93 protein-coding genes and 1 tRNA gene (1 of these 94 only partly in view) are annotated in these 93,341 nt (G+C 64.7%); 48 read left to right on the top strand and 46 right to left on the bottom strand.

The genetic code is table 11. From position 1 onward, the window contains the following. The 3 genes from ACSC1P_RS12590 to ACSC1P_RS12580 all read left to right on the top strand — a co-directional run. Positions 1–766 (top strand): hypothetical protein (locus ACSC1P_RS12590; RefSeq protein WP_435360536.1); only part of this gene is annotated, 766 nt, incomplete at its 5' end. Between the two features lie 256 nt (positions 767–1,022). After that, positions 1,023–3,350 carry an arylsulfatase gene (locus ACSC1P_RS12585; protein WP_435360535.1) on the top strand — a complete coding sequence of 776 codons (2,328 nt, stop codon included), beginning with the start codon at positions 1,023–1,025 and terminating at the stop codon, positions 3,348–3,350. Positions 3,351–3,550: 200 nt separating this feature from the next. Further along, positions 3,551–4,726 carry a Kelch repeat-containing protein gene (locus tag ACSC1P_RS12580; protein WP_435360534.1) on the top strand — a complete coding sequence of 392 codons (1,176 nt, stop codon included), beginning with the start codon at positions 3,551–3,553 and terminating at the stop codon, positions 4,724–4,726. A 66-nt stretch (positions 4,727–4,792) separates the two neighbouring features. Here ACSC1P_RS12580 and ACSC1P_RS12575 read toward each other — a convergent pair whose 3' ends face one another. Both ACSC1P_RS12575 and ACSC1P_RS12570 read right to left on the bottom strand, forming a co-directional pair. Continuing rightward, positions 4,793–5,416 carry an ArsR/SmtB family transcription factor gene (locus ACSC1P_RS12575; RefSeq protein WP_435360533.1) on the bottom strand — a complete coding sequence of 208 codons (624 nt, stop codon included), beginning with the start codon at positions 5,414–5,416 and terminating at the stop codon, positions 4,793–4,795. Positions 5,417–5,582: 166 nt separating this feature from the next. Continuing rightward, complete coding sequence (locus ACSC1P_RS12570) at positions 5,583–6,344, bottom strand: hypothetical protein (protein ID WP_435360532.1); 762 nt, start codon at positions 6,342–6,344, stop codon at positions 5,583–5,585. A gap of 222 nt (positions 6,345–6,566) precedes the next feature. Between ACSC1P_RS12570 and ACSC1P_RS12565 the strand changes: the two genes are divergently transcribed. Beyond that, positions 6,567–7,265, top strand: a complete 699-nt coding sequence (locus ACSC1P_RS12565) for a hypothetical protein (protein ID WP_435360531.1) — start codon at positions 6,567–6,569, stop codon at positions 7,263–7,265. Between the two features lie 62 nt (positions 7,266–7,327). Next, positions 7,328–7,981, top strand: a complete 654-nt coding sequence (locus ACSC1P_RS12560) for a response regulator transcription factor (RefSeq protein ID WP_435360530.1) — start codon at positions 7,328–7,330, stop codon at positions 7,979–7,981. Between the two features lie 73 nt (positions 7,982–8,054). Here the strand turns inward: ACSC1P_RS12560 and ACSC1P_RS12555 are convergent, their stop codons facing one another. Next, complete coding sequence (locus ACSC1P_RS12555; RefSeq protein ID WP_435360529.1) at positions 8,055–9,950, bottom strand: asparagine synthase-related protein; 1,896 nt, start codon at positions 9,948–9,950, stop codon at positions 8,055–8,057. A gap of 621 nt (positions 9,951–10,571) precedes the next feature. Here ACSC1P_RS12555 and ACSC1P_RS12550 point away from each other — a divergent pair. The 10 genes from ACSC1P_RS12550 to gdhB all read left to right on the top strand — a co-directional run bounded on the left by ACSC1P_RS12550 (position 10,572) and on the right by gdhB (position 21,761). Continuing rightward, entirely contained in the window at positions 10,572–11,474 is a 903-nt protein-coding gene (locus ACSC1P_RS12550) for a diacylglycerol/lipid kinase family protein (protein ID WP_435360528.1), read from the top strand. Positions 11,475–11,646: 172 nt separating this feature from the next. Next, positions 11,647–12,636 (top strand): hypothetical protein, encoded by a 990-nt coding sequence (locus ACSC1P_RS12545; RefSeq protein ID WP_435360527.1) that lies wholly within the window; start codon positions 11,647–11,649, stop codon positions 12,634–12,636. Between the two features lie 195 nt (positions 12,637–12,831). Further along, positions 12,832–13,818 (top strand): DUF4129 domain-containing protein, encoded by a 987-nt coding sequence (locus ACSC1P_RS12540; protein ID WP_435360526.1) that lies wholly within the window; start codon positions 12,832–12,834, stop codon positions 13,816–13,818. Positions 13,819–13,878: 60 nt separating this feature from the next. After that, positions 13,879–14,847, top strand: a complete 969-nt coding sequence (locus ACSC1P_RS12535; RefSeq protein ID WP_435360525.1) for a DUF4129 domain-containing protein — start codon at positions 13,879–13,881, stop codon at positions 14,845–14,847. Continuing rightward, complete coding sequence (locus ACSC1P_RS12530) at positions 14,844–15,407, top strand: DUF7269 family protein (RefSeq protein ID WP_435360524.1); 564 nt, start codon at positions 14,844–14,846, stop codon at positions 15,405–15,407. Before ACSC1P_RS12535 ends, ACSC1P_RS12530 begins: the two co-directional genes overlap by 4 nt. Further along, positions 15,404–16,783 (top strand): DUF58 domain-containing protein, encoded by a 1,380-nt coding sequence (locus ACSC1P_RS12525; protein ID WP_435360523.1) that lies wholly within the window; start codon positions 15,404–15,406, stop codon positions 16,781–16,783. The genes ACSC1P_RS12530 and ACSC1P_RS12525 overlap by 4 nt, the downstream gene beginning before the upstream one ends. Continuing rightward, a complete protein-coding gene (locus tag ACSC1P_RS12520; RefSeq protein ID WP_435360522.1) occupies positions 16,783–17,322 on the top strand; it encodes a DUF7519 family protein in 540 nt (179 codons plus the stop codon). Before ACSC1P_RS12525 ends, ACSC1P_RS12520 begins: the two co-directional genes overlap by 1 nt. 64 nt (positions 17,323–17,386) lie before the next feature. Beyond that, positions 17,387–20,209, top strand: a complete 2,823-nt coding sequence (locus ACSC1P_RS12515; RefSeq protein WP_435360521.1) for a bacterio-opsin activator domain-containing protein — start codon at positions 17,387–17,389, stop codon at positions 20,207–20,209. Positions 20,210–20,325: 116 nt separating this feature from the next. Further along, complete coding sequence (locus ACSC1P_RS12510) at positions 20,326–20,475, top strand: rubrerythrin-like domain-containing protein (RefSeq protein WP_435360520.1); 150 nt, start codon at positions 20,326–20,328, stop codon at positions 20,473–20,475. Beyond that, entirely contained in the window at positions 20,472–21,761 is a 1,290-nt protein-coding gene (gene gdhB, locus ACSC1P_RS12505) for a glutamate dehydrogenase GdhB (RefSeq protein WP_435360519.1), read from the top strand. The genes ACSC1P_RS12510 and gdhB overlap by 4 nt, the downstream gene beginning before the upstream one ends. Before the next feature lie 43 nt (positions 21,762–21,804). Here gdhB and ACSC1P_RS12500 read toward each other — a convergent pair whose 3' ends face one another. Further along, the gene (locus tag ACSC1P_RS12500; protein WP_435360518.1) at positions 21,805–22,686 is read right to left on the bottom strand and encodes a mechanosensitive ion channel family protein; all 882 of its coding nucleotides are present in this window, start codon (positions 22,684–22,686) and stop codon (positions 21,805–21,807) included. Positions 22,687–22,844: 158 nt separating this feature from the next. After that, on the bottom strand, positions 22,845–23,795 hold the full coding sequence (locus tag ACSC1P_RS12495) for an AAA family ATPase (RefSeq protein WP_435360517.1): 951 nt from the start codon (positions 23,793–23,795) through the stop codon (positions 22,845–22,847). A 100-nt stretch (positions 23,796–23,895) separates the two neighbouring features. On the opposite strand from ACSC1P_RS12495, the gene ACSC1P_RS12490 reads away from it, so the two are divergent. Continuing rightward, positions 23,896–23,980 (top strand) — tRNA-Ser (locus tag ACSC1P_RS12490). Positions 23,981–24,197: 217 nt separating this feature from the next. Here ACSC1P_RS12490 and ACSC1P_RS12485 read toward each other — a convergent pair. After that, the gene (locus ACSC1P_RS12485) at positions 24,198–24,833 is read right to left on the bottom strand and encodes a LysE family translocator (protein ID WP_435360516.1); all 636 of its coding nucleotides are present in this window, start codon (positions 24,831–24,833) and stop codon (positions 24,198–24,200) included. A 117-nt stretch (positions 24,834–24,950) separates the two neighbouring features. Here ACSC1P_RS12485 and ACSC1P_RS12480 point away from each other — a divergent pair, with 117 nt between their 5' ends. Then, complete coding sequence (locus tag ACSC1P_RS12480) at positions 24,951–25,880, top strand: J domain-containing protein (RefSeq protein ID WP_435360515.1); 930 nt, start codon at positions 24,951–24,953, stop codon at positions 25,878–25,880. Here the strand turns inward: ACSC1P_RS12480 and ACSC1P_RS12475 are convergent. From ACSC1P_RS12475 to ACSC1P_RS12465, 3 genes are all read right to left on the bottom strand, one after another. Next, complete coding sequence (locus ACSC1P_RS12475; protein WP_435360514.1) at positions 25,864–27,144, bottom strand: outer membrane protein assembly factor BamB family protein; 1,281 nt, start codon at positions 27,142–27,144, stop codon at positions 25,864–25,866. The genes ACSC1P_RS12480 and ACSC1P_RS12475 overlap by 17 nt on opposite strands. A 63-nt stretch (positions 27,145–27,207) precedes the next feature. Continuing rightward, positions 27,208–29,001, bottom strand: a complete 1,794-nt coding sequence (gene menD, locus ACSC1P_RS12470) for a 2-succinyl-5-enolpyruvyl-6-hydroxy-3-cyclohexene-1-carboxylic-acid synthase (protein WP_435360513.1) — start codon at positions 28,999–29,001, stop codon at positions 27,208–27,210. Position 29,002: 1 nt separating this feature from the next. Continuing rightward, a complete protein-coding gene (locus ACSC1P_RS12465) occupies positions 29,003–30,349 on the bottom strand; it encodes an isochorismate synthase (RefSeq protein ID WP_435360512.1) in 1,347 nt (448 codons plus the stop codon). 90 nt (positions 30,350–30,439) lie between these two features. Between ACSC1P_RS12465 and ACSC1P_RS12460 the strand changes: the two genes are divergently transcribed. After that, positions 30,440–30,964, top strand: coding sequence for a hypothetical protein (locus ACSC1P_RS12460; RefSeq protein ID WP_435360511.1), 525 nt, complete (start codon positions 30,440–30,442; stop codon positions 30,962–30,964). 24 nt (positions 30,965–30,988) lie between these two features. On the opposite strand, the gene ACSC1P_RS12455 is transcribed toward ACSC1P_RS12460, so the two are convergent. Continuing rightward, positions 30,989–31,585: a sulfite oxidase-like oxidoreductase gene (locus ACSC1P_RS12455; RefSeq protein WP_435360510.1), complete on the bottom strand. Its 597-nt coding sequence runs from the start codon at positions 31,583–31,585 to the stop codon at positions 30,989–30,991. Between the two features lie 144 nt (positions 31,586–31,729). Between ACSC1P_RS12455 and ACSC1P_RS12450 the strand changes: the two genes are divergently transcribed. From ACSC1P_RS12450 to menE, 8 genes are all read left to right on the top strand, one after another. Then, the gene (locus tag ACSC1P_RS12450) at positions 31,730–31,948 is read left to right on the top strand and encodes a DUF7120 family protein (RefSeq protein ID WP_435360509.1); all 219 of its coding nucleotides are present in this window, start codon (positions 31,730–31,732) and stop codon (positions 31,946–31,948) included. Between the two features lie 162 nt (positions 31,949–32,110). Continuing rightward, entirely contained in the window at positions 32,111–32,521 is a 411-nt protein-coding gene (locus ACSC1P_RS12445) for a fluoride efflux transporter FluC (protein ID WP_435360508.1), read from the top strand. Further along, positions 32,521–32,886 carry a fluoride efflux transporter CrcB gene (gene crcB / locus ACSC1P_RS12440; protein ID WP_435360507.1) on the top strand — a complete coding sequence of 122 codons (366 nt, stop codon included), beginning with the start codon at positions 32,521–32,523 and terminating at the stop codon, positions 32,884–32,886. The genes ACSC1P_RS12445 and crcB overlap by 1 nt, the downstream gene beginning before the upstream one ends. A 40-nt stretch (positions 32,887–32,926) precedes the next feature. Next, the gene (locus tag ACSC1P_RS12435; RefSeq protein ID WP_435360506.1) at positions 32,927–33,526 is read left to right on the top strand and encodes a hypothetical protein; all 600 of its coding nucleotides are present in this window, start codon (positions 32,927–32,929) and stop codon (positions 33,524–33,526) included. Between the two features lie 74 nt (positions 33,527–33,600). Beyond that, positions 33,601–33,777 (top strand): hypothetical protein, encoded by a 177-nt coding sequence (locus tag ACSC1P_RS12430; protein WP_435360505.1) that lies wholly within the window; start codon positions 33,601–33,603, stop codon positions 33,775–33,777. 75 nt (positions 33,778–33,852) lie between these two features. Beyond that, positions 33,853–34,821, top strand: a complete 969-nt coding sequence (locus ACSC1P_RS12425; protein ID WP_435360504.1) for a 1,4-dihydroxy-2-naphthoate polyprenyltransferase — start codon at positions 33,853–33,855, stop codon at positions 34,819–34,821. Then, positions 34,821–35,861: an o-succinylbenzoate synthase gene (gene menC / locus ACSC1P_RS12420; RefSeq protein WP_435360503.1), complete on the top strand. Its 1,041-nt coding sequence runs from the start codon at positions 34,821–34,823 to the stop codon at positions 35,859–35,861. The genes ACSC1P_RS12425 and menC overlap by 1 nt, the downstream gene beginning before the upstream one ends. After that, positions 35,858–37,390, top strand: a complete 1,533-nt coding sequence (gene menE, locus ACSC1P_RS12415) for an o-succinylbenzoate--CoA ligase (RefSeq protein ID WP_435360538.1) — start codon at positions 35,858–35,860, stop codon at positions 37,388–37,390. Before menC ends, menE begins: the two co-directional genes overlap by 4 nt. Before the next feature lie 19 nt (positions 37,391–37,409). Here menE and ACSC1P_RS12410 read toward each other — a convergent pair whose 3' ends face one another. Next, on the bottom strand, positions 37,410–37,874 hold the full coding sequence (locus ACSC1P_RS12410; protein WP_435360502.1) for a pantetheine-phosphate adenylyltransferase: 465 nt from the start codon (positions 37,872–37,874) through the stop codon (positions 37,410–37,412). A 71-nt stretch (positions 37,875–37,945) separates the two neighbouring features. Here ACSC1P_RS12410 and ACSC1P_RS12405 point away from each other — a divergent pair, with 71 nt between their 5' ends. Beyond that, a complete protein-coding gene (locus tag ACSC1P_RS12405) occupies positions 37,946–38,692 on the top strand; it encodes an NRDE family protein (RefSeq protein ID WP_435360501.1) in 747 nt (248 codons plus the stop codon). 57 nt (positions 38,693–38,749) lie between these two features. Next, a complete protein-coding gene (locus ACSC1P_RS12400) occupies positions 38,750–39,100 on the top strand; it encodes a helix-turn-helix transcriptional regulator (RefSeq protein WP_435360500.1) in 351 nt (116 codons plus the stop codon). 87 nt (positions 39,101–39,187) lie between these two features. On the opposite strand, the gene ACSC1P_RS12395 is transcribed toward ACSC1P_RS12400, so the two are convergent. Next, positions 39,188–39,592, bottom strand: a complete 405-nt coding sequence (locus ACSC1P_RS12395) for a DUF8048 family protein (RefSeq protein ID WP_435360499.1) — start codon at positions 39,590–39,592, stop codon at positions 39,188–39,190. Between the two features lie 152 nt (positions 39,593–39,744). Here ACSC1P_RS12395 and ACSC1P_RS12390 point away from each other — a divergent pair, with 152 nt between their 5' ends. Continuing rightward, entirely contained in the window at positions 39,745–40,308 is a 564-nt protein-coding gene (locus ACSC1P_RS12390; protein WP_435360498.1) for a hypothetical protein, read from the top strand. A gap of 36 nt (positions 40,309–40,344) precedes the next feature. Here ACSC1P_RS12390 and gatA read toward each other — a convergent pair whose 3' ends face one another. Together gatA and gatC are read right to left on the bottom strand one after the other, a co-directional pair. Next, entirely contained in the window at positions 40,345–41,610 is a 1,266-nt protein-coding gene (gene gatA / locus ACSC1P_RS12385; RefSeq protein ID WP_435360497.1) for an Asp-tRNA(Asn)/Glu-tRNA(Gln) amidotransferase subunit GatA, read from the bottom strand. Further along, positions 41,607–41,885, bottom strand: a complete 279-nt coding sequence (gene gatC / locus ACSC1P_RS12380) for an Asp-tRNA(Asn)/Glu-tRNA(Gln) amidotransferase subunit GatC (RefSeq protein ID WP_435360496.1) — start codon at positions 41,883–41,885, stop codon at positions 41,607–41,609. Before gatC ends, gatA begins: the two co-directional genes overlap by 4 nt. 251 nt (positions 41,886–42,136) lie before the next feature. Between gatC and ACSC1P_RS12375 the strand changes: the two genes are divergently transcribed. After that, complete coding sequence (locus ACSC1P_RS12375; protein ID WP_435360495.1) at positions 42,137–43,108, top strand: transcription initiation factor IIB; 972 nt, start codon at positions 42,137–42,139, stop codon at positions 43,106–43,108. Between the two features lie 60 nt (positions 43,109–43,168). Here ACSC1P_RS12375 and ACSC1P_RS12370 read toward each other — a convergent pair whose 3' ends face one another. Continuing rightward, on the bottom strand, positions 43,169–43,618 hold the full coding sequence (locus ACSC1P_RS12370; RefSeq protein ID WP_435360494.1) for a DUF7979 domain-containing protein: 450 nt from the start codon (positions 43,616–43,618) through the stop codon (positions 43,169–43,171). A gap of 98 nt (positions 43,619–43,716) precedes the next feature. On the opposite strand from ACSC1P_RS12370, the gene ACSC1P_RS12365 reads away from it, so the two are divergent. Further along, positions 43,717–44,193 (top strand): NUDIX hydrolase, encoded by a 477-nt coding sequence (locus ACSC1P_RS12365; protein ID WP_435360493.1) that lies wholly within the window; start codon positions 43,717–43,719, stop codon positions 44,191–44,193. A gap of 697 nt (positions 44,194–44,890) precedes the next feature. Here ACSC1P_RS12365 and ACSC1P_RS12360 read toward each other — a convergent pair. From ACSC1P_RS12360 to ACSC1P_RS12350, 3 genes are all read right to left on the bottom strand, one after another. Beyond that, the gene (locus tag ACSC1P_RS12360) at positions 44,891–45,676 is read right to left on the bottom strand and encodes a helix-turn-helix transcriptional regulator (RefSeq protein ID WP_435360492.1); all 786 of its coding nucleotides are present in this window, start codon (positions 45,674–45,676) and stop codon (positions 44,891–44,893) included. Between the two features lie 99 nt (positions 45,677–45,775). Continuing rightward, the gene (locus tag ACSC1P_RS12355; RefSeq protein ID WP_435360491.1) at positions 45,776–46,894 is read right to left on the bottom strand and encodes an asparagine synthase C-terminal domain-containing protein; all 1,119 of its coding nucleotides are present in this window, start codon (positions 46,892–46,894) and stop codon (positions 45,776–45,778) included. Further along, positions 46,891–47,577 (bottom strand): PHP domain-containing protein, encoded by a 687-nt coding sequence (locus ACSC1P_RS12350; RefSeq protein ID WP_435360490.1) that lies wholly within the window; start codon positions 47,575–47,577, stop codon positions 46,891–46,893. Before ACSC1P_RS12350 ends, ACSC1P_RS12355 begins: the two co-directional genes overlap by 4 nt. 88 nt (positions 47,578–47,665) lie before the next feature. On the opposite strand from ACSC1P_RS12350, the gene ACSC1P_RS12345 reads away from it, so the two are divergent. Next, entirely contained in the window at positions 47,666–48,166 is a 501-nt protein-coding gene (locus ACSC1P_RS12345) for a hypothetical protein (RefSeq protein ID WP_435360489.1), read from the top strand. 60 nt (positions 48,167–48,226) lie between these two features. On the opposite strand, the gene ACSC1P_RS12340 is transcribed toward ACSC1P_RS12345, so the two are convergent. Continuing rightward, a complete protein-coding gene (locus ACSC1P_RS12340; protein ID WP_435360488.1) occupies positions 48,227–48,799 on the bottom strand; it encodes a DoxX family protein in 573 nt (190 codons plus the stop codon). 336 nt (positions 48,800–49,135) lie between these two features. On the opposite strand from ACSC1P_RS12340, the gene purL reads away from it, so the two are divergent. The 3 genes from purL (at position 49,136) to ACSC1P_RS12325 (ending at position 52,776) form a co-directional block, all read left to right on the top strand. After that, entirely contained in the window at positions 49,136–51,310 is a 2,175-nt protein-coding gene (gene purL / locus ACSC1P_RS12335; protein WP_435360487.1) for a phosphoribosylformylglycinamidine synthase subunit PurL, read from the top strand. A 135-nt stretch (positions 51,311–51,445) separates the two neighbouring features. Then, a complete protein-coding gene (locus ACSC1P_RS12330) occupies positions 51,446–51,856 on the top strand; it encodes a hypothetical protein (RefSeq protein WP_435360486.1) in 411 nt (136 codons plus the stop codon). Between the two features lie 350 nt (positions 51,857–52,206). Then, positions 52,207–52,776, top strand: coding sequence for a HalX domain-containing protein (locus ACSC1P_RS12325; RefSeq protein ID WP_435360485.1), 570 nt, complete (start codon positions 52,207–52,209; stop codon positions 52,774–52,776). A gap of 48 nt (positions 52,777–52,824) precedes the next feature. On the opposite strand, the gene ACSC1P_RS12320 is transcribed toward ACSC1P_RS12325, so the two are convergent. Beyond that, complete coding sequence (locus ACSC1P_RS12320) at positions 52,825–54,687, bottom strand: PAS domain-containing sensor histidine kinase (protein WP_435360484.1); 1,863 nt, start codon at positions 54,685–54,687, stop codon at positions 52,825–52,827. 275 nt (positions 54,688–54,962) lie between these two features. After that, complete coding sequence (locus tag ACSC1P_RS12315) at positions 54,963–55,943, bottom strand: ornithine cyclodeaminase family protein (protein ID WP_435360483.1); 981 nt, start codon at positions 55,941–55,943, stop codon at positions 54,963–54,965. Between the two features lie 75 nt (positions 55,944–56,018). On the opposite strand from ACSC1P_RS12315, the gene ACSC1P_RS12310 reads away from it, so the two are divergent. The 5 genes from ACSC1P_RS12310 (at position 56,019) to ACSC1P_RS12290 (ending at position 61,471) form a co-directional block, all read left to right on the top strand. Continuing rightward, positions 56,019–57,173, top strand: a complete 1,155-nt coding sequence (locus tag ACSC1P_RS12310) for an NAD(P)/FAD-dependent oxidoreductase (protein WP_435360482.1) — start codon at positions 56,019–56,021, stop codon at positions 57,171–57,173. 195 nt (positions 57,174–57,368) lie between these two features. After that, positions 57,369–58,766: an ABC transporter substrate-binding protein gene (locus ACSC1P_RS12305; protein WP_435360481.1), complete on the top strand. Its 1,398-nt coding sequence runs from the start codon at positions 57,369–57,371 to the stop codon at positions 58,764–58,766. A 7-nt stretch (positions 58,767–58,773) separates the two neighbouring features. Continuing rightward, positions 58,774–59,655 carry a branched-chain amino acid ABC transporter permease gene (locus ACSC1P_RS12300; protein ID WP_435360480.1) on the top strand — a complete coding sequence of 294 codons (882 nt, stop codon included), beginning with the start codon at positions 58,774–58,776 and terminating at the stop codon, positions 59,653–59,655. After that, positions 59,655–60,701 carry a branched-chain amino acid ABC transporter permease gene (locus ACSC1P_RS12295; RefSeq protein WP_435360479.1) on the top strand — a complete coding sequence of 349 codons (1,047 nt, stop codon included), beginning with the start codon at positions 59,655–59,657 and terminating at the stop codon, positions 60,699–60,701. The genes ACSC1P_RS12300 and ACSC1P_RS12295 overlap by 1 nt, the downstream gene beginning before the upstream one ends. Then, a complete protein-coding gene (locus ACSC1P_RS12290) occupies positions 60,698–61,471 on the top strand; it encodes an ABC transporter ATP-binding protein (protein ID WP_435360478.1) in 774 nt (257 codons plus the stop codon). The genes ACSC1P_RS12295 and ACSC1P_RS12290 overlap by 4 nt, the downstream gene beginning before the upstream one ends. A gap of 45 nt (positions 61,472–61,516) precedes the next feature. On the opposite strand, the gene ACSC1P_RS12285 is transcribed toward ACSC1P_RS12290, so the two are convergent. The 10 genes from ACSC1P_RS12285 to ACSC1P_RS12240 form a co-directional block, all read right to left on the bottom strand. Further along, entirely contained in the window at positions 61,517–62,755 is a 1,239-nt protein-coding gene (locus ACSC1P_RS12285) for a GNAT family N-acetyltransferase (protein WP_435360477.1), read from the bottom strand. A 79-nt stretch (positions 62,756–62,834) separates the two neighbouring features. Further along, positions 62,835–64,589 (bottom strand): cytochrome c oxidase subunit I, encoded by a 1,755-nt coding sequence (locus tag ACSC1P_RS12280; protein WP_435360476.1) that lies wholly within the window; start codon positions 64,587–64,589, stop codon positions 62,835–62,837. A gap of 116 nt (positions 64,590–64,705) precedes the next feature. Next, on the bottom strand, positions 64,706–65,203 hold the full coding sequence (locus ACSC1P_RS12275) for a DUF6789 family protein (protein ID WP_435360475.1): 498 nt from the start codon (positions 65,201–65,203) through the stop codon (positions 64,706–64,708). 2 nt (positions 65,204–65,205) lie between these two features. After that, positions 65,206–65,607: a universal stress protein gene (locus tag ACSC1P_RS12270; RefSeq protein WP_435360474.1), complete on the bottom strand. Its 402-nt coding sequence runs from the start codon at positions 65,605–65,607 to the stop codon at positions 65,206–65,208. A 68-nt stretch (positions 65,608–65,675) separates the two neighbouring features. After that, positions 65,676–66,173: a hypothetical protein gene (locus ACSC1P_RS12265; RefSeq protein ID WP_435360473.1), complete on the bottom strand. Its 498-nt coding sequence runs from the start codon at positions 66,171–66,173 to the stop codon at positions 65,676–65,678. An 84-nt stretch (positions 66,174–66,257) separates the two neighbouring features. Then, entirely contained in the window at positions 66,258–67,406 is a 1,149-nt protein-coding gene (locus tag ACSC1P_RS12260; protein WP_435360472.1) for a pyridoxal phosphate-dependent aminotransferase, read from the bottom strand. Then, positions 67,403–67,891 carry an Lrp/AsnC family transcriptional regulator gene (locus tag ACSC1P_RS12255; RefSeq protein WP_435360471.1) on the bottom strand — a complete coding sequence of 163 codons (489 nt, stop codon included), beginning with the start codon at positions 67,889–67,891 and terminating at the stop codon, positions 67,403–67,405. Before ACSC1P_RS12255 ends, ACSC1P_RS12260 begins: the two co-directional genes overlap by 4 nt. Before the next feature lie 92 nt (positions 67,892–67,983). Then, positions 67,984–68,760 (bottom strand): DUF6159 family protein, encoded by a 777-nt coding sequence (locus ACSC1P_RS12250; RefSeq protein ID WP_435360470.1) that lies wholly within the window; start codon positions 68,758–68,760, stop codon positions 67,984–67,986. 131 nt (positions 68,761–68,891) lie between these two features. Next, on the bottom strand, positions 68,892–69,416 hold the full coding sequence (locus tag ACSC1P_RS12245; protein ID WP_435360469.1) for a hypothetical protein: 525 nt from the start codon (positions 69,414–69,416) through the stop codon (positions 68,892–68,894). 96 nt (positions 69,417–69,512) lie between these two features. After that, positions 69,513–70,157, bottom strand: coding sequence for a hypothetical protein (locus ACSC1P_RS12240; RefSeq protein WP_435360468.1), 645 nt, complete (start codon positions 70,155–70,157; stop codon positions 69,513–69,515). A gap of 124 nt (positions 70,158–70,281) precedes the next feature. Here ACSC1P_RS12240 and ACSC1P_RS12235 point away from each other — a divergent pair, with 124 nt between their 5' ends. The 3 genes from ACSC1P_RS12235 to ACSC1P_RS12225 all read left to right on the top strand — a co-directional run bounded on the left by ACSC1P_RS12235 (position 70,282) and on the right by ACSC1P_RS12225 (position 74,841). Next, positions 70,282–70,845, top strand: a complete 564-nt coding sequence (locus ACSC1P_RS12235; RefSeq protein WP_435360467.1) for a thioredoxin family protein — start codon at positions 70,282–70,284, stop codon at positions 70,843–70,845. Positions 70,846–70,959: 114 nt separating this feature from the next. Beyond that, the gene (locus ACSC1P_RS12230) at positions 70,960–71,256 is read left to right on the top strand and encodes a hypothetical protein (protein WP_435360466.1); all 297 of its coding nucleotides are present in this window, start codon (positions 70,960–70,962) and stop codon (positions 71,254–71,256) included. A gap of 240 nt (positions 71,257–71,496) precedes the next feature. Continuing rightward, a complete protein-coding gene (locus ACSC1P_RS12225) occupies positions 71,497–74,841 on the top strand; it encodes a methyl-accepting chemotaxis protein (protein WP_435360465.1) in 3,345 nt (1,114 codons plus the stop codon). Positions 74,842–75,207: 366 nt separating this feature from the next. Here the strand turns inward: ACSC1P_RS12225 and ACSC1P_RS12220 are convergent, their stop codons facing one another. The 9 genes from ACSC1P_RS12220 to ACSC1P_RS12180 all read right to left on the bottom strand — a co-directional run bounded on the left by ACSC1P_RS12220 (position 75,208) and on the right by ACSC1P_RS12180 (position 85,073). After that, on the bottom strand, positions 75,208–76,041 hold the full coding sequence (locus tag ACSC1P_RS12220; protein WP_435360464.1) for a CheR family methyltransferase: 834 nt from the start codon (positions 76,039–76,041) through the stop codon (positions 75,208–75,210). Continuing rightward, complete coding sequence (locus ACSC1P_RS12215) at positions 76,038–76,559, bottom strand: chemotaxis protein CheD (RefSeq protein WP_435360463.1); 522 nt, start codon at positions 76,557–76,559, stop codon at positions 76,038–76,040. Before ACSC1P_RS12215 ends, ACSC1P_RS12220 begins: the two co-directional genes overlap by 4 nt. Then, on the bottom strand, positions 76,556–77,800 hold the full coding sequence (locus ACSC1P_RS12210; RefSeq protein WP_435360462.1) for a chemotaxis protein CheC: 1,245 nt from the start codon (positions 77,798–77,800) through the stop codon (positions 76,556–76,558). The genes ACSC1P_RS12215 and ACSC1P_RS12210 overlap by 4 nt, the downstream gene beginning before the upstream one ends. Then, positions 77,797–78,402 (bottom strand): chemotaxis protein CheC, encoded by a 606-nt coding sequence (locus ACSC1P_RS12205; protein WP_435360461.1) that lies wholly within the window; start codon positions 78,400–78,402, stop codon positions 77,797–77,799. Before ACSC1P_RS12205 ends, ACSC1P_RS12210 begins: the two co-directional genes overlap by 4 nt. Before the next feature lie 25 nt (positions 78,403–78,427). Beyond that, positions 78,428–81,988 (bottom strand): Hpt domain-containing protein, encoded by a 3,561-nt coding sequence (locus tag ACSC1P_RS12200; protein ID WP_435360460.1) that lies wholly within the window; start codon positions 81,986–81,988, stop codon positions 78,428–78,430. Next, the gene (cheB, locus tag ACSC1P_RS12195; protein WP_435360459.1) at positions 81,981–83,072 is read right to left on the bottom strand and encodes a chemotaxis-specific protein-glutamate methyltransferase CheB; all 1,092 of its coding nucleotides are present in this window, start codon (positions 83,070–83,072) and stop codon (positions 81,981–81,983) included. The genes ACSC1P_RS12200 and cheB overlap by 8 nt, the downstream gene beginning before the upstream one ends. Continuing rightward, the gene (cheY, locus tag ACSC1P_RS12190) at positions 83,069–83,431 is read right to left on the bottom strand and encodes a chemotaxis protein CheY (protein WP_435335752.1); all 363 of its coding nucleotides are present in this window, start codon (positions 83,429–83,431) and stop codon (positions 83,069–83,071) included. Before cheY ends, cheB begins: the two co-directional genes overlap by 4 nt. Before the next feature lie 112 nt (positions 83,432–83,543). Then, a complete protein-coding gene (locus ACSC1P_RS12185) occupies positions 83,544–84,122 on the bottom strand; it encodes a chemotaxis protein CheW (protein WP_435360458.1) in 579 nt (192 codons plus the stop codon). Between the two features lie 45 nt (positions 84,123–84,167). Further along, the gene (locus ACSC1P_RS12180) at positions 84,168–85,073 is read right to left on the bottom strand and encodes a prenyltransferase (RefSeq protein ID WP_435360457.1); all 906 of its coding nucleotides are present in this window, start codon (positions 85,071–85,073) and stop codon (positions 84,168–84,170) included. A gap of 168 nt (positions 85,074–85,241) precedes the next feature. Between ACSC1P_RS12180 and ACSC1P_RS12175 the strand changes: the two genes are divergently transcribed. The 5 genes from ACSC1P_RS12175 (at position 85,242) to queC (ending at position 88,672) form a co-directional block, all read left to right on the top strand. Beyond that, positions 85,242–85,607: an ArsR/SmtB family transcription factor gene (locus ACSC1P_RS12175; RefSeq protein ID WP_435360456.1), complete on the top strand. Its 366-nt coding sequence runs from the start codon at positions 85,242–85,244 to the stop codon at positions 85,605–85,607. A gap of 164 nt (positions 85,608–85,771) precedes the next feature. After that, positions 85,772–86,236, top strand: coding sequence for a 6-pyruvoyl trahydropterin synthase family protein (locus ACSC1P_RS12170; RefSeq protein ID WP_435360455.1), 465 nt, complete (start codon positions 85,772–85,774; stop codon positions 86,234–86,236). Between the two features lies 1 nt (position 86,237). Beyond that, the gene (locus ACSC1P_RS12165) at positions 86,238–87,038 is read left to right on the top strand and encodes a 7-carboxy-7-deazaguanine synthase QueE (protein WP_435360454.1); all 801 of its coding nucleotides are present in this window, start codon (positions 86,238–86,240) and stop codon (positions 87,036–87,038) included. A 5-nt stretch (positions 87,039–87,043) separates the two neighbouring features. Beyond that, positions 87,044–87,886, top strand: coding sequence for an RNA ligase family protein (locus ACSC1P_RS12160; RefSeq protein WP_435360453.1), 843 nt, complete (start codon positions 87,044–87,046; stop codon positions 87,884–87,886). 36 nt (positions 87,887–87,922) lie between these two features. Continuing rightward, positions 87,923–88,672, top strand: a complete 750-nt coding sequence (queC, locus tag ACSC1P_RS12155; protein ID WP_435360452.1) for a 7-cyano-7-deazaguanine synthase QueC — start codon at positions 87,923–87,925, stop codon at positions 88,670–88,672. Between the two features lie 17 nt (positions 88,673–88,689). Here the strand turns inward: queC and ACSC1P_RS12150 are convergent, their stop codons facing one another. The 6 genes from ACSC1P_RS12150 to ACSC1P_RS12125 form a co-directional block, all read right to left on the bottom strand. Beyond that, positions 88,690–89,646 carry a DMT family transporter gene (locus ACSC1P_RS12150; protein ID WP_435360537.1) on the bottom strand — a complete coding sequence of 319 codons (957 nt, stop codon included), beginning with the start codon at positions 89,644–89,646 and terminating at the stop codon, positions 88,690–88,692. Positions 89,647–89,776: 130 nt separating this feature from the next. After that, positions 89,777–90,334 carry an NAD(P)/FAD-dependent oxidoreductase gene (locus ACSC1P_RS12145; protein ID WP_435360451.1) on the bottom strand — a complete coding sequence of 186 codons (558 nt, stop codon included), beginning with the start codon at positions 90,332–90,334 and terminating at the stop codon, positions 89,777–89,779. 76 nt (positions 90,335–90,410) lie between these two features. Continuing rightward, on the bottom strand, positions 90,411–90,893 hold the full coding sequence (locus ACSC1P_RS12140) for an SRPBCC family protein (RefSeq protein WP_435360450.1): 483 nt from the start codon (positions 90,891–90,893) through the stop codon (positions 90,411–90,413). Between the two features lie 77 nt (positions 90,894–90,970). Beyond that, positions 90,971–91,399: an HTH-type transcriptional regulator LrpA1 gene (gene lrpA1 / locus ACSC1P_RS12135; RefSeq protein ID WP_435360449.1), complete on the bottom strand. Its 429-nt coding sequence runs from the start codon at positions 91,397–91,399 to the stop codon at positions 90,971–90,973. A gap of 58 nt (positions 91,400–91,457) precedes the next feature. Next, positions 91,458–92,393 (bottom strand): thiamine pyrophosphate-dependent enzyme, encoded by a 936-nt coding sequence (locus ACSC1P_RS12130; RefSeq protein WP_435360448.1) that lies wholly within the window; start codon positions 92,391–92,393, stop codon positions 91,458–91,460. A 3-nt stretch (positions 92,394–92,396) separates the two neighbouring features. Further along, positions 92,397–93,341: the end of a 2-oxoacid:acceptor oxidoreductase subunit alpha gene (locus ACSC1P_RS12125; protein WP_435360447.1), read on the bottom strand. Its footprint extends 963 nt past the window's final position; 945 of the gene's 1,908 nt are visible here — the last part of the coding sequence; its start codon lies beyond the right edge, outside the window; it ends in the stop codon at positions 92,397–92,399.

Below are 93,341 nucleotides of genomic sequence, written 5' to 3'. Positions count from 1 at the left end.
GGACGAAGAGGAAGACGAGGACGACGAGAAGTCTTCGGAGCAGTCTGACAGCAGTTCTCGGGAGAACGGGCCGTGGCCGGCGAGAGACGGCCAACGACGCGGGGGCAGTTCGACGAACACTGATGGCTCAGCAGGAGACGACGGCGTGAACTGCTCTGGTACCGAGCGACGCGACGGTGTGCCGCGGTCGAGAGCGACCAGTAGGTCCGCGCGTGGAACGAAGGAGGAGGAGAGGGAGGACAGCGAAGAGGAAAGAGAGGACAAGGAGGGCGACGAGAAGGAGGAAGAAGACGAGGGGGAGAAGGAGAGAGAAGACGACGAAAAGCAGGACGAGGAAAAAGAGGAGCACGAGAAGAAGGAGGAAGAAAAGGAAGAAGAAGACGAGGAGAAACCGGAAGAGTACATCTTCACTCTCACAGGCACAGATGACGACTTCTACGTCGTCGACAGAACCGGACTCCGGTCGCGGTTCGAGGAAGACGACGACGAACTACGGTACGAGAACGCGTTCATCGCAGTTCGAACTCGCCGAGAGCCGGCCCGCCTCGAAGTTCGCGGCGACTTCGCTCTCACCCTTCAGCGCCGACGCTCTGGCGTCATTTCGGTCGACTACGACGATGGTGCACGACGCGTCGACGCCGACCGGCAGGCGTTCCGACGGTTCAGCTACAGGGGTCCCGAGGCAGTCGTGAAGTGGGACGAAGCACGCGACGACCTCGACGCGTATTGGGTCTCACCGCCACCGAGAGTGGAACGGTCGAAGTGAGACCACCGCCGTTCGGTGGGTGTCGTGTGGACGGCGACGAACACGGATTCGACCTGCCGGTGCGAGAGTGAGTCGTGCTGACGACGCGTTCCTTCCAGATTTTGCACCAGTATCGTCCTCCAGAGAAACAGCAGACTGAGTCGATACCTCCGACAGTGTTCACTCGACTAGTCTGTTCCACATCATACTCGTTCGCAGGATTTCCCTAAGCCACTCCCGCGCCTACCTGTACCACACCCACAGAGGGGGGAAAACCATGACGACACCGCACGACTTCGGCGGGAGAATCGGACGCACGTACGACGAGTCTGAACCGTGGTGGCCGGAACCGACCCGGGCACCAGATGGCGCTCCGAACGTGATGTACGTCGTCCTGGACGACGTCGGCTTCGGACACCTCGGCTGTTTCGGCGGACTCGTCGAGACACCGAACATCGACCGACTCGCCGAGAACGGCTTACAGTTCACGAAATTCCACACGACGGCGCTCTGTTCGCCGACGCGGTCGTGTCTGCTGACCGGGCGAAACCACCACTCGAACGCCATGGCCGGTATCACCGAGATATCGACCGGGTTCCCGGGGTACAACGGGAGCATCCCGTTCGAGAGCGGGTTCCTCTCGGAGATGCTGGTCGAACAGGGCTACAACACCTTCGCGGTCGGGAAGTGGCACCTGACACCGTCCGAGCAGACCAGCGCGGCAGGGCCGTTCGACCGGTGGCCGCTCGGGCGCGGGTTCGAACGGTACTACGGTTTCCTCGGGGGGGATACGGACCAGTACACGCCGGACCTCGTCTCGAACAACGAGCAGGTCACGCAGCCGAAGTCGGTCGAGGAGGGCTACCACCTGACCGAAGACCTCGCGGACAAGGCCATCGAGTGTATCACCGACACGCACGCCGTCGCGCCGGACAAGCCCTTCTTCCTCTACTTCGCACCCGGTGCGTGTCACGCACCGCATCAGGTGCCGACAGAGTGGGCAGACAAGTACGCCGGCAAGTTCGACATGGGGTGGGACGAGGCTCGGGAAGCGGTTCTGGCCCGGCAAAAGGAGATGGGTGTGATTCCCGAGGACACCGACCTCTCGCCGCAGAACCCCGACGTCAAAGCGTGGGACAGCCTCTCCGACGAGGAGCATCGGCTCTACGCGCGGATGATGGAGGTGTACGCCGGGTTCCTGTCACACACGGACCACCACATCGGCCGCATCCTCGACTTCATCGACGAACTCGGTGAACTCGACAACACGCTCGTCCTGCTCGTCTCCGACAACGGGGCGAGCGCGGAGGGCGGCCACGAAGGGTCGGTCAACGAGAGTCGATTCTTCAACAACGTTCCCGAGGACCTCGAGGAGAACCTCGCGGCCATCGACGACCTCGGCGGCCCGAAGTTCTTCAACCACTACCCGTGGGGCTGGGCCTGGGCCGGCGACACGCCGTTCCAGCGCTGGAAGCGCGAGGTGTACCGTGGTGGCGCGTCCGACCCGCTCATCGTCTCGTGGCCGCTGGGCATCGCGGCCCGTGGCGAGAAGCGCACGCAGTTCGTCCACGCCATCGACCTCGTCCCGACGGTGCTGGAAGCCCTGAACCTCGAATCGCCAGCGGAGATTCGCGGCGTCGCGCAGTCCCCCATCGAGGGGACCAGCTTCGCCTACACCTTCCAGCACCCGGACGCGCCGGAGCGACACCACATCCAGTACTTCGAGATGTTCGCCCAGCGGGCCATCTACCACGACGGCTGGCGTGCGGTGAGTCCGTGGCCGTTCGGCACGCACATCACGGCTGCAGACCTCTCGGCGACGACGCTGGAAGACGCGAACTGGGAACTGTACCACCTCGCCGAGGACTTCTCCGAGGCACACGACGTGGCAGACGAGTATCCCGAGAAGGTCCTCGAACTCGCTCAACTCTGGTGGACCGAGGCAGGCAGGTACAACGTCTTACCGCTGGACGGACGCGGAACGGAACGCTTCGCTGACGAGCGCCCACAGATAGCCAAACCCCGTGATAGCTACGTCTACTACCCGGGCAAACAGGGCGTCCCGTCAGAGGCCGCCGTTCGGGTGTTGAACCGGTCTCACACGATTACCGCCGATGTCGTGATTCCGAAAGGCGGAGCCGAGGGGGCCCTCCTCGCACACGGCAGCAACTGTGGCGGGTACACCCTGTTCGTCAAAGACGAGCACCTACACTTCGTCCACAATTACGTCGGAGCCGAGGAGTACGAGGTCGTCTCGGAGGAACCGATTCCAGAAGGGGAAGTGACCCTCAAGATGGAGTTCGAGGCGACCGGTGAGCCGGACGTATCGAACGGGAAGGGCGTCCCCGCAACGGTCCGTCTGTTCGTCGACGACGAGCAGGTCGGTGAGGGCGATATTCCCGTCACGATCCCGCTCTTGATGGCGCTCGGCGGCGGCCTGAGTTGCGGGCGCGACCACCGCAACGCAGTCAGTTCGCAGTACGAAGCACCCTTCGAGTTCACCGGTGAGATAACGCGGGTAACTGTGGACGTCAGTGGCGACCTCTTCGCCGACGAGCAGGCGCACGACGAGGCAGAACTCGGCAACATCATGGCCCACGAGTAACTCGCAGAGCGACGAAACGCCAGTGGAGGGCGCGAAACCGGGACGCCTCGATGGGGTATCCTGACCGTACTCCCATCCAGCGGCCCGGTAACCTGTATGTTCTCCGATTATCGTCTTTCCCACCTCTATTGCACCAGTAGGTGTCGATTACCTCGGTAACGAGCACATTCTTATCAGCTTACTGGCCGAAGTGGCTGGCGATGCCTCCAGACGAGAACAGCGAGGACGTGGCCAGCGAGGATGCGACTTCTCGCAGGGCCGTCCTCGTCGGTGCGGCCGCTGCAGTCGGTACTGGGGCGGGACTGGCGAGTGTGTTCGAGATGGTCCCCGACGTCGCTACTGACCTCCTCAGATTCGGCGACTCGACGCCCAACGTCCCTGCTTCTGGACCGTGGTCGACCGCACCGCCGATGCCCGACACGCGGACAGAAGTGAAGGCGAAAGTCCTCGACGGGACGCTCTTCGTCGTCGGCGGGTTCTTAGACGGGAAACGGACCGCGACGGACCACGTCGTCGGCTTCGACCTCGACGCCCGCAAGTGGCACGCCGCACCGCCACTGCCGCAAGGATTACATCACACCTCCGTCGCCGTCGTCGACGGGACGCTCTACGTCATCGGTGGCTACACGAACGAGTGGGACGCGGTCGACTCGGTGTTCGCCTTCGACGGGAGCGAGTGGTCGAGCCGGACAGCGATGCCGGACCGGCGCGGGGCGTTAGGTGCCGGCGTCATCGACGGCCGAATCTACGTGACCGGTGGCAACGGGAGTGGCGGCCTCAAAACGGCACTCGACGTGTACGACCCGGTCGCCGACGAGTGGTCGAGCGGTCCCGATCTCCCCACCCCGCGAGAACATCTCGCAGTGGCTGCCACTGGCGGGACGCTCTACGCGGTGGGCGGTCGACAGAGTGGGCTCTCCACCAACGTCGCCACCGCCGAAGCCTTCAGCCCGAAGACGGGCGAGTGGACGACTGTGAGTCCGATGCCCACCGCTCGCGGCGGTCTCGACGCGAGCGTCGTCGACGGGCAGGTGTTCGTCTTCGGTGGTGAGAGCCCCGGAGGCACGAACCCCGAAGTGGAAGCGTACGACCCGGCGACCGATAGCTGGACGACGTATCCACGGTTGCCGACTGCACGCCACGGTCTCGGTACGGACGCCGTCGACGGTCGCATCTACACCGTCGCCGGCGGCAAAAAGCCCGGATACTACTACTCCAGCGTGCTCGAAGTGCTGACCGTCGCTCGCGCCCAGTCGGGGACCGGCGGTGACGGGACCGGGTCGAAAAACGACGGGTCCGGAACGACCAGCCCCGATGGAAACGACACACACGGAGCCAGCATCACCGACGCAGACGGGTGTCCGGTCGTCGACTGAGGCGCTCGGTCGCTCGGTCGCCTCGTTCGTGTACCAGTTGTCGACGAAGAGAGAAACGTCGTCTCGTCAGCGAAGGCTGCTGCGGACGCGGGTGACGGCGACGAACAGCACCAGCGCGAGTAGGCCACCCGCGAAGAACACCAGTTCTGGTGGGACGGTGGTCGCGCCGGTCGCTGCCGCCTGTCCGCTGTCCGACGCGGCGAACCCGACGGCAGATTCGGGGGCTGCACTGCGGACTGCCGCCGTCTGTACGAGCGAGTCGAGGTACTGGCCGAGGGCGACGCTCACGAGACCGAGCAGGAGAACCACGGCGAAGACTCGGGCGAGTAGGTCACGGAGCAACGACCGGTCGTCGCGGCTACTGGCCATCACGAGGACGGCGCGGGCACACGGCGCGTAGACGTTCATCGACGCGCCCTTCTCGGAGTACCACGTGTCGACGACCTCGATGAGACCGGCGTTCTCCATGTTCGTGAGGTGATAGTGGACGTTCTGGAGCGTCGTGCCGGTCACCTCCTTCAGGTCCGATGGCGTGCGTGGCTCGTCGTACAGTGCTTCGAGGATGGTTCGCGCCGTCGCACTCGACAGCGTTGCGAACACCTCGTCGGCGGTCTCGTCGGTGAGACCGACCAGTTTGGACCCGTCGGGTGCGTGTTCGACGGGTCGTTTTATCGGGAATATCCGGCTCATCGTGAGTGTTGTACAGAGGGCCTGTGTGGCTATCGGCGTGTCGCTGGGGTGAGGGAACGCCGAGGGTGGTGGGGGCGTGTGAAATCGGAGAGGGTGGGCGTCAGGGGGATTGGGGCTGAAACGTGGCAGTTAGCAGACCGCCGAAAGTTGGCAGCCCGCCGGTTCCTCAGAACAGACCGGGGAACAGGCGGATGGCGAGCAGCGGCGCGAGCAGGCTCGAGAGGGCGGAGGGCAGACTCCAACTCCAGACGATATCGCTCGCTGCGTGTTCGGGCGTGGCTGCGCCGGGCGATGCTGATGACACGACGTTCGATTCGCCGGCGACCATACTCACGCCGTGGTCGGCGGCGATACCGGGACCGCCGTCGACGAAGTCGATGGTATCGTCACCGTAGGGAAGCAAGACCGGTTCCTCGCTGTCGACCACGACGTCACCGTCGACCGACGGCTCGGTTTCTGGGGGGAGTTCACAGGGTGCCCGGATGCAGTAGATGACGTCGCCACCGGAGGGGCGTGGTTTCTCCTCCGGGTGCTCTCGCGGGGACTCTCGCTCGGGCGGCATCGGTTCGGGGACCGGCCGCTCCTCGACGAGCCCAGACTGGTTCATCAGGGGTACGTCGTCGCGGAAGTCATTGATGGGCTCACCAGGCTCGCGCCAGTTCGGCTCAGGGTCGACCGGGCGCGCGACCGCGGGGTCACCGTCAGGGTCGGGTGGGAAGACCGTGTCTTCTGGGGGCTTGGCGTCGGGTTCGTCGTCCGAGCGGTCATCCGCCTCGTCGGCGGCACCGTTGCACGGACTGTCGACTCCAACCAGACAGATGCCGACGGCGGTCTCTCCGTCGCTCGCGGCGACGGTCGAACCGCCGATGGCCACCGCCAGCGAGACGGCGAGGAGTAGTGTGAGGGCGAATCTAAATCGTCGTGTCATCGACTGTCTCTAGGCGGTGGACGTATAAGCAGTGTATCAAGTGTAAAACGGGCGTTTGAAGCATCCGAGTGGCCGCAGAACGACCGCCCGTTCACTGGTAACTCGACGATACAGTCGTTCGGGACAGGGTTTATCCGCCATTACCCGAGAACGCGGCAAGTTCGGCGGAAGCCACGATACATTGGGCCCAGAATCAACACGCTTCCCCACATGTCTCTTCGTATGCGAACTAGGTCCTTCGTAGCTGCAATCGCCCTGATAGTGTTACTCGCCGGGTGTCTCGGCGGCATCGGTGGTGGTGGTGACCAGACGTCTGAATCGCCGACCGACGCGCCGACTGACGCCACGGAAGAACCCACGGCAACGTCGCCACCGACCGCGACGACCGGTGACGGGACGCCGACGGGAACCGACGAAGCGGTGACGACGTTCCCCGAGACGACGACGGCCGTGCCGACGACGCAGCCGTATCAGGAACCCATCCAGCCGAATCGGCCCTTCCAGACCAACGAGAGCCGCCCCAACCACATCGACAATGTGGAAATCCTGAACAAGGTCGACGAGGACGGTGACGGTGCGGTCTCCGCGTTCAGCGTGAAAGTGTCGGGTAACACCTCGTGGATGCACATCGACCCGCCGGACAAAGGCGACGCGAAGGGTGAGCCGTTCATCCTCGTCCGTGTCAACGGCGAACTCGTCGAACGCTCGGACTACACCGACTTCAGCGAGGAGATGACCTACACCGTCGACGTTCATCCCGGCGGCCTGAAGCAGTTCGACGACGGCGAACTCGACATCGAAGTGCTGCTCATGGACCAGGACAAGACGTACGACGACGTCTACGGCTCCTGGACCGGCACCATCGAGTACGAACAGGAAGAGGACACGGGCGGCAACGAGTCGGTCGTGCTGACCGCGTAACTGCGGTCCGCTGTCAAGTCAGAGACCAATTCTTATGTATCGGGACACCGAATTTCGGGTCAATGTGTTCGGAGACCCGTCCGGCGGACCGTGCACTCGCCACTGACGGTGGCACCGACGTACCGTCATCGGCTGCCGGGTCCGAGGACACCGTGATTCTCGTCGTCGACGACGACGAAGACCTCGCGGTCACTATCTCACTCTGGTTGCAGGAAGAGTACACAGTCGAGATGGCGCACAACGGGGAAGAGGCCCTCGACGCCTACGGCCCCCACATCGACGTCGTCCTCCTCGACAGACGGATGCCGACGATGTCCGGCGACGAAACGTTGACACGACTCCGCGAACGCGGCGCGACGGTGCCAGTGGCGATGATGACTGCGGTCGATCCAGAACTCGACATCGCCGACCTCCCGCTGGATATGTACCTCCGCAAGCCGGTCCGGCGCGATCCCGTCGTCGAAGCAGTCGCGTCACTGGTCGACCGGAACTGCTACGACGAACCGACCAGACAGGCGTTCGCCATCGGGTCGAAGTTCGAGATTCTCGGTGAAAACTACTCGGAGGAGGAGCTAGCGGCGGACTCACGGACCCGTGGCCTCGCCGACGAGTTCGTCCGTCTCCAGGACGAGACAGCTATCGTCGTGGAATCAGACGAGACGTCGACCGAACTGGCGACGACTCGGACCGTGGCCGAAACGATACGCGAGCACTAATTCTCTACTGAATCTGTCTGTTCTTTGGCGTTTAGGGACCGAATGCTTCCCAGTCTGAAAGTCGGCCGTGCGTTCAACACTCCTCACTCGGGTGGTCGAACGTCGGCACCGACGACGTCTGGCGGCGGTCACTGCCGGCGCTCGCGACGACGTCACGGGTGACAGGCATACTGAGGACGGTCAGCAGGGAGAGGATTGGTCCTGTCTCGTCGGCGCCGTCGAAGTGCGAGCGAAGCGTGGCTTTGGTGCGGCCCTCGTCGATGTGTGGGTGCCCGTCGAGCAAGGCGTTCCCGGCCTCTACCGTGTCTTCGGCGAAGTCCGTCGTCCGAAGGAGTGTGCCGCGGTCGGGCCACGGACCGTTCGTCTGGTGTGGTTTCGGCGTGGTCGGTGGTGAGACGTACTTGTCGAGCAACTCGGTGCCGAGTCGGCCGGCGTAGCTGACCAGCCGGTGCTGGTTCGGCGGGACGCGCGTCCCGGCGTGTGGAATCGACCCGAGTTCGGGCGAGAGTCGCGAAAGCGCCCGGTCGATGATGTTCTCGCGTAGTGCCACGTCGGTGGGCAACTGGAGGTGCAGGTCGAGCATCCGGTTGTCGAGGAACGGTGACCGGTACGGCCGAATCTGCATGAGGCTGTTCGAGAAGATGAGTTCCGTATCGTTCGACAGGGGGTAGAACGGACTGCAGACCACGAGTTCGTCGACGCTGGGGTACTCGACACCGTGATGGACCACAGTGTCGTCGTCCCAGCGGATGCGCTGGCGGAGCAGCGAGTCGACGTCCGGCAAGTCTTCTACGTACGCGGGCACGTCGGCCGAGAGCTGGTCACGGAACGAGACCACGTCGGTTATCGGTTCGTGGATAGGCGTGCCGATGGGGCCGAACGGCCCGGCCGTGACCGACCGGGTCGGCATCGTCCGCCCTTTGAACAGCGTGTCGGCGTACAGGCCGGAGATGAGCACGTCGACTTCGGAGAGTTGGTCGGCGAAGTCGGTGACGTACCCCTGCACGAACCAGCCGTCGAAGTTCGACAGCGGGCCGTTGGACTGGAACAGTCGCTGGTAGTAGCCCGAATCACGCCGGAGGAACTCGAAATCGGCTCCGGCAGTGTGGGCCACGCGCCGGGCGACGCGCGTCTCGCGACTCGGCCAGCCGGCGATGTGGAAGCCGGTGAGGTCGTCGTGGCCGTCGAGGGCGGCGAGGATGAGTCGTGAATCGCTTCCGCCGCTGAGCAACACGCCGTACGACAGTTCGTCTTGCACCCACTCTGCGACGATGGCGTTCATCCGGCGCTCGAACTCGTCGACGAAGTACTCCACGCCCGCGCTCACGGGCCGCCGTCGTGGAGTCCAGTAACTCTCGTACTCGACCGAGCCATCGGCCGCAGAGAGCGTGGTGACCGCGCCCGGTTGCGTCTCGGTGACGCCTGCGAGTGGCGTGAGCGTCCCGAACGTGTGCCTGAACGCGAGGAACTCGGCGAATCCGGCAGGGTCGTACGCTGCCTCGACCCCGGGGTGGTGTGGCAGTCGCTGGAGTTGCGTCGCGAACGCGACACCATCGCCGTCGGTCTGTGTGTAGTAGCCCGGTCTGGTGGCGAGTCGGTCGGTGACGAGGTCGACTGTCCCCTCGTCCGGGTCGTACAGAATCGCGAGGAAACCGCCGTTCAGGCCGCTACCGAAGGCACTGTCGCCGTCGTAGCGTGTCGAGAGAAACGTCGTACTGTCCGTCCCGGCCGGCCGCGGAACGTAGCCGTCGAGTGTCTCGTGGCCATACACATCGCCGAGAACCCAGAGAAGCGTCCCGTCGTCGAGTTCGACCGAGCCGGCTCCGCCCTGTGTCGGAAAATCCGTGAGGACGAGGCCGAACACGTCGTCGATGTACGACGCCGTCACTGCGTCCGTGCTGCCGTGATTCGTCGCCATCGCCTCGACCGCGCCCGGGTCGTCCCCGAGAACGCCGTAGACACCGACCATCCTACGGCCTCCGCCCGACTGTCGCTGGACCGACTTCGCGTGTCGTCTGTCCGGCTCCGTGTTTCACCGGTCCAGTTCCACTGACCGGCCGCTCGTGTTCGTGCCAGTGGGTCGTCACCCGTGTCGCGAATCCGACACCTGACATCTGTCCCATGCTCCCTACAGGGTTCGGGTAGGGGTTAGTTATCCTGCCTAATAGCCGCGGATGATGTGTTTGAGATGGCCAGTGTGGTCGCGGGACGGTTCGGAACGCCCGGAGTACTCGACGGACGCTGACGGTCGAAAGAGCCACGCTCGTCGCTACGAAACCGCGGTTATCGCGTGTCTTCGGACTTTGGGCTACTCTAAATACACGTTCGTTGAAACGAACGTCACTCGGCGAGAAGTGTTCGATTACGAGGCTGTTGTAGAGTGTCTGGGGCCTGTAGGCGGTTGGCCCATCGGTGTCGCGAGCCGCGACAGCGCACGCGCCGTCGCTGTCGAGTCGGCGGCAGCAATCGGCACTGAGGCGATGGGTCGACGTTTCATCGCTCGAAGCGGCACATGAGTCGTCACTCGGTCGAACCTGTGAGACGGGAATGACACGAACGACCTAAGTCCGGGACGCGCGTCGGGTGCAGTATGCAGGTCGGTTCACGCCGGGCCATCGTCAATCCCGTGAGTGGCACGGGCGACCACGGCGAATACGTGACTCGATTACTCCGCGCCCGCGGGTTCGAAGTCGTGGAGACGACAGGCCCAGAAGACGCCGTCAGACTGGGCCGCGAAGCTGGCGAAGACGATGTCTCCCAGCTCGCGGTCTGTGGCGGTGACGGAACGATCAACGAAGTCTTGCGAGGGCTCCACGAAGCCAACCACCTCTCGGAGGTGGTCCTGAGTGTGATACCCGTCGGGACTGCGAACATCCTCGCGACGAACATCGGCGTCGAGACGCTCCAGGAGGGCGTCGAGGTCGCCGACACCGGCGAGAAACGGCAGGTCGACGTCGGGATGGCCGGCGACGAACCCTTCATCGTCTCGTGTATCGCCGGACTCCCGGCCGACGCGAGCGTCGCCGCGACGAGTGACCTGAAAAAGCGCTTCGGCACGCTCGCGTTCCTCGTCACGGGCGTCCAGGAAGCACTGGAGTTCGACGGGCTCCGCATCCGCCTCGACGCACAGGGTGACACCGATGCGGAGACGTGGGAGGGTGAAGCGATGTGTCTGCTCGTCGGCAACGCCCGAAAGTTCGTCGAACAGGGCGGACAGGGCGACATGGAAGACGGCCTGTTCGACGTGGCCATCGTCGAACAGATGCCGACGAGTTCGCTCGTGACTGAAGCCGTCAGTCACCGCCTCCTCGGTCGTGAGACGCCCGGAGTCACCCACATTCAGGCGAACGAGATTCGAGTCGCCGGGCAAGAAGGCCCGATTCGGTTCAGTCGTGACGGGGAACTCGGCGAGTACGAAACGCTCGCGTTCTCGATTCTGCCGAAGGGGCTGACGCTTCGCGTCGGCGAGGGGTACGAGCCCTCGCCAAAGTGACTGGACAGCGTCTCTGTTCTCGGGCGAAAGAAACACATATTCGAACAGTGTCGTGGGATTCCGCATCGTGTGGAACGTTCCGTCCCGCAGGGACTGTCCCGGGCACACTATTACGTTCCACCACAAATTACCAAAGAAATTTACCATTGGCTATTATGTATCGATTTGCATCATGTCGGATGGCAATAGAACGCAACGACGCACGGTTCTCAAACGACTCGGCGCGGCTGGCGCGACGCTCCTCGCCGGTGGGGTCGGGTCCGCCGGAGCAGCGCCCGAGTGCTCGCCGTACGAGTGCCCAGGCCAGTACCCACAGTATCCGCTGGAATCCCACGACAGTGACACTGCGACGTCGTTCCCCGGAGACTACGAGACGAGCCACGACACGGTCGTTCGAGTGAGCGAAGCACAGGCTACGGGTGGCAACACCGACACGTGGCAGATGTGGGTGACCACTTCCTCGTTCGTCAGCACGAAGGCGACGGCTGACCACCCACTCTCGGGCTACATCGACTACATCAGAGGGCAGGAGACGGTGTGTGAGTACACCGAATCGTCGGACATCGTTTTCCAGCAGAACGTCCTCGACGGGTGGCTAGGGGCGAAGGGATTCACCGACGGTGACGACACCTACGGCTGGGACGACTTCGCGTTCGACACGGTAGAGTACGGTGCTGGATTCGTCCCCTACGTCGGGACTGGCCAAGCGACGTGGAGTTACCTCGACAAGGTAGCGACCGGAGTCAGCGAGAACTTCGATAGCACCGATTCCATCACCCGACAGTGGTTCTACGACGACGGTGAGGAGAACCCCCTCCCCGACGGTCCGTGGAAGTCCAAGGCGACGACGTACACCAAGTACCGTGCAGACATGAATCAGAGTTCAGAGATGGAGGTGACCGTCAAGAACGAACCGGCGGTGTACGACACGGCAGGAGAGACGAACACCTCGGTCACGGTCACGGTCGAAGCGCCCGAGACTCAGCCGAGTTCACTCAAACCGCTCTCGGACGAGAAACTGGCCGAGATGGGCGTCCGTCGAGTCGACAAAGACACCATCCGGCGGAATCCACGCATCGCTCAGCGGCTGACGCGCCGCAACCGCGAGCACGTCGTCGAGAACGACGGCGACGTGTTCCTCACCCGTCGCACGAAGTTCTGACCGTTCCCGGGGTCGGGGGAGTTTTCCAGGCTGGTCTGTGAACCGATGGCCATGCCCATCGACACTGTCGCGTCGGACGCGAAGGGCTTCGCTGACTGACGAGTGGGAAACCGCTCACAAGCCGCTCGTCGCGTGACTACAGTCACGATGTGGGTTAGCGTAACACTCTCGTGGCCACCTCCCTAACTCGTCGCCGTGAATCGCGAGAAGACGGTCCAACTCGCGCTCGCTGCCCTCTGTGTCGTCGCGCTGGCAGTCGCCGCCGCGACCATCGTCGAACCAGACACCGCCGGGGGCGGCAGCTCGTCTGTCGTGAACCCGAACGACGACGCGGCGACCGGCCGGACTGGTGAGGGTGGCTCTGCGAACGCGGACCCGCTGACCGACCCCGGCGAGTTCGCCTTCTCGTTCGCCATCTGTCTCCCGTTCTTGCTCTCCGGAGAGTTCTTCGCGCTCGTAGTGCTTCTCGCCGGTGGACTGTGGCTGTCCGTCGAACGGAAGCACGACAGCCTCGCCGCGACCGGACTCATCGGCGCAGTCGGCTTGCCGGGGTTCCTCCTCTGGCTGTTTCTGACGAACTGTGGCGTCCAGAACGAGCCCGAGCCGTTCTCCATCATCCCGTCGGAAGTGACGCCACCTACTCGGGGCGATTCCTCGTCGCTCGGGTTCGCCCAGAATCCGGGCAACATCGGGGCACAGCTCCCGCTCTTGCTCCTATTGTTCGGTGGGTTCGTCGTCCTCGCCACTGTCGGCTACCTGCTCTGGCTAGACCCCGAGGACGAGGACGACGAAGACCTCGAAGACGAGACGTACGCGCCGGTCGAAACGGACCAATCGACGGGACAGCGCATGGCCGCGCTCGGAGCGGCAGCGGGACGAGCCGCGACTCGACTGGAGAACGACGAACCGGTCGACAACGCCGTCTATCGAGCGTGGCGAGAGATGACCACCCATCTCGACGTGGCCGCACCCGAATCGAGTACCCCGGCAGAGTTCGAGCGCGCCGCAGTCGACGCCGGGATGGCTCGCGCCGACGTGCGTGAACTAACCGATTTGTTCGAGCAAGTTCGCTACGGCGGCCGGACCGTTACGGACGACGTAGAGGCGCGTGCAGTCGACGCGTTACGGTCTATCGAGAGCGAATACGCGCGGACCGACGAACCGCGGGCAGGCAGTGAGTGATGGACAAAAAATCGCTTGACACTTCGGCAACACTAAGTGTCGTTTGGAGGTAGATTGGCTGTGAATCGAAGGAATCTGGGGGTGCTCGTCGTCGCGGTCTGCTGTGTCCTCGCCATCGCTGTCGCGGCGGGGACCCTCTCCGAGACGACGAACTCTGGCTCCAGCGGTCCCTCCCAGAGTGGACCGGGGGCGACCGTCACCCAGGAGGTGACGACATCGGGTGGCGGTGGGCAGACGACGGTGCCGCCACCGCAACAGCCCGCCGTGAAGTCCGAATGTGAGACGGAGTTCCCGCCGTGGCTGGCGTTCGGTATCCTCGCAGTCGTCACGACGGCGACGTTCGGAACCTATCGTCGATACGACGGCGTGGTGGCAGTGGCAGTGCTGTTCATGTTGCTGCTCGTGTTAGCTCTCGTTCTCCCGTTCATCTTCGCCTGTCCGACGCCGAACCCGCAAGAACAGGAACGGAACGGCTCGCGTGAGGGCTCGCCTGACCCACCCGAGGCGGGCGGTGGGCAGGGCTCCGGCAACGGTGACGGTGACGGCGACCTGCCGACGACCTCCACGCCGCTGCTGTTGCTCCTCGGTGCGGTCGGCATCTTGGTGGTGGTCTCTGCGGGTGCATGGGCCATCTCGAAGGACGACATTGACGCGGACGAAGACGACGAGTTCGGGGTCGACCCGGACGGTGACGACGCGCCGGACCCGACCGACGCGCAGGCAGTCGCCGTCGCTGCGGGCGATGCAGCGGACCGTATCGAGTCCGCAGACGACGTGGACAACGAAATCTACCGGGCGTGGGTCGAGATGACTCGCAACCTCCCGGTGGACCATCCCGAGTCGAGTACGCCACGCGAGTTCGAGCGGGCGGCCATCGACGCCGGATTCGACCACGGCGACGTGGCCGAACTCACCGAACTGTTCGAACTGGTCCGATATGGTGACGAGGCAGCGACGGACGAACGCGAGCGACGGGCGGTCGAAGCACTCAGGCGCATCGAGGCCCACGTGGAGGATGAGAGTCGATGAAGCTCCGCACGGTCCTCTCCATCGTCGGCGTCGCGGTCGCCGCCCTCGCGTTCACGCTAGTCGCGTTCCCCGGCATCGCCGCGGACATGTCTGCCAGCGAGACGATTCTCGTCTTCGTCGGCGCTATCGCGCTGTTGCAGGGCGTCCGTATCGGGTCGTCCCGACTGAAGACGCCGTACGAACAGGTCGAGACGCCCGACCCGGAGCGCTCGCAGGAGTTACCCACGCCGGGCGACGACCTCGACGAACTGCTTCGGGCCGCTGGGAGCAGCCGACGCGCTGCCGAGAGTCGGGCGTCCGTGAGTGAACGATTAGAGAAGGTGACGGTGACGACCATCGCCAGAACACAAGGCTGTTCGCTGGCCGAAGCACGACGTCGCATCGACACCGGCGAGTGGACCGACGACCCCTACGCGGCCGCGTTCTTCACCGGGTCGGTCGAGGGCGCGTCGCTGCTCTCGCGGGTGGACATCCGCGGGACCACGCGCTCGCAGTTCCACCGGTGGGCGACGCACGCCGCCGCCGAGGTCGCACGTATGTCGGAGGAATACGACCGATGAGTGAGACGGTACAGCGAGACAGACCGGAAGCAACGACCGAGCAGGCGGAGACGGCGTCGACCGATACCGAGACGAGCGACGGAAGTACGCACTCTCAGCGCGTCATCACGGAGACGACCGAGTCGACGAACCACTGGCGCGGTATCGCCGCGGTGACGCTCGTGGCCGGCGCGGTAGGCGTCATCAGCCGCCAGCCAGCCCTGTTGCTGTCCGCGGTCGTCGGCGTCGGCTACCTCGCCTACGCCCGAATCACGGAAGCCCCAAACGCTTCGCTCCGTATCACTCGCGACATCGATGACCTGACGCCGGACCTCGGCGACGAGGTGACGGTGACGGTCAGGGTGACGAACACGGGCGAGCGAATCCTGCCCGACATCCGCCTCGTCGACGGCGTCCCGGACGAACTCACCGTCGAGGACGGCTCGGCTCGGCTGGGAACCGCCCTTCGGCCGGGCGAGACCGATTCGTTCAGCTACACGCTGACGGCCAAACGTGGCACCCACGAGTTCAAGACGTGTGAAGCGATTATCCGCGGCTGGTCCGGGTCTGAGGAGACGCATACCCGCTTCCGGACCGACAACGAGATGGTGTGTACCCCGTCGCTCCAGGCGACGATTCCGGTGCCCCTGCGCAAGCAGGCTTCGCAGTACACCGGCCGCGTGAACACCGACATCGGCGGCGACGGCGTCGAGTTCCACTCGACCCGTGAGTACCGCCGCGGCGACCCGCTTTCGCGAGTCGACTGGAAACGCTACGCCCGCACGGGCGACCTCTCGACGCTCCTGTTCAGAGAAGAGCGCATGGCGACCGTCATGTGTCTGCTCGACCTGCGACAGGAGGCGTACGTCCGCCGTGACGAAGACGGCCTGCACGCCGCAGACCTCGGCATCGATGCCGCCGGCCGCGTGTTCAGCGCGCTGCTGGAGACCGGTGACCGCGTCGGCATCACGGCGCTCACGCCCCAGCAGGTGTGGCTTCGGCCGAGCCTCGGAAACGAACACCGGGCGAAGGTCGAAGAACTGTTCGCCCATCATCCGGCGCTCTCCTCCGAGAAGCCACAGGGCTTCTACTCCGTCACGCTCGGGGTCCGGACGCTCCGGAAACGACTGGCGAGTGACGCACAGGTCGTGTTCTTCTCGCCGCTGGCCGACGACGGCGCGATGAAGGCCGCACGGCTCATCCACGCCCACGGGCACAAGGTGACCATCGTCAGTCCGGACGCGACGAACACCGAGACGCTCGGTCAGCGGGTCGCCCGCGCCGAGCGAAAGACCCGCATCCGCGACCTGCGCTCTGGCGGCATCCGCGTCCTCGACTGGAACCCGGACGAGAACCTCGCCAATGCGCTGGCCCGCGGCACCAAGAGGTGGCAATGATGGCGAACGACACCGACACAGACGCTCGGAAACCGGGCGAAATCGACCGTCGACCAGCCCGCCTCTCCGCACTCGTCGCACTCGGTGCTGGCGCGCTGGCCGCCCTCGCAGCCGTCCTCACCGGCAGTGCGGGCGTCATCGGTGCGGCCATCGGCATGGCCGCCCTCGCCCCCGGCGTGGTCCTCGGTTCGCGCCGACTGGTCCACATCGGCGCGGTCGGTCTCTTCGGCGGACTGGTGTTCGCCGGGGCGACCGGAACCGCTCCGGCCGCCGAACTACTCATGCTCGTCGGCACGACGGGTACCGTCCTCGCGTGGGACGTCGGCCAGAATGCCATCGGCATCGGCGAGCAACTCGGCCGCGGTGCGGACACTAGTCGTGCAGAACTCGCGCACGTCGGCGGTTCGACGGTCGTCGGAATCCTGACCGCCGGGTCCGCCTTCGGTGTGTATCAGGTGGCGACCGAGGGCCAACCGCTGACTGCACTGGCGCTGATGATACTCGCCGTGGTGATTCTGACGACGGCGTTGCGGCAGTGACGCGGTCGGCGAACTCGCAGCCGACCCGGTGGTTTCTACCGCACTGACTACATACTTCGCGGCGATGGCTCCGAATTTGGCCCCCGAGGGTGTCCTCGTCGTGGGGGACGCGAACGCCCTCCCACCCCTCGAAAATTCGTCGCAGACGCGCTCCGTCGAGACGACGGCTGCGGCTCAGGCAGAACTCCAGCGGGTACCCCCGGCCTGTCTGGTTCTGGTCGGCGTACCGGACGACGAGACGTTCGTCTCGTTCCTCCGCTCCGTCGACACGCGCGAGATAGGCGTCGTCGCCTGTCCAGCGGACGATGTCGCCGCCGAGACGGTGAGCGACCTCGTCGCGGCCGGTGTCGACGAATACGTCCCGTTGTCTGTCGCGGAAGCAGCGTCGCGAGTTGCCGAAGCGGTCGACCGCTGTGTCGAAGTCGGTCGAACCCGCCAGCGGCGGCGGAGACGGGCGACACTGTTCGAAGCCCTGTTCACAGACGAGCACGCGCCAGCGTGGGTACTCGACGCGACTGGCACGGTGGTTCGAGCGAACGATGCCGCGCTCGCACTCGTCGACGAAAGCCCAGAAGAGCTGTACAATACATCGTTCGGGGCCACGCAGTGGTGGGACGATGCAGAGCGCGAGCGGGTCGAGGCCGCAGTCGCGACTGCATCGGACGGAGTACCGGCGTCGTTCGAGGTGACCGTCCCGTCGGTGGCCGGTGATTCGACGGCCGAGCGGACGCTCGACGTTCACGTCCGACCGACGGGGGAACGAGACCAGTCACTCGTCGTCCAGACGACCGACGTGACCGAACGCGCCCGCATCGTCGACGACCTCCAGGCGTCGGAGGAGTTGCACCGCGTCACGCTCAACAACATGACGGACACGGTCCTGATGACCGACGACGACGGCCGGTTCACCTACGTCTGCCCGAACGTCCACTTCATCTTCGGGTACTCGGCCGCGGAGATACACGAACTCGGCACCATCGACGAACTCCTCGGCGACGACCTGTTCGACCCGGACGAACTCGACGCGAACGGGGTCCTGACGAACATCGAGTGTACCGCCACCGACAGCGGCGGCGAGTTGCACACACTGCTCGTCAACGTTCGGAAAGTGTCGATTCAGGGTGGTACCACCCTCTTCAGCTGTCGTGACATCACGAAGCGCAAGCGGCGCGAAGAAGCGTTGGCCGCGCTCCACAGCACGAGTCGGAACCTGCTGTACGCCGAGACCGCCTCCGAAATCGGGAAACACGTCGTCGACGATGGCGTCTCGGTTCTCGACATGGACGCGACGGCGACGTACCTGTTCGACCGCGACGGCGACGAATTCAGGGCTGTCGCGTCCTCGCCGACGATGCGCCGGTTGTCGGGACCGCTCCCTGCGCTCCAACCGGGTGAGACGAGTCTCGTCGGTGAAACTTTCGTCGACGGCGACCCCCAGTTCTTCCCGGACGTCCACGACGCGGACGCACTGTCGAACCCGGTGACCGGTCTTCGGAGTGCTACGTTCGTCCCACTGGGCGACCATGGCGTGTTCGTCGCTGGCAGTGACGAGCGGACCGAGTTCGACGCCGTCTCACGAGAATTGGCCGACCTGCTCGGCGCGACCGCCGAAGCCGCCCTCGACCGTGTCGCGCGTGAACAGGCGCTTCGCGAACAGGAACGGGAGCGAAAACGTCAGAACACGCGCCTCACTCGGTTAGACCGACTGAACACCGTCATCAGGGACATCGACCGCGTGCTCGTCAGGGCCGAGACGCAACGAGAAATCGCCCACACCGTGTGCGAGCGATTGACCGACACCGACAGGTTTCGCTTCGCGTGGATCGGTCGGCCGACCACCGCGGGCGACGCGCTCGAACCGTACGCCTGGAGTGGCACCGGCCACGGCTACCTCGACGCCACGTCGTTCGACCTCACGGCGGCCGAACCGGCGACCCGCACTGCCGAAGCTCGTTCGGCGACTGTCGTCGAAAGCGTCGTCGACGGGTTACACGACGAACAGTGGCGTAAAGCCGCGCTCTCCCGCGAGTTCCAGTCGGTCATCAGCGTCCCGCTCGCCTACGACGAGGTCTCCTACGGCGTCCTGACGGTGTACGCGGACCGGTCCGCGGCGTTCGGCGAAACGGACCGGACCGTGTTCACCGAACTGGGAGAGACGATCGCGTCGGCGATGAGCGCCGTCGAGCGAAAGAGTGCACTGCTCACACAGGGCGGAACGAGCCTCGAACTAGACGTCGTAGACGAGGACTTCGTGCTGACGCGAATCGCACGTGAGACCGACTGTCGACTCCGATTCCGCGGCGGCGTCCAGCAGATGGACGACGGAATCGCGGTGTTCGTCTCGGTCGACGGGACCGACCCGACGACCGTTGCGACCGTCGCCGCGCAACTGGTCGAGGTCAGAGGAGCGACGGCGATCGGTGAGAGTGGTGACGCGAGACTCCTCCGCCTCGAACTCGCACGGCCGTTCGTCGCACTCACGCTCGCAGACCACGGTGCCGTGTTACAAGAGGTCTCGACGGACGGTGCGTCTGCCTCGCTCACCGTGGACGTGCCCGACGGCGTCGACACCCGTAGCGTCGAACGTCTCGTCGCCAAGGAGTTCGCATCGGTCGAACTCCACTCGAAACAGACGCACGAACCGGTCGAACCGCGTGGGCTGTACGCGACGCTCTTCGACCGACTCACCGACCGACAACTAGAGGTCCTCCAAACGGCGTACTACAGCGGATTCTTCGAGTCACCCCGCGAGAGTAGCGGTGAGGCGGTCGCCAGCGCGCTGGACATCTCGTCGACGGCGTTCTACAATCACGTGCGTCGCGTCGAGCGGAAGCTGTTCTCGACACTGTTCGACGAGGTAGGTGTCTCCCCGAGTACCGGGGACTGAATTGGGGTTGGATAGTACACTGTGTGGTGGATTTTCATGGTTCGATAGTCAACTACTATCCTCATCCTTATACCCCTAATATCAGCAGTCGTCGCGGACAGCGACGTGAACTCAGCATGGCTCTGAACAAGGACGTCGAACTCGACGAAGACGAATCGACATACGAATGCTATCGCTGCGGAACCATCGTGGTGAGTGCACAGAATCCCGGCGACTGCGACGACTGCGGGAGCCGGTTCCGCCATCGCGGTGTCCCACTCGAATGACGACCAGTCGACAGGCAATCGACGCTGAGCCTGCCGTCGCAGGCGAATCGCAGACGGCACTGCAGACGGCGCGACGACAGCTCGCCAGGGCGGCCGAACTCGTCGACATCGACCCATCGGTCGTCGCGCGGCTGACACATCCCCGGAAGGTCGTGGAAGTGACGATACCTATCGAACGTGACGACGGCAGCGTTGCCGTCTATCGCGGCTACCGGGCACAGCACGACAGCGTCCGTGGGCCACACAAGGGCGGACTCCGGTACCACCCAGAAGTCACCAGCGACGAATGTGTCGGTCTCGCGATGTGGATGACGTGGAAATGTGCGGTGATGGACCTCCCCTTCGGTGGCGCGAAAGGCGGCGTCGTCGTCGACCCGAAAGACCTGAGCGAGGCCGAGCGCGAGCGACTCACCCGCCGATTCGCACAGGAGTTACGGGAGACGGTTGGACCGATGCGAGATATCCCCGCACCGGATATGGGGACCGACGCACAGACCATGGCGTGGTTCATGGACGCCTACTCCATGCAAGAGGGTGAGACCACACCGGGCGTCGTCACGGGGAAACCGCCCGTCATCGGCGGTTCGCACGGGCGCGAGGAAGCACCGGGACGGTCCGTCGCACTCGTCACCCGGGCCGCACTGGACTACTACGAGCGTGACCTCGCGACGACCACCGTGGCCGTACAAGGGTACGGGTCGGTCGGTGCGAACGCGGCCAGACTACTCGACGAGTGGGGTGCGACCGTCGTCGCCGTCTCCGACGTGAACGGGGCGGCGTACGACCCGGACGGTCTCGACGTCGCGTCGATTCCGACACACGACGAAGAACCGGAAGCCGTCACGCGTGCTGCAGACGAGGTCCTCCCGAACGAGGACCTCCTCGAACTCGACGTGGATGTCTTGATTCCGGCCGCCGTCGGCAACGTCCTCACCGCCGAGAACGCCGGAGACGTTCGAGCCGACCTCGTCGTCGAGGGGGCGAACGGTCCCACGACCGTCGCAGCCGACGAACTGTTCGAGGCGCGTGATGTACCGGTGATACCCGACATCCTCGCGAACGCGGGTGGTGTCACCGTCTCGTACTTCGAGTGGCTCCAGGACATCAACCGACGACAGTGGTCACACGACAGGGTACACCAGGAACTCAACGCAGAGATGGAGCGCGCCTGGGACGCGGTTCGAGACGCCTACGAGTCGCGCGATGTGACGTGGCGGGACGCCGCCTACGCGGTCGCCCTCGACAGACTGTCGGCGGCCCACGACGCGCGTGGGCTGTGGCCCTGAGTGCGGGCACGCCGACGGTTCAGCGTCATCGGTGGTGCTGGCTTTAGTCGTCTGCTGGTGCTCCGCCACCGCCGACGTTCCTCACTTCGATACCGCCCGAGAGTTCCGTATTCGGGTACGGCATGTCGAGGCCCTCGGCGTCGAAGCGCGCCTTCACCCGTTCGACGAACTCGGCCTTGACCGCGCCGTAACTGCTCTCTTCGGGGTCTATCCAGAGACGCCCCTGCAAGACGACTGCCGAGTCCCCGAGGTCGACGACCGGTGCAGACGGTTCGGGGTCAGTGAGTACGCCCTCGATTTGGGAGGCCTCGTCGATAACCGCCTCGCGGGCCACTTCGGGGTCGTCGCCGTAGCCGATACCGAAGTCGTAGGTGACCCGGCGCGTCTCGTTGGCCACGTTGTTAAACACGGCCGCATTGGCGAGGTCCGAGTTCGGGACCGTCACGAGTTCGTTGTCGAACGTGTCGAGTTTCGTCACGCGAAGCTGAATCTCGCGGACGACGCCGCCGTTGCCGTCCCACTCTATCCAGTCGCCGACCTCGAACGGTTCGTCCTGAATGATGAAGATGCCGGCGACGAAGTTGGCGATGAGGTCCTGCGCCGCGAACCCGACCGCCAACGCGAGGGCACCGGCGAGGGTGGCGAACGCCGCGAGGACGACGCCGAAGCCGGCGACAGTCGCCGCGATGGCGATGGCCAACACGGTGACGACGACGACTGTCGTGCTCACCGCGAGTCCGATGATAGAATCTTCGAACCCGCGACTCTGGAGTCCGGTTCGGACAGACCGAGTCGCGGCCGACTTGCCGAGGACGTAGATGATTGCGAACACGACGATGAACACGACGACGGTAACAGCCGCGTCGACGAGAGACTGGACAATCTGGTTCGGGTCGAGTACCGACTGTTGCTGAAGTGGTAACATTGCTCGTGAGAACCATTTGTGGCAGTCGTCTTATAGCTGGATGGCGAAAACGGCCGCTCGCACCGTTCCAACGGGGTTGGTTGCCGGCACTACCGCTGTTGCACTGAGACGAATCGCTCGACAGTATCGACGTAAAAACGGAGGGACAGTGGAACCGGTTATTCGACAGTCGGCACCGGCACCGAGTCGAGAACCGCACTGATGACTTCGTGTTTGTCGACGTTGTTGACCATCGCGTCGGGCGTGAGCACCAGTCTGTGGGCCAGCACCGGCCGAGAGACGCGCTTGATGTCATCGGGCGTGACGTACTCACGGCCGGTGATAGTCGCGTAGGCGCGGGCAGCCTCGAACAGGCGCTGGGTCCCACGCGGGGAGACGCCGATTTCGACGCGACCGTCTTTGCGCGTCTCGCGGCAAAGCTTCGCCATGTAGTCGAGCAGGTCGTCGTGGACCTTCACGCCCTCTGGCACCTTACGGAGGTCTGCGACCTCGTCGTCGGAGAGCACGCGCTCGATGCTCGGGCTCTGCTCCTCGCGGCCGGCGCGGCGGCGCAGCAGTTCGATTTCGCCTGCCTCGTCGGGGTAGCCGATGGAGGACTTCACGATGAATCGGTCGACCTGCGCCTCGGGCAGTGGGAAGGTCCCCTCCTGCTCGACCGGGTTCTGCGTCGCGATGACGAAGAACGGCTGGGGCAGTTTCCGGGTGTCACCGTCGACGGTGACCTGGGCCTCTTCCATCGCTTCGAGCAGGGCGGCCTGCGTCTTCGGCGGGGCACGGTTGATCTCGTCGGCGAGGACGATGTTGGCGAAGATGGGACCCGGCTGGAACTCGAATTCTCGGGTCTCTTCGTTGAACACGTGCGTACCGGTCACGTCCGCGGGGAGGAGGTCGGGGGTGAACTGAATGCGGGAGAAGGACAGTCCGAGGGCGGCGGCCATCGTCCGTGCCGTGAGCGTCTTGCCGGTCCCGGGCACGTCTTCCAGCAGCACGTGCCCACGGCCGACGACGCCGAGCAGTACGGTTTCGAGGAACTCGCGGTCGGCGATGACCGCGTTCCCGATGGCGTCGAGGACTGCGTTGCAGTCCTCGTTCGCTTGGCTTACGTCCATAATCTTCACTGAGCGTTCTGGAATAAATGCGTGACGGTTGATACCTCCCTGCGCGACGAATCGAAATTCATAATAATGGCAGACGGAAACGTGGAGATGAGCCGAGATAGCCTAGCCCGGCCAAGGCGGTAGATTCGAAATCTACTGTCCTCACGGACACGGGAGTTCAAATCTCCCTCTCGGCGCTTCTCTCGACGCAACACCGACGAGCGACGCGAGTCGTCGGAGACGACTCGAATGGCGAACGGGCGAAGCCCGTGAGCCGAGCGAGGAGGCAGCGTCGAGAGAAGCCGAACAGGGAGATTTGAACCAGGGAGCGGTGTGAGCGAAGTGAGCAGCGCGACCGTGGTTCAAATCTCCCGACCGGTTTTCTGGAAAAACGACGGAGCACCAGCAACTACGCTACCCATGCTGCGTCTCCAGTGCCAGCAACGCCGCAAACCCGACGAGCACGGCTCCACTGACCCCGCGAAGCAGCGTCGGCAACCGCTCCGACTCGGCGACGAGCGTCCGGGCACGACTGGCGAAGACGGCGAGCAGGCCGAGATAGACCAGGCCGAGTGCAGCGTAGACGACGCCGAGTGAGGCCATCTCGACGGGGGCAGCGGTCCCCGCGGGGACGAACTGGGGGAGGAACGCGAGGACGAACACGGCTACCTTCGGGTTCGAGACGTTGATAGCGACGGCCCGGCGATAGGCTGCCCACGGGTCGCCGTCACCCGAAACCGCGTCAGTTTCGACCTCGAAGCCCTCGCGGTCGCGCAGGGTCTGGATACCGAGGTAGGCGAGGTAGGCCGCGCCGACGTACTTCACGAGCGAGTACGCGAGCGCCGAAGTCTGCAAGAGGACCGAGAGCCCGGCAACGGCGGCCAGCGTGTGAACGAGGACGCCAGTCGCCGTGCCGCAAGCGGCGGCGAGGCCAGCGCGTCGGCCCCCGCCGAGGCCACGCGAGAGGACGAACATCGTGTCGGGACCGGGGGCGAGGACGACCGCGATGGCGGCCGGGACGAACGCGAGAAGCGTCGACGTGTCGAGCACGTGCCAGTGGACGGGCGCGGGGGATTTCAGCCCATCGTCGGCGACAACGATGGTGTCGAGAGCAAGAACTGTTTTGTGAGTGACCAGCCTACAGGATGACACTGATTCGGTTCGCCCATGACGAAGACGTTCTACGACGTGCTCGGCGTCGCGCCGGACGCCACACAGGATGAGATTACGGCGGCGTTCCGTCGCCGCGTCAAAGAGACGCATCCGGACCTGAGCGACGCCGAGGACGCGAGCGAGGAGTTCCAGCGCGTGACCGAAGCCGAGGAAGTGTTAGGCGACCCGGACGAGCGAGCGCGCTACGACCGACTCGGTCACGCTAGTTACACCGGGTCGTTCAGTGACCACTTCGGCCAGGGGCGGACCGCGAGCGAGACGGAGAGTAGTAGCCGCGACGATGAGCGCCGCAGCCGTGCACAGCAGCGGAGCCGCAACCGCCGACGCAGTTATCCCGGTTCGGACCAGCAGGCCGCCGATGCGGGAAACAGCACGAACCGGAGCTACTCTGTCGGCGACCAGGAGACGACCACGGACGGCGGCGGCGCGACGAATCGCGCCGAGTGGTGGGCCAGCGATAGGGGCGACCAGTACAAGGCGCGTCGTGAGACACGAAGCGAGCGCGAGCACGTCGCCGAAGACGACGAAGACGAAGCGTGGGACGGCTACTCGGTCCACGATTGGGACGAAGACGAACTGGAGACCGAGCCGGTTCAGGTTCGCCTGACGCAGAACATGCTCGTCATCGTCGTCGCCATCTTCGTCATGTACCCGCTGCTGGCGTTCACCACGATAGCGCCGGGTGTAGGCATACTGGTGAACGTCACAATCGGCGCCTGTACGCTGTTGCTGTGTGGTTACCTGCTCACGATTCCCCGAATTTCGAGCATCGGCTTCGGCGCGCTGAGTGTCTTCGTCCCGCTGTTGCTGTCGTTCCTCGGCGTGAGCCTGCTCGACCCGGCTAGCCTGTTCGTCCTCGGGGCGTGCTGGGTGCCCTTCGGTTACGCCGTCCTGTTCTCACGGGTACTCAGTTCTCCGTCGTGAAGGCGTGGAGGGTGCCGTCGCCGTCGCCGACGAACAGCCAGTCGTCGAGGACGAGCGGGCCGCAGCGTGCGCGTGACCGAGCGAGGCCGAGTTTGTACCGGCTGTTCCCGTTGCTGCGGTCGTAGGCGACCAGTAGCCCAGAATCGTCGACCACGAACACGCTCTCCTGTGTGGCGACGACGTTCGAGACGATAGAGCCGGTCCCGTCCCGTGCTTCCCACTCGATATTGCCAGTCTGGCTGTCGAGAGCGAGGACCGCCCCACCGTCCTGTCCGAAGTAGACGGTCTCGTCGACGACCGCGGGTGCTGGATTCAATCCACCCATGGTCGTCGTCTGCCAGACCTCCGTGCCGGTCTCGGCATCGACCGCGTAGGCGACCCGATTTTCACACGCGAGGAACACCGTTCCGTCCGCGTAGACGGGTTCACCGGTGAAGTAGTAGTGAGCGCCACTCCCGTCCGCCTCGTCGACCTCGTACTGCCACTGGCGGTCACCTGTGTCGAGGTCGAGGGCGGAGAGGCGGCCGGGTTGGTCACGCGGGCGGTCGGCCACGTACACGGTCCCGTCGACGACGGCTGGCGCGCTGTCGAACCGGCGCTGGGTGAGCACTCGCCACTGGACTGAACCTGTCTCTGCGTCTATCGCAGCGACGCCCTCGTCACCCGCAGCGACCACGAGACCGTCTGCGACCGTGAGGCGACTCGCGTTCGCTTCGGCCTCCCAGAGCGCGTCGCCTGATTCGGCGTCGTACGCCCCGACGGTCCGGTAATCGGACGAGTAGACCGTTCCGTCGTGGACACTCGGTGACGAGCGACCACCAGTGCCCGCAGACCAGCGCTCCTCGCCCGTCCGGGCGTCGAGTGCGGCCAGTCCGTCGGCAGAGACGTACAGCGTCCCGTCGACTATCGCTGGCACTGTCGTAATGGCATCGGAGAACGAGACCGTCCACGCTTTGCGTGGTTTGTCGGTCAGCCCCGCTGCGTCGTAATAGCCGGTGTTCGCAGCGTCGTATGCGAACGAGCGACTCGTTCCCGTGACCGGCGGCCCAGCCGAGTCTTCAGTCTCTGTCGTCGTCTCTGCTTCTGTCGTCTCCGGTCGTTCCGTACTCTGCGTCGTCGTCCGTGTATTGGTTGCGGTGCTCGTCGCCGTCGCCGAGGTGCGCGTCGCGGATTCTGTGCCGGCCCCACCTGCGTCCTGTAACCGTAGACAGCCAGTACTCACCAGAACACTCGCAAGTCCAGCGAGTGCGTCCCGTCGTTGCATAACCAAGGGACACTCGCCCCATTACATAAATCGATTGGCAGATGGACGTCCCCGACCCGAGGGTCAGAGTCGCGTTCGAACTGCGTCGGTCACGCGCTCGCGCTCCCGATGGTTGGCTTCCGAGTCGAAGCCGACCTCGACGACGGTCGTTCCGTCGCTCGCCAGCGCGTCTCGATACGCTGCCGAAAACGCGTCGGGGTCGACTCGCTCGAAGTCGAGGTCGTACAGGTCGCCCGTCGCCGCGAAGTCCAGCCCGTGGGGTGTCTTGAACTGCTGGGTGAACGGTGGGTCGAACTCTTCGATGGGGAGCAGGTGGAAGATGCCGCCGCCGTCGTTGTTGAGGCAGACGATGGTCGCGTCGACGTCACAGCGCGCGAGCGCGAGCAGCCCGTTCATGTCGTGGTAGTACGCGAGGTCGCCGGTGACGAGGACGAGCTCGTCGTCGGTCGCGGAGCCGGCACCGAGCGCCGTGGAGACGATACCGTCGATGCCGCTGGCCCCCCGGTTGGCGAGGACGGTCAGGTCGGCAGCGCGCGGCGCGCCGAAGCGGTCGCAGTCGCGTATCGGCATCGAGTTCGAGACGAAGACAGTCGCGGGGTCCGGGGCGTCCGAGAGGACGGTCGAGAGGACTGCGCCTTCGAGGTCACCCTCTGAGTCTCCGAGTTCTTCGGCCATCGACTCCCAATAGTGGTCGTCGACTGTGACGAGCCGGTCGCAAAATTCGGAATCACCGGGCGAAGTGGTGCCGGCTTCGACTGAGTCGGCTAACTCGCTGGCGACCGACGCCGGGTCAGCGACGACGAGGTCCGAGCAGACGAACTCGGCGTCGCGCCACTCACCGGCCGGGTCGACGAGGACCTGTCTGGCGTCTGAATCGGCAATCGTCTTCCGAGCAGGTTTCGAGGTCATCGACGCGCCGAATCGGAGGACGAGGTCGGGTGTCGCATCGAATTCGGAGAGCCGGTCGGCGTAGCCGTCGTAGCCACCGAGGACGGGTGTGTCGGTGACGTGGTCGCCGAAACGGAGTCCAGAGAGCGGGTCCGCGAGAATCGGGAAGTTCGTGGCGCGAGCGAGGCGAGCGAGTTCGGCGGAAAGGTCGCCGTCGTCGACGCTCGTCGGGTCCGCTGGCCCAGCCAGAATCACCCCGTTGTCGGCCGCGTCGACTGCCTCGCAAAGCCAGTCACTATCGGTGGTCGAGAGCGTCAGTCGTCCCTGTGCGCGGCGAACGTACGGCTCGCCACCGGCACGTCCCTCGGCGGCTCGCTCGTCGCCCGCGGCCCAGTCGTCGGGGACGTCACCGAGAACGTCGACCGGTTCCAGCGGTTTGCGGAACGGACAGTTCAGGTGCACCGGCCCTTTCGGCGCGCCCTCCGTTTCTGACAGCGCCCGGGCCGCGTCGGTCCGCAGGCGGCGGAGTTTCCGTGGCGTCGGCTCCGGTTCGGGCAGGTCGCGATACCAGCGGACCGCGGTACCGAACAGTTTCTCCTGGTCGATGGTCTGGTTCGCACCGGAGTCGCGCAGTTCCGGGGGTCGGTCGGCGGTGAGGACGAGCAGCGGTACGCGCGCTTGGCTCGCTTCGATGACCGCCGGGTGAAAGTTCACGGCCGCGGTTCCAGACGTGCAGACCAGCGCGGTCGGTTCGCCGGTCCGGCGGCCACGACCGAGCGCGAAATACGCCGCTGCGCGCTCGTCGAGGTGTGAAAAGACTTCTACGTCGTCGTGTTCCGCGAACGCGACCGTGAGCGGGGTCGAGCGACTCCCCGGGGCGAGACAGACCGCAGAAAGCCCGCCAGCGGCGAGTTCGTCGACCAGCGTCTCGGCCCACAGCACGTTGCGGTTCGGTGGGTACTCGCGCATGTTACTCCAGTTCGTCCAGCAGCGGCCGGTACTTCAGCTGAATCTCGTCCCACTCCTCCTGTGGGTCCGAGTCACCGACGATGCCGTTGCCCGCGAACAGCGTCGCTCTGGTGCCCCCGGCGAGTCCGGACCGGATTCCGACGAGGAACTCGCCGTCGCCATCGCCGTCGAACCAGCCGATGGGTGCGGCGTACCAACCGCGGGCGAACGTCTCGACCTCGCGGATAGTCTCGGCGGCCGTCTCCGGTGGCAGGCCGCCGACGGCCGGCGTCGGGTGGAGCGCCGCCACGATGTCGAGGATGTGGCGGTCGTCGTCGAGTTCGGCCGAGATGGGCGTCTGGAGGTGTTGAATATTGTTGAGTTTCCGGACGCGTTGGTCGCCCTCGGTCACCGTCCCGAGCGGTTCGAGTTGCTCGCAGATGGCGTCGACGACGAGTCCCTGTTCGTGCTGAATCTTCGCAGAGTCGACGAGCGACTGCGCGAGGTCGGCGTCGGCCTCCGGCGTCCCACCGCGACCGACCGAGCCAGCGAGTGCCTCCGTCTCGACGTGTCGACCGGACTTCTGCACGAGTCGTTCCGGCGGGGCACCGATGAAGCCGGCGTCGTCGGTCGGTTGGACGAGGAAGCGGAAACAGTTCGGGTAGGTCCGTCTGAGTCGTTCGAGGACGTCCGGCAGGTCGACTTCGCTCGCGAGTTCGACGTCCAGCGCACATGCGAGGACGACTTTTCGCAGGTCGTCGTCGCGAATCCGGTCGGTCGCGTCGATCACCTGTTCGACCCAGCGAGCCTTCGGTGTGGTCCGCCGTGTGGACAGGACACCCGGCGTGACGCCACTGGGACGCATCGCCGGGAGGTCTGCCACTGCGGTCGCGGCCCGGTCGAGTTGTGCTTCGACGGCCTCGGCGTCGGGGTCTCTCCCGTACCGGTTCACGGTGAGCCACGTCCCGTCGTCTGTCCGCGTCAACTGGACTTCCGGCAGGAGAAACTCGGCGGCGGGGAACCCGTCCCACGGGTCCGCCGGCTCGTGGTCCTCGTCGAAGGCGAACCCGCCCACGAGTCGCGGTCGTGGGGCGTCGGTGTTCGTACAGTCGGCGTCCGCAAAGAGCGTCGTCGCGCGTTCTCGCACCTCGGCGAACCGGTTGGGCCCACTCGCGGTGACGCGAGCTGCGGCACCCGCGCCGGCAAGTTCGAGGCCCTCTAACCCTGCCCACTGGAGGCGTGGGGGGTCACGGGAGGCGAGGAACGCCCGATAAGACACGTCGTCGATTCGGCGGCTTCGGCTGACGAGTGCGTACTCCTCGTCGGCCGCCGAGGGCACGACCCGGCCCTCGCTACGCGCTCGTTCCATTGAAGTAGTCTCGGGAACACGTCTGCTAAAACCTGTCCATTGTGCCCAATCGGGAGAAAGTATTTACCAGTGTCAGAATTTGGACGCGATATGCGCCGCCGTCATCTCCTCGTCACACTCGGTGCTGCAACCACGACGACGGTCTCGCTGGCAGGCTGTCTCGACGACTCGGGTAGCGGCGGAAACCCGGCGGCAAGTGACCAACCCAGTTCGAGTACAACCTACAGAGTCGCACCATCGTCGACCACCGCGGCGTGTGCAGCAGGGTACTCGATTCTCGAACTCAGAGAGCCACCGTACGCCGACTCGCTCGGCGAGACGCCACCAGTCTCGTCAGATTCGGTGACCGAAGCCGAGCGTGACGCCATCGAGGCGGCAGTCTCATCGGAGTCGTACAAGGTCTGTGGGAACAGCAAACCACTCGCGTCGCTTGCCTCACAGCTGGAGAAACGACACGAGACCCGATGGGACGAACATCGAGCGCGCTGGACAGAACAGGGGATGACGGTCGAGCCGCCACAGTACCTGGCACGGTACTACCTCGAACACGACGACAAGACGTATCTCGTGCGAATCGTGCTAGCGGGCGAGACAGTCGTCCCGATTCCGGGGTGAATCGAGTCCGAACGAGCGTGACGATTAGCTGTAGCGCTCTTCTTCCCACGGGTTCGCCGAGTCGGAGTACCCGCGAAGTTCCCAGTAGCCACGCTCTGGATCGGTGAGGAACTCGACGCCGTCGACCCACTTCGCGCCCTTGTAGGCGTAGCGGTGCGGGGTGACGACTCGAAGCGGCCCACCGTGGTCTCGGGCGAGGTCTTCGCCGTCGAACGCCCACGTGAACATGACTTCGTCGCGCATGCACTGGTCGAGCGGCAGGTCAGTTGTGTAGTCGTCGAGGCCCGAGAACATGACGTGGGTCGCGTCGTCGTCGACGCCAGCGAGTTCGGCCAGCGTGGGGAAGGTGACGCCCGTGAACTCACAGTCGAACTTCGACCAGCCGGTCACGCAGTGGAAGTCCTGTTGCTGTGTCTCGCTCCGAAGGTCCTGAAATTCCTCCCACGAGAAGGATAGTTCCTCGTCGACCGCACCCGTCACGGTGAATTCCCACGTCTCCGGGTCCCACTGCGGCGTCCCGCTCTTCGAGAGCACGGGGAACTTCGAGGTCTCACGCTGGCCCGGCGGGAGGCGGTCGTCGCCGAACTCCTCGTAGAGGTCGGTCACATCTCTGACGGTCATGCAGGAGTGTCGTGGACGGGTGACTGTAGGCGTGACGGAAGCGGTCGCCCGTGGAGAGAGTCGTCAGGTTGACGAGGGGTCTTGTACGCCCGGGAGACCTCCCCAACAGGCTTAAATACACCATCATCGAAAGCCCAACCACTCATGCCGAAAGTCGAGATCAACGTCCCGGAACACCTGGAGATGCAGATCGCCCAGATGGTCGAACGTGGCGAGTTCGTCAACCGTGAGGAAGCCATCGAAGACCTGCTCTCTACCGGGCTGAAAGCGTACAAAACCTCCGGACCCATCGACGACGACGAACCCGGCAGCGGGTTCGAAGACGACGGGATGATGGGCCACGAAGACGAGTACGTCTTCTAAGCAGCCGATTTCAGGCGACGTATCGCCGAGTAACCGTCCTTTCTCCTCTCTCTTCACGCCGGCCAGCGCTGGCCACGCCGGCAAGCAGCGACCGTGTGGGCACGCCTCGGCACGGACGATGACTCGGCGGCTTTTTGTGACAGCGGACTGGACTCCCCGAGGATGACCGAGGACCACCCACTTCGAACCGTCGAGACGCTGGCGCTCGTCGCACTAGGTGGGTTCGCCGGAGCGAATCTGCGCTACGTCCTCGACGTGGCCCTCGGGACACTCCCGACCGGACTCTTCGGCACGCTCGCTGCGAACGTCGCAGGCTGTGTCCTGCTCGGGTTCGTCCTCTACGAAGAGGTGTACGTCGGCGTGTTCTCCCGACAGCTACGGGTCGCCGTCGGCACCGGGTTCCTCTCCTCGTTTACGACGTACAGCACCTTCGCCGTCCAAACGGCCGACGCCGCGAGCGACTCGCTCGCCGTCGCGGTCGGCAACGTCGGCGCGAACTACGCACTCGGATTCCTCGGGGTCGTCCTCGGTCGCTGGGTCGCACTCTCGTTCGCGGCGGAGGTGGCCGACTGATGGCGTCGATTCCCGCCCCGTATCTCGTCGGTCTCGGCGGTGCGGCCGGTGCGCTCTTGCGCCACTGGGTGTACGCTCAGTTGAAGCGCGAGGGCGACGCGGTGCCGACGGCGACGTTCACCGTGAACGTCGTCGGGAGTTTCGTCCTCGGCTTCCTGACGGCGTTCGACCCTGGCAACGACGCGCTGCTGTTTGCCGGAACCGGAGCCTCCGGCGCGTTCACGACCTTCTCCAGTTTCGGCTTCGAGACTGTGGACCGCTGGTACGACGGGAAGAAGCGTGCCGCAGTCGCCAACGCGACGGCGAGCCTCGTGTTCTCACTGACTGCAGTCGGTTTCGGCTGGGCCGTCGCCGGTGCCCTCTGAGGGTGCAATCCGTTTTTCAGCTTGACACGTTCTTAAGCAGGTGCCAGTACGACTCACAGCCGTGAAGCGAGCCCTCTCCGCGCTCCTCTGTGCCCTGCTGCTCGTCTCTGCCGGCTGTGTCGCCGGGACGAGTGGCGGGCCGGGTGCAGCGCCGACGACCGACGAACCGACTGCCACCCCGACCGAGACGCCGACTGCGACCATCGACACGCCAGTGACGCACACCGGTACGGTTGGGACGACGCGGACGACGATTTCCGAGTCCGGGTCGCCGCCAGACCTTGCCAGCGACCTCGGTGAGCCGACCCAGTGCGGTATCTCGTCGGTCGCGTTCTACCGACCGCCGAACGGTTGGGAACCGGGCACGGTGAGTCTCGGATACATGCTCGACGACGACGCAGGCGTCATGTTCGTCGCTTTCGCCGGGACCGAGACGGTCGGAACCGAACTCGACTGGACCGACCAGGCCGTCGCAGTGGACGGCAATCCGCTCGAACTCGACCGCGAAGTCCGCGGCGAGTGGGTCGCCGTCGTCGCAATGTCGGACGAGAACGGGGACGGGCAGTACGACGCCGACACCGACCGACCGTGTGGTCGTGATGGCGAGGTCGTCATGACCGGATGGACCTGGCTAGGCTAAGGCAGTCACTTGCTCGTGTTCCCAACGGTTTGAGGGCTGGACGTTACGTCCCGTCCACTGTTCCGTACTTCTGAATGACACTCCGGTGGGCCTTCCTCGTCGTCGCCGTGCTGGCGTTCACGACGTTCGTGCTGCGACTGCTACTGTTCTTTGAGACGGGCCACTGGAACTCGAATTTGGACACCTTCCAGACAGTCGTTGCGTTCGCTTGCACGCTCTCGATGCTGTATCTGTTCTGGAGACGCGGATAGTGAAAGACACGTCCGTCTTTCAGTCGCTATCGAATCAGCACTCCTTTTTACCGATACGGGCCCAAGCCGCAGGCAATGACCGACAGCGCGACCGCCGACATCTCCCGCACGAAGGCGTGGGTGATGGCGGCCCGGCCACAGACGTTGCCAGCCGCCGCCGCTCCCGTCATCGTCGGGACGGCCGTGGCCCTCTACGGCGACGTGTTTCGGCCGCTCCCGGCACTTATGGCCTTCGTCGGAGCGGCACTGATTCAGGTAGGGACGAACTTCGCGAACGACTACTACGACGCGATTCAGGGCGCAGACACCGACGACAGACAGGGCTTTACCAGAGTCACCCAGTCTGGCCTCATCGAACCAGAGGAGGTCAAACAGGCGATGGCGCTCACCTTCGCACTCGCCATCGTCTCTGGCACGTATCTCGTCTGGGTCGGCGGCGTGCCCATTCTCGTCATCGGCCTCCTCTCGGTGGCCTCCGGCGTCGCCTACACCGGCGGCCCGTACCCGCTCGGCTACAACGGTCTCGGCGACCTCTTCGTGTTCGTCTTCTTCGGGGTCGTCGCCGTCGTTGGGACGTACTACGTGCAGGCAGCCGCAGCAGCAGCAAGTTACGGCCCGCTCGCGACCGGACTCGCGCCGATGGCCGACACCACGCTCACCATCGCGTTCCTAGCCAGTCTGCCCATCGCGGCCATCTCGACGAACATCCTCGTGGTGAACAACGTCCGTGACAAGGAAGAGGACTCGCAGACCGGCAAGACGACGCTCGCAGTGCGATTCGGCTACGGCTTCGCCCGCACCGAGTTCGTCGCCATGCTCGCACTCGCGTACGTGATTCCGCTCGTGCTCGTCGTCGCCTACGACGTGCCTGCGACCGTGCTCGCGCCGCTGCTGTCACTCCCGCTGGCGGCCTCGGTGACACAGACTGTTCTCTCTCGGACCGAGGGCGAAGCACTCAATCCGGCGCTGGAGCGCGTCGGCCAGTTGCTCGCCCTGTACGCGGTCTTGTTCGGCATCGGCTTCGCGCTCACGGGGGTCCTCTGATGGACGCCGAGAGCAGGGAGTTCGCGGTGTCACTCTCGCAGCCACTCGCTACGGCCCGCGGCGAGATGACCGAACGCGAGGGCGTCCTCGTCCGGGTTAGCGACGGCGAACACGTCGGCTACGGCGAGGCGACGCCGCTGCCCGGCTGGACCGAGTCGCTGGCCGACTGCCGAGCAGCTGTCGCCGACGCAGTGGAGAGGTTGCAGGCCGACGAGGCGGCCCTTCGGGACGACCTCGCGGCGAACCCCGCGGCGAGACACGGCGTCTCGCTCGCGCTCGCGGACTTCCGAGCGAAGCAGCACGACCGCCCGCTGTACAAGATTCTCGGCCGGCGAGCAACGAAAGACGTGGTCCCGGTCAACGCGACAGTTGGTGATTCCGCGCCCCAGGACACCGCGAGAGCCGCGGAGTCGGCCGTCGCCGAGGGCTTCGCCTGTGTGAAGCTGAAAGTCGGTGTCCGGGACGTAGAAACCGACGTTGAACGCGTTCGGGCAGTTCGCGAGGCCGTCGGCGACGGCGTGACGATTCGTGCCGACGCCAACGGCGCGTGGTCCGCTGAGCAGGCCGATACCGCCTTCGACGCCTTCGCAGAGGAAGGTGTCGAGTTCGTCGAGCAACCGCTGCCAGCGGACGACTTGACCGGGCACGAAGCGCTCCGACAGCGCGGTGGCCCAGTCGGCGTGGCACTGGACGAGTCGCTCGCCGCGCACTCGGTCGAATCCGTGTTGGCGGCCGGTGCCGCCGACGTGCTGGTCCTGAAACCGATGGCCCTCGGCGGGGTCGACCGCGCTCGAAAAGCCGCACTCGCCGCGCAGGAGCAACACGTCGCGACGGTCGTCACGACGACCATCGACGCGGTGGTCGCCAGAACTGGGGCGGTCCACCTCGCGGCGTCGCTGCCGGGCGTCTTGCCCAGTGGCTTGGCGACTGCCGAATGGCTGTCGACCGACGTTGGACCGGACCCATGCCCGGTCGAAGGCGGGACGATTGCGGTGCCGGACGGACCTGGACTGGGTGTTCGTGGGGTGTGGGACGAGTGACTGGGGCCGGCGTTCCAAGCGCCGTGGATTGGCCGACGAAAGACCTGCTGGCGATTCGGGCGGGGACGACCCCCGAGCGAACCGCACTCGTGGACGCCGACACCGGCGAGGAGTGGGCTGTCCACGAACTCGACGCCGCGGTCGACACGATGACGCAGCATATCGAATCGTACACGGCAGACGCCGGCAGCGGCGACGGCGGCCGCATCGGCGTCCTCCTCGACACTCGCCCCGAGTACGTGATGCTCCTGTTTGCAGCCATGCGTCGCGGGGTGACGCTCGTGCCGCTCAACGTTCGCAATTCGGCCGACGAACTCACGGTCGCGGCGTCGCGGGCCGACCTCGGCCTGCTCGTCTGCGAGTCCGAGACAGAAGTTCTCGCACGGTCGGTCGCGCCCGCGGACTGTCCGGTCGCCAGCGTGGACGACCCGGAAGACGACGCTGTCGAACCACTCTCCGGAGGGGACGCATACGCACGCCCATCGCGACTCACCCGCGACACCGAGACACTGCTCATGTTCACCTCCGGGACGACCGGCCGCCCGAAGGGTGTCCGACTCACGCTCGGGAACCTCGTGGCCAGTGCGACCGCCTCCGCGTTCCGACTCGGAATCACCCGCCGGGACCGCTGGCTGGTCTGTCTCCCGATGTACCACATGGGCGGCCTCGCGCCGGTCGTGCGAAGCATGCTCTACGGGACGACCGCCGTCGTGCAGTCGGCGTTCGACCCCGAATCGATCGCCCGGGTCATCGACGAGCACCAGATTACTGGCGTCTCGCTCGTTCCGACGATGCTCCGACGACTGCTCGACGACGGCTGGTCGCCGCCCGAGCACCTGCGATTCGTCCTGCTCGGCGGGGCCGCCGCGAGTCGAGAACTACTCGACCGGGCGCTAGCGGCTGGCGTGCCCGTCTTCCCCACCTACGGGATGACCGAGGCTTCCTCACAAATCGCCACGGCGACGCCCGAACAGGTCGCCGAGTTCCCCGACACGGTCGGCCAACCGCTCGTGAACACGCAGGTCCGCGTCCTCGCCGCCGACGGAAGCCACTGCGACGTGGGCGAAACAGGTGAACTCGTGGTCAGTGGGCCGACCGTGACGCCGGGCTATCTGGACGACGAACACACCGACGCAGCCTTCTCAGAACACGGATTTCACACGGGCGACCTCGGCCACCGCGATGTGGACGGGCGACTCTGGGTCACCGGCCGGGCCGACGACAGAATCGTCTCTGGCGGCGAGAACGTCGACCCCGAACTGGTCGCCAGCGCGATTCGAGACCACCCAAAAGTCGGGGACGTGGCCGTCGTCGGACTCGCGGATGCTGAGTGGGGCGAACGTGTCGCCGCACTGGTCGTCCCGACGGCAGGCGAAGCCGAACTGAGCGAAGAAACAGTCCGTGTGTGGTGTCGAGAACGACTCGCGGATTACGAGGTCCCGAAGACGGTCAGGTTCGCACGAGAACTCCCACGAACTGCCTCCGGGACGATCGACCGTGAGGCAGTCAGAGAACGGTTAGGCGACTGACTCCTCGAAACACTGCTGTTCACGGGTGTGCCAGCCCACCGTGTTCGTCGACGTCCCCTTCGACGATTCGCGTCGAGGAGAGGCGTTCGCCCTGTTCGTCGAGGACGAACGGGACGACGATGGCGACCAATTCTGGGAGCTCGGCCTCCCGGCGGGCCTCGTTGATATCGTGCACTTCGGGGAACGTCTCGGGCGAGACGACGAGCGCGTCGAGGTCGGCTTCCGTCGCTGCGAAGGCGTCCTCGGCGGCGATTTTCCGTATCTCTCGCGGGCGACCCCACAGGTCGAGTTCGTCCAGTTCACGCGACAGTGCTCGTTCGCGTGATTCGAACGGGAGGACGGTCCGCTCACGCGATTCGTTCGCGTAGGCGTCGCTCGTCAGTCCCACCACGACACCACCAGCCCCGACTTCGAGCGCCGTTTCGAGCAGCTCACGGTGTCCGTCGTGAATCGGCCCGAACGTGCCAGCAACCGCGACTCGCATGGAGAACCGTAGGGGCGGCGAGACTATACGGCTACCGGACGTTTTTCTCTGTTTCGCCCGTAGAGTGGCCTGTGTGTACTCTCACCCTCGCTTGGCGGGTGTTCGAGGAACCCGTCGTCGTCGCCGCGAACCGTGACGAACTCCTCGACCGACCGGCACGACCGCCCAGCATCATCTCGCACGACCCCGTCGTCGCCGCGCCGACTGACGAAGAGGCCGGTGGCACGTGGATCGGCGTCTCCGAACACGGTCTGTTCGTCGGCATCACGAATCGCTGGGTCGACGCGGAACTCGCGGGCGAACGCTCTCGCGGCCTGCTCGTCCGTGACGCGCTCGACCAGCCGAGCGCCGCGGCGGCGGCCGACCTCGTCGAGTCGGCAGTAGCGGAACACGAGTACGACGGCTTCAACCTCGTCGTCGCGGACGCCGATTCGGCAATCTTGTTCGAGTGGGACGGCGACCTCTGCCGGACCGACCTCGACCCGGGCGTCCACGTCGTCGTCAACGTCGGCGCGGACGACACGTTCGAGATTCCCGAGTATCGGGCCGAGTTCGGCCGTGAACAGGCACAGAACGCCCGCGACGTGCGGTCCGAACTCGAACCGAGAGACGGCGAGACCGCGGCCCAGTGGCGCGACCGCGCTGCGACGGTCCTCGGCGACCACGACTTCGGCGTTTGTGTTCACGACCCCGATGGCCGCTACGGTACCCGGTCCTCGTCGCTCATCGTCGTCGGCGAGACGGTCGACTATCGGTGGGCAGACGGCCCGCCGTGTGTCACGAAACACGAACCCGTCGACCTCGAAGGGCACCTTTAAGCGGGTCGAAAGAGCAATATCGGACGTGATACCCATGCCTGCTACGACGATGTCGGGGTGGTCGCCGTGAGCGTCTCCGAAGAAGAACTCACGGACGACGAACTGGCTGGCCTGGAACTCGTCCGCGAGTCCGGCGGCATCCACCAGAGTGACTTCTGGAAGGAACTCGACGTGTCCTCGCGCAAAGGCTCGCGCATCGTCGAATCGCTCGTCGCGAAAGAACTCGTCGACCGCGAGGAGACCATCTACAACGGGCACAACACCTACTTCATCCAGCCCATCGCGGCCGACCTCGAATTCGGTCTGCTGATGGCCGGTGACATGCTCTCGCCCTTCATCGGTGAGGAGGAGGCCGACCCCCAGAGCGACGCCTTCACGCAGTGGATCATGAACCTCGCGTACCAGTAATCAGTCAGCGCGTCGGCCGTTCTTCACGCTGTTTCGTTCGAAACACACAGAAATTACACCGCAGTCGAAACTGCCGTTTTTCCTCGGCTACTCCCGCCGTTCGACGAGCACGTACGGGTCCCGTTCGCGGTTGTAGTAGCCCACGTCGCCGTCGATGGCCTCGATGATGCGCCGGTGGACTTCACGGGCCGCCCGGCCCTCGTCCGGCGTCAGGTTGTGGTCGTCGCGCAGTCCGCGCCAGAACGAGCCGTCGAGCCAGAACAGGCTCTCGTCGTTCGACTGGTAGACGAGTTCGCCCTCCTCGCGGAGTTTCGCGGTGCTTTCGCTCCAGCCCGAGAGCTGGGCCCGTGCGAGGACTGCGACGAGTTGGCGGCGTGAGACCGGTGCGTGCAGTGCCACGTCGTCGACGAGGTCGCCGAAGTACGCTTCTACACGGTCACACGCTCGGGAGAACTCGTCGAACGCTACGTCAGTGTCTTTGGCAATTCGCATACGTAGTCACCTCCCATCTCGTCGCCCGGCGACGAGCAGTACTTGCGAGAGAATACATGAGTAGTGTCATAATGATTTTGGTTGGCTACCAAAGCTTTCGGGGGTCAACCACGAGCAGAAGACACTTACGACAACTTGCCGAGCGAACATGTATGAAACGAAGAGAGGTCTGTTCGTCGCTGGGACTGGTCCTATTCGCGGGCTGTTCGTCACTGGGCGACGAGGGGAACGCGACGGAGGCTCCCGAGCCAACAGCGGCAACCACGGCGGACACGACGACCGGGACCAGCGAACCCGCCTGCGACCCCGGTGCGGTCGTCCGGCCGACACCGGACGACCCCTCGTCTGGACCTTCGCCGCCGGGGTACCCGGACAAACCGTCAGAACTCACCACGAACTCGGTCGAGGAGTACGTCCGGACGTTCGAACACGCCTACGCCGTCAACGACGTGCTGGTCGACCAGACCGTCGAGACCATCGATACCGAACAACGACAGGTTACCGTCGAATCCGTCGACGGCGGCTTCCTCGTCCACGGGGATACGCAGGTGATGTACACGAAGGAAGGTAGTGGCACCCGGACGACCCACGGCGACGTGAAGCACCACTTCAACTACTTCGTCGGCGAGTCCGCCGTCTATCGAGTCGAGTCGAACATGGAGGACGAAGACCCACGGACGAGTGACGTGCGGGCACTCGTCGAGTGTACCGAGTAAAAACGAACGCTGTCTGCAGAAACGGTGCGATTCGTTTCAGGCCAGCGCGCTGCCAGCCCGAATAATCGTCTCTTCGTCGAACTGCTGCCCGATGAGTTGCAGGCCGACCGGCAGGCCGTCGGTTTCGCCAGCCGGGACCGAGATGGCCGGGAGGTTGGCGAGGTTGACCGGGACCGTGTTCGCGTCGGCGAGATACATCTTCAGCGGGTCCGAGAGGGACTCGCCGAGTTTCATCGGCGGGACCGGCATCGTCGGCGAGGCCAGCACGTCGGCGTCCTCGAAGGCGGCGTCGAAGTCCTGTTCGACCCACGCACGAGCGTCCTGCGCCTTCTTGTAGTACTTGTCGTGGTAGCCGGCGGAGAGGGCGTAGGTGCCGAGGAGAACGCGGCGCTTGACCTCGGGGCCGAAGCCTTCCTCGCGGGCTTTACCGAACACTTCGTTCCAGTTGCCGTCGTAGCCCCCAGAGTGGCCGTAGCGGACGCCGTCGAACCGTGCGAGGTTCGAAGAGGCTTCGGACATCGCGATGACGTAGTACGCTTGCACGGCGTACTCGACGGATTCGAGCGAGACTTCGTGGTACTCGGCTCCCTGTGCTTCGAGTTCGTCGAGTGCGGCGTAGAACTGTTCTTTCACGCCTTCGTCGGCCCCGTCCACCAGTTCGGTCGGGACGCCGATGCTGAGGCCCTCGACGTCGCCGTCGGCGGCCGCGGCGTAGTCCGAATCCGCGCCTTCCTCACGGGTCGTGCCGTCGCGCTCGTCCGGGCCGGAGATGACGTCGAGCAGTTCGGCGGCGGATTCCACGTCCGGCGCGAGCGGGCCGATCTGTTCCAGGGAGTTCGCGTAGGCGACGAGCCCGTAACGCGAGACGAGTCCGTACGTCGGTTTGATGCCGACGACGCCACAGAACGCGGCGGGACAGCGGATGGAGCCGCCAGTGTCGGACCCGAGTGCGAGGTCGGCTTCGCCAGCGGCGACCGCCGCGGCGGAGCCACCGGAGGAGCCACCGGGGACGCGCCCCTCGGCGGCCGGGTTCTCGGTCGGGCCGAAGGCGGACGTTTCCGTGGTCGTGCCCATCCCGAACTCGTCCATGTTGGCCTTGCCAACGATGGTCACACCTGCCTCCTTGAGGCGGGAGACGACGGTGGCGTCGTACGGCGGGACGTAGTCGTCGAGCATGGCCGACCCGCAGGTCGTGCGGACGCCGTCGGTCGAGATGTTGTCCTTGACGGCGACGGTGGTGCCCGAAAGCGGGCCGTCGTCGTCGCCGGAAATCTCTTCTTCGGTGATGAAGATGCCGCTCATGAGACGTTCGGCCCCTTGAAGTAGCCGTCTTCGGTTGCTTCGGCGTTGCGCAGTGCGTCCTCGTGCGAGAGGCACTCGCGTTCCTCGTCGGGACGCATGACGTTCACGAGGTCTGCCTCGTGGTCGACCTCGGGTACCTCGTCGAGTGCGTCGAAGTAGTCGAGGATGTCCGCGAACTGTGCGGCGAACTCGTCGGCCTCGTCCTCGTCGAGGTCGACGCGTGCCAGGTCCGCGACGTGTCGAACGTCGTCTGGGGTGGCGGACGTGTCGCTCATGCTCGGATGGACTCGACTGGTCCGAGTAAGGGTTTCGATACCGCACCGGGTCGGGCACTTCTACGACCAGCCACGACGAGGCTGACCGACACAGTTACCAATCGGTTACTGCATCGGAAAACATCGTTTCGGATTCCGAATTATTTTCACCGATTCACCTAGCTAATTGCCCCGCGGATTTAAGTTGGACGCTCCACAACAGATAGATACGAGCGACCGTTTTCGAACCCATACCCGTGGGTGGCCATACAATGACAGATACGAGCATACGACGCCAACAGACAGACGAAACCCGAACGAGAGGGACAGAGACGGAGGAAACAGCGGACACTTCACTTACGTGCCCGGAGTGTAGCGGCGACCTCGTCGCCGACTCCGAGCACGGTGAGACGGTATGTGCGGACTGCGGGCTGGTCGTCGAGGAGGACAACGTCGACCGCGGGCCGGAGTGGCGCGCGTTCGACGCCAGCGAGAAAGACGAGAAGTCTCGCGTCGGCGCACCGACGACGAAGATGATGCACGACGAGGGGCTGTCGACGAACATCGGCTGGCAGAACAAGGACGCCTACGGCCGCCAGCTCAGCTCCAGCCAGCGCCAGAAGATGCAGCGTCTGCGGACGTGGAACGAGCGCTTCCGCACTCGCGACTCGAAAGAACGCAACCTGAAGCAGGCACTCGGCGAAATCGACCGGATGGCCAGTGCGCTCGGCCTCCCGAAGAACGTCCGCGAGACGGCCTCCGTCATCTACCGCCGCGCACTCAGCGAAGACCTGCTCCCGGGGCGCTCCATCGAGGGTGTCTCGACGTCGTCGCTGTACGCCGCCGCGCGACAGGCTGGCACGCCGCGCTCGCTCGACGAGGTGACGAACGTGTCGCGGGTCGACCGTGACGAAATCGCCCGGACGTACCGCTACGTCGTCCGTGAGCTGAATCTGGAGATTCAGCCGGCGGACCCCGTGAGCTACGTCCCGCGGTTCGCCAGCGAACTGGGCATTTCCGACGAGGCCGAACGTCGTGCCCGTCAGCTACTGGAGACGGCCAAGCGCGAAGGTATCCACTCGGGTAAGTCACCAGTCGGCCTCGCCGCCGCTGCCGTCTACGCGGCGTCGCTGCTGGCCAACGAGAAGGTCACACAGAACGAGGTTTCGGAGGTCGCAAACATCTCCGAGGTCACCATCCGCAACCGCTACCACGAACTGCTCGAAGCCGAGCAGTCGCGGTAACGTCGCCGGCCGAACCACGGAGTCACTCGCCGCTGCCGCCAGCGGCCCGACATCGCTTCTTCAACGATAGTCGTCTTCCGTCGGGAAGAACTCGCTCCCGTAATCGTAGAGGCCACCGAGCGCCAGCAGGACCGTCCCGACGACAGCGACCCAGAAGCCCCCGAAGATGAACAGGTCGTCACGGCCGCCACCGCAGTCCTGAATCTGCTGTCCTTCGACGACGTAGCGCGTCCCCTCGTACTGGACGGTCCGGTTCGCCAGTTCGTCCTGATACTGCGACGGCTCGACGAACGCAGTCTCGTTGTCCTCGACGACGGTCCGAACTGCCTGTTGCATCGGTGGCGAGAGGTTGCCCGCCTCGACGACCGGCCCCGCCTGTTCGGCGGAGTCGTTGACGCTCAGGGCGACAGTCGTCCGACACTCGTTCGGCTGGGTGAAGCCTACACCGACGAGTACGATTCCGACCAGCAGGACGACCGCCCCGACCGCGTAGAGGTACCGAGTTCGCACAGTCAGAACGCGGGACTACGACGTGATAGTCGTTCCGTCGTCGACTCGTGGGGCTCGGAACCGACGGCTACAAACGACCGTGGTCGGTTACCCCGGCTATGGAACTGACCAGACACACCACCGCGACGGTGTACGTGGTCCACGACGGCGCGACCCTCCTCCACGAACACGACCGACTCGGCAAGTGGCTCCCACCGGGCGGGCACGTCGACCGCGGCGAGACGCCACACGAGGCCGCACTGCGTGAGGTCCGCGAAGAGACCGGGCTCTCAGTCGACCTCGTGACTGACCGTGACGACATCGCCTCGGAGACGGTCGAACCACTGCCGAAGCCACAGCACTTTCAACTCGCGGACGTGAACGTCTACGACGGCGAAGTCGGCCATCAGCACGTCGACCACGTGTACTACGCCGAAGCCGACTCTCGGTCGCTCGACCCGGCGGCCGGTGAGGCGCCGGGCGACGCGTGGAAGTGGGTCACTCCTGCGACGCTCCGTGCGGGTGGCGACCGATTCGACGCCGATGTCGTCGACATCGGGCTGCGAGCGATCGAGACGGTCGAGGCGACGCGATAGCACCGATGGCGTAGGTACGCTAGTGCTCGTGTTCCTCCCATCCTCCCTCGTGGCAGTGCTGGTCCCACTCGCCGCTGTCGCGCTCTCGATGCCAGTGACACGGTCGGCGCCGACCGCGCCAGTAATCCGACTCCGCGGACTGTCGCTGGCGCGGGTCGAACGTATCGGCGGCGAGCGCTGTACTGACCCCTACCGAGAGCGTCGTCAGCCCGGCTCCGACCAGTCGGATCACGGTTCGGCGAGAGAGAACGTGTGTCGAGTACGGCATGGAGTCTTCGAACGCAGTACGGGTCCAGACGCAGTAACCGCGCGCTCACACCGGGTAACGTGCGAACGTCGAAGTTACCGGCTGGCCGGGAGATTTCCCGGAGCCGTCTCCAGACTCGGAGAACGCAGTGCCTGGATTCGATGTGCATATGCTGCGTCTATTCTGCAAGCACTGGGCTGTTGGACCAGGTACTGCACAGAGGCGTGCTCAGGCGATTACCACACCGGTCGGTGAAGTAATAGCGTTTCTCAGCATCCGTACTCGTAAGCGAACGGTCACCCGACAGCCGCCACGGAGTGTACTGCGCAAGGGTCGACTCGTGCCCAATGACCCTCGCCTCGTGGCCGTCGCGACCAACGCGCGACAGCCAGACACGATTGCCCGTCGTCTCCGCACTGCGACCCAGACACGAACTCAGTCAGGTCCCGTCTAGGTCGTTCGGCTCTCCGGTTCGACCGTTCGTGCACGCATTCTTTCGAACACTTCCAGCGCCCAGCCGACGGCAGCGGGGTCGTCGTTCCTGATGAGTCCCGAGATGCCGGTCGCGGAGTAGAGGACGACGGCGAGTTCGCGCTCGTCGTCTCGGTCGATGATGGCCATCCCGACCGGGATGTCGGCATCGGTCGCGACGACCGAGGCGTGGTCGGCCTGCAGGACGTCTTCGAACGCTGCGCCGAACTCTCGACGTAACACGTCGTACACTGGCTGGGCGACGACGAGGTCGAGTTCCATCCCGTCTTCGGCGACCCGGCGTTGACACACTTCGACGTAGGGTTCGACGACGACCGGCGAGACTCCGCGCACGCGGTCGGCCTCGTTCAGCAGTTCGACGAACCGCCGCATGGCGAGGTCGGGTCGATGTGGTTCCGGCCGAACGACGGTCGCGTTCGCGAAGGCGATAGCCGACCCGTCACCCGCGTCCGGGAGTTGTTCGACGAGGTCACGAGCGTCACAGAGTCCCGTGAGACATCGCCGAGAGAGGTCGTGTGCCTCGCAAGCGAGTCCACCGAACGATGTCAGCCGGTATCGGCCGTCCTCGTAGGTAGCCACGTCCTCGTCTTCGAGGTCACCGACCGCTCGGTCTACGGTGGAGCGTGAAACACCCACTTCGTCGACGAGTTCGGGTTTCGTCCGTGGCTTGTCGCGGAGGGCCACGACTACCGACCATCGCTTCGTGAGTACTTCCAGTACCGTTTCCACCATCGACCCTGCCATGCTAGCGTATTCCTCACGGCAGCGTAAAATCGGTTACGGACCCCTACGCTGGGGCGAACGTCCGTGCCCGAACCCAGCACGACGGATTCGGTCTGGCGGTCACCGCCATCCTTCGACCTGTCCTCCTTCGACCCGTGATGCGACGTACTGGGAGACGTGGTCGTCCATCCGCCGCTTGAAGCCGGCCTGTCGCGCGAGGCGGTCGAGTTCTCTGGCGACGAAACTGCCGTACTGGACCGCCTTCTTCTCGCGGAAGGTGACGCGGTCGGGGAGCCACGCACGAGCGGCGAGTCGGAGCGCGACCTTTCGCTCGCTGCGGTCGTCGACGAGCAGGTCACCCGGTAGCCGCAGTGCGGCGTCGACAACGGCGTCGTGTAACAGCGGTGCGACCGGTTCGACGCCAGCCGCCCGCAGGCCGAGGACGTCGCGTTCGAGTTGGTTCGGAAGCGTCCGTATCATCTCTCGGGCCGCGCCGCGAACCGTGTCGGCGTCGACTCGCGGGTCGGTCGGTGCCTTTGCGACCTTCGTGTAGCCACCGAACAGTTCGTCGGCACCTTGCCCGACTGCGAGTCGGTCGAATCCGTCTTCGACCACCCGCTCCGCGACGAGGAAGAGCGGGAGTGCGATACCGACGTCCATCGCGTTCGTTCGGCCGATGGCCCGGGCGACGCTCGGGACGGCACGCTCCAGCAGTTCTGGCGTCAACTCGACGACCGTGAGGTCTACGTCCATCGCTGCCGCCGCGATTTTGGCTGCTGCCACGTCATGGCTCCCGGGGAAGCCGGCGACGTAGCACGGCCCGTCGACGAGCGCAGCGACGAGTGCGGAGTCGACGCCCCCAGAGAATGCGACGGCAGTATCGCCCGCGATGTCGAGTGACTTTGCACTCGTCCGAATCGCGTCCTGTACTGCGACCACGGCGTCCCGGCGGTCGGTTTCCGGCGTCGGTTCGGGGAGCGACCAGCACTGCTCGGCCTCGGTACTGCCCCGCTTCACTCGCATTCCCGGTGGGAGGCGAGCCGGGTCGTCGAGGTCGTCCGGTCGGCGCGCCCAGTCGTTGCCGTCGCTCTCGGCGTCGTAGAACAGCGGATACCGACCCAGCACGTCCCGAACGAGTACGCCGTCGACGGCACCCGCGAAGCCGGCCGTCCCAGGCAGCGGGTCGCCCGACTCGACCGCCCGGCGAACCGTGTCGGCGTCTGCGCCGTCGAGCGTCACAGCAGCATGTCGTGGATGCGGTTCTTCACCCGGCGTTTCGCCCCGCTGGCCGCCTGCTGGAAGCTGATTCGCCACGGCGTCCGCTTGCCCTCGACCGTGGTCCGGCCGTTGCGAATCGCGTCGAGTATCGGTTCGTACGCGAGTTCGTCGGTCCCGACCCGGGTGACCGCCTGCCCAACCATCTCGCTGATGTGGGCGTCGCTGCCGGCGGTCATCGGGATGTCGTGGTCACGGGCGAACCGCTCGGCCTGTCTGTTCGACCGGCCGGTCAACAGTCGTGAATTGTACACCTCGATGGCGTCGGCGGTCTGCAACTCCGCCCCGGAGATGTTCTCCATCACGCCACTGCGGGACTCCTGAAACGGGTGTGGCACGACTGCGATACCGCCGCGGTCGCGAATGTGGTCGAGCGTCTTCTCGAATCGCATTCCGGGGGGCACCTTCTCCTTGACGCCCAGCGCGAGGACGTGGCCCGCGGCCGTCGTCACTTCCATCCCGGGGATGCCGACGAGGCCGTAGTCGGGGGCCTTCTCGACGGCCTCTAAGCTCGCGTCGATTTCGTCGTGGTCGGTCACTGCCACCGCGTCCAGACCCACGGCTGCGGCCTGTTCTAACAGGAGTTCGACGGGGTCGTGGCCGTCGTAGGAGAGCGCGGAGTGGCAGTGCAACTCGACCGATAGCACACCCGCCCGTAGTCGTCGATGAGTGAAAAACGACTCGGTATCCCGTCTGTGCCAGAAGAATCAAGCCAGAGACGGCTGTGGTCGACCTGTGCGAGACGACGACCTCAACCTCGGCAAACTGTTCTTCGCGGTCGCTGGGCTGACCGGCGTGTCGCTCTTCGTCGCCTTCCTCGGGTTGCTGGAGGGCACCTTCGTCGAGACGGTGTCGGGCATCGCGGCACTCTGGTTGTTCCTCTCTGCAGTAGTCGCGCCACTGCTGTTCGTCCAACTCCGCGAACATTTCATCGAGATTTTGGCCGAGTTCTGTCGCGTGCTCGACCCGAGACAGTCCGCCGAGGGGAGTCGGCCACTCGTCGTCGTCGAAACGACCGCAGCGACCTTTCTCGCCGTCGGTACAGTCGGTGTCTACGTGTTCGCCGACCTCTTCAGCGGACGCCACACGATGGGCGGCGACAGCAAGTCGTTGGCGGACATGCTGGGCTGGGAGTCGCTGTTCGGACTGTCGGAACCCGTCGCAATCCTCGTCTTCGTACTGGGATGGTTCCTCCTCGCGTTCGCGTGGGTGTTTGAAGGATTGCGCGGGACGTAACGACGTGTAAAACAGGACGAAAATCGGTAGACAGAAAACCGAAAACAGATATTCCTCGACTCAGCCGAGGATATAGTCGAGCTTCGGGTACTTCTCGATGAGCTTCTGCCCACCGAGTTCGTAGTTCTCGATGAGGGTGTCGAGGCCCAGGATGCGGCCCGCACCGAAGGCGGCGACGGCGAGGAACACGAGCATGTACGCGAAGTCGCCGTTGATGATGCCGTGTTCGATGCTCCAGTTCCCGAAGTAGAACATCGCCATCATGAACGCGCCGAAGAACGCCGCGAGGCGAACCATGGCACCGACGAGCAGTCCGAGACCGATGAACAGCTCACCCCACGGCACGGCGACGTTCGCGAACGAGACGAACCAGGCGGTTTCGCCCATCCAGACGAACATCTCGGCCAGTGGGTTGCCGTTGGTCCCAGCCGCGAAGAGCAGGTAACCCTTCGCGTCGAAGGCTTCGGCAGCGAAGATTTTGTCCCAGCCAGCGTGCAGGAACGCGTAGCCCATCATGAGGCGCAGCGAGAGGACGAACCACGCGCTGAGGCTGTGCGCCTTGCTCACGACGTGGATGCCGCCGACTTTGCTCTCGAAGGTGTTGCTGGTGGTCTGGAGTTGTTGGGTGTTCATCGTAATCTTCCTCCTACATCTCAACAGACGATGGGTATCGATATATAAAGATACTGTAATTCTCGGTTCTATGGAACTGAGAATCGGGGTCAAGGAATACGAGAAAACCACCTAACAGTGTCGACTTCCTCTCTATTAGTGAGCGACTAGTTCTCTCACGAGACGATGTGTCATTCTCAGTATTTGAGCGCCCGCAGGCAGGGCTCGATTCCAACCGTCCTCGTCGTACCGCTCAACTCGTCGTCGGGCACAGGGGGCCGGTTCCCTGTCCCGAGGAATATCCACGAACGTGCACATGGAAACGCATTAGTCGGGTGGGTATCGACATGAGGATGAATGAGCCTCGCCGACTCCGACCGCGAACTCATCGAGGACGAACTCGGGCGAACCCTCACACCTGCTGAGGCGACCCTGTTCGAGAACCTCTGGAGTGAGCACTGTGCGTATCGGTCGTCTCGACCGCTCCTGTCCGCCTTCGAGAGCGAGGGCGAGCAGGTCGTCGTGGGACCGGGCGACGACGCTGCGGTCGTCCGACTTCCGTCGCCTGACGGCGACTCCACTCGCGGCAGTAGCCGCGCAGATGACACGTACATCACGCTGGGTATCGAGTCCCACAACCACCCGAGCTACGTCGACCCGTTCGACGGCGCGGCGACCGGCGTCGGCGGCATCGTCCGCGACACGCTGTCGATGGGTGCCTATCCCATCGCGCTGACCGATTCGCTGTACTTCGGTGACTTCGACCGTGAGCACTCGCGCTACCTGTTCGAGGGCGTCGTCGAGGGCATCAGCCACTACGGGAACTGCATCGGCGTCCCGACCGTGGCCGGGTCGGTCGACTTCCACCCGGACTACGAGGGCAACCCGCTGGTGAACGTCGCCTGCGTCGGCCTGCTCGACGACGAGCGACTCATCACCGCAGTCGCACAGAAACCCGGAAACAACCTCGTCCTCGTCGGGCAGGCGACCGGCCGCGACGGCCTCGGTGGCGCATCCTTCGCCAGCGAGGACCTGAGCGAAGACGCTGAAACCGAGGACCGTCCCGCGGTCCAGGTCGGCGACCCCTACACGGAGAAACTCCTCATCGAGGCGAACGAAGTGTTCGTCGAGGAGGGAATCGTCGAATCCGCACGGGACCTCGGCGCGGCCGGACTCGGCGGCGCGTCCTCGGAACTCGTCGCCAAGGGCGGCCTCGGTGCCCGTATCGACCTCGAAGCGGTCCACCAGCGCGAACCGAACATGAACGCGCTCGAAATCCTGCTCGCAGAGTCCCAAGAGCGGATGTGCTACGAGGTCACGCCGGAGAACGTCGACCGCGTGCGCGAGGTCGCCGAACGCTTCGACCTCGGTTGCTCCGTCATCGGCGAGGTCACGGAGTCGGACTACGTCTGTGAGTTCCAGGGCGAAGACGTCGTCTCGGTCGACGCGGAGTTCCTCGGCGAGGGTGCGCCGATGAACGACCTCGACCACCAGGAACCCGCGGTCCCAGAGACCGACCTGCCCGACGTGGATCTCGGCGATGCAATCGAGTCCGTCGTCGGCAGTCCGACTACGGCCTCTAAACGTTGGGTCTACCGACAGTACGACCACGAGGTCGGCGTCCGGACCGCGACCGGTCCCGGCGACGACGCGGCCATCGTGGCCATCCGTGAGACCGGACAGGGCCTCGCAATCTCGGCTGGCTCCGACCCACTCTGGACTGAGTGCGCACCTGTCGAGGGCGCACGCGCGGTCGCACTGGAGAACGCGACCAACCTCGCCGCGAAGGGCGCGACCCCGCTCGCCGCGGTCAACTGCCTGAACGGCGGTAACCCGGAGAAGCCCGACGTGTACGGCGGTTTCAAAGGCATCGTCGACGGCCTCGCCGGAATGTGCGCCGACCTCTCGGTGCCCATCGTCGGCGGGAACGTCTCACTGTACAACGACTCGCCGTCTGGTCCCATCCCGCCGACGCCGACGCTCGCGATGGTGGGCACCCGCGAGGGGTACGACGCGCCGCCTGCGGCCGCCGCCAGCGAAGGGACACTCCTGCTCGTCGGCGACCTCCCCTTCGCCGGAGAGGCAGAGACCCACCTCGGTGGCTCCGAACTGCTCGCTCGCCTCGGCGGCAGCGACCGGTTCCCCGAACTGCCCGAGGACGCGGCTGGCTTCGTCGCGGCACTGGCCGACGTGGCCGACGACGAATCGACGCTCGCTACCCACGACGTGAGCCACGGCGGCCTCGCAGTCGCCCTCGCCGAGATGGTGACCGAGGACGCCGGTCTCTCGGTCGACCTCGGCGACGCCGACCCGGTCGGCACCCTATTCCACGAACAACCCGGCCGTGCAGTGGTCCAGACGACGGACCCCGATGCAGTCCGCGAAGCGTTCGACGGTGTCGCGCCGGTTGCCGAAATCGGCGAAGGGACGAAGTCCGGTTCGCTGGACCTCTCCGTCGGCGAGACCGACTTCGACGCCGAAGCCGAAATCGTCGCGGACTGGCGAAGCGTCATCGAACGCGAGATGGACTGAGAACTCGTTTCACGGCTTCTCTCGACAGTGTCGGCACCGGCGCTTGTCTGATTCCGGTCACTATTCTGCCGTACGACTATGGGCATCGTTCGGTCGCTAGAACTCGTTTCGACGGAAATTCCGTCTGCAGGTGCCGTGTTCAGCCCGAGCGTCGAACTCACCGAGCCGACGATTTCACCAGAGCGAACCGCGCAACTGGCCCTCTCGCTTCGGAACGACTCGGAGGTGCCACTTCGATTCCACCGACTGGACGAAGTGCTTGTCCCCGACAGGCCCGGTATCGCCCTGCGGTACGGGTCGAAGCTCCCACCGCCAGGACCACGACACAGTGAAGGTCGGCTCGGAGTCGGCGGCGCGTATCGTCCACCACTGTCCCTCGAAGCCGGCGAGTCGCAAACGTACCACTACTACGCCGTCGACGACCCCCGATGCGAACGGCCGTACGAGACCGGGACGTATCGGTTCACACTGATCCTCCGCCGAATCGGCGACGAGACGACGACTCCGGTCCCGGTGGTCCAGTTCGTCGTTCGGGTAACTGACTGAACACACGTCGACAAGACGAGTCGTCTTCTTCCGACGATACCGTCACAATCGGCATGGCGCGCGTCGCTGCCGACCGCCGTAGGCGTGTCGGCCCGCTTCGCGCGAGGGATGAGCACCGCAGGCCGAAGGCCGAGGAGCGGAATCGGTCGGGGAGGGAGTGGCGGCGGTCATGTTCCGTCGGTAGTCGTGAACAACTACTTGAACCGAACACAAACGGCGACACCAACCAAAACCGCCCGACAGCAACCAACAAACTCAACGAAAAACCAGACAACAACTAGCAGCCCCGTCATCTACTTATAGCACACCCGTCAATCACTCGGTGATGCGAACACTGGGTGGTCGCGTGCATGGCTGACCCCACCGTGCTCATCGTCGAAGACGAGCCGGACTTGGCCAACCTGTACGCGGCGTGGCTCCGAAACGCCTGCGAGGTGAGGACCGCCTACAACGGCGCGCAGGCACTGGAAGCCATCTCCGAGGAGGTCGATATCGTCATGCTCGACCGCCGGATGCCCGGCCTCTCGGGCGACGAAGTCCTCTCGACTATCCGTGACCGCGAACTCGACACTCGCGTGGCGATGGTCACCGCGGTCGAACCGGACTTCGACATCATCCAGATGGGCTTCGACGACTATCTCGTCAAGCCCGTCTCGAAGACGGACTTGCTGGAGACCATCGACCAACTGCTTCTTCGCTCGACCTACGACGTGCAGATTCAGGAGTTCTTCGCGCTGGCGTCGAAGAAGGCGCTGCTCGACTCGCAGAAAACCGAAGCCGAGTTGCGGGCGTCGGAGAAGTACGCGCGACTCGAAGACCGACTGCACGTGATGCGGGCGCAAATCGACGAGACGATTACCGAACTCTCGGACCACGACGCGTACCGCCGTGTCTGTCAGGACATCGCGCGACTGGACTGAGCAATCACTGTCGCTGTCGTCGTCCGAACGTCTGAAGAATCGTTGTTTTCACTCCCGCGTCACTTCGAACGTCACCATGCCCGTTATCGAGAACTGCGTCCCGCCAGCCTGACCCGTGGATACATCGACCTCCCAGCCGTGGGCTTCGGCGATTTCCCGGGCGACGGCGAGGCCGAGGCCGACGCTCTCTGACGAATCGGTCGCCGCGGGTTCGAACACGCGGTCGAACTCGGTCTCAGGAATCTTCTCGGCGTCGTCTAAGATGTAGAAGCCGGTTGGGTGACCCGTCTCGTCGTCTTCGACGGGTCCGATTCTGACGGTGGCGCAGTCGTCGCCGGCGCGGCCGCAGATGTCGTTGAAGACGGTTTCGAGCATGTGGACGAAGCGGTCGCGCTCGGCCCGGAGTTTGCCCTCGAACTCCAGATAGACCGTCATGTCCTCGGCGATGGAAGCGTCCAGCGCGTCGGCGAGAGAACTCTCGAAGTCGACCGAGGAGCGCGACCCCATCGAGGTCTGGTCACGGGCGAACTCCAGCACGTCGTCGACGAGTTCTTCGGCGCGGGTCAGCGTCTCGACGGCTTCGGCCTCTTCGTCGCCGTCGCTGAACTCGCTGGCCACGGTGTCGAGGTGGGCCTGCAGGTCGTCCGAGAGGATGTCGGCGACCGACCGCAGGCGTTCGGACTGCCGGGCGAGGCTCTGTTTCCGGTCCTGTAAGAGCTTCTCGCGGTCGGCCCGGTCGAGTGCAGCCTCGGTGTTCGAGGCGAGCAGCGAGACGAGTTCGATGTCGGTCTCGTCGAAGGCGTCGGGCTGTGTCGACCCGGTCATCATCGCGCCGTGGGTCCCGATGGGGACGATGATTTCGCTCTTGAGCGGCGAGTTCGGATTGTACATGTCGTCGCGCTCGGTGAGGTCGTCGAAGTACACCGGTTCACCGTCGCGGTACACGTCCCAGACGAGGCCTTCGCCTTCGTAGAACTGCGGGAGGCCGCCCAACTCCATGTGGGCGTCCATCGTCGCGGCCATCGGGTCCAACACGCCGCGTTCGTCGTCGAGCAGCCAGACGCCGCTGATTGGCAGGTCGAGCATCTCGCCCGCGGCGTGGACCGCCACGGAACAGATTTCGGCGGCGTCGTCGGCGTCGAACAGCCAGCGCGTGACTTCGTGGAGCGAGCCGACGGTCTGCTGGTACTCGCGCTGTTCGGTCACGTCGCGGATGACGCCCGCGACGCTGGCGTGGCCCTCGCCGAGGGAGACCATGCGCATCTCACCGACGCGTGGTTCGCCGGCCGCGTTGGTGAACGTGAGTTCGAACCGGACGTGACTGGCGTTGCCAGCCTGAATCTTGCCGATGGCTTCGCCCATGGCCATCGCGCCGTCGGTGTCGATGGAGGCGAGCTCGGGCAGTCGGCGAATCGGTTCGCCGACCAACTCTTCGCGGGTCGCGCCGAGCGAGACCTCGATGGCCTCGTTCACGCTGGCGATGCGATTGTCGTCGTCGACGGTGATAACGCCGTCGTGGACCGCCTCCACGACACGGGCGTGCTGGGCGAGTTCGTTCTCGCGGTCCTTGCGCTCGGTGATGTCGCGCAGGTACACCGACAGACCGGACGGCGAGGGATACGCTCGGGCCTCGAACCACGTCTCCAGCGGATGGTGGTACACGTCGAACGAGACGGGCTCTTGCGTCTCCATCGCCTGATGGAAGCCTTCCGGGAACTGTGTCTCGACGGTTTCAGGGAACTCGTCCCACATGACGCGACCGATGAGTTTCGAGCGCGAGCGTTTCAACATCGACGACGCACGGTCGTTGATGTACGTAAAGCGCCAGCCAGCGTCGAGGGCGAAAAACGCGTCCTCGACACGGTCGAGGATCGGCAGCGACGGGTCGGCGGTGTCTGACCGCCGATTCACGCCGCCACCTCCGGCCCTGTCGACGAGTGGAGTCGAGTGAACGCCAGAGGTCGCGGAGCGGCAGGGAGCATGACTGGTAGACTGTGACGGAGTACGTGGTTCCCCTACTTACCTTTCGTGGCCGAGGCGAGCAGTGGGCCGCTGTGGCAGTGTTCGGTCGACCGCAGAATCAGTCACCACGGGACGCGAGACCATGACCTGTCAACGTGCAACCGTTGGTGTCCGAACAGGTGGTTGGCCCGCGGTCGAGAGAGAGTATAAGTAGGACTGTCGGGTCAGAGCGTAGTGAGTTCGCCGACCTCGCCGGCCGCTGCGCGCTCGACGAGCCACTCCGCGGTCGCCGCGTCGAGAACCGCAGAACCGACGCTCTCCACGACGACGATTTCGTCCGGCCCGACCGGGTCGGCCTCGAAAGCGTCGGCGAGTGGCCGCAGGTCGGTCTCGTCGACCCGGCCCTGTAGGTCGCCCGTCTCGACGGCCTCCTCGGGAACGTCTGCGTAGAGCCGACTCGCTCGGGCGACCGTCTCCGAGTCCAATTCACACATCGACGACGTGTAGGCACCGACTGCGATGACCAGTGTCCCAGCCCTGAGGTCGTCGTTGTCGAACACCGGGGCACTGCTCGTCGTGGCCGTGACGACGACGCTCGCGCCCGCGACCGCGGCCCCGGCCGACTCGGCGGCACGGACCTCGCAGTCGACGCGCTCGTCGGCGGTGAGGTCGGCCACGCAGTCGTGCTTCGAGGAACTCGGCGAGTAAACCGTGACGGATGCGAGGTCGGTCGCGGCCGCGATGGCCTTCGTCTGCCAGCGAGCCTGGGTCCCTGCACCGACGACGGCGAGGTCGACCGGTCCTTCGGTCAGGTGCCGAACGGATACCCCACCGATACAGCCGGTTCGGGCGTTCGTGACCCGGGTCCCGGCGAGGTAGGCGACGGGCTGGCCGGTCGCCGCGTCGGTGAGTGCGATTTGTGCCTGTACCGTCGGTAGCCCACGGTCGTCGTTTCCGGGGTGGACGCTGGCGAGTTTCGTCGCGTACGTCTCCGCGCCGTGGACGTACGCGGGCATCGCGAGGCCGGTCCCGAGCGATTCGTCCGGGGCAGTCTCGTCGAGGCCCGTTCCGACCGGAAAGTGCGGTCGTGGCGGCCGCTCGACCGCACCGTCTCGCTGGCGTTCGAACGCCGTCTCGACCACGTCGAGGACCGCTTCGAGGTCGAGCAGGTCGGCGACGTCGTCGTCGTCGAGGAGTCGAACCATACCCCACACTCTCGTCCGGTCGTGTTAGTGATTCCGTCGGTAAGAACTAACACAGAGGTTCACACAGTGTTCGCTATGGACGTCGTAGTGGTCGGCGGCGGTATCGTCGGGCTAGCGACCGCGCACACGCTCGCCGAACGAGGCGCGTCGGTCGTCGTCTGCGAGAAGGGTAGCGTCGGCTCGGGAAGTACAGAACGGTCTGCGGGCGGTATCCGGACGCAGTTCTCGACGCCGGTGAACGTCTCGCTCTCGCGCGAGAGTATCGCGGTGTGGGAGAGCTTCGAGGACCGATTCGGCGTCGACATCGAGTACCGACGGGCCGGCTATCTGTTCCTCGCACGCGAAGCCGAGACGGCGGCCGACTTCGAGGCGAACGTCGCGATGCAACGAGACCTCGGCGTCGAGAGCGAACTGCTGGACCCCGAGGCGGCGACCGAGTACTGTCCGGGGCTGAACCCGTCTCAGTTCCGAGCCGCGACGTATTGTGCCACGGATGGGTTCGCGGACCCGCACCTCGCACTTCAGGGCTACTCACAGGCGGCCAGCGAAGCGGGCGTCGACATCCGGACGAAGACACCGGTCCTGGACGTATACCGGGACGGCGACACCGGCCGGGTCGCGGGTGTCGAGACGCCCGATGGCCGACTCGACGCCGACTTCGTGGTGAACGCGGCTGGCCCGTGGGCACACCGAGTGAACGAATTCGTGGGCGTCGACCTGCCGGTTGAACCGAAGCGTCGACAGGTCGCCGTGGTCGACCCCGAGACGCCGGTTCCGGAGTCGGTCCCGTTGACCATCGACCTCGACGAAGGCTCGTACTTCCGGCCCGAGCGCGAAGGTGCTGCACTCGTCGGTGGCCACTTCGGCGGGCCAGACCCGACCGTCGACGCCGACGGGTTTTCGACGAGCGCGGACACCGACTGGATGGTCGAGGCGGTCGAACACGCGGCCGACTACGCGAACTACTTCGGTCCGGAGACGCGCCTGAAGCGAGGCTGGGCCGGGTTGTACGCCGTCACGCCGGACCACCACCCTATCCTCGACGAAGTGGCTCCGGGATACGTCACTGCCATCGGGTTCTCCGGTCACGGCTTCCAGCACGCACCCGCGACCGCACAGGTCGTCGCCGAACTCGTCTTCGACGGCGAAGCGTCGACCGTCGACGTGTCTGCGCTCTCCGCAGACCGGTTCGAGCGCGGTGAGACGGTGAGCGAGCGGAACGTCGCGTAACACCCACACTGGGTGGACGAGACTCGTTCTCGACCGGCAACCGGTGGTAATTGCCACGTATTTTATCGATAACTGTGCATCGATGCAAAACTCTGGGCAATTGAATTACTTTCGATAGTTTATTCGTTCGTATATTCAAAAATACTTACCACCCCCTGCGATAATGAGTCGAGTGAACATCTCCCGAGAGAAACAATGACACGCAACACCGACCGCGACGACGCAGAGACGGGCTACAGGCGGGACGTTCTCAAGTACACCGGCGCGGTAGGCCTCGCCGGATTGGCGGGCTGTGTGGGCGTCGGCAACAATCCAGAGGAGGACACGTCCGATGGTGGCGGTGAAGGCGGCGGCGATGGTGGCGGTGAAGGCGGCGGGGGCAGCGACTCCGACGATTCGGACGATGGCGGGAGCGACAGTCCGTCGTCGGTCGTCTTCGGACAACCCGCGTCACTGACCGGGAAGTGGGACTTCCTCCAGCCGGCCGTTTCGCAGTCGACCGACCTCGCACTGAAAGAGATAAACGAGGCAGGTGGCGTCCTCGGCGCCGAGACGTCCGTCAAGCGCCGCGACACAGCGGTCGACCCGCAACAGGCGCGCAGCGTGGTCAACCAGCTCGTGAACAGCGACGGGGCGGTCGCACTCATCGGCCTGTTCTCCAGCGAGATTACCCCACTGTTCGACTTCCTCGACGAGACGGGCGTCCCAGTCGTCACGCCGTGGCCGGGGTCGACCGGACTCGACACCACGGGCGGTGACAAGGGGACCGACGATATCGGCGACGACGAGTATATCTGGCGGACGGTCATCGGCGACACCGTCCACACACTGGGTGCGGCCCAGTACATGCTCGACGAGGGCTTCGAGAACATCGGCATCTTGAACGGGACGAGCCAGGGCGAACGCTCCTGGGCCGACTCGTTCCAAGCCGCGTTCGAGGGCAACGGCGGGGCGGTCGCCAACCGCGTCGAAGTGAGCGAAGGCAAGTCCTCGTATCAGTCCGAACTCAACAAGCTGTTCGACACCGAGTTCGACGCCTGGGCACTCGCCGTCGGCTTGCAAGACGCGACGACCATCGTGCGCGAGTGGGACAGTGCGGGCTACGGCAAGCAACTGCTGATGGAGGACGGACTCCGCGACCCCGACCTCGTGAAGGCGGTCGGCGACCAGGCCGACGGTGCGTGGATCGCCGCCGGCTCCAGTCAGGGGCCGCAGTACGACTCGTTCATCGACAAGTTCCAGTCGGCCGGTGACGCCGACGTGCACACGTGGGGTGTCGCCGCCTACGACGCGACGAACGTCACCGCGCTGGCCATGGAACGGGCCGGCAGCACCGACCCCGCAGCGATACAGAAGAACCTCGGGGCGGTCGCCCGAGAGGGCGGGACCACCGTCTCGACGTTCGCCGAGGGCAAGGAAGCACTCGCCAACGGCGACGAGATAAACTACGAAGGTGCCGCGACGCCCGTCGACTTCACCGACTTCGGGAACGTCTTCGGGAGCGTCAGTGTCTCACAGGTCACGCCCGATGGGTTCGAGGAGAAAGCGACCGTGCAGGCGGACGAACTCAAGGGCCTCATCGACGACTACTGACGACCTCATGGCACTCCCATTCGTTCAAGAGCTGATATTCGGAGTCGTAACTGGTTCGTACATCGCCATCGGTGCCATCGGGTTCACGATGGTGTACGGGTTGGTGAACATGATCAACTTCGCCCACGGCGAGTACATGACCGTGGGTGCGTATCTCGGGTTCGTCGCCGCGGAATCGCTCGGTCTTCCCGTGACACTCGCGCTCGTGCCGGTGATGCTCGTGAGCGGGTTCGCGGGCTGGGCACTGGCGTGGCTGGTGTTCGAACCGTTGTCGGACACGGGACCCATCCCACTCTTGCTCACGTCCATCGGCCTCGGCCTCGTGTTGCGAAACGGTATCCGTCTCGTCGCCTCGCCGGAGAAGCGGTACGTCGACCTGAACGCCACGACGTTCCGGTTCGACGACCTCGGCTTCTTCGTCACCGGCCAGCACCTGCTGTTGTTCGCGGTCACGGCGGTCGCCGTCGTCGGGGTCCACCTGTTCCTCACGCGGACGACGATGGGGAAGGCGATGCGGGCGATGTCCGACAACGAGGCGCTCGCGAAGGTGACCGGCATCCGTACGCGGCGGATGCGCGCCATCGTCTGGATACTCGCCTCGGCGTTCGCCGGACTCGCGGGCTACATGCTGGCCATCGGACAGGGGGCGACGCCCCACACCGGGTTCAGCCAACTGTTGCTCGTCATCACGGCGGCCATCCTCGGCGGTGCGGGCAGCGTCTACGGGGCCGTCGTCGGCGCGTACGTCCTCGGCATCACCGTCTCACTGGCCATCGCACTCTTGCCCTCGTGGGCGAGCGAACTCGGGACGACGATGGCGTTCGTCGTGCTCGTACTCGTACTTCTGGTACGTCCGGGTGGCATCACCGGTGAGGAGGTGAGCGCCTGATGGCGACCGCCGAGGACATCCGCGAGCGGCTCCCAATTGGGAGCGGCACCATCGGTGGCCTGCTCGTCGCCGTCTCCCTCGTGTTCTTGCTCACGCCGCTGTTCGTCCAGCCGCCGGGCTGGACGCTGACGTTCTTCGAGGACATCATCCTGTTCTTGCTGTTCGGGTTCCTCGTCGTCGGCCTGAACCTCCAGTTCGGCCACACCGGTCTCGTCAACTTCGGTCACGTGGCCTTCTTCGCGGTCGGTGGGTACACGGCCGCGATGCTCACCGCGAACGACCCACTGGTCGGCGTCGGCCTCGGTTTCCCGTGGCCGGTCGGTCTCATTGGTGCCGTCGTCGCGGCGGCCGCACTGGGCGCGCTCATCGGTGCGAGTACGCTCCGACTCCGCGGGGACTTCCTCGCCATCGTGACCCTCGCCATCGCGGAGATTCTCCACGACTTGCTCGGGAGCTTTCAGGGTATCACGGGCGGCGACGTGAGTCTTCAGAACGTCCCCCGGCCGATTGCAGACCTCGCCGGAACTGCAGGCGCGTCCGCGATGCTCACCACGGTCCTGTTCGCCGGGCTGTTGCTCGTCACCTACGCCGTGTTCCACCGGCTCAGCGAATCACCATACGGCCGAGTGCTGCGGGCCATCCGGGCCGACGAGCGCGTCACCCAGACCCTCGGGAAGAACGTCTTCGGCTACAAGTTCTGGGCGTTCGTCTACGGCGCCGCCATCGCCGGCGTCGCCGGCGCACTCTACGCGTTCAACCTCGGGTCGGTGTCGCCCGGTTTCTTCACCATCAGCGTCACCGTCACGGTCTGGGTCGGGATGCTCGTCGGTGGGCCTGGCAACGACTGGGCCGCCATCATCGGCGTCGGCATCATCGTCGGCTTCCGACTCGCCACCCGCTTCCTGAACGAGCAGGTGCCGGCCATCTCCGCCGACCAGTTCGCCTCGGTCCGGCTCATGCTGGTCGGTCTGTTGCTCATCCTCATCATCCGGTACCGCCCGCAGGGGCTCTGGGGCGACGCCGGAAAGCTCGGGGTGGACCAATGAGTCTGCTCTCGGTCGAAGGACTCTCGAAGTCCTTCGACGGTATCCAGGCCGTTCGAGACGCGACCTTCGAGGTCGAGGAGGGCGAACTCGTCGGCGTCATCGGACCGAACGGCGCGGGCAAGACCACGACGTTCGACCTCGTCTCGGGCGTGCTCGCCCCCGACAGTGGCACCGTCCGTCTCGACGGTGAGGACGTGACCGACACCCCACCGCACGAACTCGCCCGTCACGGGATGGTCCGGACGTTCCAGCAGTCGCGCGAACTCACGTCGATGACCGTCCGCGAGAACGTCGCGCTGGGCGACCTCTCACACCCCGGCGAGCGGGCGGCGACGGCGGTGTTCCGCCCCGGCGAGGTGCAAGCTTACGAAGCCGAGGTCCACGAGCGGGTCGACGAGTTACTGGAGATGTTCGAACTCGCTCGCCTCGCCGACGAGTACGCGGCGTCGCTCTCCGGTGGGCAGCGAAAGCTCCTCGAAGTCGCCCGGGCACTCGTCTTAGACCCCGACCTGATGCTGCTCGACGAACCCTTCGCGGGCGTCAATCCGACGCTGCAAGCGCGCATCGTCGACCACATCGTCCGACTCAACCGGGAAGAGGGACGGAGCTTCCTCATCGTCGAGCACGAGATAGAGACGCTCGCCGAGATGGTCGAGCGCATCATCGTCCTCGACCAGGGGTCGGTGCTGACGACCGGGACGCCGGAGGAAGTGCTCTCCGACGAGCGCGTCATCGACGCCTATCTCGGCGGCGACCAGGAAGACCGATAGCTGTCCGATGGTTCCGGCCTCAGAGCCGGACCCGGTCCATGTCGCTCAGAAGAAGTCGCGCAGGAACGTCTCCTGTGGCGGGAACAGTGCGGCGAGGTCGGCCCGGGCATCGTCGTTTCGGGGCTCGACGTTTGCAGACAGTGCCAGTCGGTCGAATTCGTGGTAGCCGACGACGAGTTGCGAGAGTGCAGCGATGTCGAGATTCACGTCGGGTTGGGGCCCCGATTCGGTGTCCATGTCCTGCGAGTCGAGTCGCTCACAGACACCAGTCCCGTCTTCGACGGACAGTTCGAAGCGGCCGTCGTTCCAGTCCGCGAGCGGGTCGGACACGTCGAACGTGAGCGTCGTCTCGACGCTTTCGGCATATGGAATCGTCTCCAGTGCCCGCACCACGTCGACGACGCGGACCATCGGCCCGGGTTTCTGCGTAATCTCTACGTCGTAGGTGTCTTCGACGAGGTCGAGGAAGAGCGGGTCTACACCGCGGTGGAGCGTGACCTCGCTCACCTGCGAGTCGTGGTTGTAGCAGAACTGGAGGCACGCGAGGAATGCCTCGTGGTCGACGTGTCCGAGTTCCCAGGTGGCCATCGTTCGGCCGTCGTCGCCCGATTCGAACTCGTAGAAAACGTAGCCGCGAAGTTCGCCGTCGCGCTCCCAGCCGTAGACGAAGGGGTCGTCGTCCCATCCCTCGAAGCGTCGGTGTCGCCACCAGTCTTCGGTGCGGTCGACGCCCAGGTCTTCGTCGGCGGTCATTTCCTGATAGACCGCATCGACGGCTTCCCAGTCGTCGGCGTCGAGTTGGCGGAACGTCCCACCGGCGTCTTGGCCGTCGAGCACCGGTTCGAGGACTTCCGGGTCGAACGAGAGTTCGCTCCGGTGATTGCACGTGTCCCAGCCGTACTTGTGGTAGAAGCTGTATTGGAAGGGCCAGAGCGCACAGATTGGGGCCTCGCGCTCGTCGTACTCTTCGAGCGAGGCACGGAGCATCCGGCGGACGTTCCCGTCACGTCGATGTTCCGGTGGAGACGCGACGGCCGAGAGGCCGGGCATCTCGACCGGAACGCCGCGCAGTGTCGTCTCGAACCAGTAGTGCCGACAGACACAACGTGGCTCGTCGTCGTCGCCGTAGACGACGCGATTGTCCCAGAGGGCCCACTCCTCGTCGTCCTCTTCATCCGGGTCGAACGCTGGTGGGCCCTCCTGTGGCCGGAACGCGTAGTTTACGAAGTTGTGAAACAGTTCGCGGTCGGCGTCGGAGTCGGAGAGTGAACGGTAATCGACCATAGTCGAGAATCGACTGTCCGCGTGAAGAACGTTGTTGCAGTGTGAGAACCTGTGTCTCGGCGGCCCGTGACTGGCCCAGTTACTCCCCTCTGCGTTCCTCCAATTGCTCGGCGAACCACTGCCACTCGCGGGTGAACTGCCCCGTTCGCTTGAGGTCCCACACGTCGGCTTCGTCGACGCGGGGGCCGGTACGCAGCGAGTTCAGCATGTTGTACATCCAGAGGATGACGCCGATACCGATGAGATACGCGCCGAGGGTCGCCACCTGCTGGAATATCTGATACTCCACCGGGTACGACGCGTACCGCCGCGGGAGACCGACGTAGCCCAGCCAGAGCAGCGGCATGAAGGTGACTGCGACGCCGACGATGCTCAACCAGGCGTGGGCCTTCGCCATCGTCCGGTTGTAGAACCGGCCCGTCAGCAGTGGGTACCAGTAGTAGCTCGCGGCGAACATCGAGAACGGGATGATGCCGACGATGATGAGATGGAAGTGGCCGACGACGTAGTACGTCCCGTGGAGGACGAGGTCGACCGGAATCGAGGCGAGGACGACGCCGGTGACCCCGCCGACGATGAACAGCGAGATGCTGCCGATACAGAATAGCATCGGCGCTGTCAGTCGGATGCGGCCGTTCCACAGCGTCGTAATCCAGTTGAACGTCTTCACTGCCGAGGGAATCGCGATGGCGATAGAGACGGCCATGAACGACACCTTCAGTCGCGGGTCGGTCCCCGTCGCGAACATGTGGTGTGCCCAGACGCCGAAGGAAAGGACGCCGATGGCGAGCGTCGAGTAGACGATGAAACGGAAGCCGAACAGCTTGCGTCCGGCGAACTTCGGGAGGATGAAGCTGATGAGTCCGAACGCCGGCAACACGAGGATGTACACCTCGGGGTGGCCGAAGAACCAGAACAGATGCTGGAACAGCATCGGCCCACCACCGTCGACGGTGAAGAACGTCGTCCCGATTTCTCGGTCCATGAGGAGCATGATGAGCGTACTGCCGAGCAGCGGGAACGCGAAGATGATGAGCGAACTCGTCGTCAGCATCGTCCACGAGAAGATGTCGAGCGTGTCCCACCCGACACCCTCACCCTTCTCGGTGAACAGCGTGACGACGAAGTTGATCGCGGCGAGCACGGTCGCCACCCCGCTCAGGTGCAAGCCGAGTAGCATCAGTGACACCTGCGGGTTGACCACGCCCGGGACCGCAGAGGTCTGCGACATCGGGACGTACATCGTCCAGCCGACCGCGGGCGGGACGAGTTCGAGTAACCCCTCGGCGGGGAGGCCGACGGCCTCCATCCCCTTCCCCATCACGTCGGTCACCAGCCCGGCACGGACCAGCAACAGCGACGGCGGAAGGAGCCAGAACGCGATGGCGTTCACGCGCGGAAACGCCATGTCGTCCGCGCCGATGAGCAGCGGCAGGAAGTAGTTCCCGATGCCGGTGAACACGGGTGTGGCGAAGAAGAACAGCATCGTCAGGCCGTGCGTGGTGAACAGTTGGTTGTACGTCTCCGTGTTCCACACCTCGGCCTGCGAGGTGACGAGTTCGGTCCGCATCATCATCGCGTCCATCCCGCCCCAGAGGGCGGCGACGGTCCCGAGAACGAGATAGAGGATGCCGATGTCCTTGTGGTCGACCGTCGTGAGCCAGCGGACGACGCCGGTCGGCTTGTTCGTCAGCCTGCCCGTCCCGGCGAGGTAGCCACCGTCCGTGACGAGACGGGGGCCACCGTATCGTCGATGGAGCAACACGGCGACGAGTGCCAACACGGCGACCGCAGCGGTACCGGCGACCAGCCCAGACGCGAGCGGCGACGACATTTGGCGACTCTACTCACACCTGCCAAAAATAGCTGTGCCCAATTCTCGCAGGCTGAGTATTCCCGTGACGAGGATGTGGGTGGCGGGTCGACACGGCGGGCAGTCGACCTGTCGACTCAGGTCGGGAGCGACGAGTGAGTGTAGCGCCGCCCAGTCAGGTGGGCGTACACCGCCCCGAGCGTGAAGCCGTAGGCGAGATGCGCGATGAGCGTCGAAACCGCGTAGACGAGCAGGATGACTCCACTGAGCGAGCCGCGCCCCGTGATGACGAACGCGAGCCACAGGACGATGGCGAAGCCCATCCCGGCGGCGGCGGGGTCGAGCGTCAGCGGGATGTACGACTCGAGCGCGACGAACAGGAGCGGCCAAGCCAGTACCCCCGCCGCGACGAACAGCGCGAAGCCGATGTACACGTGACCCGGAACGCCCGCGAACCGGGCGACGACTTCGAACAGTTCCATCTCCGTGCGGGTCTGGACTTCGAAGATGACGAAGAGGACGGTCATCACGGTGACGCCCGCGACGCCGCCGGCGATGGCTGCCAGCGGTCGAGCGACGTGCTCCTCATCGGGTGGCGTCTCCGGGGTCTCTGATGTGGGTGATGACTCCGACATCCTCACTCACCCGGTGGCAGTGGTACGCCCACGACGGGCCGGTCGGTCTGGAGCAGGATGGCCTGCCCGATGCTCCCGAAGATGAGCTTTTTCACCTGTGTGCGTTTCTGGTCGATACCGATGACGAGTTCGTCGACGGCGAGTTCTTTCGCGTAGCTCAGCAAGTCCGCGGTCGGGTCGTTCCCCCTGGCGAACTGTCGCGTCTCGACGGTCGTTTGCTCGCCGAGACGGTCGTCGAACACCGCGAGGGCCTCTTCGCCCTCCGCGACGATTTCCTCCTTGCCGTCGCCGGTGATGGAGTTAACGACGTGGACTGTATCGTCCGGGCCGACGCGTCGGGCGAGGTACTCACAGAGTCGCTCGCTCGTCGCCGCCTCGTCGGTGCCGGCGAGAAACGTGGTCATGCCTGCGAGGACGGGGTCGCAGGTAAAGAAAGCACCCCCGAGATGGGTGGGTGTGTCCCCGGGCACGACTATCCACGCGACGATTCCACCGCAGATTCGTCGAGGAACGCCGGTGGCAGGGACCGACGAGACCACTTGTCGATACGGTCGGGACCGAGGGACGTGAACCACACTAGCAGACAGCCGAGCGTCACGAAGAACGGAGGGAACACGATAGCGAATCCCCCAGCGACGTCGAAAACGTTGTCGTATGGCAGTCCTGCGGCGACTGCGACGAGTCCCGCGAGGCTCGCGGGCCAGGCCATGCTCAACAGCAGATTCAGTACTGGCCCACCCAGTGCACGAGTGAACGCCACACCGAGCACGAGGCCACAGGCGACGCCGCCAGCACCGAACGCAGAGAGCGTTCCGCCGCCTCCGAGTGAGGCGTAGCCAGCAACCCACGCGACGCCAGCCACCAGACAGACCGCGACGTGTGTACCGGTTGTGGCACTGTCGAACGTCGAGAGCATTGCCCGTCGCTGTTGGGGGACGACCACCGCGTACTGTGTTCTGTATTTTGACATCTATTGACGCGTCTGTGTCGATACACAAAGCCGTTGCGTGGGAGAGGAAAATGTTACTTCGGTGCAGACTCGGCCGATGCGACCCTACCCGACGAACGCCTCGATGCGGTCCATCGCCTCGCGCAGGTCGTCGAGTCCCGTCGCGTACGAGACGCGCAGGTGGCCTTCGCCGCTCTCGCCGAAGGCGCTTCCCGGGACTGCCGCGACGCCCTGCTCTTTCAGCAGTGCTTCCGCGAACTCGTCGGCGGTGTATTCGTCTGGCACCTCCGGGAAGACGTAGAACGCGCCTCGCGCGCGGAAACAGTCGATACCCATCTCCGAGAACCGTGAGAGGACGAACCGCCGCCGACGGTCGTACTGGTCGACCATGTACTCGACCTCGTCGTCACAGCTCCGCAGGGCTTCGAGCGCGGCGTGTTGGGCCGTCGTCGGGGCCGACAGCATCACGTACTGGTGGATGCGGTTCATCGCGGCGATGGCGTCCGGCGGGGCCATCGCGTAGCCGAGGCGAAGGCCAGTCATCGCGTAGGCCTTCGAGAAGCCGTTGAACACGACGGTTCGCTCGCGCATCCCCGGCAGCGTCGCGATGGAGGTGTGGTCGTTCTCGTACTGCAGATCGGCGTAAATCTCGTCCGAGATGACCGTCAGGTCGTGCTCACGGCAGAACTCGGCGACCGGTTCGAGGTCCGACTTCGTCATCACTGCACCCGTCGGGTTGTTCGGATAACACAGCATCAGCAGGTCGGCGTCGGCCGCGCCCGCCGCGTCGAGTGCTTCGTAGGTCAGTTTGAACTCGTCTTCTTCCTTCGTCTCTATGCGCAGTGGGTCGCCACCGGCGAAGATGACGCCGGGCACGTACGAGATGTACGCCGGTTCGACGACGGCGACCGTATCGCCCGGGTCGACCAGCGCGCGCAGGGCCACGTCGACACCTTCGCTGACGCCGGTCGTCACGAGTATCTCCTCGTCCGGGTCGTACTGCTGGTCGTACCGGTCGGCGACGTGGCGCGAAATCTCCTCGCGGAGTTCCTTGGTTCCGCGGTTGGCCGTGTAACTCGTCTTCCCGCGTTCGAGCGCGTCGATTGCTGCGTCGCGGGCGGCCCACGGTGCGGAGAAGTCCGGTTCACCGACGCCCAGCGAAATCACGTCGTCGCGCTCCTCGGCGAGTTCGAAGAACTTGCGGATGCCAGACGGCGGGACCGACTGCACCCTGTCCGAGACCTTCATGGTCACGGGGAGACCGAGAGGCGGTCGTCGTCGTCGCCGTCACCGAAGCTGACGCCACGGTCCTTGTACGTCGTCATGACGTAGTGGGTGACCGTCTGCGTGACCTCGGGCACGGGCGCGACCTTCTCCGAGATGAAGATGGACACGTCGTGCATCGACTCGTCTTCGACCTCCATCAGGAAGTCGTAGTCGCCGCTGACGAGACGCAGGGTCTTCACCTGCGGGAAGCGAGCGATGCGCTCGGCGATGTCCTGATAACTCGTCTCGCGGTCGAGCGTGACGTTGAGTTCGACCGTCGCACGAACGACCTCGCGGTCTGTCTCGTCCCAGTCGACGATGGCCTGGTAGCCACGGACGACGCCGGCGTCTTCCAGTGCTGCGACCGCTGCTTCTACCTCGTCTTCGGTCATGTCGGTCATCCGCGCGAGGTCCGCCGTCGTGTGACGAGCGTTTTCCAGCAGCAAGTCGAGCAGGTCGTCCGATGTGCTCATACTTCACAGACGAGACGGCAGGCGCAAAAACGTTTCTTCCGCGTCGCCATCCGCCGCCAACGAAGTCCGGGAACACGTCACGTTCCCCAGGGTTAGCGAATCGTGTGGCCGAAGTCCACGTCGTCGAAGGCACTGGGCTGGCGGCCGTCGGTCGCGTAGACGTACAGCGCGGTCTTCGCGATGCCCGTCAGGGTTTGGCCGACGAGGACCGTCCCGAGGACGACCACGACCGAGAACGCGAGTGCCCCGGCGAACCCGACCGCCGAGCCACCGAGGACGACGAACGCGAGGCCTGCCAGCACTATGCCGACGATGGTGAACAGGACGCTGACGAGACCGACGCCGAAGCCCGCCCCGGCGGTCTCGCCCCACGTGCGCTTGAACGTCTCGCCACTTCGGCTGATGGCCTCGGTGATGGACACGTCCTCGAAGACGACCACCGGGACGACGAAGTAGGTCAGGATGCCCCACCCGACGCTGACGATGCCGGCGAGGATGTCCCCGACGATGCTATCCTCGCTCCGAATCGCCTGTAAGACGACACCGACCGTCGCCGCGATGACCGCCCACGCGAACAGCGTCCCCTTGTTTCGCCACGCCGCCGCGAGTCCGTTACGGAGCGAGGGGTCACGGCCCTCGAACGCCTCGCGTGCTTCGTGCATCAGTGCTGCCGTCGTGAACGAGGCGATGAACGTCGAACCGAGGTAGAGGACGAACAGGACGACCCACGCCAGTGGACCAGCCTCTGTCCCGACGATGGCGAACGAGCCACCGAGGAGCAAGACCAGGAACACCGTCCCGGCCAGCCCGCCGACGAACGGGAACGCGAGTAGTTCCGGGTCGCGTCGAAGGACCCCGACGCTGTCCATGGCGAGGTGCCAACCGAATTTCAGCCGAGCGAAAAATCCCATAGACTGATGAACGGTTCGTGAGCGGATAAACACGCGCTGACACGTCGTCGCATGTCGGTCTAGTCGCTCAGTACGGTAGCGTGGCCGACTCAGTAGTTCTTGAACAGGTGGGCCCGCACGTCGTCTTTCGTCTGGACGTACTCGGTCGTCCCGTCGGGCATGTCGACCTCGTAACGAGCGTCCTCCTTGCTCGCCTCGCGCCACTTCTCGTCGTGGGTGTCCATCAGATTCATCATCGCGTTCAGACGGTCCTCACCGCTGTCGCCATCGTCGTCGGAATCGTCACTCCCGTCGTCGGTGTCGGCCGTCGTCGAGACGCTGACCGGGTCACCTGTGTTCGTGGGTTCGTCGGTGTCGCTGTCAGCAGCCTCGACAGCGGCCGCGGCCGCCTCCTCCGCAGAGCCGTCTTCGGCCCAGTCGACCTCTTCGGTCTGGGCCGGTGAGGCCGTCGGCGCGTCGACGTCGAAGTCGAGGTCGCCGTCGTCGTGCTGGTCGATGAGGTACTGGAGGGCGTCCTTCGGCCTGACGTGTCCGTAGCGGACCTCCTCCTGAATCTCCGCCCGTAACGAGTCGAGGAACGACTGCTGTTCCTCCGAGATGGTGAGTTCCGGCATACGCACACCGTGGGGATGGGGGGTAATAAGCGTGAACCACGGCGGTCTCTCGCTGGGGACAGCGGGCCGTCAGCTACCGACTCGGAGCGAAATGCGCTACCACTGCGAGCTGAATCGCCCGTACGACCGTAACTGGTCCGGGATACGGACGAGTGCCGCCTCGCTGTCGTGCGGGTCGTCACTGCTCGGCGGCCCACCGAAGCTCTCGTCGTCCTCGCACTCATCGTCCACATCCTCCTCCTCGTATCCGAGGTAGATGCCGGCACAGGTCGCACCGCCGCAGGAGAAGTTCTCTCCCCATTTGAGACGGTTGGGTCGTCGCGTCTCGCACGGACTGATGTTGTACTGGTGGACGACCACCGTCTCACTGGCGAAGTCGGTGTCGGCGACGAACGTCGCCGCCTCGTCGCCACCAGTCGTCGTACTCTGAAACTCGAGTGCCTCCCCTTCAGCAGTCGAGGTGACGAGCCAGTCCTCGTAATCCCACTGTGGCTCGGACTCAGACAAGTTCTCTTCGGGGGAGTGCTCCGTAGAGCGAACCGCCGACTTCCCTTCGCTGTTTCTGACCGTCACAGACGCTGGCGAGTCGACGACGTCCGAGTACGTGGGTTCACCGGCGGTGGCCGTCGGGGTTTTTCCGCCGCTATCGTTGGGGCCCTGGCCGGCGCACCCCGCGAGCCCAGCGAGGCCGATGCTCGACAGGTGCAGAATCTCTCTGCGAGACAATCTGTCTGATTTCACGACAGGTCGTCGGCTCTTGGACGAGAAATATCTTCTGCGTTCACACGACTCGGAGACCCCTCACCCGACAGTGAAGCCCACCGCGAGCGAAAACCACTAACACCTCTCGTTACTACTCTCGCGCATGGTTCTACTCGATTCGGACTCGGAGATGGACGCGGGCGACGTGGCACCGGATTTCGACCTGCTGGGCGTCGACGGCGAGACGTACTCGCTCGCGGACTTCGCCGACAACGAAGCGCTGTTGCTCGTGTTCACGTGTAACCACTGCCCGTACGCGCAGGCGAAGTTCGACCTGCTCAACGAACTCGCCGCCGAGTACGACGACGTGGCAGTCGTCGGCATCAACCCGAACGACGAGGAGGAGTACCCCGACGATTCGTTCGACGCGATGAAGGAGTGGACCGAGGCGGGGAAGGTTCAGTACGACGCCTACCTCCGCGACGAGAGTCAGGAAGTCGCCGCCGAGTACGGCGCGGTCTGTACGCCTGACCCGTTCCTCTTCCGACGTGAAGACGGCGAGTTCCGACTTGCCTACCACGGCCGTCTCGACGACGCGATGAACCCCGACGCCGAGCCGACCCGGTTCCACGTCAGGGAGGCCATCGACGCCATCCTCGCTGGGGACTCGGTCGACCTCGACTGGGAGCCCTCGCAGGGCTGTTCCATCAAGTGGAAAGACGAGTGAGGTTGGAGTAACCTACACACCAGCACGAACGTACCGATTCCATACCTCATTACTCAGAAATCTGTTTTTCATGCCCGGGAAAGCCAGATAAACCCCGATAGCCTAGTTCTCAGTATGCGACAATACGGGGGGTCGCGTGACTCGGGAAAACGACGGGTTCGCCACGAACTCGCCGAGTTCGCTCGGACGACTATCGGGATACTGCTGTTCCCGTTCTATCTGGCCCGGAGTACGACACCGAAACTGGTCCAGTGGCTGTTGCTCGGTGGTGTCGTCGGGGTGATTCTCGTAATGGTGTTGTTCCCGCCGCTCGCACTCCTCGCTGCACTCTTGCTGTTCGTCCTCGGTGGGACGGTCGGTGCGATGACCGTCCAGAAACAACAAGTAGAGCACGTGCGACGACGGAACTGAACGAGCCGGTTTCACCCACGACCAGCACACACGATTTTTGCTCCTGAACCGAAACGGCCGATAAGTTGAAGACAGTGGTTCTACCTGCCACACATCGGGTTTTCAACCGTGATAATCTCCGGTGTTGTTTTATATTCCGCAACCTAGCGTTATCGACATATGCTGGGCCCGCTGCGTGGACTGATACCAAACTTTATTCGTCGGAGCTACGCGCTGAAATTCGGTATCGCACTTCTCATCATGGGGCTGGCGGTCGGGGCTGTGGGGTACGCCGCGACGGACCAGATTACCGGGGAAGTCGAAGACAGCGTCAACGACAGACTGACGGATAGAGCCGAACAGGAAGCTCGGAACCTGAATCAATGGGACGAGCGTAACAAAGTAATCGCACAGAACATCGCACTCAGGGACGAAGTCGAAGCTGGCAACGAAGCCGACATCGACGCCACCTTAGAGAGCAAGACGCAGCTGTTGCAGTTCGAGCGTGGGATTCGGGACATGCACTACGTCAAACTCCCGAGTAACACCATCACGGCGACGACTGCCAACAGGTTCGAGGACGGAAACATCGACCAGCTGAGCGCCCCGTGGGCGGGTCAGCTCTCGGACAGTACGACCCTCGGTAGTGACGAGGGCGTCGTCTTCGACGCGTACACCGACCACGAAGGCACGCCCGTCGTGGCGTACGCGTTCCCAGTCAAAGCGAGCAGTGGCAGTGAAGCCATCGTCATCACCGTCGACGTGAAGAACTACGGCCAGACGATGGGTGCCGAAAACGGCGAGACGACGATGATTCTCGGGGAGGACGACCAGATCTTCTTCTCTAACTCGGCGAACGCACTGCAGCAGGACTACGGTCGCAACACGGACTTCAACCAGCTCGCAGCGGCTGGCGCTGGCGTGAAGGACGTCGGCACGGCACCGCAACTGCTCACCACGGTCGTCGGTGAGGACTACTCTGACGACGAGTACGTCGTGAGCTACGCGCAGGTGCCGGACCGCAACCTCGTCGTGACGGTCAGCGTCCCGCGGAACAACGTCTACGGCTTCGTCGACCGCGTGGGTGAGTGGGGTCTCATCGCGACGCTCGCCGGGATGAGCCTCATCGTCCTCGTCGGGACGGTCATCGGCCGTAACACCGCGGCGTCCATCGACCGCCTGACGTCGAAGACCGCTCAGATGGAAGAGGGCACGCTGAACGTCGACTTCGAGACGCACCGCGTCGACAACATCGGCCGCCTGTACGCCGGATTCGGCTCGATGCGTGACGCGCTTCGTGAGCAGATTCAGGAAGCACGCGACGCCCGCGAGGAAGCAGAACTCGCCCGGGCCGAGGCGGAGCAGATGAACCGCCATCTGGAGCGCAAGGCAGACGAGTACCGTGAAGTCATGCAGGACGTGTCCGCCGGGGACATGACCCAGCGGATGAACGCCGAGTCCGACTCCGACGCGATGGCCGACATCGCGACGGAGTTCAACCACATGATCGGCGAAATCGAGGAAACCACGGCACAGCTGAAGAACTTCGCGAACGAGGTCGCCACCTCCTCCGAGGAAGTGACGGCCAGTTCCGAGGAAGTTCGCAGTGCCTCCGAGCAGGTCACCGAGTCCATTCAGGAGATTAGTGACGGTGCGGACCGGCAGAACGACAGCCTCCAGCGCGTCAGCCAGGAGATGTCCGGCCTGTCGACCACCATCGAGGAAATCGCGTCGTCCTCGAACGAGGTCGCAGACCTCGCAGAGCGGACGGCCGAGACCGGTCGCGACGGTCGTGAAGCAGCACAGGAAGCAATCGACCGGATGCAAGAACTCGAGGACAACCGCGAGGTCGTCACCGACCAGATGGGTGACCTCGAAGACGAGATGGAGCAGATCGACGAACTGATCGACTTCATCTCCGAGATTGCAGAGCAGACGAACATGCTCGCGCTCAACGCCAACATCGAGGCGGCGCGCTCGGGCAGTTCCGGCGAAGGGTTCTCCGTCGTCGCACAGGAGGTCAAAGACCTCGCAGAGGAGACGAAGGACGCGGCAGAGGACATCGAAGTTCGCCTCGAAAGCATCCAGGAGAAGACCCAGCGGTCGGTCCAGTCCGTCGAAGGCGCGAGCCAGCAGATTGCGGCGACGACCGATGCAGTGGAAGACACGGTCGACGCACTCGACCAGATTGCCGGCTACTCGCAGGAGACGAACACCGGTGTTCAGGAGATCTCCGCCGCGACGGAAGAGCAGGCGGCATCCACCGAGGAAGTCGTCGCGATGGTCGACGACGCGGCCACGATTTCCGAAGCGACGAACGCCGAGGCAGAGAACGTGGCGGCAGCCGCGGAGGAGCAGACCACGGCACTCACCGAGGTCAGTCGCTCCGCGAGCGACCTCGCGAACCAGGCGTCGCGCCTGAGCGAGGCACTCGACCGCTTCGACACCGACGTGGAGGACGTGTACGACTTCAGCACGGGCGATGCCCTGCTGGAGGACGTGGAGACGCGTGAACCCGAAGAACTCGCTGCTGCGCCCGATGCCGCGGACGCCGTCGGCGAACTCGCCGCAGCAGACGAAGCACTCGACGACTTCGAAGCGGACGAACCGGAGTCGGTGGCCGCGAGCCCGAGCGCACCGGCAGACGACTCTGCCCCCGAACCCGAGCCAGAGCCCGAGTCGGCTCCGGAACAGGAGTCGACCCCGCAACTGGGCGGCCTCGACTCGCCGGCGACGTTCGGTGACGACGCGACGCCGAGTGCGGACGCTGGACTCGCAGGCACGTCCGGCGACGACTCCTTCGACCCGATGGGTGAAGGCGGGTTCACCCCCGTCGACGAGGTAACCGAGCACGACGGGTCCGACCTCGACGACGTGGACCCGGACGACTACGACCTCGACGCGGCGGTCGACGCCAGCGAGTCGGCCGACGCGGACGACTCGGCTGCCGAACCGGATATCGCGTTCGGTGAAGACGATGCGGACGCAGCGGACGACGATTACGACGACCACGCCGGCGACGAGGTGTCCTTCGAGGCAGAAGCCGCCACGTCGACCGACGAACCGGCCCCCGAGGCCGACATCGACCTCGGTAGTGAGACCGGTGAAGACGACTGGGACACCACCGACGCCGGTGACACGAGTTGGGACACCGACACGGCCGACGACTGGGACCATCAGGAGTCCAGCTGGGACGCGTCCGCACCCGTCGAGGGTGACGACCCCCTCGCAGACGAGCAACCGGCGACCGACTTCGACGACGCCGAAGACACGGACGCAGCCACGGAAGTCGACGACGCTGCCGACACGCCGACCGCCGACGACATCGACCTCGGCGTCGACGCCGAGACCGCACCGGAGAGCGACGTGGAGACCGACGACATCGACGCGGGCCTCGACGACGTCCTCGACTTCGGTGAGGACCCACTCGCCGAGGACGCGGACGATGGCGACGGCGACGAGGAGGTCACGGAGACCAAGGAGATTCCAGGCATGAACGACATCGACTTCGGTGACGAGACGGACACGGACGACCTCGACGAGGAGAGCGTGGAAGAGGACGACATGTTCTCGTTCACGCAGACCGAGCCGAGCGACGACGAGTAAGCGAACCGCGGTTCGCCGACGCGGCCTTTTTCAGCGTGTCAGACCCGACTAGACGATTCACCATCCGAACACCGCTAGGCGAGGCCTGCGTGAACGGGTCGCTGTCGCCACAGAATCTACAGGCAGTCACGGAAGAACCTGCTACCGATTCACCTCCCCAAGTGATGCCACCACTGGTCGTGGTAGTCGTGACTGCCAACTCGTTGCTGTCCGGCACTACCAGCTTGCAGGTGTCCAGTCGACGGGTGCGCGGTGCGGTGGTCACCCGTCAACCCAGTCCGGTTCAGCGTTCGATGTCAGCTGACGCTGCGGGTGCTGGTCTTGCTGACAGAGTGAGAAGAGGGACCCGCCGGTGGCCTCGGCTGGTTACTCGCGCTGGTAGATGCGGAGTCGCCCGTCGAGGACGCTGAACACCGACTTGAGCTGCGGTGGAATCGTCTCCGCCTTGCCGATGACGAGGTAGCCGTCGGGACGGAGCGCGTCGGCGACCGTCCGTAGAATCGGCTCTTTGTACTCGTTGTCGATGTAGATGAACAGGTTACGACAGACGACGAGGTCGAAGCCAGATTTCGCGTCGTCGTTGATGAGGTCGTGTCTGGCGAACGTCACCATCCGCTTCACCCGGTCGGTCACCTCGAAGCGGTTCTCTTGCTTGTCGATGTAGGCATGAAAGTTCGAGAGGAAGCCGAGTTGGTCGCCGATGTCCACGGTGCGCGTGCTGTGGTAGACACCGTCCTGTGCGGTGTGGAGCGCGTCGACACTGATGTCGGTCCCGTAGATGTGGAACTTCTCGGCGTCGACCCGTGGGTCGTCGAGCGCCAACATGGCCAGCGAGTAGGGTTCGCGGCCGTCGGCACACGCGGCAGACCAGACGTGAACGTGGTCCTGTTTGGCCGAGAGGTCACGCATCACGTCGCGCAGGCCGTCCCACACGTCCGGGTTTCGGAAGAAGCCCGTGACGTTGATGGAGAGTGCGTCGAGCAACTCCTCCGCTTCTTCCTCGTTGTCGACCAGCACGTCGTAGTACCCGCCGTAGTCGTCGACGTGCGTGCGGCGCATCCGTGAGGAGAGCCGCCGCTTGAGATAGCTATCGTTGTAGTGGCTCGTGGCGAACCCGAGTTCGTCTTCGACGTAGGCCGCGACGCGTTCGAAGGCCGCTTGCTCGTCCGCCGTTTCGCCGTCGGCCGGGCGCTCCGTCACAGCTCGATGTCCTCGTGGTCGCCGTCGGCCGTCCGGATGGACAACACGCCGGTGGTGACGTCGAACTCCACGGTCCGCCCGCGCTGCCCGCCGACGTCTTCGCCGACGATGGGGACGCCGAGTTTTGCCAGTTCTTCTTTCGCCGCTTTGACGTTGCGCTTGCCGACGCCTTCGCCGAAGGACTCGAACTGGAACATGTCGCTGCCGCCAGCGATTTTCGCCTCGACGGAGGTGTAGGCCGCACCGTTCTCGACCATTCGACGCAGCATCGCGCGGATGGCCGTATCGGCGTACTTGCCGGGCTGGGTGTCTGCCCCGTCGGCGGCGTCGCCATCGGGGAGCATCACGTGTGCGAGGCCACCGATGTTCGAGTCGGGGTCCCACAGCGCGACTGCCAAACACGAGCCGAGGCCGTAGGACTTGAGCGCCTCTTCGTCGTCCTTGCCCTTCACGACGAACTCGGAGATACCGACCTGTACCGGTTCTGGCGCGCCCGGTTCACTTCCATACGTCTTCATGAGTTCTCCAGTTCGTCCATCTGGAAGTCGGCCTTCGTCTCTGCGTCTTCGATGCGGTCGATGTCGAGGTCGTTGAGCGCGCGTTCTAAGTCACGCTCGTCGGGGATGGCGTAGATGGAGCAGTCGAATTCGCGGTCGTTGGCCATGATGACCGTGTCGAAGACGAACGCGAAGTCCTGATTCTCGCCGAGTTGGATGATGACCGGGTCGATGACCGCCGCGCCGTAGTCGTGGATGTACTGCGGCGGCGAGTGGTCGATGGTCGTATCGAGCACGTTCGCCCAGCCGTCGATGAACCCCGAGGCCATGATGTTCCCGAGTTCCTTGATGGCGCTCTTTCCCAGTTCGCCGAAGCCTTCGTCCGGCGGACTCGGCAGGGTCGCTTCCACGACTTCGCGCGCCGAGCGCTCGTCGAACAGGAACAGCAGGTAGCCCGAGGGCGTCCCGTCGAGTTCGTGCGCGACGCCGACGAGCATCTCGTCGTCTATCTCCTGCGGAATGGCTTCGAGCGAGGCGAACTTGAGTCGCCGTATCTTCACGCTCGTCTCCATCCCGGTCAGCGTCGTGATGTTCGACGCGACTTCCTTGGCACCCTGCTGTGCCATGTCGTCGAAGCCGGCGAGTTTGTCGTACTCGATGCCACGGCTGTCCGGGTCGCCGTGCTGTTCGAGAATCTCCGCCATCGACTCCCGCTCGGGGAACAGGTAGTGTTTGAACCCGATTTCGGTGTCGGTCGCCTCGATTTGACTCTGGAAGAGCAGGGCGAGGTCGTCGTTGTCCGGCGCAGTGTCGAGGTCGCCGATGAACGGCTCTGCCGTGGTTCCCTCGATGAACTCCGGCGTCGACACGTCGATGACTCTGCCGAGGACGTCCGCCCAGCCGTCGATGAACCCGGCGTTCATTATCTGGCCGAGTTCGGTCATTGCCGAGCGATTCATCTCGTCGAACTCGCCGTCGTCGGTACTCCCGACGAGCGTCTCGACGATGCGCAACGCGGCAGCGCGCTCGAAGATGATGATGGAGTGGCCGTCCAGTCCACCGTCTAACTCGACGCGGATGCCGACTTTCGGCGTGTCGTCGGCGAACTCGGTGCGAATCTCAGAGCCGCGCATGAAGTTCAGTTTCGTCACGCCGACGCGGGTCTCCACGTCGGTCATGCGCGTGAGCCGACCGGCAGCGAGACCAGCACCCTCCCGGGCCATCTCGTAGAAGGTCCCGAGCGCGGTGATGTCCAGCTTCATGTCGGCCTTGCTTCGATTCCGTTGACCATCTCCACGAACTCTGCGAGGTTCGGGAAGGCGTAGATTTCCGCGTCGATGTCGTAACTCGGCACGGTCAGGTTGGAGTCGAAGAAGAGCGCGAGGTCCTCGCCGCCGAGGCCCGCGGTCCGTTCGACGATTTCACCGGCCGGTGCGTACACCAGCTGCGGTGTCGCGATGTCGATTGTCCGTCCAAGCACGTCGGCCCAGCCGTCGATGAAGCCAGACGCCATCATGTTGCCCAGTTCTTCGACGGCAGAGCGAGCCATCTCGCCGGACACTTGTGACATGTCGTCGACCATGTCCGAGAGCATGAGCGCGGTAATCTTCTTCGCGCTCGACTCGGGGAACAGGATGAGGATGTGCCCGTGCGGGGGCTCCATCAACCGGACGCGAACGCCGACTCGCTTCCCCGCATCCAGTTGTTTCTTGATGTCCTGGATGTCGATGAAGTTCGTCTTCGTCACCTCCATCTTCGCGTCCTCGCCTGTCAGTTTACTCATGTTATCCGCGACCCCGTTGGTCCCGACCTTTGCCATCTCGTTGATGAAGCTAAGCTTCCGAATGTCGACCATCAAGCTCATAGTTGCCTCCTGTGATTTCGTCCGTTCATAGTGTCTTCACGTCCAGAATGTTCACGACCTCCCCTTCACCCAGTACCGTCGCACCGCTCAGTCCGGGGATGTTGCCGAGCACGCCCTCGAAGGGCTTGACGACAACTTCCTGCTGTCCGCGGACCTCGTCGCAGTGGACGGCGATGTCGCGCACCTCGTTTCGGATGCGCAGTACCATTCCGTCGCCGTTTCGCGGCGTGCCAGGGGTTTCGAGCGCCTCGGCGAGTCGGACGAGCGGGGTCTGTTCGTCGCCGTCGACGACGACCTCTTGCCCGTCCACTTCGCCGACCTCGGGCACCGGCCCGATGTCGCGCACGACTTTCACTGGGACACCGAACTCCTCGTCACCGGACTGGACGAACAGCACGTCCGCGATAGCCACGGTGACCGGGAGCAGCATCCGAATGGTGGTTCCTTCACCGCGCTCGGATTCGACGGCCACCGAGCCGTCCAGTCCGTTCACGGTGCTCTTTACGACGTCCATCCCGACACCCCGACCGGACACGTCGGTCACTTCCGACGCGGTCGAGAGCCCCGGGTGGAAGACGAGTTCGTAGGCTTCCGACTCGGAGAGTTCTGCAGCCTCCGACTCGGAGAGCACACCCTCTTCGACCGCCTCGTCGCGGAGGCGGTCGGCGTCGAGGCCGCGACCGTCGTCTTCCACCTCGATGACGACCTGGTCGCGGGCGCGCTCGACGCGCAGCGTGACGTTTCCTTCGTCCGCTTTGCCCGCAGCGTCACGCTCGGCCGGCGTCTCGATACCGTGGTCGACGGCGTTGCGGACGATGTGGACGAGCGGGTCCGAGATCTGGTCGAGGATGGACCGGTCGAGTTCGACCGATTCACCCTCCATCTCGAATGTGACCTGCTTGTCCTGCTCGCGGGCGATGTCGCGGACCACACGCGGGAGCGTGTTCGCGACCATCTTCACCGGGACGAGGCGGACGTCCATGACGGTGTCCTGCAACTCGTCGGTGAGGTCTTTCAGTTCGTCCAGTTCGCCGTCGAGTTCGCTGGGGTCGGCCCCCTCGTCGACGGTTCGCCGGAGTCGCACGCGACTGGTGACCAGTCCCTCGACGAGGTTGAGGAGGTTCTCGACCTGGTCGACATCGACCCGAATCGACTGGATGATGTCGCTGTCGTCGTCCTCGTCCGCCTCGTCGAGGGTCTGAATTTCCACGTCGAACTGCGAGCCGTCGACGGCCGGGCCGGTCGCACCGGCGTCAGCCGTCTCCGACTCGGTCGGCGCGTCGTCGAACCCATCGTCGAAGCCGTCGGCCGAGCCGACGTTACCGTAGTCCATGCCGACACCGGCGTTGGCGTTGGCGTCCCCGGACAGGTCGTCGTCCGTGAGGTCGCCGAAGCCGTCGTCGGTCTCGACGGTCGTATCGGCGGCCGCCTCGGCGGCTGGATCGTCGAGTTCGAACTCGCGCACCTCGACATCGTCGAGGTCTTCGAGGTCGTCGACGAAGCCGGACGAGACAGTAGCGTCCGGCGACTCGTCGAACGAGTCTTCGTCGAACGAGTCCTCGGCGGGCGAGTCGTCGAAGCTATCGTCGGTGAGCGAGTCGTCGCTGAAGGAATCGTCCACGAGCGAGTCCTCGGCTGCGTCGGCGTCTGCCGCCGCGGCCGGTTCCTCGTCTGCGCTCGTTTCTTCGGTCCCGAGGTCGGGATTCGACGCTGCGGACGACGTCTCTGTGGGGTCGGCTGCTTCGAGGTCGAAGTCGCCGCCCACGTCGATCCCGAAGTCGGACGACTCTGCGTCGACGGGGTCGTCGAAGCCAGTACCGGTATCGGAGTCGAACTCGCCAGCCGAGTCGAATTCGTCCGTCGTGTCGAAGTCGTCCGTCGTGTCGACCGCAGCCGTGGTCGAGTCGGCGACGTCAATAGCGTCCGTCTCGGTCTCGTCAGCCACCGCATCGGCTTCGACCTCGGGCGGCTCTGACTCAGCCACCGCATCGGCTTCGACAGGTTCTGCGTCAGCTTCAACCGGTTCTGCCTCGGAACCAGCTTCAACAGCTTCCGCGTCAGCTTCCACGTCGACTGCTTCAGTGTCAACTTCGACAGTATCCGCCTCGACGGTGTCTGCATCGTCGGAAACCTCGATGGCATCCGCATCTGCAGCAGCCTCGACAGTATCTGCGTCAGCGTCAACTTCGACTTCGACGGCGTCGGCATCGGTCGCAGAGTCGTCCGCGTCTTCGAAGCCGGCCACGTCGTCGTCGCCGACGAGTTCGTCGAGCGACACTTCGTCTTGGCCGCTGTCGACGCCACCCTGTGCAAAGAAGTCGTCGTCGGACTCCTCGAAGTCCTCGCCGAGGAGTTCGTCGAAGCCGACTTCTTCCTCGTCGGAGTACTCGTCGAACTCGAGTTCGTCGAGTTCGGCCTGGAGTTCGTCGAAGCCGACCGGGTCGACCTCCGCTTTCAGTTCGGCGAAGGTCGCCGCCGCGTCGTCGACCTCCTCGTCGGGGTCTTCTGCGGCCGGTTCCGGTTCTGGCTCGGGCGCTGCCTCGTCTTCGTCTTCGAATCCGAGGTCGTCGTCGAGGTCCATCCCCGACCCGAAGCCGTCGTCGGCGTCCAGCGCTTCGTCGGCCGTTTCGTCACCGAAGTCGAGGTCGTGGAACGACCCGGCGTCGCCGAGGTCGTCGAAGCCAGACACGTCGTCTATCTCCTCGACCATGGAGTCCAGGTCGTCGTACTCGTCGAACTCCGAGAGGAGGTCGTCGACCGTCATGTCCTGTGCAGCCGCAGAATCGATGGCCGAACCGGGTTCCTCGTCGAAGAGGTCGCCGAACTCGTCGTCCGGTTCCGGGTCGGCGGCGGCTGCTTTCGCGTCCGCGTAGCGCGCGGTCACTTCCGTGATGTGCGCATCTGCGACCGCGTCGACCGGGTCGAGCGCCGCCGAGATGGCGGCATCGCCGACCGCACTGCCAAACACCACGTCGAACGACCCGTCGTACGCGCCGTCGTCGATGGCCGACTCCTCCGGGACGGTCCCGAGCACGTCGAACGCATCGGTAAGCGCGGTGACGACGAGACTGCCGTTCTTGCCGTCGTCGGCTTCGTTGATGGCGAGTCGAACGTGGAACACGTCGTGGTCCTCGTCCGAGAGGTCGCCCGCAGCCGCGATTGCCTCGTCGAGCGCGTCGTTGTCTGGGACCGAGATGGCCGAGACACCCAGCGCCTCGGCGCGAACCTCACGCAGGTTCTCGATGGTGTCTGACGGGTCCGTCCGAATCTCACCGTGTGCGCGAATGTCGTCGAGCATCCGCTCTAGCTCGTCGACACCGGCGAAAATCTCGTCCATCAGTTCGGGTGTCACCCCGACTTTCCCAGAACGAACCGCTTCGAGTAAGTCCTCGACAGCGTGCGCGAGGTTCGACGCCTCGTCGAACCCCATCGCACCCGCGTTGCCCTTCAGCGTGTGGGCCATGCGGAAGATACGGTCCATCGCCGCGTCGTCCTCGGGGTCGCGCTCCAGTTCGAGGAGTGCGTTGTTCAACTCCGTTATGTTCTCGTCTGATTCCTGAACGAAATCTCTGAGATACTCATCCATGGCTCTTTGCCTCCTGTGCGAACACGGAACAGATGGCGTCCGGAATCGCACCATCCGGTAACACCTGGTCGACACAGCCCGTCTCGATCGCCTTCTTCGGCATCCCGAAGACGGGACTGGTCGCTTCGTCCTGCGCGATGGTCGCGCCTCCGGCTTCCTTTATCGCCTGCATGCCGGCAGCGCCGTCGCGGCCCATTCCCGTCAGCGTGACACCGCAGAGCGGGTCTCTGACGCGATTGGCCGCGGTTTCCATCGTCACGTCGATGGCGGGACGGACACCGTGGCGGCGCTCGTCCTGCGTGAGTCGCATTCGAATGCGACCCGCGACGTTCGAGACGACTTCGAGATGATAGTCTCCGCGCGCGACGACGACTTCGCCGTCACAGACGCGCATCCCGTCGGCAGCCTCGGCCACTGAGTAGTTCGTACACTCGTCGAGGCGCGCAGCGAGCCGGTCCGTGAAGGACGCGGGCATGTGCTGGACGACGAGTATCTTGGCGTCGAGTCCGACCGGGAGGCCGGTGATGAGCTGTTCGAGTATCTTCGGCCCGCCGGTCGACGCGCCGATGACGACCGTCGGGTGCTCGACGTACGAGTAACCGCGCGAAGCGGTTTCGGTCGTCCCCATCGTCTCGGCGACGCGCCCCGCGAGACTCGCAGTCTGTGCGGCGCGTGTCCGCGCGATAGAGGACACGTCGGCTTCACCGACTGCCCGTACCTTCTCGACGAGTCGCTCCGACAGACTGGCGATGTTCGGCGACACCTCGCCGCTCGGCTTCGCCAGTACGTCGACCGCACCTCGGTCCAGCGCCTCTAAGGTCGCGTCTGCGCCCCGTTCCGTGTGTGCGCTGATCATCAGTATCGGCGTCGGTTTCGTCGACATTATCTCGGCGACCGCTTCGATGCCGTCCATCCCGGGCATCTCTACGTCCATCGTGACGATGTCTGGTTCGCGTTCTGTGACTTCTTTCACCGCTTTTCTGCCGTCGCTGGCGCTGTAGACCTCGTACCCGTTGTCTGCGAGGATGTTGCCAATGACCGTTCGCATGAACTGCGAATCATCGACAACCAGCACGCTCGTCATGCAGGGACGACGTCTTTCAGCGCCTTACGCACGCTTGGTTCTTCGAACGGTTTCGTGACGTAGCCGTCCGCCCCGGCCTTGACCGCGAGTTTCATCTTCTCGCGCTGGCCGACGGACGTACACATGATGACGCGTGAACCGGGGTCCAACTTCTTGATGGCGGCTGTCGCCTTGATCCCGTTACACTTCGGCATCACGATGTCCATCATCACGATGTCTGGATTTTCCTCTTTGTACAGCTTGACCGCCTCTGCTCCGTTGGACGCCTCTCCTACGATGTCGTACTCGTCCTCCAGAATCTGCCTGAGGAGGTTCCGCATAAAATGAGAGTCGTCCACGATGAGCACCCCTGTCGACATTCAGTTAATACACCAAGCACGGGTAGACCAAGCGGGAGCATAAATGCTGTTGCCCCGTTATCAGAGAAGATAATCGATAGCAGACGGGCCCTCAACGCCGTTTTCTACAGAATTAGGGGGTAACCTGCTCCACGGCCTGTCCCGATGCTTCGATGAGTCCTTTGATGTCGAGTAATCCGATACGTTCGCCAGGAGCATCTTCCGGATGGATGAGTGCCGTGACGAGCGGGTGGTCGGCCGCCTCGTCGTCGACGTGGTCGTCCGGGACGATGACCCGCATGGGGAACAGTTCGACGCCGACCACGTCGTCGACGCGAATACCGACGCCCTGCTTGTCGGAGGGCCGGTCGAAGACGATGACACGCTGGCGCTCGGGACGCGTCGGTTCCTCGCGGACGTAGAAGTGGACCCGCGGTTCGATGATGGCGGTAATCTCGCCACGGAGGTCCATCACGCCGTCGATGGCTGGCGAGGTCCGTGGGATGCGCGTCCGTTCTGTGAGCTTCACGATGCTCTTGACCGCGTCGACGCTCACCGCGAGCGGTGTCTCACCGATTTTGAAGACGACGAACCGCTCGACCTCTTCGGGTTCTTCGGTCTGTGCACGTTCTTCTTCCGGCTCTTGTGTTTGGCCCCCAGCCGGCTCTTCCACCTCGATGTCCAGCAGTTCGTCGGGCAGGTCCGCTGACATTCTTATACGGGTATGTCCCCCGGGAGGTAAAAACGTTGACCCCCGTTAGCCGACCAGCGCCAGGACCGTCTCGGACGCGACGAGCGTCCAGTCGGTGGGGACGAGCGTCCAGCCCATCAATTGGAGTGCGGCCAGTGCGACCATCGTCACCACCGTCTCGGCAGGGGATTCGGTTCTGGTGAATCGCCGTGCGCCACGCGCTGCGAGTGGAACGACGAGGAAGCACGGCCAGCAGACGATGGCTGGAGCCACCCCGGCCACCGGTAAGAGGGCGAGCAGTCCGAACGTGCTGCCGGCGGCGGCGAGATACGCGACCCGCAATCGACTCGGCGACCACCGCGTCGGAAGTGTTCGCTTTCCGACCGCGGCGTCGGCGCGACGGTCCGGCCACTGGGTGGCGAGCAGGTTGGCGAACACGTAACTCGCGAAGGGGAGGACCGCGAGCACCGCCCGAGCGTCGAGCGGGCCACCGACCACGGCGACGCCGTAGAGTGGCAAGAGTAGTCCACCGAGGAACGCGTTCGTCACCTCGCCGAGACCACGCCACGCGAGCGCGGGACCGACCGAGTACGCCCAGCCGAGGACTGCGATGCTCGCCAGCGTGACGACGGCTGCTGGCCGAAGCGTTGCAGTCGCGACCACGACGCTACCAAGTGTGAGGGCGATAGCGCCGACGAGCGAGACCACAGCAGCGGCCAGTGCCACTCGTGGCGACAGCCCCGTCCGAGCGAGTGCGCCACTGCCGCCCGAAAATCGTGTTCGGTCGGTCAGTTCGTCCGTCTCGTGGTCGGCGTACTCGTTGATGTAGTGGACGCTCGCTGCGGTCGGGAGCAGTGCCATCGCCCCGACGACGACGGTGTCTGCGCCGACCGGCGCGCCACGAGCCGCAGCCATGGCGACTCCCAGCGCGTAGACGAGAAGGATGAGCAGGAGGTGTGACGGCCGTGACATCTTCACCCCGGCGTACAACCGGGGCCAGCGCGAGGGCACGTGGTTCACCGACGATGACACGACCAGCGCTACGGTCGACGACCGCAAAGCGGCACCGGTCCCGACATATAAACACAGAAGCATGTGACCACAAGATTCAATTCTGATAATCGAGAATCTGTGTAATCGATGGGTACGACTACTGGGCGGAACATCAGGCGCGAGGAGGAGGAGGCTGCCGACGTACTGACCACGCTCGGCAACAAGTACAGCGCGGAGATACTGTGTGCGGCACAGAGTCCGACCTCTGCACAGGAACTCTCGGACGACGTGGGCATTCCCATCGCGACGTGCTACCGTCGCATCGAGGAACTCGTCGACGCGGGCCTGCTCCAGTGTGAGGGCCGACAGCTCTCGAACGAGGGGCGACGGACCAACGTCTACCGACGCACACTCGACCAGTTGGCCGTCGACTTCTCCGACCCTGACCCCTCGTTCTCGCGGAAGGAACGGTCGGAGGCGAAGAACCGACTGCAGGACAAGATGGACGACTGACGACGGTCGACCCTTCTGGGACGGCGCGGCGTGGGCTGGTGGCTGTGGGTGACCCACGTCGCGCTTCTGTGCGGGCGGAACGCTTCCGAGCGACTGCAGACGGTGTTCTCACGGTCGTTCTCACGCATCAGCAGATTCAAGTGCAACCTGGGTAATACTCCAGTATGACCCAGAGATTCGACGCTACCGAGCCTGGCGGCCGTTCGCTAACCGACCACGAACGGACACTGTACGTCGGTCGTGACCGACCGATTCGCATCAGTGCTGGCCATCGTATCCTCCACCACGAAGGGAAATGTTCGCGCCCGCACGGACACAACTACGAAGTCGCCGTCGCCGTCACCGGCCACCTCGCCGAAGAAGGGTGGGTCGTCGACAAGGGAGATATTACCGACGTAATCTCCGAGTGGGACCACAGATTCCTGTTGGAGGCGGGCGACCCACTCGTGCAGGCGTTCGAGGACGCGGGCGACGCCGACGGCCTCGTCGTGCTCGACCACCCGCCGACGGCCGAAGTGATGAGCGTCCTACTGGAGGAGAAACTCACGGAACAACTGCCCGACAACGTGACAGACGTTGCGGTGCAGGTCTCTGAGACGAGCGAACTCTGCGGCGGCAGCGAGTTCTGAGATGCCCGTCACGAGTGAGGCACGCGAGGAGACCGACGCGGGCGAGCAGCCCACCGAGGATGGCGACGCGCTCCCCATCAACGAGTTGTTCTACTCGTTGCAGGGCGAGGGCGTCCTCGCGGGCGTCCCAACCGTGTTCGTCCGAACCAGCGGCTGCAACCTGCGCTGCTGGTTCTGCGACTCGTACCACACCTCGTGGGAACCGACCCACGCGTGGATGGATGTCGACGAAATCGTCGCCGAGGTCGAATCGTACGAGCAGGCCGACCACGTCGTCGTGACCGGCGGTGAACCGCTCATCCACGACACTGTCTCCGACCTCCTGCGCGAACTCGACGACCGCGGCTATCACACGACGGTCGAGACGAACGGAACCATCGTCCCCGACGCGCCAATCGACCTCGCCTCCATCTCGCCGAAGCTGGCCAACAGCACGCCGACCCCAGACCGAACCCGCGACGATGGCGAGGCTGTCGACGCCGACGGCTGGGCCGAGAAGCACGAGGCGAACCGCATCGACTACGACGCGCTCGCGAGCCTCGTCGAGAACCACGACCACCAGTTGAAGTTCGTCGTGACCGGCCGAGAGGACATGGCCGAAATCGAGTCCGTCGTCGCCGCCGTGCGTGACGCCGCGAACGTCCCGATTCGTGACGAAGACGTACTCCTGATGCCCGAGGGCGCGACCCGCGAGCGACTCGAACAGACCCGCGCGACCGTCGCGGAACTGGCGATGGAGTACGGCTACCGCTACACGCCGCGACTCCACGTCGACCTCTGGAACGACGCCCCCGAGACGTAGCCACGATGCACCAGTACCCGCCCCTCCCTGACGCCGACGACGCGCCCGATTCGCTGTTCACCGAGGGCCACCTCTGGCTCTCGGAGAAAGTCGACGGCGCACACCTCCGGTTCGAACTCGCAGATACCGGCGTGCTCCGATTCGGCGACGAGAATCGGGTGTGGCGCGACGGCGATGTTCCCGAGCCCTACGGCCACGCAGTCCGGCACGTCCGTGAGTCAGTGGACCGCGAAGCGTTGCGAGACGCGGCCGACGGCGCGGGCGGCCTCGTCGTCTACGGTGTGGCGACCCAGCGACGGGCCATCGACTACGACTGGGACCAGATTCCCAATTTCCTCGGCTTCGACGTGTGGGCCGGCGAGCGCGACGCCTTCTGCCCGCCGGACATCGCGGAGAAGGTCGTCGAAGGAATCGGCCTAGCCGCGATAAACACGTTCGACCGCGAAGTACCCGCGAAACACTTCCACCTGGACCGATACGAGATTCCGGATTCGGACTGGTACGACGGTCCTGCCGCAGGCGTCGTGTTCCGGAACAAACGCGGCCTGCGGGCGAAACTCGACGCGGACTGGCTGGACACAGCCGACGGTCCAGGCCCAGTCGACGTGAACGCGGAGGAATTCGCCGAGCGCACCGTTTCTGAAGGAACGGTCCGCCGTATCGTCCGCGACCTCGATTCGGCCGGGCGGGCGACGACCCCAGAAGCCGTCGTGCCTCGCGTGACCGAGCGCGTCTTTCGGACCGAGTACGCCAGCATCACGCACCACGAGAGCAGCGTCGACCCAAAGGAAGTGAAGTCCGCCCTTGCGGCCCGTACCCAGACGCTCCTGAATCGCATCGACGACTGACTACCGACTGACCGACAAGAGACACGATTTCGACTCATGGCATCAGACACCACAACGACCGACGAATCACCGACCGACACCGAACCGAAGCGCGCCGTCGTCCTCGCCTCCGGGGGGATGGACTCGGCGACCGCGGCCTACGAAGCGATGGAACAGGGCTACGAACTGTACCTGCTCCACACGTCCTACGGCCAGAACACCGAAGCGAGGGAGTACGAGTGCGCCCGGCAACTCGCCGACGAGGTCGACGCGAACGACTTCCTCCACATCGAGACGAGCCACCTCGCCAAAATCGGCGCGTCCTCGCTCACCGACGACGAGATGGCGGTCGAAGACGCAGACCCCGATGCCGATGACGACGAGATTCCGGACACCTACGTCCCGTTCCGTAACGCGAACCTGCTCTCGATGGCGGTCTCCTACGCCGAGGCGAACGAGTGCGACGCCGTCTTCATCGGTGCACACTCCGAGGACTTCGCAGGGTACCCCGATTGTCGCCCAGCGTTCTTCGAGGCGTTCGAGAACGTAGTCGACGTGGGCACCCGCCCCGAGACGACCATCAGCATCGAGGCGCCGTTCGTCGAGTGGTCGAAGACGGACATCGCCGCTCGTGGCACCGAACTCGGCGTCCCGTACGAACACACGTGGAGTTGCTACCGCGCGGACGAACCCGCCTGCGGGACCTGTGACTCGTGTGCGTTCCGACTCGAAGCGTTCCAGAACGTCGGCGAGCGCGACCCCATCGATTACGCCGAGCGACCCGACTACGCGGAGTCGGACGACTGAGCAACCGAAACTGCCGACTACGACTGCGATTTCTGTGTCGAGTCAGCAGGTGATTCCGCGGCTGCTTCTACCCGCTCGTCCGGCGGTTCGTCTGCCGAACGTGAGCGAACGACGACGGCGATACCGACGAGTGCGACTGCCCCGCCGACGATGGTGGCCACGCCGGGCACCTCGCTGAAGATGAGGAGTGCGAGAATCGCGCTCCCGACCGGTTCGCCGAGTAGCGAGACGCTGACGACCGACGACTCGACCCGTTCGAGCAACCAGTTGATGACCGTGTGGCCGAAGATGCCCGGACCGACGGCCATCCCGAGGAAGAGCAGGTACTCGGAGAGCGGGTAGCCAGTCAGGTCGTGGCCTTCGTAGACGACGAGCGCGAACAGGCCGATGGTACACGCGCCGTAGACGATGGTGACGTACGGAAAGAGGCTCACGCGCTGGCGGAGCGACCGGCCGGCGAGGACGTAGATAGAGGCCATCGCCGCGCCGAGGACGGCCAGTCCGTTGCCCAGCAGTGGTTGCGGCGCGGCCGAACTCGTCGGCGCCCCGAGCCCGATGATGGCGGCTCCGGCGACTGCGACGAGGATGCCCGCGACCATGCGGCGCGACACTCGCTCTGAGAGGACTGCCCACGCACCGAACGCGACGAACAGCGGTTGCGTTTGCACGAGCGTCGCACTCGCCGCGATAGTCGTGTACTCGAAACTGAGGAACCAGAACGCGAAGTGGGCGGCGAGTGCGATGCCCGTGACGAGTGCCACGGCGAGGTCTCGTGACGTGATGCGCGCGAAGTCGCCTGGGTTCCGCCGGAGCGCGACCGGCGTCACCAGCGCGGTCATGAACAGCACGCGGTACAGCGCCTTCACCGAACTCGGTGCCTCCTCGGACAACTCGATGAGCGGCGCGCTCGTACTGACGGCCACGACGGCGACGGCGAGCGCGACCACGGGCGGCACCGCAGTGATTCGGGACAGGCGACTGGACGACACAGGACGATGGATGGTGGCCCGCAGTTTACTGCTTGCGATAGCGGTGGTCTCACTTCTCGCTCGGCGTCGCTCGTCGAGGGCCACCGAGACTGAACCGAAAACAGGCGACTGTCTCTTACTCTGCGTCGGCAGGCACGTCGAAGTCGTGGAAGTGCTCGCCTTTCTCTTTCGAGAGGATGTTCAGTGCTGCCGCAGCGCCGTCACCGGCGGAGATGACGGCCTGCCACTCCTCGGCGCGGACCATTGCACCGGTCGCATAGGCGTCGTCGACCGAGGTCTCCATCGAGACACCCACGTCGACGGTGTCCTCGTCGGTGAAGTCACAGCCGAGCGACTCGGCGAGGTCCCGGTTCGCGCCAGTGGCGAGGACGAGGTACTCCGCACTGTACTCGCCCGTGTCAGTTTCGAGGGTGAACCCGTCGTCCGTCTTCGTCACGCCGGACACCTCGACCCCCTGGTGGCGGTCGACGCCGAAGTCGTCGACTTGCTCGCGCGATTTCTCCATGAACGCAGAGCCGTCCTCGGACTCGATGCCGAGGTAGTTGAACAGATGGGCTTTGTGCATCCACGTCTCGTCGGTGTCGAACACCGTCGTATCGAGGTCGTTCTTCGCTGTGAACAGGGCGGCCGAGAGGCCGGCGGGACCGCCGCCGACGATTGCGACTGTTGCCATGTGATGAGGTAGCATCCACTGGCTCAAAAGGACCTGTTTTCCCCGGACAGCGTGCCGCTTTCCGTGACGGGTTTCGTTACGATTCGAGCAGTCGCTTCGTCGTGTGGTGACGGCCGCGGAACATCGGTTCGAAGCCGACCCACGCCAGTGGGCCGACGAGGTCACCCAGCCCGTTTCCGGGCAGGCGGTATTCGACGCGGTCCTCGACGCGGGTCGCGTCGCCGTCGGCGTAGAAACTGTGCGTGTGGGTCCACTCGCGGAACGGTCCGCCTCGCATCTCGTCGCGGAAGTACGCCGCGTGGTCGTCGACGCGTCGCTCCGTGATGACCGAGGTCCAGGTCTGGCGCGGCCCCACGTCGAACGGTCGCATCGACATGTGTATCTCGGTTCCCGGTTCGAGTTCGTCCGGTTCTTCCTCGCCGTCGGGACCGACGACGCGCTCGATGCGGAGGTGCATCCAGTCGGGTGTGAGGGCTTCGAGACCAGAGACGTGCGAGTGGAACTCCCAGACGGTCTCGAACGGCGCGCGAACCGTCGTCTCGCGCTGGTAGACGGGCATGCGAGAGCGTAGGGTCCGGCGTCGCAAAAGAGCGCGGGTGGCGGAATCGACCGGAGTGACTCGACGAACGCGAGACGTTACTTCAGGCGCTCCTGCAGGAACGACGGATGTGCCGCAGTGACCCCTTCCAGTGAGAGAATCTCGTCGTGAATCACGTCACCGAGTGCGTCGCCGTCGGGCGCGCGCACCTCGGCCATCAGCATGTGGTCGCCGCTGGAGGAGTACAGCGATTCGACCGAGTCGAGGGCCTTGAGCGCTCGGGTCGCCTCCACGTACTGCCCGCTGTCGACGTCGATACCGACCATGGCGATGGACTGCGAGGAGAGCTTCTTCGGGTCTACGTCCGCGGAGTAGCCGACGATGACGCCTTCCTCTTCGAGCTGTCGGATGTACTTCCGGACCGTCGGCTTCGACACCTCGGCTCGTTCGGCGATTTCGGCGTACGACGCCTGTGCATCCGCTTCGAGAACTGAGAGGATGCGGTCGGCCGTCGATTCCGTACTCATACCTAATCGTTTGCGCCCGCGGAAAAATAAGTTTTGAATCCGAAAACAGATTCGGCGCTTACTTGTGACGCTCGAGCAGGTCGTAGCTGCGCTCCCACTCGTAGTCGTCGTCGAAGTAGCGCTCTGCGAGCGGTTCCTTCGGCATCTCGCCGATGTCCATCTTCTGCTGCTGGTAGGACTGACTCTCGTCGTCGACGTAGTAGCGACCAGTGAGAACTTCGCCCTCGTAAAGCTTGTTCTCGGTCTGATACATCATCTCGGAGGCTTCCTGCCGGTCGTGGATGTCGTGCTCGTAGTCGTCGGAGTCCTGAATGTCGACGTACGGGACGTACTGCTTTGCGTCCTTGTTCCACGTCGGACACTGGGTCAGGAAGTCCACGTGTGCGAAGCCGTCGTGTTCGATGGCTTCCTTGATGATCTCCTTCGCCTGGTTCGGGTTGACCGCGGCGGTGCGCGCGATGTACGTCGCACCGGAGGTCAGTGCCAGCGACAGCGGCCGGATGGGCGTCTTCGTGTTCCCGTGGGGCGTCGTCTTCGACTTGTGGCCCTTGGGCGAGGTCGGCGACGTCTGACCCTTCGTCAGGCCGAAGACCTCGTTGTTGAACACGATGTAGGTCATGTCGTGGTTCTCCCGGGCGGTGTGCATGAAGTGGTTCCCGCCGATACCGTAGCCGTCACCGTCACCGCCGGCGGCGACCACGGTCAGACCGGGGTTCGCCAGTTTGGCGGCACGGGCGACGGGCAGGGAGCGACCGTGAATCGTGTGGAAGCCGTAGCCGTCGAGGTAGCTGTTCAGCTTCCCGGAACAGCCGATACCCGTGACAGTCAGGGTTTCCTCGGGCGTGCGGCCGATTTCGGGCAGCGCCTGCTTCAGCGCCTTGAGCACACCGAAGTCACCACAGCCTGGACACCACGTCGGCTGCGGCTCGTTGATGGGTGTGTACTCGTCTCGTTCGATGTCGCGCTCTTCCCCAATCGCGTTGAATGCACTCATGGTCTAATCACCTGCTGCCGGTTCGATTCGAACCTGTGCGTCCGGTTCCTCGATGTTGCCCTCGAGGATGGCCTCGAAGCCTTCGACGACCTCGGCCGGTTCGAACGGGTTCCCGTTGTACTTCAGCAGCGAGGAGAGCTTGGGACCGTAACGGCCCAGCTCTTTCTGGAGGAGTCCACGGAACTGCGCGGTGGCGTTCATCTCGACGACCATCGCCTCGTCCACGCTCTCGATGAACTCGCTCACTTCGGTCGCCGCGAACGGCATCATGTCGGAGACGCTGATACCCTTCACGGAGTGACCCGCGTCGTTGAGGCGGTCGATTGCCTCCTCGACGCTCCCCTGGGAGGAGCCCCAGGTGATGATACCGTAGTCGGCTTCGTCGGGACCGAAGTAGGTCTGCTGGCTGTCGTGCTCTTCGTCGAGTTCCTCGCGGATGGATTCGAGCTTGCGGGTCCGTCGGTCCATCTGGCGGACACGGTTGTCCGTGTCCTCGGCGATGTGGCCGGACGGCCAGTGCTCGTTACCCGAGGCGAGGTAGCGACCGCCTTTCTGGCCCGGCAGCGAGCGCGGGCTGACACCGTTCGCGGTCTCGCCGGCGTCGCTCTGGTAGCGCATGAACTTGCCAGAGGCTTCGTGTGCGGCCGACTCGAGTTCCTCTTCGGTGAGCGTCGACCCGAGGCTCGGGTCGGGCTGACGGTCGAAGAAGCTCTCGTCGACGCTGACGTTCTCGCCGGAGAGCTTCTGGTCGTAGATGAGGATCGTCGGAATCTGGTACTCGTAGGCGATGTGGAACGCCATGCGAGTCTGGTCGTACGCCTCGCGGACGTTACCCGGCGCGAAGACGACGCGCTGGGAGTCGCCCTGCGAGGTGTACATGACGTGTTCGAGGTCGCCCTGTTCGGGCTTGGTCGGCATCCCGGTCGAGGGACCGGCACGCATGGACTC

The organism is Haloarchaeobius caseinilyticus (genome assembly GCF_051207395.1).
Classification (GTDB): Archaea; Halobacteriota; Halobacteria; order Halobacteriales; family Natrialbaceae; genus Haloarchaeobius.
Note: the sequence above shows the minus strand (reverse complement) of the source record. Positions and strands in the feature narration are given on the sequence as shown.

Bases quoted from the DNA above. Each gene is read 5' to 3' on its own strand.
- ACSC1P_RS12585 (WP_435360535.1), top strand. From the start codon at position 1,023: ATGACGACACCGCACGACTTCGGCGGGAGAATCGGACGCACGTACGAC.
- ACSC1P_RS12580 (WP_435360534.1), top strand. From the start codon at position 3,551: ATGCCTCCAGACGAGAACAGCGAGGACGTGGCCAGCGAGGATGCGACT.
- ACSC1P_RS12575 (WP_435360533.1), bottom strand. From the start codon at position 5,416: ATGAGCCGGATATTCCCGATAAAACGACCCGTCGAACACGCACCCGAC.
- ACSC1P_RS12570 (WP_435360532.1), bottom strand. From the start codon at position 6,344: ATGACACGACGATTTAGATTCGCCCTCACACTACTCCTCGCCGTCTCG.
- ACSC1P_RS12565 (WP_435360531.1), top strand. From the start codon at position 6,567: ATGCGAACTAGGTCCTTCGTAGCTGCAATCGCCCTGATAGTGTTACTC.
- ACSC1P_RS12560 (WP_435360530.1), top strand. From the start codon at position 7,328: ATGTGTTCGGAGACCCGTCCGGCGGACCGTGCACTCGCCACTGACGGT.
- ACSC1P_RS12555 (WP_435360529.1), bottom strand. From the start codon at position 9,950: ATGGTCGGTGTCTACGGCGTTCTCGGGGACGACCCGGGCGCGGTCGAG.
- ACSC1P_RS12550 (WP_435360528.1), top strand. From the start codon at position 10,572: ATGCAGGTCGGTTCACGCCGGGCCATCGTCAATCCCGTGAGTGGCACG.
- ACSC1P_RS12545 (WP_435360527.1), top strand. From the start codon at position 11,647: ATGTCGGATGGCAATAGAACGCAACGACGCACGGTTCTCAAACGACTC.
- ACSC1P_RS12530 (WP_435360524.1), top strand. From the start codon at position 14,844: ATGAAGCTCCGCACGGTCCTCTCCATCGTCGGCGTCGCGGTCGCCGCC.
- ACSC1P_RS12525 (WP_435360523.1), top strand. From the start codon at position 15,404: ATGAGTGAGACGGTACAGCGAGACAGACCGGAAGCAACGACCGAGCAG.
- ACSC1P_RS12520 (WP_435360522.1), top strand. From the start codon at position 16,783: ATGGCGAACGACACCGACACAGACGCTCGGAAACCGGGCGAAATCGAC.
- ACSC1P_RS12515 (WP_435360521.1), top strand. From the start codon at position 17,387: ATGGCTCCGAATTTGGCCCCCGAGGGTGTCCTCGTCGTGGGGGACGCG.
- ACSC1P_RS12510 (WP_435360520.1), top strand. From the start codon at position 20,326: ATGGCTCTGAACAAGGACGTCGAACTCGACGAAGACGAATCGACATAC.
- gdhB (WP_435360519.1), top strand. From the start codon at position 20,472: ATGACGACCAGTCGACAGGCAATCGACGCTGAGCCTGCCGTCGCAGGC.
- ACSC1P_RS12500 (WP_435360518.1), bottom strand. From the start codon at position 22,686: ATGTTACCACTTCAGCAACAGTCGGTACTCGACCCGAACCAGATTGTC.
- ACSC1P_RS12495 (WP_435360517.1), bottom strand. From the start codon at position 23,795: ATGGACGTAAGCCAAGCGAACGAGGACTGCAACGCAGTCCTCGACGCC.
- ACSC1P_RS12480 (WP_435360515.1), top strand. From the start codon at position 24,951: ATGACGAAGACGTTCTACGACGTGCTCGGCGTCGCGCCGGACGCCACA.
- ACSC1P_RS12475 (WP_435360514.1), bottom strand. From the start codon at position 27,144: ATGCAACGACGGGACGCACTCGCTGGACTTGCGAGTGTTCTGGTGAGT.
- menD (WP_435360513.1), bottom strand. From the start codon at position 29,001: ATGCGCGAGTACCCACCGAACCGCAACGTGCTGTGGGCCGAGACGCTG.
- ACSC1P_RS12465 (WP_435360512.1), bottom strand. From the start codon at position 30,349: ATGGAACGAGCGCGTAGCGAGGGCCGGGTCGTGCCCTCGGCGGCCGAC.
- ACSC1P_RS12460 (WP_435360511.1), top strand. From the start codon at position 30,440: ATGCGCCGCCGTCATCTCCTCGTCACACTCGGTGCTGCAACCACGACG.
- ACSC1P_RS12455 (WP_435360510.1), bottom strand. From the start codon at position 31,585: ATGACCGTCAGAGATGTGACCGACCTCTACGAGGAGTTCGGCGACGAC.
- ACSC1P_RS12450 (WP_435360509.1), top strand. From the start codon at position 31,730: ATGCCGAAAGTCGAGATCAACGTCCCGGAACACCTGGAGATGCAGATC.
- ACSC1P_RS12445 (WP_435360508.1), top strand. From the start codon at position 32,111: ATGACCGAGGACCACCCACTTCGAACCGTCGAGACGCTGGCGCTCGTC.
- crcB (WP_435360507.1), top strand. From the start codon at position 32,521: ATGGCGTCGATTCCCGCCCCGTATCTCGTCGGTCTCGGCGGTGCGGCC.
- ACSC1P_RS12430 (WP_435360505.1), top strand. From the start codon at position 33,601: ATGACACTCCGGTGGGCCTTCCTCGTCGTCGCCGTGCTGGCGTTCACG.
- ACSC1P_RS12425 (WP_435360504.1), top strand. From the start codon at position 33,853: ATGACCGACAGCGCGACCGCCGACATCTCCCGCACGAAGGCGTGGGTG.
- menC (WP_435360503.1), top strand. From the start codon at position 34,821: ATGGACGCCGAGAGCAGGGAGTTCGCGGTGTCACTCTCGCAGCCACTC.
- ACSC1P_RS12410 (WP_435360502.1), bottom strand. From the start codon at position 37,874: ATGCGAGTCGCGGTTGCTGGCACGTTCGGGCCGATTCACGACGGACAC.
- ACSC1P_RS12395 (WP_435360499.1), bottom strand. From the start codon at position 39,592: ATGCGAATTGCCAAAGACACTGACGTAGCGTTCGACGAGTTCTCCCGA.
- ACSC1P_RS12390 (WP_435360498.1), top strand. From the start codon at position 39,745: ATGAAACGAAGAGAGGTCTGTTCGTCGCTGGGACTGGTCCTATTCGCG.
- gatA (WP_435360497.1), bottom strand. From the start codon at position 41,610: ATGAGCGGCATCTTCATCACCGAAGAAGAGATTTCCGGCGACGACGAC.
- gatC (WP_435360496.1), bottom strand. From the start codon at position 41,885: ATGAGCGACACGTCCGCCACCCCAGACGACGTTCGACACGTCGCGGAC.
- ACSC1P_RS12375 (WP_435360495.1), top strand. From the start codon at position 42,137: ATGACAGATACGAGCATACGACGCCAACAGACAGACGAAACCCGAACG.
- ACSC1P_RS12365 (WP_435360493.1), top strand. From the start codon at position 43,717: ATGGAACTGACCAGACACACCACCGCGACGGTGTACGTGGTCCACGAC.
- ACSC1P_RS12360 (WP_435360492.1), bottom strand. From the start codon at position 45,676: ATGGCAGGGTCGATGGTGGAAACGGTACTGGAAGTACTCACGAAGCGA.
- ACSC1P_RS12340 (WP_435360488.1), bottom strand. From the start codon at position 48,799: ATGAACACCCAACAACTCCAGACCACCAGCAACACCTTCGAGAGCAAA.
- purL (WP_435360487.1), top strand. From the start codon at position 49,136: ATGAGCCTCGCCGACTCCGACCGCGAACTCATCGAGGACGAACTCGGG.
- ACSC1P_RS12325 (WP_435360485.1), top strand. From the start codon at position 52,207: ATGGCTGACCCCACCGTGCTCATCGTCGAAGACGAGCCGGACTTGGCC.
- ACSC1P_RS12315 (WP_435360483.1), bottom strand. From the start codon at position 55,943: ATGGTTCGACTCCTCGACGACGACGACGTCGCCGACCTGCTCGACCTC.
- ACSC1P_RS12310 (WP_435360482.1), top strand. From the start codon at position 56,019: ATGGACGTCGTAGTGGTCGGCGGCGGTATCGTCGGGCTAGCGACCGCG.
- ACSC1P_RS12305 (WP_435360481.1), top strand. From the start codon at position 57,369: ATGACACGCAACACCGACCGCGACGACGCAGAGACGGGCTACAGGCGG.
- ACSC1P_RS12300 (WP_435360480.1), top strand. From the start codon at position 58,774: ATGGCACTCCCATTCGTTCAAGAGCTGATATTCGGAGTCGTAACTGGT.
- ACSC1P_RS12295 (WP_435360479.1), top strand. From the start codon at position 59,655: ATGGCGACCGCCGAGGACATCCGCGAGCGGCTCCCAATTGGGAGCGGC.
- ACSC1P_RS12290 (WP_435360478.1), top strand. From the start codon at position 60,698: ATGAGTCTGCTCTCGGTCGAAGGACTCTCGAAGTCCTTCGACGGTATC.
- ACSC1P_RS12285 (WP_435360477.1), bottom strand. From the start codon at position 62,755: ATGGTCGATTACCGTTCACTCTCCGACTCCGACGCCGACCGCGAACTG.
- ACSC1P_RS12280 (WP_435360476.1), bottom strand. From the start codon at position 64,589: ATGTCGTCGCCGCTCGCGTCTGGGCTGGTCGCCGGTACCGCTGCGGTC.
- ACSC1P_RS12275 (WP_435360475.1), bottom strand. From the start codon at position 65,203: ATGTCGGAGTCATCACCCACATCAGAGACCCCGGAGACGCCACCCGAT.
- ACSC1P_RS12270 (WP_435360474.1), bottom strand. From the start codon at position 65,607: ATGACCACGTTTCTCGCCGGCACCGACGAGGCGGCGACGAGCGAGCGA.
- ACSC1P_RS12265 (WP_435360473.1), bottom strand. From the start codon at position 66,173: ATGTCAAAATACAGAACACAGTACGCGGTGGTCGTCCCCCAACAGCGA.
- ACSC1P_RS12255 (WP_435360471.1), bottom strand. From the start codon at position 67,891: ATGAGCACATCGGACGACCTGCTCGACTTGCTGCTGGAAAACGCTCGT.
- ACSC1P_RS12250 (WP_435360470.1), bottom strand. From the start codon at position 68,760: ATGGACAGCGTCGGGGTCCTTCGACGCGACCCGGAACTACTCGCGTTC.
- ACSC1P_RS12245 (WP_435360469.1), bottom strand. From the start codon at position 69,416: ATGCCGGAACTCACCATCTCGGAGGAACAGCAGTCGTTCCTCGACTCG.
- ACSC1P_RS12235 (WP_435360467.1), top strand. From the start codon at position 70,282: ATGGTTCTACTCGATTCGGACTCGGAGATGGACGCGGGCGACGTGGCA.
- ACSC1P_RS12230 (WP_435360466.1), top strand. From the start codon at position 70,960: ATGCGACAATACGGGGGGTCGCGTGACTCGGGAAAACGACGGGTTCGC.
- ACSC1P_RS12225 (WP_435360465.1), top strand. From the start codon at position 71,497: ATGGGGCTGGCGGTCGGGGCTGTGGGGTACGCCGCGACGGACCAGATT.
- ACSC1P_RS12215 (WP_435360463.1), bottom strand. From the start codon at position 76,559: ATGAAGACGTATGGAAGTGAACCGGGCGCGCCAGAACCGGTACAGGTC.
- ACSC1P_RS12210 (WP_435360462.1), bottom strand. From the start codon at position 77,800: ATGAAGCTGGACATCACCGCGCTCGGGACCTTCTACGAGATGGCCCGG.
- ACSC1P_RS12205 (WP_435360461.1), bottom strand. From the start codon at position 78,402: ATGAGCTTGATGGTCGACATTCGGAAGCTTAGCTTCATCAACGAGATG.
- ACSC1P_RS12200 (WP_435360460.1), bottom strand. From the start codon at position 81,988: ATGGATGAGTATCTCAGAGATTTCGTTCAGGAATCAGACGAGAACATA.
- cheB (WP_435360459.1), bottom strand. From the start codon at position 83,072: ATGACGAGCGTGCTGGTTGTCGATGATTCGCAGTTCATGCGAACGGTC.
- cheY (WP_435335752.1), bottom strand. From the start codon at position 83,431: ATGTCGACAGGGGTGCTCATCGTGGACGACTCTCATTTTATGCGGAAC.
- ACSC1P_RS12185 (WP_435360458.1), bottom strand. From the start codon at position 84,122: ATGTCAGCGGACCTGCCCGACGAACTGCTGGACATCGAGGTGGAAGAG.
- ACSC1P_RS12180 (WP_435360457.1), bottom strand. From the start codon at position 85,073: ATGTCACGGCCGTCACACCTCCTGCTCATCCTTCTCGTCTACGCGCTG.
- ACSC1P_RS12175 (WP_435360456.1), top strand. From the start codon at position 85,242: ATGGGTACGACTACTGGGCGGAACATCAGGCGCGAGGAGGAGGAGGCT.
- ACSC1P_RS12170 (WP_435360455.1), top strand. From the start codon at position 85,772: ATGACCCAGAGATTCGACGCTACCGAGCCTGGCGGCCGTTCGCTAACC.
- ACSC1P_RS12165 (WP_435360454.1), top strand. From the start codon at position 86,238: ATGCCCGTCACGAGTGAGGCACGCGAGGAGACCGACGCGGGCGAGCAG.
- ACSC1P_RS12160 (WP_435360453.1), top strand. From the start codon at position 87,044: ATGCACCAGTACCCGCCCCTCCCTGACGCCGACGACGCGCCCGATTCG.
- queC (WP_435360452.1), top strand. From the start codon at position 87,923: ATGGCATCAGACACCACAACGACCGACGAATCACCGACCGACACCGAA.
- ACSC1P_RS12145 (WP_435360451.1), bottom strand. From the start codon at position 90,334: ATGGCAACAGTCGCAATCGTCGGCGGCGGTCCCGCCGGCCTCTCGGCC.
- ACSC1P_RS12140 (WP_435360450.1), bottom strand. From the start codon at position 90,893: ATGCCCGTCTACCAGCGCGAGACGACGGTTCGCGCGCCGTTCGAGACC.
- lrpA1 (WP_435360449.1), bottom strand. From the start codon at position 91,399: ATGAGTACGGAATCGACGGCCGACCGCATCCTCTCAGTTCTCGAAGCG.
- ACSC1P_RS12130 (WP_435360448.1), bottom strand. From the start codon at position 92,393: ATGAGTGCATTCAACGCGATTGGGGAAGAGCGCGACATCGAACGAGAC.